This is a genomic window from Cupriavidus sp. 05L310, from assembly GCF_056398185.1.
This window is the reverse complement of record NZ_JBFTOX010000018.1, coordinates 1-112086: the sequence shown is the minus strand read 5'-3', so window position 1 is coordinate 112086 and position 112086 is coordinate 1. Positions and strand designations below refer to the sequence as shown.

Annotated in this window: 103 protein-coding genes and 1 tRNA gene; 67 read left to right on the top strand and 37 right to left on the bottom strand. The window is 65.7% G+C overall.

What is annotated here, in order from left to right:
• The first annotated feature begins 85 nt into the window (after positions 1 to 85).
• The 28 genes from AC1DS6_RS15435 to AC1DS6_RS15300 all read left to right on the top strand — a co-directional run bounded on the left by AC1DS6_RS15435 (position 86) and on the right by AC1DS6_RS15300 (position 28460).
• The gene (locus AC1DS6_RS15435) at positions 86 to 1330 is read left to right on the top strand and encodes a branched-chain amino acid ABC transporter substrate-binding protein (RefSeq protein ID WP_441630155.1); all 1245 of its coding nucleotides are present in this window, start codon (positions 86 to 88) and stop codon (positions 1328 to 1330) included.
• A 202-nt stretch (positions 1331 to 1532) separates the two neighbouring features.
• Entirely contained in the window at positions 1533 to 1805 is a 273-nt protein-coding gene (gene rpsO, locus AC1DS6_RS15430) for a 30S ribosomal protein S15 (RefSeq protein WP_035868720.1), read from the top strand.
• A gap of 460 nt (positions 1806 to 2265) precedes the next feature.
• Positions 2266 to 4470 (top strand): polyribonucleotide nucleotidyltransferase, encoded by a 2205-nt coding sequence (pnp, locus tag AC1DS6_RS15425; RefSeq protein WP_276285619.1) that lies wholly within the window; start codon positions 2266 to 2268, stop codon positions 4468 to 4470.
• 190 nt (positions 4471 to 4660) lie between these two features.
• Positions 4661 to 5665 carry an NAD(P)H-quinone oxidoreductase gene (locus AC1DS6_RS15420; protein WP_441630151.1) on the top strand — a complete coding sequence of 335 codons (1005 nt, stop codon included), beginning with the start codon at positions 4661 to 4663 and terminating at the stop codon, positions 5663 to 5665.
• A 160-nt stretch (positions 5666 to 5825) separates the two neighbouring features.
• Entirely contained in the window at positions 5826 to 6563 is a 738-nt protein-coding gene (gene tpiA / locus AC1DS6_RS15415; RefSeq protein WP_441630149.1) for a triose-phosphate isomerase, read from the top strand.
• A gap of 46 nt (positions 6564 to 6609) precedes the next feature.
• Positions 6610 to 6987: a preprotein translocase subunit SecG gene (gene secG, locus AC1DS6_RS15410; protein ID WP_045238150.1), complete on the top strand. Its 378-nt coding sequence runs from the start codon at positions 6610 to 6612 to the stop codon at positions 6985 to 6987.
• 206 nt (positions 6988 to 7193) lie between these two features.
• A tRNA-Leu gene (locus AC1DS6_RS15405) sits at positions 7194 to 7278 on the top strand.
• Positions 7279 to 7442: 164 nt separating this feature from the next.
• Positions 7443 to 7802: an NADH-quinone oxidoreductase subunit A gene (locus AC1DS6_RS15400; protein ID WP_006156838.1), complete on the top strand. Its 360-nt coding sequence runs from the start codon at positions 7443 to 7445 to the stop codon at positions 7800 to 7802.
• Positions 7803 to 7808: 6 nt separating this feature from the next.
• Positions 7809 to 8291: a NuoB/complex I 20 kDa subunit family protein gene (locus AC1DS6_RS15395; RefSeq protein ID WP_006156837.1), complete on the top strand. Its 483-nt coding sequence runs from the start codon at positions 7809 to 7811 to the stop codon at positions 8289 to 8291.
• A gap of 1 nt (position 8292) precedes the next feature.
• On the top strand, positions 8293 to 8892 hold the full coding sequence (locus AC1DS6_RS15390) for an NADH-quinone oxidoreductase subunit C (RefSeq protein ID WP_045238149.1): 600 nt from the start codon (positions 8293 to 8295) through the stop codon (positions 8890 to 8892).
• Positions 8893 to 8901: 9 nt separating this feature from the next.
• A complete protein-coding gene (locus AC1DS6_RS15385; RefSeq protein ID WP_441630146.1) occupies positions 8902 to 10155 on the top strand; it encodes an NADH-quinone oxidoreductase subunit D in 1254 nt (417 codons plus the stop codon).
• 200 nt (positions 10156 to 10355) lie between these two features.
• A complete protein-coding gene (nuoE, locus tag AC1DS6_RS15380; RefSeq protein WP_035868701.1) occupies positions 10356 to 10850 on the top strand; it encodes an NADH-quinone oxidoreductase subunit NuoE in 495 nt (164 codons plus the stop codon).
• Between the two features lies 1 nt (position 10851).
• Entirely contained in the window at positions 10852 to 12147 is a 1296-nt protein-coding gene (gene nuoF, locus AC1DS6_RS15375) for an NADH-quinone oxidoreductase subunit NuoF (protein ID WP_441630144.1), read from the top strand.
• A 12-nt stretch (positions 12148 to 12159) separates the two neighbouring features.
• Positions 12160 to 14535, top strand: a complete 2376-nt coding sequence (gene nuoG / locus AC1DS6_RS15370; protein ID WP_441630142.1) for an NADH-quinone oxidoreductase subunit NuoG — start codon at positions 12160 to 12162, stop codon at positions 14533 to 14535.
• 18 nt (positions 14536 to 14553) lie between these two features.
• Positions 14554 to 15618 (top strand): NADH-quinone oxidoreductase subunit NuoH, encoded by a 1065-nt coding sequence (gene nuoH, locus AC1DS6_RS15365; RefSeq protein WP_006156831.1) that lies wholly within the window; start codon positions 14554 to 14556, stop codon positions 15616 to 15618.
• Between the two features lie 65 nt (positions 15619 to 15683).
• On the top strand, positions 15684 to 16175 hold the full coding sequence (gene nuoI, locus AC1DS6_RS15360) for an NADH-quinone oxidoreductase subunit NuoI (RefSeq protein WP_017224316.1): 492 nt from the start codon (positions 15684 to 15686) through the stop codon (positions 16173 to 16175).
• 144 nt (positions 16176 to 16319) lie between these two features.
• On the top strand, positions 16320 to 16970 hold the full coding sequence (locus AC1DS6_RS15355) for an NADH-quinone oxidoreductase subunit J (protein ID WP_045238145.1): 651 nt from the start codon (positions 16320 to 16322) through the stop codon (positions 16968 to 16970).
• Positions 16971 to 16986: 16 nt separating this feature from the next.
• Positions 16987 to 17292: an NADH-quinone oxidoreductase subunit NuoK gene (gene nuoK / locus AC1DS6_RS15350; protein ID WP_006156828.1), complete on the top strand. Its 306-nt coding sequence runs from the start codon at positions 16987 to 16989 to the stop codon at positions 17290 to 17292.
• Between the two features lie 59 nt (positions 17293 to 17351).
• On the top strand, positions 17352 to 19451 hold the full coding sequence (gene nuoL / locus AC1DS6_RS15345; protein ID WP_477102671.1) for an NADH-quinone oxidoreductase subunit L: 2100 nt from the start codon (positions 17352 to 17354) through the stop codon (positions 19449 to 19451).
• Positions 19452 to 19464: 13 nt separating this feature from the next.
• Entirely contained in the window at positions 19465 to 20931 is a 1467-nt protein-coding gene (locus AC1DS6_RS15340; protein ID WP_441630137.1) for an NADH-quinone oxidoreductase subunit M, read from the top strand.
• A gap of 18 nt (positions 20932 to 20949) precedes the next feature.
• Positions 20950 to 22425 carry an NADH-quinone oxidoreductase subunit NuoN gene (gene nuoN, locus AC1DS6_RS15335; protein WP_035868681.1) on the top strand — a complete coding sequence of 492 codons (1476 nt, stop codon included), beginning with the start codon at positions 20950 to 20952 and terminating at the stop codon, positions 22423 to 22425.
• A gap of 22 nt (positions 22426 to 22447) precedes the next feature.
• The gene (locus tag AC1DS6_RS15330; RefSeq protein ID WP_441630135.1) at positions 22448 to 22756 is read left to right on the top strand and encodes a DUF2818 family protein; all 309 of its coding nucleotides are present in this window, start codon (positions 22448 to 22450) and stop codon (positions 22754 to 22756) included.
• Positions 22757 to 22807: 51 nt separating this feature from the next.
• Positions 22808 to 23431, top strand: coding sequence for an NUDIX domain-containing protein (locus tag AC1DS6_RS15325; protein WP_477102670.1), 624 nt, complete (start codon positions 22808 to 22810; stop codon positions 23429 to 23431).
• Positions 23432 to 24470: 1039 nt separating this feature from the next.
• Entirely contained in the window at positions 24471 to 24917 is a 447-nt protein-coding gene (locus AC1DS6_RS15320; protein WP_441630131.1) for a DUF1178 family protein, read from the top strand.
• A gap of 95 nt (positions 24918 to 25012) precedes the next feature.
• Positions 25013 to 26215: an acyl-CoA dehydrogenase family protein gene (locus tag AC1DS6_RS15315; RefSeq protein ID WP_035868668.1), complete on the top strand. Its 1203-nt coding sequence runs from the start codon at positions 25013 to 25015 to the stop codon at positions 26213 to 26215.
• 13 nt (positions 26216 to 26228) lie between these two features.
• Entirely contained in the window at positions 26229 to 27347 is a 1119-nt protein-coding gene (locus AC1DS6_RS15310) for an acyl-CoA dehydrogenase family protein (protein ID WP_276288737.1), read from the top strand.
• A 107-nt stretch (positions 27348 to 27454) separates the two neighbouring features.
• Positions 27455 to 27904 carry a MaoC family dehydratase gene (locus AC1DS6_RS15305; RefSeq protein WP_441630128.1) on the top strand — a complete coding sequence of 150 codons (450 nt, stop codon included), beginning with the start codon at positions 27455 to 27457 and terminating at the stop codon, positions 27902 to 27904.
• 76 nt (positions 27905 to 27980) lie between these two features.
• Complete coding sequence (locus AC1DS6_RS15300; RefSeq protein WP_035868658.1) at positions 27981 to 28460, top strand: MaoC family dehydratase; 480 nt, start codon at positions 27981 to 27983, stop codon at positions 28458 to 28460.
• A gap of 77 nt (positions 28461 to 28537) precedes the next feature.
• Here the strand turns inward: AC1DS6_RS15300 and AC1DS6_RS15295 are convergent, their stop codons facing one another.
• Positions 28538 to 29839: an MFS transporter gene (locus tag AC1DS6_RS15295; RefSeq protein WP_441630125.1), complete on the bottom strand. Its 1302-nt coding sequence runs from the start codon at positions 29837 to 29839 to the stop codon at positions 28538 to 28540.
• A gap of 205 nt (positions 29840 to 30044) precedes the next feature.
• Here AC1DS6_RS15295 and AC1DS6_RS15290 point away from each other — a divergent pair, with 205 nt between their 5' ends.
• The 15 genes from AC1DS6_RS15290 (at position 30045) to AC1DS6_RS15220 (ending at position 44025) form a co-directional block, all read left to right on the top strand.
• Positions 30045 to 30404 carry a hypothetical protein gene (locus AC1DS6_RS15290; protein ID WP_441630123.1) on the top strand — a complete coding sequence of 120 codons (360 nt, stop codon included), beginning with the start codon at positions 30045 to 30047 and terminating at the stop codon, positions 30402 to 30404.
• 166 nt (positions 30405 to 30570) lie between these two features.
• On the top strand, positions 30571 to 31836 hold the full coding sequence (gene urtA / locus AC1DS6_RS15285) for an urea ABC transporter substrate-binding protein (RefSeq protein ID WP_441630121.1): 1266 nt from the start codon (positions 30571 to 30573) through the stop codon (positions 31834 to 31836).
• 190 nt (positions 31837 to 32026) lie between these two features.
• A complete protein-coding gene (urtB, locus tag AC1DS6_RS15280; RefSeq protein ID WP_441630119.1) occupies positions 32027 to 33664 on the top strand; it encodes an urea ABC transporter permease subunit UrtB in 1638 nt (545 codons plus the stop codon).
• Complete coding sequence (gene urtC, locus AC1DS6_RS15275) at positions 33664 to 34869, top strand: urea ABC transporter permease subunit UrtC (RefSeq protein ID WP_441630173.1); 1206 nt, start codon at positions 33664 to 33666, stop codon at positions 34867 to 34869. Before urtB ends, urtC begins: the two co-directional genes overlap by 1 nt.
• Positions 34866 to 35714, top strand: coding sequence for an urea ABC transporter ATP-binding protein UrtD (urtD, locus tag AC1DS6_RS15270; protein ID WP_441630117.1), 849 nt, complete (start codon positions 34866 to 34868; stop codon positions 35712 to 35714). Before urtC ends, urtD begins: the two co-directional genes overlap by 4 nt.
• A 31-nt stretch (positions 35715 to 35745) precedes the next feature.
• Positions 35746 to 36438 (top strand): urea ABC transporter ATP-binding subunit UrtE, encoded by a 693-nt coding sequence (gene urtE / locus AC1DS6_RS15265; RefSeq protein WP_035868638.1) that lies wholly within the window; start codon positions 35746 to 35748, stop codon positions 36436 to 36438.
• Positions 36439 to 36649: 211 nt separating this feature from the next.
• Entirely contained in the window at positions 36650 to 37528 is an 879-nt protein-coding gene (locus AC1DS6_RS15260) for an urease accessory protein UreD (RefSeq protein WP_441630113.1), read from the top strand.
• A gap of 55 nt (positions 37529 to 37583) precedes the next feature.
• Positions 37584 to 37886, top strand: coding sequence for an urease subunit gamma (locus AC1DS6_RS15255; RefSeq protein ID WP_035868631.1), 303 nt, complete (start codon positions 37584 to 37586; stop codon positions 37884 to 37886).
• A 69-nt stretch (positions 37887 to 37955) separates the two neighbouring features.
• Positions 37956 to 38579, top strand: coding sequence for a HupE/UreJ family protein (locus AC1DS6_RS15250; RefSeq protein ID WP_441630111.1), 624 nt, complete (start codon positions 37956 to 37958; stop codon positions 38577 to 38579).
• Between the two features lie 19 nt (positions 38580 to 38598).
• A complete protein-coding gene (locus tag AC1DS6_RS15245; RefSeq protein ID WP_441630109.1) occupies positions 38599 to 38904 on the top strand; it encodes an urease subunit beta in 306 nt (101 codons plus the stop codon).
• A complete protein-coding gene (ureC, locus tag AC1DS6_RS15240) occupies positions 38904 to 40622 on the top strand; it encodes an urease subunit alpha (protein ID WP_477102669.1) in 1719 nt (572 codons plus the stop codon). The genes AC1DS6_RS15245 and ureC overlap by 1 nt, the downstream gene beginning before the upstream one ends.
• Positions 40623 to 40631: 9 nt before the next feature.
• The gene (ureE, locus tag AC1DS6_RS15235; RefSeq protein WP_477102668.1) at positions 40632 to 41261 is read left to right on the top strand and encodes an urease accessory protein UreE; all 630 of its coding nucleotides are present in this window, start codon (positions 40632 to 40634) and stop codon (positions 41259 to 41261) included.
• Between the two features lie 21 nt (positions 41262 to 41282).
• Complete coding sequence (locus tag AC1DS6_RS15230; RefSeq protein WP_441630103.1) at positions 41283 to 41975, top strand: urease accessory protein UreF; 693 nt, start codon at positions 41283 to 41285, stop codon at positions 41973 to 41975.
• A 47-nt stretch (positions 41976 to 42022) separates the two neighbouring features.
• On the top strand, positions 42023 to 42652 hold the full coding sequence (gene ureG, locus AC1DS6_RS15225) for an urease accessory protein UreG (protein ID WP_035868617.1): 630 nt from the start codon (positions 42023 to 42025) through the stop codon (positions 42650 to 42652).
• A 353-nt stretch (positions 42653 to 43005) separates the two neighbouring features.
• The gene (locus AC1DS6_RS15220) at positions 43006 to 44025 is read left to right on the top strand and encodes a threonine/serine dehydratase (RefSeq protein ID WP_441630101.1); all 1020 of its coding nucleotides are present in this window, start codon (positions 43006 to 43008) and stop codon (positions 44023 to 44025) included.
• 45 nt (positions 44026 to 44070) lie between these two features.
• Here the strand turns inward: AC1DS6_RS15220 and AC1DS6_RS15215 are convergent, their stop codons facing one another.
• The gene (locus tag AC1DS6_RS15215) at positions 44071 to 44457 is read right to left on the bottom strand and encodes a helix-turn-helix domain-containing protein (RefSeq protein WP_441630099.1); all 387 of its coding nucleotides are present in this window, start codon (positions 44455 to 44457) and stop codon (positions 44071 to 44073) included.
• Positions 44458 to 44917: 460 nt separating this feature from the next.
• Here AC1DS6_RS15215 and AC1DS6_RS15210 point away from each other — a divergent pair, with 460 nt between their 5' ends.
• A complete protein-coding gene (locus AC1DS6_RS15210; RefSeq protein ID WP_441630097.1) occupies positions 44918 to 45751 on the top strand; it encodes a hypothetical protein in 834 nt (277 codons plus the stop codon).
• Positions 45752 to 45794: 43 nt separating this feature from the next.
• Here the strand turns inward: AC1DS6_RS15210 and AC1DS6_RS15205 are convergent, their stop codons facing one another.
• Both AC1DS6_RS15205 and AC1DS6_RS15200 read right to left on the bottom strand, forming a co-directional pair.
• Positions 45795 to 46487 carry a glutathione binding-like protein gene (locus AC1DS6_RS15205; protein WP_441630095.1) on the bottom strand — a complete coding sequence of 231 codons (693 nt, stop codon included), beginning with the start codon at positions 46485 to 46487 and terminating at the stop codon, positions 45795 to 45797.
• A gap of 157 nt (positions 46488 to 46644) precedes the next feature.
• The gene (locus AC1DS6_RS15200; protein ID WP_441630093.1) at positions 46645 to 47907 is read right to left on the bottom strand and encodes an acyl-CoA dehydrogenase family protein; all 1263 of its coding nucleotides are present in this window, start codon (positions 47905 to 47907) and stop codon (positions 46645 to 46647) included.
• A 193-nt stretch (positions 47908 to 48100) separates the two neighbouring features.
• On the opposite strand from AC1DS6_RS15200, the gene AC1DS6_RS15195 reads away from it, so the two are divergent.
• On the top strand, positions 48101 to 49036 hold the full coding sequence (locus AC1DS6_RS15195; RefSeq protein ID WP_441630091.1) for a LysR family transcriptional regulator: 936 nt from the start codon (positions 48101 to 48103) through the stop codon (positions 49034 to 49036).
• A 45-nt stretch (positions 49037 to 49081) separates the two neighbouring features.
• Here the strand turns inward: AC1DS6_RS15195 and AC1DS6_RS15190 are convergent, their stop codons facing one another.
• The 3 genes from AC1DS6_RS15190 to AC1DS6_RS15180 form a co-directional block, all read right to left on the bottom strand.
• On the bottom strand, positions 49082 to 50464 hold the full coding sequence (locus AC1DS6_RS15190) for a hypothetical protein (RefSeq protein WP_477102667.1): 1383 nt from the start codon (positions 50462 to 50464) through the stop codon (positions 49082 to 49084).
• The gene (locus AC1DS6_RS15185; RefSeq protein ID WP_441636744.1) at positions 50461 to 51081 is read right to left on the bottom strand and encodes an RNA polymerase sigma factor; all 621 of its coding nucleotides are present in this window, start codon (positions 51079 to 51081) and stop codon (positions 50461 to 50463) included. Before AC1DS6_RS15185 ends, AC1DS6_RS15190 begins: the two co-directional genes overlap by 4 nt.
• A 92-nt stretch (positions 51082 to 51173) precedes the next feature.
• Entirely contained in the window at positions 51174 to 52946 is a 1773-nt protein-coding gene (locus AC1DS6_RS15180; RefSeq protein ID WP_441636746.1) for a vWA domain-containing protein, read from the bottom strand.
• A 263-nt stretch (positions 52947 to 53209) separates the two neighbouring features.
• On the opposite strand from AC1DS6_RS15180, the gene ggt reads away from it, so the two are divergent.
• Positions 53210 to 55072: a gamma-glutamyltransferase gene (gene ggt / locus AC1DS6_RS15175; protein WP_441636748.1), complete on the top strand. Its 1863-nt coding sequence runs from the start codon at positions 53210 to 53212 to the stop codon at positions 55070 to 55072.
• Between the two features lie 101 nt (positions 55073 to 55173).
• On the opposite strand, the gene AC1DS6_RS15170 is transcribed toward ggt, so the two are convergent.
• The 5 genes from AC1DS6_RS15170 to AC1DS6_RS15150 form a co-directional block, all read right to left on the bottom strand.
• On the bottom strand, positions 55174 to 56187 hold the full coding sequence (locus AC1DS6_RS15170) for a Bug family tripartite tricarboxylate transporter substrate binding protein (protein WP_441636750.1): 1014 nt from the start codon (positions 56185 to 56187) through the stop codon (positions 55174 to 55176).
• Between the two features lie 405 nt (positions 56188 to 56592).
• The gene (locus AC1DS6_RS15165) at positions 56593 to 57669 is read right to left on the bottom strand and encodes a phosphotransferase (protein WP_441636752.1); all 1077 of its coding nucleotides are present in this window, start codon (positions 57667 to 57669) and stop codon (positions 56593 to 56595) included.
• Between the two features lie 66 nt (positions 57670 to 57735).
• Positions 57736 to 58470: a histidine phosphatase family protein gene (locus tag AC1DS6_RS15160; protein ID WP_441636754.1), complete on the bottom strand. Its 735-nt coding sequence runs from the start codon at positions 58468 to 58470 to the stop codon at positions 57736 to 57738.
• Positions 58471 to 58548: 78 nt separating this feature from the next.
• Complete coding sequence (locus tag AC1DS6_RS15155; RefSeq protein WP_045238115.1) at positions 58549 to 59328, bottom strand: oxepin-CoA hydrolase, alternative type; 780 nt, start codon at positions 59326 to 59328, stop codon at positions 58549 to 58551.
• 93 nt (positions 59329 to 59421) lie between these two features.
• Entirely contained in the window at positions 59422 to 60945 is a 1524-nt protein-coding gene (locus AC1DS6_RS15150; protein WP_441636756.1) for a 3-hydroxyacyl-CoA dehydrogenase, read from the bottom strand.
• 224 nt (positions 60946 to 61169) lie between these two features.
• Between AC1DS6_RS15150 and AC1DS6_RS15145 the strand changes: the two genes are divergently transcribed.
• The gene (locus tag AC1DS6_RS15145) at positions 61170 to 61811 is read left to right on the top strand and encodes a glutathione S-transferase (RefSeq protein WP_441636758.1); all 642 of its coding nucleotides are present in this window, start codon (positions 61170 to 61172) and stop codon (positions 61809 to 61811) included.
• A 135-nt stretch (positions 61812 to 61946) separates the two neighbouring features.
• Here AC1DS6_RS15145 and AC1DS6_RS15140 read toward each other — a convergent pair whose 3' ends face one another.
• A complete protein-coding gene (locus AC1DS6_RS15140) occupies positions 61947 to 63143 on the bottom strand; it encodes a pyridoxal phosphate-dependent aminotransferase (RefSeq protein ID WP_441629935.1) in 1197 nt (398 codons plus the stop codon).
• Positions 63144 to 63197: 54 nt separating this feature from the next.
• Positions 63198 to 63737 (bottom strand): putative toxin-antitoxin system toxin component, PIN family, encoded by a 540-nt coding sequence (locus tag AC1DS6_RS15135; RefSeq protein ID WP_441629937.1) that lies wholly within the window; start codon positions 63735 to 63737, stop codon positions 63198 to 63200.
• 39 nt (positions 63738 to 63776) lie between these two features.
• Between AC1DS6_RS15135 and yaaA the strand changes: the two genes are divergently transcribed.
• Both yaaA and AC1DS6_RS15125 read left to right on the top strand, forming a co-directional pair.
• Complete coding sequence (gene yaaA, locus AC1DS6_RS15130; RefSeq protein WP_441629939.1) at positions 63777 to 64562, top strand: peroxide stress protein YaaA; 786 nt, start codon at positions 63777 to 63779, stop codon at positions 64560 to 64562.
• A gap of 111 nt (positions 64563 to 64673) precedes the next feature.
• The gene (locus AC1DS6_RS15125) at positions 64674 to 65816 is read left to right on the top strand and encodes a M14 family metallopeptidase (RefSeq protein WP_441629940.1); all 1143 of its coding nucleotides are present in this window, start codon (positions 64674 to 64676) and stop codon (positions 65814 to 65816) included.
• A 78-nt stretch (positions 65817 to 65894) separates the two neighbouring features.
• On the opposite strand, the gene AC1DS6_RS15120 is transcribed toward AC1DS6_RS15125, so the two are convergent.
• The 3 genes from AC1DS6_RS15120 to AC1DS6_RS15110 all read right to left on the bottom strand — a co-directional run bounded on the left by AC1DS6_RS15120 (position 65895) and on the right by AC1DS6_RS15110 (position 68854).
• A complete protein-coding gene (locus AC1DS6_RS15120) occupies positions 65895 to 66725 on the bottom strand; it encodes a BspC domain-containing protein (protein WP_441629942.1) in 831 nt (276 codons plus the stop codon).
• Between the two features lie 257 nt (positions 66726 to 66982).
• Positions 66983 to 67855: an N-formylglutamate amidohydrolase gene (locus tag AC1DS6_RS15115; RefSeq protein ID WP_441629944.1), complete on the bottom strand. Its 873-nt coding sequence runs from the start codon at positions 67853 to 67855 to the stop codon at positions 66983 to 66985.
• A gap of 12 nt (positions 67856 to 67867) precedes the next feature.
• On the bottom strand, positions 67868 to 68854 hold the full coding sequence (locus AC1DS6_RS15110; protein ID WP_441629946.1) for a tripartite tricarboxylate transporter substrate binding protein BugE: 987 nt from the start codon (positions 68852 to 68854) through the stop codon (positions 67868 to 67870).
• A gap of 132 nt (positions 68855 to 68986) precedes the next feature.
• Here AC1DS6_RS15110 and gcvA point away from each other — a divergent pair, with 132 nt between their 5' ends.
• The 3 genes from gcvA to AC1DS6_RS15095 all read left to right on the top strand — a co-directional run bounded on the left by gcvA (position 68987) and on the right by AC1DS6_RS15095 (position 72824).
• Positions 68987 to 69889 (top strand): transcriptional regulator GcvA, encoded by a 903-nt coding sequence (gcvA, locus tag AC1DS6_RS15105; protein WP_035868553.1) that lies wholly within the window; start codon positions 68987 to 68989, stop codon positions 69887 to 69889.
• A gap of 407 nt (positions 69890 to 70296) precedes the next feature.
• Positions 70297 to 71670: a DUF1800 domain-containing protein gene (locus AC1DS6_RS15100; protein ID WP_441629948.1), complete on the top strand. Its 1374-nt coding sequence runs from the start codon at positions 70297 to 70299 to the stop codon at positions 71668 to 71670.
• A 5-nt stretch (positions 71671 to 71675) separates the two neighbouring features.
• Positions 71676 to 72824 (top strand): DUF1501 domain-containing protein, encoded by a 1149-nt coding sequence (locus AC1DS6_RS15095; RefSeq protein WP_441629950.1) that lies wholly within the window; start codon positions 71676 to 71678, stop codon positions 72822 to 72824.
• 47 nt (positions 72825 to 72871) lie between these two features.
• Here the strand turns inward: AC1DS6_RS15095 and AC1DS6_RS15090 are convergent, their stop codons facing one another.
• From AC1DS6_RS15090 to AC1DS6_RS15080, 3 genes are read right to left on the bottom strand one after another with little or no spacing between them, the layout of a single operon-like run.
• Complete coding sequence (locus tag AC1DS6_RS15090) at positions 72872 to 74047, bottom strand: vWA domain-containing protein (protein ID WP_441629952.1); 1176 nt, start codon at positions 74045 to 74047, stop codon at positions 72872 to 72874.
• Positions 74048 to 74099: 52 nt separating this feature from the next.
• Positions 74100 to 74714 carry a GNAT family N-acetyltransferase gene (locus tag AC1DS6_RS15085; RefSeq protein WP_441629954.1) on the bottom strand — a complete coding sequence of 205 codons (615 nt, stop codon included), beginning with the start codon at positions 74712 to 74714 and terminating at the stop codon, positions 74100 to 74102.
• A 39-nt stretch (positions 74715 to 74753) separates the two neighbouring features.
• Entirely contained in the window at positions 74754 to 75632 is an 879-nt protein-coding gene (locus AC1DS6_RS15080) for an AAA family ATPase (protein WP_045238101.1), read from the bottom strand.
• Positions 75633 to 76042: 410 nt separating this feature from the next.
• Here AC1DS6_RS15080 and AC1DS6_RS15075 point away from each other — a divergent pair, with 410 nt between their 5' ends.
• Entirely contained in the window at positions 76043 to 76390 is a 348-nt protein-coding gene (locus tag AC1DS6_RS15075) for a c-type cytochrome (RefSeq protein ID WP_045238100.1), read from the top strand.
• Between the two features lie 12 nt (positions 76391 to 76402).
• Positions 76403 to 76801 (top strand): c-type cytochrome, encoded by a 399-nt coding sequence (locus AC1DS6_RS15070; RefSeq protein WP_441629957.1) that lies wholly within the window; start codon positions 76403 to 76405, stop codon positions 76799 to 76801.
• Between the two features lie 136 nt (positions 76802 to 76937).
• Here the strand turns inward: AC1DS6_RS15070 and aroG are convergent, their stop codons facing one another.
• Positions 76938 to 78017: a 3-deoxy-7-phosphoheptulonate synthase AroG gene (aroG, locus tag AC1DS6_RS15065; protein ID WP_441629959.1), complete on the bottom strand. Its 1080-nt coding sequence runs from the start codon at positions 78015 to 78017 to the stop codon at positions 76938 to 76940.
• Positions 78018 to 78331: 314 nt separating this feature from the next.
• Positions 78332 to 78643, bottom strand: a complete 312-nt coding sequence (locus tag AC1DS6_RS15060; protein ID WP_441629961.1) for a helix-turn-helix domain-containing protein — start codon at positions 78641 to 78643, stop codon at positions 78332 to 78334.
• A 215-nt stretch (positions 78644 to 78858) separates the two neighbouring features.
• Between AC1DS6_RS15060 and AC1DS6_RS15055 the strand changes: the two genes are divergently transcribed.
• The gene (locus tag AC1DS6_RS15055; RefSeq protein ID WP_441629963.1) at positions 78859 to 79914 is read left to right on the top strand and encodes a class I SAM-dependent methyltransferase; all 1056 of its coding nucleotides are present in this window, start codon (positions 78859 to 78861) and stop codon (positions 79912 to 79914) included.
• Between the two features lie 36 nt (positions 79915 to 79950).
• On the opposite strand, the gene tldD is transcribed toward AC1DS6_RS15055, so the two are convergent.
• From tldD to AC1DS6_RS15040, 3 genes are all read right to left on the bottom strand, one after another.
• A complete protein-coding gene (gene tldD / locus AC1DS6_RS15050; protein ID WP_276287790.1) occupies positions 79951 to 81411 on the bottom strand; it encodes a metalloprotease TldD in 1461 nt (486 codons plus the stop codon).
• Between the two features lie 103 nt (positions 81412 to 81514).
• Positions 81515 to 82363, bottom strand: coding sequence for a carbon-nitrogen hydrolase family protein (locus AC1DS6_RS15045; RefSeq protein ID WP_035868525.1), 849 nt, complete (start codon positions 82361 to 82363; stop codon positions 81515 to 81517).
• Positions 82364 to 82515: 152 nt separating this feature from the next.
• Entirely contained in the window at positions 82516 to 86847 is a 4332-nt protein-coding gene (locus AC1DS6_RS15040; protein WP_441629966.1) for a YhdP family protein, read from the bottom strand.
• A 231-nt stretch (positions 86848 to 87078) separates the two neighbouring features.
• Here AC1DS6_RS15040 and glnE point away from each other — a divergent pair, with 231 nt between their 5' ends.
• Positions 87079 to 89916 (top strand): bifunctional [glutamate--ammonia ligase]-adenylyl-L-tyrosine phosphorylase/[glutamate--ammonia-ligase] adenylyltransferase, encoded by a 2838-nt coding sequence (gene glnE / locus AC1DS6_RS15035; RefSeq protein ID WP_441630081.1) that lies wholly within the window; start codon positions 87079 to 87081, stop codon positions 89914 to 89916.
• The gene (gene rrtA, locus AC1DS6_RS15030; RefSeq protein WP_441629968.1) at positions 89913 to 90539 is read left to right on the top strand and encodes a rhombosortase; all 627 of its coding nucleotides are present in this window, start codon (positions 89913 to 89915) and stop codon (positions 90537 to 90539) included. The genes glnE and rrtA overlap by 4 nt, the downstream gene beginning before the upstream one ends.
• Positions 90540 to 90583: 44 nt before the next feature.
• On the opposite strand, the gene AC1DS6_RS15025 is transcribed toward rrtA, so the two are convergent.
• The 4 genes from AC1DS6_RS15025 to AC1DS6_RS15010 all read right to left on the bottom strand — a co-directional run bounded on the left by AC1DS6_RS15025 (position 90584) and on the right by AC1DS6_RS15010 (position 95664).
• The gene (locus tag AC1DS6_RS15025; RefSeq protein ID WP_441629970.1) at positions 90584 to 92266 is read right to left on the bottom strand and encodes a S8 family peptidase; all 1683 of its coding nucleotides are present in this window, start codon (positions 92264 to 92266) and stop codon (positions 90584 to 90586) included.
• Positions 92267 to 92459: 193 nt separating this feature from the next.
• A complete protein-coding gene (locus tag AC1DS6_RS15020) occupies positions 92460 to 92894 on the bottom strand; it encodes a hypothetical protein (protein ID WP_441629972.1) in 435 nt (144 codons plus the stop codon).
• Positions 92895 to 92940: 46 nt separating this feature from the next.
• A complete protein-coding gene (gene recN, locus AC1DS6_RS15015) occupies positions 92941 to 94665 on the bottom strand; it encodes a DNA repair protein RecN (RefSeq protein WP_441629974.1) in 1725 nt (574 codons plus the stop codon).
• An 81-nt stretch (positions 94666 to 94746) separates the two neighbouring features.
• Positions 94747 to 95664, bottom strand: a complete 918-nt coding sequence (locus AC1DS6_RS15010; protein WP_035868511.1) for an NAD kinase — start codon at positions 95662 to 95664, stop codon at positions 94747 to 94749.
• Between the two features lie 114 nt (positions 95665 to 95778).
• Here AC1DS6_RS15010 and hrcA point away from each other — a divergent pair, with 114 nt between their 5' ends.
• From hrcA to AC1DS6_RS14995, 3 genes are all read left to right on the top strand, one after another.
• On the top strand, positions 95779 to 96816 hold the full coding sequence (gene hrcA / locus AC1DS6_RS15005) for a heat-inducible transcriptional repressor HrcA (RefSeq protein WP_035868786.1): 1038 nt from the start codon (positions 95779 to 95781) through the stop codon (positions 96814 to 96816).
• A 112-nt stretch (positions 96817 to 96928) separates the two neighbouring features.
• Entirely contained in the window at positions 96929 to 98044 is a 1116-nt protein-coding gene (hemH, locus tag AC1DS6_RS15000) for a ferrochelatase (protein ID WP_441629977.1), read from the top strand.
• A gap of 33 nt (positions 98045 to 98077) precedes the next feature.
• Positions 98078 to 98473: an RNA-binding S4 domain-containing protein gene (locus tag AC1DS6_RS14995; protein ID WP_441629979.1), complete on the top strand. Its 396-nt coding sequence runs from the start codon at positions 98078 to 98080 to the stop codon at positions 98471 to 98473.
• 44 nt (positions 98474 to 98517) lie between these two features.
• Here AC1DS6_RS14995 and AC1DS6_RS14990 read toward each other — a convergent pair whose 3' ends face one another.
• Entirely contained in the window at positions 98518 to 98673 is a 156-nt protein-coding gene (locus AC1DS6_RS14990) for a hypothetical protein (RefSeq protein ID WP_035868505.1), read from the bottom strand.
• Between the two features lie 275 nt (positions 98674 to 98948).
• Between AC1DS6_RS14990 and grpE the strand changes: the two genes are divergently transcribed.
• Complete coding sequence (gene grpE / locus AC1DS6_RS14985; RefSeq protein WP_035868503.1) at positions 98949 to 99503, top strand: nucleotide exchange factor GrpE; 555 nt, start codon at positions 98949 to 98951, stop codon at positions 99501 to 99503.
• Positions 99504 to 99592: 89 nt separating this feature from the next.
• Entirely contained in the window at positions 99593 to 100033 is a 441-nt protein-coding gene (locus AC1DS6_RS14980; protein ID WP_441629982.1) for a thioredoxin family protein, read from the top strand.
• Between the two features lie 29 nt (positions 100034 to 100062).
• On the opposite strand, the gene AC1DS6_RS14975 is transcribed toward AC1DS6_RS14980, so the two are convergent.
• Together AC1DS6_RS14975 and AC1DS6_RS14970 are read right to left on the bottom strand one after the other, a co-directional pair.
• Positions 100063 to 101376 (bottom strand): phospholipase A, encoded by a 1314-nt coding sequence (locus AC1DS6_RS14975; protein WP_441629984.1) that lies wholly within the window; start codon positions 101374 to 101376, stop codon positions 100063 to 100065.
• A 137-nt stretch (positions 101377 to 101513) separates the two neighbouring features.
• A complete protein-coding gene (locus tag AC1DS6_RS14970) occupies positions 101514 to 101945 on the bottom strand; it encodes a DUF1841 family protein (RefSeq protein WP_441629985.1) in 432 nt (143 codons plus the stop codon).
• 137 nt (positions 101946 to 102082) lie between these two features.
• Here AC1DS6_RS14970 and AC1DS6_RS14965 point away from each other — a divergent pair, with 137 nt between their 5' ends.
• Both AC1DS6_RS14965 and AC1DS6_RS14960 read left to right on the top strand, forming a co-directional pair.
• A complete protein-coding gene (locus tag AC1DS6_RS14965; RefSeq protein ID WP_441629987.1) occupies positions 102083 to 103027 on the top strand; it encodes a DMT family transporter in 945 nt (314 codons plus the stop codon).
• Positions 103028 to 103111: 84 nt separating this feature from the next.
• Positions 103112 to 103699, top strand: coding sequence for a malonic semialdehyde reductase (locus AC1DS6_RS14960; protein WP_035868490.1), 588 nt, complete (start codon positions 103112 to 103114; stop codon positions 103697 to 103699).
• Between the two features lie 84 nt (positions 103700 to 103783).
• On the opposite strand, the gene nth is transcribed toward AC1DS6_RS14960, so the two are convergent.
• Together nth and rsxB are read right to left on the bottom strand one after the other, a co-directional pair.
• A complete protein-coding gene (gene nth, locus AC1DS6_RS14955; protein ID WP_441629989.1) occupies positions 103784 to 104428 on the bottom strand; it encodes an endonuclease III in 645 nt (214 codons plus the stop codon).
• Positions 104425 to 105246: an electron transport complex subunit RsxB gene (gene rsxB / locus AC1DS6_RS14950; RefSeq protein WP_441629991.1), complete on the bottom strand. Its 822-nt coding sequence runs from the start codon at positions 105244 to 105246 to the stop codon at positions 104425 to 104427. The genes nth and rsxB overlap by 4 nt, the downstream gene beginning before the upstream one ends.
• Positions 105247 to 105449: 203 nt before the next feature.
• Between rsxB and AC1DS6_RS14945 the strand changes: the two genes are divergently transcribed.
• Positions 105450 to 106085 carry a TetR/AcrR family transcriptional regulator gene (locus AC1DS6_RS14945; RefSeq protein WP_045238081.1) on the top strand — a complete coding sequence of 212 codons (636 nt, stop codon included), beginning with the start codon at positions 105450 to 105452 and terminating at the stop codon, positions 106083 to 106085.
• A 71-nt stretch (positions 106086 to 106156) separates the two neighbouring features.
• Here AC1DS6_RS14945 and AC1DS6_RS14940 read toward each other — a convergent pair whose 3' ends face one another.
• Positions 106157 to 107398 carry a polyhydroxyalkanoate depolymerase gene (locus tag AC1DS6_RS14940; RefSeq protein WP_276288595.1) on the bottom strand — a complete coding sequence of 414 codons (1242 nt, stop codon included), beginning with the start codon at positions 107396 to 107398 and terminating at the stop codon, positions 106157 to 106159.
• A gap of 274 nt (positions 107399 to 107672) precedes the next feature.
• Positions 107673 to 108869, bottom strand: coding sequence for an amino acid aminotransferase (locus AC1DS6_RS14935; protein WP_441629994.1), 1197 nt, complete (start codon positions 108867 to 108869; stop codon positions 107673 to 107675).
• Between the two features lie 157 nt (positions 108870 to 109026).
• Here AC1DS6_RS14935 and uvrB point away from each other — a divergent pair, with 157 nt between their 5' ends.
• Both uvrB and AC1DS6_RS14925 read left to right on the top strand, forming a co-directional pair.
• Entirely contained in the window at positions 109027 to 111126 is a 2100-nt protein-coding gene (gene uvrB / locus AC1DS6_RS14930) for an excinuclease ABC subunit UvrB (protein WP_441629996.1), read from the top strand.
• Positions 111127 to 111209: 83 nt separating this feature from the next.
• Positions 111210 to 111509 carry a putative quinol monooxygenase gene (locus tag AC1DS6_RS14925; protein ID WP_441629998.1) on the top strand — a complete coding sequence of 100 codons (300 nt, stop codon included), beginning with the start codon at positions 111210 to 111212 and terminating at the stop codon, positions 111507 to 111509.
• A 72-nt stretch (positions 111510 to 111581) separates the two neighbouring features.
• Here AC1DS6_RS14925 and AC1DS6_RS14920 read toward each other — a convergent pair whose 3' ends face one another.
• Positions 111582 to 111827 (bottom strand): hypothetical protein, encoded by a 246-nt coding sequence (locus AC1DS6_RS14920; protein WP_428177876.1) that lies wholly within the window; start codon positions 111825 to 111827, stop codon positions 111582 to 111584.
• Positions 111828 to 112086: the final 259 nt, after the last annotated feature.

Genomic DNA, 112086 nt, shown 5'->3' with positions numbered 1-112086 from the left:
TTCCGCGTTTTGCCGCGAAGGTGCGCCCATTTGCCTCTGCCTGCTCCCTGGCTTACCATGCAGCGCTTTAGCGGGAGGTCTCTCGATGTGGTGTAAACGATGGCTGGCAGCTTGCTTGCTCGCGGTAGCGGCAGGGGCCGGCGCGCAGGAGCCGATCCGTCTCGGCATGATCGAGGGGTTGTCCGGTCCCTTTGCCAACGCGGGCGATGCCGTTGTGCGCAACCTGCGGATTGCCATCGATCGCGTCAACGCGCGTGGCGGCGTCAAGACTGCCGAGGGCCCGCGTCCCTTTGAACTCGTTACCTTCGATAGCAAGGGCAATGTCGACGAGAGCCTGATCCAGTTGCGCGGCCTGGTGGACAGGAATATCCCCTTTGTCCTGCAAGGCAATAGTTCGGCGGTGGCTGGCGCGCTGGTGGGCGCCATCAATCGGCACAACGCGCGCCAGCCCGAGGCGCGCGTGCTCTTTCTCAACTATTCCGCGGTCGATCCCGCGCTGACCAACGAAAGCTGCAGTTTCTGGCATTTCCGCTTCGATGCGAGTGCAGACATGCGCATGCAGGCGCTGACCGAGGTCATCCGCGCCGATACCAGCGTGCGGCGCGTGTACCTGATCGACCAGGATTACAGTTTTGGCCATCAGGTGGCTCGTTCGGCACGCGAGATGCTGGCCGCCAAACGCCCTGAGCTGCACATCGTGGGCGATGAGTTTCATCCGATCGGCAAAATCAAGGATTTCGCCCCATATATCGCCAAGATCAAGGCCAGTGGCGCGGACGCCGTGATTACGGGCAACTGGGGCAACGATCTCACGCTGATGGTCAAGGCAGCGCGCGAAGGCGGACTGAAAGCCAAGTTCTACACGTTCTATGGCAACGGCCTGGGCGCGCCGGCGGCCATGGGCGATGCCGGGGTCGGGCGGGTGCTGGCGGTGGCCGAGTGGCATCCGAACGTGGGCGGCGCGGCTTCGGATGCGTTCTACCAGGCGTTCCGGGCGCGCTACCCGGAGCCCAAGGACGACTACGTGCACCTGCGCATGCAGATGATGGTGGAGATGCTGGCCCGGGCGATCGAGAAGGCAGGGTCGACGGATGCCGTCAAGGTGGCGCGGGCGCTCGAGGGTATGCGCTATGTCAACGATTTTCATGAGGCGACTATCCGGGCCGATGACCATCAGGTGCTGCAGCCGCTTTATGTTTCCGTGATGGAGCGGCAGGGCGGGGATGTGCGGTTCGATAACGAAGGATCGGGGTATGGGTTCCGGACTGTCAGGAAGCTGAAGTCCGCCCAGACTACACTGTCCACCAGTTGCAAGATGGAGAGGTTTTAGCGGGGATTCGGCGGGGGCAACCAGCCCGCAACCGGGCAAATTCCATCCCCATCCCAATTTCCGCTATAATCGCCGGCTGTCACGGCCAACCGGTTGCTCAATCGGTCCGGCCAGGACGGAAATTGCCTGACAGCAACATCAAAGGCACGACGCATACGGCACATTCCGCGCTGTAGCGTTCGCAAGTGAAAAGGAAATCACCATGGCAGTAGCCGAAATCAACAGCAAGACCGAAGTCATCAAGCAGTTCGCACGCGCCGCCAACGACACCGGTAGCCCGGAAGTCCAGGTTGCCCTGCTGACCAACCGCATCAACGAACTGACCCCCCACTTCAAGGCCAACATGAAGGATCACCACAGCCGCCGCGGTCTGCTGCGCATGGTGAGCCGTCGTCGTCGCCTGCTGGACTACCTCAAGGCCAACGATGCCGACCGTTATCGTTCGCTGATCGAGAAGCTCGGCCTGCGTAAGTAAGCAGTCAGGATCGTCCGGATGGCAGCACGAATGGATGCACTGCACGCCTTCGCGTGAGCCACGAATGCCTGCGTCAGCCCCGCTGATGCAGGCATTTTGTTTTTGCGGCCGGAAGGTCGATGCCTTGAATCGCTTAAAGTGATTTTTATTTCACTTGATGGCGCCATGCCCCCCGGGCTGGCGCCCGTTGCGCCAAGACGTGCAACGGAGTAAGTTACTTCGTTCTTTAGCTTTTTCTGCAGTGATTCGTCTGCAGTCATTCAAATACCGGAGTCGGGCAAGGAAACGGGGTTTTGTGTCATTCCAGGGCGGTATCCACCTGAGCACCAACTGAGCAGGTGCCGCACTGGAATGGCATAGCACTTCCCTGCAACTGCGACCGACGATGATCCGGCAGTTCGCCCGCGGCTGCTAACGCGGGCGTTGCACAAGCGTGCAAGCGCGAATTAAAGGAACGCTCATGACCATGTTCAATAAGATCGTCAAGGAATTCCAGTGGGGCCAGCACAAGGTGCGCCTGGAAACTGGCGAGATTGCCCGCCAGGCTGGCGGTGCCGTGATCGTCGACATTGAAGACACCGTGGTGCTCGCCACCGTTGTCGCTGCCAAGTCGCCCAAGGCCGGCCAGGACTTCTTCCCGCTGACCGTCGACTACATCGAAAAGACCTACGCCGCCGGCAAGATCCCCGGTGGCTTCTTCAAGCGTGAAGGCCGTCCGTCGGAAAACGAGACGCTGACCTCGCGCCTGATCGACCGTCCGCTGCGCCCGCTGTTCCCGGAAGGTTTCTATAACGAAGTGCAAGTGGTCATCCACGTGCTGTCGTTGAACCCGGAAGTGCCGGCGGATATCCCCGCCCTGATCGGCGCGTCGGCTGCCCTGGCAGTGTCGGGCATTCCGTTCAGCGGCCCGGTCGGCGCAGCGCGCGTTGGCTACAAGGACGGCCAGTACCTGCTGAACCCGACCCGCTCGCAGATCGCCGCATCGGAACTGGACCTCGTGGTTGCCGGTACCGAGCGCGCCGTGCTGATGGTGGAGTCGGAAGCCCGCCAGCTGTCGGAAGAAGTGATGCTGGGCGCCGTGGTCTATGGCCACGAGCAAATGCAGACCGCCATCAACGCCATCCATGAGCTGGTGCGCGACGGCGGCAAGCCGGAGTGGGACTGGACCGCCGCACCGAAGAACGAAGCGCTGATCGCCAAGGTTGGCGAGATCGCCCTGCCGCTGCTGCAGGACGCCTACCAGCTGCGCCAGAAGTCGGCGCGCAGCCAGAAGCTCAAGGAAGTCTACGCCTCCGTGACGGCCAAGCTGGCCGAAGCCGGCGTGGAAGCCGACAAGGTCGAAGTGGGCAACGTGCTGTTCGACATCGAAGCCAAGATCGTGCGCAGCCAGGTGCTGTCGGGCGAGCCGCGCATCGATGGCCGCGATACCCGCACCGTGCGCCCGATCGAGATCCGTTCGTCGGTGCTGCCGCGCGCCCACGGCTCGGCCATCTTCACCCGTGGTGAAACCCAGGCGCTGGTGGTTGCCACGCTGGGCACCAAGGGCGATGAGCAGATCATCGACGCGCTCGCCGGCGAATACCGCGACCGCTTCATGCTCCACTACAACATGCCTCCGTTCGCCACCGGCGAAACCGGTCGCGTGGGCAGCCCCAAGCGCCGCGAAATCGGTCACGGCCGCCTCGCCAAGCGCGCGCTGATCCCGGTCCTGCCGAAGGATGACGAATTTGCCTACACCATTCGCCTGGTGTCGGAAATCACCGAATCCAACGGCTCGTCGTCGATGGCATCGGTGTGCGGCGGCTGCCTGGCACTGATGGACGCCGGCGTTCCGATCAAGGCGCACGTGGCCGGCGTGGCCATGGGCCTGATCCTGGAAGGCAACAAGTTCGCCGTGCTGACCGACATCCTCGGTGACGAGGACCACCTCGGCGACATGGACTTCAAGGTCGCGGGTACCGACAACGGCATCACGGCGCTGCAGATGGACATCAAGGTCCAGGGCATCACCAAGGAAATCATGCAGGTCGCGCTGGCGCAAGCCAAGGAAGGCCGCCTGCATATCCTGGGCAAGATGCAGGATGCGATGGGCCATGCGCGCACCGAGCTGTCGGAGCACGCACCGCGCATGATCACCATGAAGATCCATCCGGACAAGATCCGCGAAGTGATCGGCAAGGGCGGCTCGACCATCCAGGCGCTGACCAAGGAAACCGGCACCACCATCGACATCCAGGAAGACGGCACCATCACCATCGCCTCGACCTCGACCGATGGCATGGCCGAAGCCAAGCGCCGCATCGAAGGCATCACCGCGGAAGCCGAAGTGGGCAAGATCTACGCCGGCACCGTGCTGAAGCTGCTGGACTTTGGCGCCATCGTCAACATCCTGCCAGGCAAGGACGGCCTGCTGCACATCTCCGAGATCGTCAACGAGCGCGTCAAGGACATCAAGGATTGGCTCAAGGAAGGCCAGCACGTTCGCGTGAAGCTGATCCAGGCCGACGAAAAGGGCCGCCTGCGCCTGTCCCTGAAGGCTGCGCTGGCCGAAGAGGGTGGCAGCATCAGCCCGATCGCCAACACCAGCGAAGCACCTGCTGCTCCGGCCGCACCGGCTGCGCCGGCTGCGCCGACGACGCCTTCGGCGGATCAGCAACAGCAGTAAGCGTTTCGTAGTATCCGTAGCAGAGAAAGCGGCTGGCGATGTCCAGCCGTTTTTTTGTTTACACTGCCGCCAGTCCCGTCCGCCACCGGCGGCCCGCTCGGCCCGTTTGTAGTGCTGCGCGGCGGCAGAGCAGATCGATCCCCCGTCATGCGTGCGAGAGCCCGCCGCATGCGAAAAGCAAGGAGCAGCAATGCAAGCCATCGAAATCCGCGAATACGGCGCCCCCGAAGTCCTGCAACTGGCGCAACGTCCCGATCCCGTGCCCAAGGCGGGAGAGATCCTGATCCGCGTGAGCGCGGCCGGCATCAACCGCCCCGACGTATTCCAGCGCACCGGCAACTATCCTGTGCCGCCCGGCGCGTCCGACCTGCCGGGCCTGGAAGTGGCGGGGGTGGTTGCCGGCGGCGACCTGTCGCACACCGACAACCGCTTCGGCCTGAAGCTGGGCGATCGCGTCTGCGCGCTGGTGCAGGGCGGTGGCTACGCGGAGCTGTGCGTGGCCCCCGCGGCGCAATGCCTGCCGGTGCCGGCCGGCCTGTCGGATATCGAGGCGGCGGCATTGCCCGAGACCTTCTTCACCGTATGGAGCAATGTGTTCGATCGCGGCTACCTGGGCCGCGGCCCGCTGGGCAAGGATGAGACCCTGCTGATCCAGGGTGGCTCCAGCGGCATCGGCACGACCGCCATCCAGATTGCCAAGGCACTGGGCCACAAGGTCTTCGTGACGGCTGGCAGCGCAGACAAGTGCCGTGCCTGCGAGGAACTGGGCGCCGACCGCGCCATCAACTACAAGACCGAAGACTTCGTCGCCGAGGTCAAGGCCTTGACCGGTGGCCGCGGCGCGGACGTCATCCTCGACATGGTGGCCGGCCCCTACCTGGCGCGCGAGCTTTCCTGCGTGGCCGACGACGGCCGCATCGTGATCATTGCGCTGCTGGGCGGCGCAAAGGCGGAGATCCCGCTGGGCGACATCCTGCGCCGACGCATCACCGTTACCGGTTCGACGCTGCGTCCGCGCCCGGTTTCGTTCAAGGGTGAGATAGCGCAAGCACTGCACCAGCACGTCTGGCCGCTGCTGGCCGCGGGCAAGATCAAGCCGGTGATCCACCAGACCTTCCCGGCCGCCCAGGCGGCGGACGCGCATCGCCTGATGGAATCGAGCGAGCACATCGGCAAGATCGTCCTGACCTGGTAAGCGGGCGGAGCTGGGGCTGCGCGCCCCGGCGGGATGGCAGGGTAGGGCGGGCCCCGGGATCGCCTGGGCGCGGGAGCCTCCTGGCCGATTTCGGGCCCCTTCGGTGGCGTAGGGCCCTGGCCCGCGCTACAATAGCCGGTTTGATTGAGAGGGGCGCCCTGTGAGACAAAAGCTCGTCATCGGCAACTGGAAGATGCACGGCAGCCTGGCCGCCAACGCGGCCCTGCTGGAAGGTATCAAGGCTGTACCGGCACGTGCCCGCCTTGCGGTGTGTGCGCCGTTCCCTTACCTGGCACAGTGCCAGTCGTTGCTGGTCGGCTCCAATGTGGCCTGGGGCGCTCAAGACGTATCCGCCGAGGCGCGCGGTGCCTTCACGGGCGAAGTGGCGGCATCCATGCTGGCCGAGTTCGGTGTTTCGTACGCCCTCGTGGGGCATTCGGAGCGCCGCAGCTACCATGGCGAGAACGATGCCACGGTGGCGGCCAAGGCGCTGCGCGCACTCGAATTCGGCATCGTGCCGGTGGTGTGCGTGGGCGAGACCCTGGCGCAGCGCGAGGCCGGCGAGACCGAGGCGGTGGTTGGCCGTCAGCTTGGCGCCGTGCTCGAAGCGCTGTCGCTGGAGCAGCTTGGGCGTATCGTGCTGGCATATGAGCCGGTGTGGGCAATCGGCACCGGCAAGACCGCAAGCAGCGAGCAGGCCCAGGCCGTGCATGCCTTCTTGCGCGGCCAGGTGGCAGCGCGCGATGCAGGGGTTGCGGCTCGCATGGCCATGCTGTACGGCGGCAGCGTCAAGCCGGACAACGCGGCAGAACTATTTTCCATGCCCGACATCGACGGGGGGCTGATCGGAGGCGCCTCGCTGAAGTCGGACGATTTCCTCGCGATCGGCAACGCCTGAATGCCGGCCGCTCATAGGGTCTGATCAGGCAAGCGAATCGAACCAAATGGCAATTTTCAAAACTTTGTTGGTAGTGGCGCAGGTACTATCCGCGCTTGGCGTGATTGGCCTGGTGCTGCTGCAGCATGGCAAGGGCGCCGATGTCGGTGCGGCGTTCGGCTCGGGGGCCTCGGGCAGCCTGTTCGGCGCCACCGGCTCGGCCAACTTCCTGTCGCGTACCACCGCCGTGCTGGCGACGCTGTTCTTCATCTGCACGCTGAGCCTGACGCTGCTGGGCAACTATCGGCCGGCGGCATCGCTGGGTGTGATGGGCTCCGCGCCGCAGGTGGCACCGGCAGTGGCGGGGGCTTCGGCGCCTGCAGCCGCGGCTGCCGCATCGGGTGCCGCGGCCTCGAATTCGTCCGCGCCCGCAGTACCGAAATAATCAACCTGCCTTGTGTCTGATTCTTGAAGATTTTTGCAGTTGTGCATTGAACAAATCAGGAATTCTAGGTTAGAATACAAGGCTTGAAACGATCCCCCAGCGACGGGGCTCCAGCCAGGACAAAGCAGTCCCAGCCAGAGTTCCGAAGGGTGTAAAAACCCTGGGCCCTGAAAAGCCCGGCGCGAGGCAATATTGTTTCTCCCCCAGCCGACGTGGTGAAATTGGTAGACACGCTATCTTGAGGGGGTAGTGGCGAAAGCTGTGCGAGTTCGAGTCTCGCCGTCGGCACCAAACAACTTGATCGGGTTGTCCGTCCGGAGTGTATCCCGGATGGGCAGCCCGGCCAGTCCGCAAGGCGGCGTCGTAATTTCTACGGAATGGCGCTTGGGGTGGGCAACAGGACGCCGCTTACCGCTGGTGCTGTTGACAACATTCCAGATAAGGCTGGCCGTACCTTGAATCTCGAAGCCTACTTCCCCGTCCTCATCTTCATCATCTTCGGTGTCGTGCTCGGCATTGCACTGATGTCGATTGGCCGAATTCTCGGTCCCAACAAACCTGATCCCGCGAAGCTCTCTCCGTACGAGTGCGGCTTCGAAGCGTTCGAGGACGCGCGCATGAAGTTCGACGTGCGCTACTACCTCATCGCTATTCTTTTTATCCTGTTCGATCTCGAAACCGCCTTCCTGTTTCCCTGGGGTGTAGCCCTGCGGGATATCGGCTGGCCGGGTTTCTTCGCCATGGGCGTGTTTCTGCTGGAATTCATCGTGGGCTTCGTCTACATCTGGAAAAAGGGCGCGCTCGATTGGGAGTGATGTGATATGGCAATCGAAGGCGTTCTCAATGAAGGCTTCGTCACGACTACCGCTGACAAGCTGATCAACTGGACCCGCACCGGGTCGCTCTGGCCGATGACCTTTGGCCTGGCGTGCTGCGCTGTGGAAATGATGCATGCTGGCGCCGCGCGCTACGACATGGACCGCTTCGGCGTGATTTTCCGCCCGTCGCCGCGCCAGTCGGACGTGATGATCGTGGCCGGCACGCTGTGCAACAAGATGGCCCCCGCGCTGCGCAAGGTCTACGACCAGATGGCCGAGCCACGCTGGGTGATCTCGATGGGTTCGTGCGCGAATGGCGGCGGTTACTATCACTACTCGTATTCAGTGGTGCGTGGTTGCGACCGGATCGTGCCGGTGGATATCTATGTGCCTGGCTGCCCCCCCACGGCGGAAGCGCTGATCTACGGCATCATCCAGCTGCAGAACAAGATCCGTCGCACCAACACCATCGCGCGCAAGGGCTGACATGTCGAACCTCGATACTCTGAAGGCCGCGCTCGAAAAGGTACTGGGCAAGCGTATCCAGAAACTGGTGGAGGCGGTAGGCGAGATTACCCTTATCGTCAAGGCCGAAGACTCCGTCGAAACCGCGCTGATGCTGCGCGACGATCCGTCGCTGCGCTTCGAGCAGCTGATCGACGTTTGCGGCGTCGATTATTCCTCCTATGGCGACGGCGCCTGGGATGGTCCCCGTTTCGCCGCCGTGACGCACCTGCTGTCGGTGACGCACAACTGGCGTCTGCGCGTACGTGTGTTCGCGCCGGATGACGACGTGCCCGTGGTGCCGTCGCTGAATGACGTCTGGAACTCGGCCAACTGGTTCGAGCGCGAAGCGTTCGACTTCTATGGCATCGTGTTCGAGGGCCATAACGACCTGCGCCGCCTGTTGACCGACTACGGTTTCGTCGGCCATCCGTTCCGCAAGGACTTCCCGGTATCGGGCTATGTCGAGATGCGCTACGACCCCGAACAGAAGCGGGTGATCTACCAGCCCGTCACGATCGAGCCGCGCGAGGTAACGCCGCGCGTCATCCGCGAAGAGAATTACGGCGGCTTGCAGCACTGAGAACGCGCAATGGCAGATATCAAGAACTACACCCTGAACTTCGGCCCGCAGCATCCTGCGGCACACGGCGTGCTGCGCCTTGTGCTGGAGCTTGACGGCGAAGTGATCCAGCGCGCCGACCCCCATATCGGCCTGTTGCACCGTGCCACCGAAAAGCTGGCCGAGCAAAAGACCTGGATCCAGAGCGTGCCGTACATGGACCGCCTCGACTACGTGTCGATGATGGTCAACGAGCATGCCTACGTGATGGCCATCGAGAAGATGCTGGGTCTCGACGTGCCGGTCCGCGCGCAATACATCCGCGTGATGTTCGACGAGATCACGCGTCTGCTGAACCACCTGATGTGGATCGGCTCGCACGCGCTCGACGTGGGCGCGATGGCGGTGTTCCTGTACGCCTTCCGCGAACGCGAGGACATGTTCGACATGTACGAGGCGGTATCGGGCGCGCGCATGCACGCGGCCTACTACCGTCCGGGCGGCGTGTACCGCGACCTGCCGGACACAATGCCGCAATACAAGGCATCGAAGATCCACAACGAACGCGCCATCAAGGCCATGAACGAGGCGCGTTCGGGTTCGCTGCTGGACTTCATCGAGGACTTCACCAACCGTTTCCCGAAGTACGTCGACGAATACGAAACGCTGCTGACGGACAACCGGATCTGGAAACAGCGCCTGGTCGGCATCGGCGTGGTGAGCCCGGAACGCGCGCTGCAAATGGGCTTTACCGGCCCGATGCTGCGCGGCTCCGGCATCGAGTGGGACCTGCGCAAGAAGCAGCCCTACGAAGTGTATGACCGCATGGACTTCCAGGTCCCGGTGGGCGTGGGCGGCGATTGCTACTCGCGCTACCTGGTGCGTATCGAAGAGATGCGGCAGTCCAACGGCATCATCAAGCAGTGCATCGACTGGCTGCGCCGCAACCCCGGCCCGGTGATGACCGACAACCACAAGGTGGCGCCGCCTTCGCGCGTGGACATGAAGTCCAACATGGAAGAGCTGATCCACCACTTCAAGCTCTTTACCGAAGGCATTCACGTGCCGGAAGGCGAGACCTACGCGGCGGTGGAGCATCCCAAGGGCGAGTTCGGCATCTATGCGATCTCCGACGGCGCGAACAAGCCGTACCGCCTGAAGATCAGGGCACCGGGCTTTGCCCATCTTGCCGCCCTGGATGAAATGGCCAAGGGCCACATGATTGCGGACGCGGTAACGATCATCGGTACCCAGGACATCGTCTTCGGCGAGATCGACCGCTAATTGGTACCGCCGGCCCCGGACGACGATCCGGGCGCCCCTGGCAAGGACCCGAATCACGGTGTCCGGCCACGGGAAACCCGCGGTGGGCCCAGCATGCTGCGACATGCGGGCCGCAACGGCAGCGACGGCTGCAAACCTGCGGATGCGTGCCATGTGGCGGCGCAGTTCCGCAAATGACTCGGCGTATTACAGCAACGACCATGCTATCAGCAGAAGCTCTCAAGGAAATCGATCGCGCGATCGCCAAGTATCCGGCTGACCAGAAGCAGTCGGCCGTGATGGCGGCGTTGGCCGTGGCGCAGGGCGAAGTGGGCTGGGTCTCCCCGGAAGTCATGCAGTTCGTTGCCAGCTACCTCGACATGCCGCCGGTATGGGTCGAGGAGGTCGCAACCTTCTACAACATGTACGACACCAAGCCGGTCGGCAAGTACAAGCTGACCGTCTGCACCAACCTGCCGTGCGCACTCTCCGGCGGCGAACGGGCCGGCGACTACCTCAAGCAAAAGCTGGGTATCGGCTATAACGAAACCACCCCGTGCGGCACCTTCACCCTGAAGGAAGGCGAGTGCATGGGCGCCTGCGGCGACGCACCGGTGATGATCGTCAACAATACCCGCATGTGCAGCCACATGAGCGACGCCAAGCTGGACGCGCTGGTGGACGAGCTCAAGGGCACCGCCAAGGGGGACAAGTAACATGACCTCTCTGCACGACCGCCACATCAAGCCGCTGATCCTGGCCGGCCTCGATGGCAGCAACTGGCACTTCGAAGACTACGTCAAGCGCGGCGGCTATCAGCAGCTCAAGCGCATCCTGACCGAGAAGATCACGCCCGAGCAGGTGATCGCGGACGTCAAGGCCTCGGGCCTGCGCGGCCGTGGCGGCGCAGGCTTCCCCACCGGCCTGAAGTGGAGCTTCATGCCGCGTCAGTTCCCCGGCCAGAAATACCTGGTCTGCAACACCGACGAGGGCGAGCCAGGTACCTTCAAGGACCGCGACATCATCCGCTACAACCCGCATGCGCTGATCGAAGGCATGGCCATCGGTGCGTACGCGATGGGCATCACCGTGGGCTACAACTACATCCACGGCGAGATCTGGAACGAATACAAGATCTTCGAGCAGGCGCTCGAAGAGGCGCGCGCGGCTGGCTTCCTGGGTGACAACATCCTGGATTCGGGCTTCAACTTCCAGTTGCACGCCCACCACGGCTACGGCGCCTACATCTGTGGCGAGGAAACCGCGCTGCTCGAATCGCTGGAAGGCAAGAAAGGCCAGCCGCGCTTCAAGCCGCCTTTCCCGGCCAGTTTTGGCCTGTACGGCAAGCCGACCACCATCAACAACACCGAGACGTTCGCCGCGGTGCCGTTCCTGCTGTCGATCGGGCCGGAAAACTACCTGAAGATGGGCAAGCCGAACAACGGCGGCTCCAAGATCTTCTCGATTTCCGGCGACATCGAGCGTCCCGGCAACTACGAGATCCCGCTGGGCACGCCGTTCGCGACCCTGCTGGAACTCGCTGGCGGCATGCGCGGCGGCAAGCGCATCAAGGCAGTGATCCCGGGTGGCTCGTCCGCCCCGGTGGTGCCGGGCGACATGATGATGGCGTCCGACATGGATTACGACTCGATCGCCAAGGCCGGCTCGATGCTGGGCTCGGGCGCGGTGATCGTGATGGACGAGACGCGCTGCATGGTTCGCTCGCTGCTGCGTCTGTCGTATTTCTACTTTGAAGAATCGTGCGGCCAGTGCACGCCGTGCCGTGAAGGCACCGGCTGGCTCTACCGCATGGTGAATCGTATCGAACACGGAGAAGGGCGCCAGGAAGACCTGGACCTGCTCAATAACGTCGCTGAAAACATCATGGGCCGCACCATCTGCGCGCTCGGTGATGCGGCAGCGATGCCGGTCCGCGGCATGCTCAAGCACTACTGGAAAGAGTTCGAATATCACGTCGAACACAAGCAGTGCATGGTTCCGGCCTACTCTTAAGCGTGGCAGAACATGGTTGAACTCGAGATCGACGGCAAGAAGGTTGAGGTTGCTGAAGGCAGCCTGGTGATGGAAGCCGCCCGCCAGCTGGGCACCTACATCCCGCACTTCTGCTACCACCGTAAATTGTCCATCGCGGCTAACTGCCGCATGTGCCTGGTTGAGGTTGAGAAAGCGCCCAAGGCGCTGCCGGCCTGCGCCACGCCCGTTACCCCTGGCATGAAGGTCTTCACCAATTCGGAGAAGGCGGTCAAGGCGCAGAAGTCGGTGATGGAATTCCTGCTGATCAACCACCCGCTGGATTGCCCGATCTGCGATCAGGGCGGCGAGTGCCAGCTGCAGGATCTGGCCGTGGGCTACGGCGCATCGGAATCGCGCTACAAGGAAGAAAAGCGCGTCGTCTTCCACAAGAACGTTGGCCCGCTGATCTCCATGGAAGAGATGAGCCGCTGCATCCACTGCACCCGCTGCGTGCGCTTTGGCCAGGAAGTGGCCGGCGTGATGGAGCTGGGCATGCTGGGCCGCGGCGAGCACTCCGAGATCACGACCTTCGTCGGCCAGACCGTGGATTCGGAACTGTCCGGCAACATGATCGACCTGTGCCCGGTCGGCGCGCTGACCAGCAAGCCGTTCCGCTACTCGGCCCGTACCTGGGAACTGGCTCGCCGCAAGTCGGTGTCGCCGCACGATGGCCTGGGCGCGAACCTGGTGGTACAGACCAAGAACCAGCGCGTAATGCGCGTGCTGCCGCTGGACAACGAAGCCGTCAACGAATGCTGGCTGTCCGACAAGGACCGCTTCTCGTACGAAGGCCTGAACAGCGCCGACCGTCTCACCAAGCCCCTGCTCAAGCAAGGTGGCGAGTGGATGGAAACGGACTGGCAGACCGCGCTGGAATACGTGGCCAATGGCCTCGCCAGCATCAAGCGCGACCATGGCGCCGACCAGATCGCCGCGCTGGCCAGCCCGCACAGCACGCTGGAAGAACTCCACCTGCTGGGTAAGCTGGTGCGTGGACTGGGCAGCGACAACGTTGACTTCCGCCAGCGCCAGACCGACTTCTCGGCCGCCATCAAGGGCGCGCCGTGGCTGGGCCTGCCGATTGCCGACGTCTCCGCGCTGCAGCGCGTACTGGTGATCGGTTCATCTCTGCGCAAGGATCACCCGCTGCTGGCCGCGCGTCTGCGCCAGGCCGGCAAGAAGGGCGCCCGCGTGGCAGTGCTCGGCGCCAGCGCCGATGACCTGCTGATGCCGCTGGCCGCACGCATCGACGCTGCACCGTCCGGCTGGACCGCAGCCCTGGCCGGCGTGGCCCGTGCCGTCGCCGCCGCCAAGGGCGTGGCCGCTCCGGCGGGCACCGATGGTTTCGACGGCGACGACAAGTCCAGGCTGGTAGCCGATGCGCTGCTGTCGGGCGAGCGCCGCGCCGTGTTCCTCGGCAACGAGGCCGTGCGTCACCCGCAATTCGCCGCGCTGCACGCGCTGGCACAGTGGATCGCCACCGAAACCGGCGCCACGCTGGGCTTCCTGACCGAAGCCGCGAACACGGTCGGCGGCCATATCGCAGGTGCGCTGCCGCAGAAGGGCGGCGCCAACGCGCAGGCCATGTTCGACACGCCGCGCCGCGCCTACGTGCTGCTGAACACGGAACCCGAGTTCGACGCTGCCAACCCGCGTCAGGCCCTGGCCGCGCTGGCCCAGGCCGGTACCGTGGTGGTGCTGTCGCCGTTCCGCTCGGAAGCCGCGCTGCAATATGCTGACGTGATCCTGCCGGTGACCCCGTTCACCGAAACCGCGGGTACGTTCGTGAACTGCGAAGGCCTGCCGCAAAGCTTCAACGGTGTCGTCCGTGCGCTGGGCGATTCGCGTCCGGCCTGGAAGGTGCTGCGCGTGCTGGGCAACCTGCTCGACGCGCCTGGTTTCGACTACGAGACTGCCGAAAGCGTGCGCGACGAAGTGCTGGCCAAGCCGGTCGCTCCGCAACTGAACAACGGCACCGACGCGGCCATCCGCGTGAGCGCCGCCGCGGGCGGCATCGAGCGCATCGCCGATGTGCCGATCTACCACGCGGACCCGATCGTGCGCCGTGCCGATTCGCTGCAACTGACCGCAGCCGCGCGCCGCGCCATGCAAGCCGGCCTGTCGGCCGACTTGTTCGCCTCGCTGGGCGTGCAGGCGGGCGACCCGGTGCGCGTGACGCAAGGGCAGGGCAGCGTGGTGCTGCCGGCCGCCCTGGAAGCCGCGTTGCCTGCCGGCACCGTGCGCGTGTCCGCCGGCACCGTTGCCGCGACCAGCCTGGGCGCCATGTTCGGTACCGTCACCGTAGAGAAAGCCATCGACCTGGCCGCCGCCGCGAAGGGCGCGGCCGAGCCGGCGGCCACGGCATAAGAAGAGCGAGAAAGAAACATGATCGACTGGATTACCTCGCAAGGACAGAATCTCTTCGGCGGCGCCTGGACGCCGCTGTGGATCCTGATTCGCGCCGTGGTCATTGTGGTGCCGCTGCTGTTGTGCGTGGCCTACCTGATCCTCTGGGAGCGCAAGCTGATCGGCTGGATGCACGTGCGTATCGGCCCGAACCGGGTCGGCCCGCTGGGCCTGCTGCAGCCGATCGCCGACGTGCTCAAGCTGCTGCTCAAGGAAGTGATGATGCCCACGCAGGTCAGCCGGGGCATGTACCTGGTTGCCCCGCTGATGGTGCTGATGCCCGCCGTGGCGATCTGGGCGGTGATTCCGTTCCAGGCCGAGGTGGTGATGGCCAACGTCAACGCCGGCCTGCTGTACGTGATGGCGATCAGCTCGGTTGGCGTGTACGGCGTGATCCTGGCAGGCTGGGCCTCCAACTCCAAGTACGCCTTCATCGGCGCCATGCGCGCCGCGGCGCAGATGGTGTCGTATGAAATCGCCATGGGCTTTGCCCTGGTGACTGTGCTGATGGTGTCGGGCAGCCTGAACCTGTCGGCCATCGTCAACTCGCAGAACACCGGCTACTTCGCCAACATGGGGATCAACGTACTGTCGTGGAACTGGCTGCCGCTGCTGCCCATGTTCGGCGTGTACTTCATCTCCGGCGTGGCCGAAACCAACCGCCACCCGTTTGACGTGGTCGAAGGCGAATCGGAAATCGTGGCCGGCCACATGATCGAATACTCGGGCATGGGCTTCGCGCTGTTCTTCCTGGCCGAGTACATCAACATGATCGTCATCTCCACGATGACCGCGCTGATGTTCCTGGGCGGCTGGGCGCCCCCGTTCGAGAGCTTCATCACGAACGCGGTGCCGGGTTTCTTCTGGCTGCTGATCAAAGTATTTTTGCTGCTGTCGGTGTTTATCTGGATCCGCGCTTCGTTCCCGCGTTACCGCTATGACCAGATCATGCGCCTGGGCTGGAAGATCTTCATCCCGCTGACGGTGGGCTGGCTGGTCATCGTGGCGATCTGGATCCGGTCGCCCTGGAATATCTGGCATTGAACGGCCAAAGCAGGGGCGCAGCCGCATTTGGCGGCGCCCCGTGGAATCATTAGGAAGCAATCGTCATGCTGCTCGCCATCAAGGACTTCTTCAACAGCCTGCTCCTGAAGGAACTCTTCAAGGGCATGGCCCTGACCGGGCGTTATCTCTTCGCGCGCAAGATCACAGTCCAGTTCCCGGAAGAGAAAACGCCGATGTCGCCGCGTTTCCGGGGTCTGCACGCGCTGCGCCGCTACCCGAACGGCGAAGAGCGCTGCATCGCCTGCAAGCTGTGCGAAGCGGTTTGCCCGGCACTGGCCATCACCATCGAGTCCGATGCACGCGTCGACGGTACGCGCCGCACCACGCGCTATGACATCGACCTGACCAAGTGCATTTTCTGCGGTTTCTGCGAGGAAGCCTGCCCGGTCGACGCCATCGTCGAGACGCATATTCTCGAATACCACGGCGAGAAGCGCGGCGACTTGTACTTCACCAAGGACATGCTGCTGGCCGTGGGCGACCGCTACGAGCCGCAGATTGCCGCGGCGAAGGCCGCGGACGCCAAGTACCGTTAATACGGCGCGATACAGGGCGCGTCCGCCGATTCTGGCGGACGTTGCCAACGAATAGTGAATCGGGCCCCGTGTGGGGCCAACGAAAAGGATGCCGCAAGGGCAGGCCACCAGGGGTGGCTTGTGCCAGAAGGCTCGACGAGGACCATGGAACTCACGACCACCATCTTCTATGTCTTTGCGCTGGTGCTGGTGCTCTCCGCACTGAAAGTCATCACCGCGAAGAACCCGGTGCACTCCGCACTGTTCCTCGTGCTGTCGTTTTTTACGGCAGCCGCGATCTGGATGCTGCTGAAGGCCGAATTCCTCGCCATCCTGCTGGTGCTGGTGTACGTGGGCGCGGTGATGGTGCTGTTCCTGTTCGTGGTGATGATGATCGATATCGATATCGAGCACCTGCGACGGGACTTCTGGACCTATGTCCCGATGGCTTCGGTGGTTGGCGCGCTGATCATCGCCGAGATGGCCACCGTGCTGGTGCGCAACTTCATCGGCACGACCACGCCGCTGAACAACGTCGTGCACGGCCCGGACTACTCCAACACCGCCGAGCTCGGCAAGCTGATCTACACCGACTACATCTACGCCTTCGAAGTGGCCGGCATCATCCTGCTGGTGGCGATCATCGCCGCCGTTGCGCTGACGCTGCGCCGCCGCAAGGACAACAAGTCGCAAGACGTGGGCGAGCAACTGCGTACCCGCCGCCAGGACCGCGTGCGCCTGGTCTCGATGCCCAGCGAAGCCCGTGCCGGCACCCAAGCCAGCCCGGATGCCGCGGCTGCCGCCAACAAGAACTAAAGCCCGGAGAAACGCTGTGCTCTCTCTCGCCCATTTCCTCGTGCTCGGTGCGATCCTGTTCGCCATCAGCATCGTTGGTATTTTCCTGAACCGCAAGAACGTCATCGTGCTGTTGATGGCGATCGAACTGATGCTGCTTGCGGTCAATATGAACTTCGTCGCCTTCTCGCACTATCTGGGCGACCTGGCAGGACAGGTTTTCGTTTTCTTTATCCTCACGGTGGCTGCGGCCGAATCGGCAATCGGCCTTGCAATTCTGGTCGTGCTGTTCCGCAACCTGGACACGATCAACGTGGACGACATGGACACCCTCAAGGGCTGATCCGAGTTTCTACGTTATGAACCAAGACCGTTCTCCGACCGCACACCACTAAGCGTCCTATGGCAACCACGCTCGACCCCAACCTGCTACTGGCGATTCCGCTCGCACCGCTCGCCGGTGCAGCGATCGCCGGCCTGTTCGGCACCAAGTTCTTCAGCACGTTCTCCTCGGAGACGCGCGCCGGCCGCACGCTGGCCCACACCGTGACGATCCTCGGTGTGGCGATCTCCTGCCTGCTGTCGATCATCGTGCTGATGGACGTCCTTGACGGCGCGAGCTTCAATGCCACCGTGTACGAGTGGATGACGATCGGCAGCCTCAAGATGGAAGTGGGCTTCCTGGTCGACTCGCTGACCGCGATGATGATGGTGGTGGTGACCTTCGTCTCGCTGATGGTGCACATCTACACCGTCGGCTACATGAGCGAAGACCCCGGCTACAACCGCTTCTTCGCCTACATCTCGCTGTTCACCTTCTCGATGCTGATGCTGGTGATGAGCAACAACTTCCTGCAGCTGTTCTTCGGCTGGGAAGCCGTGGGTCTGGTGTCGTACCTGCTGATCGGCTTCTGGTACACCCGCCCGACCGCCATTTTCGCCAACCTCAAGGCGTTCCTGGTCAACCGCGTGGGTGACTTCGGCTTTATCCTCGGCATCGGCCTGCTGCTGGCCTACAGCGGCAGCATGAACTACACCGAAGTGTTCGCCGCGCGCGACCAGCTCGCCACGGTGATCTTCCCGGGCACCGACTGGATGATGATCACGGTTGCCTGCATCTGCCTGTTTATCGGCGCGATGGGCAAGTCGGCCCAGTTCCCGCTGCACGTGTGGCTGCCGGACTCGATGGAAGGCCCGACCCCGATCTCCGCGCTGATTCACGCCGCCACCATGGTGACGGCCGGCATTTTCATGGTCGCGCGCATGTCGCCGCTGTTCGAGCTGTCGGACACCGCGCTGTCCTTCGTGCTGGTGATCGGCGCCATTACCGCGCTGTTCATGGGCTTCCTGGGCATGATCCAGAACGACATCAAGCGCGTGGTGGCGTACTCCACGCTGTCGCAGCTCGGCTACATGACGGTCGCGCTGGGCGCCTCGGCCTACTCGGTGGCCGTGTTCCACCTGATGACCCACGCGTTTTTCAAGGCACTGCTGTTCCTTGCGGCCGGCTCGGTCATCATCGGCCTGCACCATGACCAGGACATCCGCAACATGGGCGGCCTGCGCAAGTACATGCCGATTACCTGGATCACGTCGCTGGTGGGTTCGCTGGCGCTGATCGGCACGCCGTTCTTCGCGGGCTTCTACTCCAAGGACTCGATTATCGAGGCGGTGGCCGAATCGCATATCGCTGGCTCGGGCTTCGCTTACTTCGCGGTGCTGTCCAGCGTGTTCGTCACGGCGTTCTATTCCTTCCGCCTGTACTTCCTGGTGTTCCACGGGGAAGAACGCTTCGGCAAGGAAGATCACCACGCGCATCACGCGGGCAATCATGATGACGAGGAAGCGACCTCGGACCATCATCATGGCCTGGCTCCGGGCGAGAAGCCGCACGAGTCGCCGTGGGTTGTCACGCTGCCCCTGGTGCTGCTGGCGATTCCGTCGGTCGTGATCGGTGCCCTTACGATCAAGCCGATGCTGTTCGGCGACTTCTTCAAGCACGGCGTGGCCTTCAAGGACGTGATCTTCGTCGGCGAGAACCACCACGCCATGGAAGAGCTGGCCCAAGGCTTCCACGGCTGGGTGGAGATGGCGCTGCACTCGGTGACTACGCCGGTGTTGTGGCTGGCGATTGCCGGCGTGGTGCTGTCCTGGTTCTTCTACATGAAGCGCCCGGATATCCCCGCGGCCATCAAGCAGCGCTGCTCGGGCTTGTACACGCTGATGGACAACAAGTACTACATGGACGCAATCAACGAGGCTGTGTTCGCCCGCGGTGCCCGTCTGCTTGGCACCGGCCTGTGGAAGGGCGGCGACCAGGGCCTGATCGACGGCCTCGTGGTCAACGGCGCCGCACGTGTGGTGGGCTGGTTCGCGTCGGTGAGCCGTTACCTGCAATCCGGCTACATCTATCACTACGCATTCGCCATGATCCTGGGCATGCTGATCCTGCTGACGATGACGGTGTTCGGCACCTCGTTCGCCACGGTGAGCGCCAAGTAAGGAAAACAAGAAAATGGTTCTGTCTTTCGCTATCTGGCTGCCGATCTTTTTTGGCTTGCTGGTCCTTGCCTCGGGTTCCGACCGTAGCCCCGGCTACGTCCGCTGGATGTCGCTGTTCGGCTCCATCGCCAGCTTCCTCGTTACGCTGCCGCTGGTATTCCACTTCGACCGTTCCACGGCTGCCATGCAGTTCGTCGAGAAGTCGGAGTGGATCGAACGCTTCAACATCAACTACCACCTGGGTGTCGACGGCATCTCGATGTGGTTCGTGGTGCTGACCGCCTTCATCACGGTGATCGTGGTGATCTCCGCCTGGGAAGTGATCACCGAGCGCGTGGCCGAGTACATGGCCTCGTTCCTGATCCTGTCGGGCCTGATGGTCGGCGTGTTCTGCGCGCTCAACGGCATGCTGTTCTACGTGTTCTTCGAGGCCACGCTGATCCCGATGTACATCATCATCGGCGTCTGGGGTGGCCCGAACCGTGTGTACGCGGCCTTCAAGTTCTTCCTCTACACGCTGCTTGGCTCGCTGCTGACGCTGGTTGCGCTGCTGTATCTGTACAGCAAGACCGGTACCTTCGACATCCTCGAATGGCACCAGGCCAAGCTGTCGATGAGCGAGCAGACCGCGCTGTTCATTGCCTTCTTCCTGGCGTTTGCGGTCAAGGTGCCGATGTGGCCGGTCCACACCTGGCTGCCGGACGCCCACGTGGAAGCGCCAACCGGCGGCTCGGTGGTGCTGGCCGCCATCATGCTGAAGCTGGGCGCCTACGGTTTCCTGCGTTTCTCGCTGCCGATCGCACCGGATGCCAGCCATAGCATGGCCGCCTTCATCATCACGATCTCGCTGGTCGCGGTGATCTACATCGGCCTGGTCGCGCTGGTGCAGGCCGACATGAAGAAGCTGGTGGCGTACTCGTCGATCGCCCACATGGGCTTCGTCACGCTGGGTTTCTTCATCTTCAACGAGATCGGCATCGAGGGCGGCATCATCCAGATGATCTCCCACGGCTTTATCTCGGGCGCCATGTTCCTTTGCATCGGCGTGCTGTATGACCGCGTGCACTCGCGCCAGATCGCCGATTACGGCGGTGTGGTGAACACCATGCCGAAGTTCGCGGCGCTGTCGGTGTTCTTCGCCATGGCCAACTGCGGCCTGCCGGCTACCTCGGGTTTCGTCGGCGAGTTCATGGTGATCCTGGGCGCGGTCAAGTTCAACTTCTGGATTGGCCTGCTGGCCGCCACCGCGTTGATCCTGGGCGCCGCCTACTCGCTGTGGATGGTCAAGCGCGTGATCTTTGGCGACGTGGTGCACAAGCACGTGGCCGAACTGGTCGACCTGAACAAGCGCGAGTTCCTCATGCTTGGCCTGCTGGCGATCATGACGCTCTATATGGGCCTGTATCCGAAACCCTTCACCGATGTGATGCACGCTTCCGTGGTGAACCTGCTGTCGCACGTGGCGCAGTCGAAGCTGTAATCGGGGAGAGAAACAAACATGCAACCGTCCTCGACATTGGCACCTGTGGCGCCAATCATTTTCCTGGCGATCGCCATCGCCGCGGTCAACTGGATCGACCTTGCCCGGGGCAAGGGCCGCTCCAGCGTGGCCTATCCGCTGTCGCTACTCACCACGCTCGTGCTGACCGTCTGGTTTGGCCTGAACGCGGCCGCCGGCGACACGCACTACGCCTTCGCCAACCTGGTGGTGGTGGACCCGATGGCCAATGTGCTGTCGGCCTTCGCCTCCGGCGCGCTGTTCGTCACGCTGGTCTATACGCGTAGCTACCTGGCTGACCGCGACATGTACAGCGGCGAGTTCTACATGCTCGCGCTGTTCACGCTCGGCGGCCAGATCGTGATGATCACCGGCAACAACTTCCTGACCCTGTACCTGGGCCTGGAACTGCTGTCGCTGGCGTCCTACGCGCTGGTGGCCCTGCGCCGCGACAACCGCGTGACGTCCGAATCGGCCATCAAGTACTTCGTGCTGGGCGCGCTGGCGTCGGGTTTCCTGCTGTATGGCATGTCCATGCTCTATGGTGCGACCGGTTCGCTGAACCTTGGCGAAGTGTTCCGTGTCGTGGAGTCGGGCCGGGTCAACACCACCATGCTGGCATTCGGCGTGGTCTTCCTGGTGGCGGGCATTGCATTCAAGATGGGCGCGGCGCCGTTCCATATGTGGATTCCGGACATCTACCAGGGCTCGCCGACCGCGGTGACGCTGCTGATCGCCGGTGCGCCGAAGCTGGCAGCCTTCGCCATGGCGCTGCGCCTGCTGGTGGAAGGCCTGTTGCCGCTGGCGGTGGATTGGCAAGTGATGCTGACTGTACTGGCCGTGGCCTCGCTGGCCATCGGCAACCTGACCGCCATCGTGCAGACCAACCTGAAGCGGATGCTGGCGTATTCCACCATCTCGCACATGGGCTTCCTGCTGCTGGGCATGCTGTCCGGCGTGGCTGACGGCAAGGCCGATGGCGCGGCCAGCGCCTACGGTTCGTCGATGTTCTACGCGGTGACCTACGTGATCACCACCCTGGGCACTTTCGGCATCGTCCTGCTGCGCGCCGGCAAGGATTTCGAAGCCGAGACGCTGGACGACCTCAAGGGCCTGTCGCGCAAGAATCCCTGGTACGCGCTGCTGATGCTGGTGATGATGTTCTCGCTGGCTGGCATTCCGCCGACCATGGGCTTCTACGCGAAGCTGGCCGTGCTCGAGGCCGTGGTCCATAGCGGCATGACCTGGCTGGCCGTGGTGGCGGTGCTGTTCTCGCTGATCGGCGCGTTCTACTATCTGCGTGTGGTCAAGCTGATGTATTTCGATGCGCCGGCCGACGAGCGCAAGCTGGAATCGAGCTTCGGCCTGCGTTCGATGCTGACCCTGAACGGCGCGGTCATCATTGCCCTGGGCCTGTTCCCGGCAGCGCTGATGAACCTGTGCTACCAGGCCATCCGCGCCACGCTGGCGTCCTGATGCGCGACGGCGGCGTAGCGATATGAGTTCATCGACGGCGGGCTGGTTTGTCATCTTGCTGGCATTGGTTTGTGCCAACCTGCCGTTTGTCAACCAGCGATTGTTCGCGCTGATCCCGCTGCGCTTTGTCAAAAAGCCGCTGTGGATCAGGGCGGGCGAATTGTTTGCCTGGTATGTGGGGGCCGGTCTGGCCGGCTTCGCCGTGGAGGCTGGGCTGGGCAACGCCTTCCCGCAAGGCTGGCAGTTCTACGCCATCACCGGTTGCATGATGCTGGTGTTCGCCTTCCCGGGCTTCACTTGGCAGTATCTCGTCAAACATCGCGCGGCCTGAGGCCGGGTAGCGAAGGCGCCCGGGCCGGCCGCGTCCGGACCCGGAGCTTTCATGAGCGACAAGATTGACATGCTGGACGCCGGTGCTATCGCCGCTGGCGACGATCAGGGCCTGAAAGAAACCTGCGTGGCGTCCGCCACGCTGCACACAGGCAAATTCCTCACGCTCAAGCAGGACATCGTCAAGCTGCCCGACGGCAAGCATGCCGGGCGCGAATACGTACTGCATCCTGGCGCGGTGATGATGATTCCGCTATTCGACGATGGGACTGTGCTGTTGGAGCGGCAGTATCGCTATCCCGTTGGTGAAGTGATGCTTGAGTTTCCTGCTGGCAAGCTGGACCCCCAGGAGGGCGCGCAGCGCTGTGGCGAGCGCGAGTTGCGTGAGGAAACTGGCTATAGCGCGCGGCGTTGGGATTACCTCACTCGGATCCATCCCGTCATTTCCTACTCGACCGAGTTTATCGATATCTTCCTGGCTCGGGACCTGACCGCTGGGCCCGCCCAGCTCGATGAAGGCGAATTCCTCGAGACGTTTATCGTGCCGGCGGGGCAGGTGATCGATTGGGTGCGTTCGGGGCGGATTACCGACGTCAAGACGATCATTGGGGCTTTCTGGTTGGAGAAGGTGGTGTCGGGGATATGGGAGGCGGGGGAGCAGGTGTTGCCGGGGTAAAGGGGGATTGGGCGGGGGCTGGCTGAGGGTGGAGTCATCGGTTTTTGTTCCTTTGGTTTTTTCTTGAGCGGCGATGGCTCTTGCACCCAAGTGCGTACGACATCCCCCTGCGGGGGACGCCGGTCACTCTTCTTTGCCTCGGCAAAGAAGACTAACGAGAAGAAAGCCGACCCTGCCGGGAGCAGAGCAATAAGGCTTTCGAATATCGGTGGTTTCGTCGTACGGCCCGGAGTGCCGGCGGGCTTCTGCCGCTACCAGTTTGAGCGGCCACGAACCTGCCAATTTCCGGGAAGCGTGGTGCGGCCCCGGTAGCAAACATCACTTGCTTCAAGCCGTCTGTCGCTCGCGGAGCGGGCGGCCACGAAGTTGCAGGCGCGCCGGTTCCGTCGTGGGCGCGGTGGCACCGAGTGATATGCCTGAGGCCATCACCACCGCGCCCGCCCCACCACGAAACCATTGGCATGTGATGTGTCGTGGTAGGCCGCGCCGGTAACGGCAGATGTGAGAATGGTCACCGCACACGAGGTCAGGGGCACCACCACGAAACCCATGGGTCATGCTATTGCGATGCCGTACGGGCCGGTAACGGCAGATATCAGCAGAACCATTGGCCATACGACGAAACCAGCGCCCTTCGCACCCGCGATTGCTCTGCCCCCGGCAGGGTCGGCTTTCTTCTCGTTAGTCTTCTTTGCCGAAGCAAAGAAGAGTGACCGGCGTCCCCCGTAGGGGGATGTCGTACGCTGTTGGGTCCAAGGGCCATCACCGCTCAAAGAAACAGCGACCAGCCCCGCAAGATGATGTCGTACGGCTTTCGGGTGCAATAGCCATCGCCGCCCAAAGAAACAGCGCCCCAACGCATCCCACCCCCCATAAGCGTAAAATCCCTCTTTAGCCGTGTGATTGCAGCCATACCTCCTCACCCCCCCGCCCAAGGCTTTCCCACCAAGGGCCCCGTTATGGCCGCAAAAAAATTAGCACGACCGTTCACAAAATTCCGTTTCGCGGATACTATAGCTTTCGACGGGCTGGAAACATCATGAAGGTGCTCGACCTGCGCTGCGCGCAAGACCATCGTTTCGAGGGCTGGTTTGCTTCGGAGGACGATGCGCAATCGCAGATTTCGCAAAATCTCGTCCAATGTCCGGTCTGCGAGGACCATGCCATCACCCGGCTGCCCAGCGCGCCGCGCCTGAATCTTTCGGGAGCGGTCGCCGCGCCGGCTGGCAGGCCAGCCGAGGCGAAAGCCCCGGCGCCGGCAACGCTGCAGTCGCTTTACCTGAAGGCGGTAAAGCAGGTGCTGGCGCAGACCGAGGACGTGGGCGAACGCTTTGCCGAAGAGGCCAGGCGCATGCATTACGACGAAGCGCCGGAACGCGGGATCCGCGGAACGGCTTCGCCGGACGAAGTGCAGGCGCTTGCCGACGAAGGCATCGATACTTTCCAGCTCGTGGTGCCGGATGCGCTCAAGCAGACGGCTCACTGAATAGCGTCCTGTGCCCGAGGCAGTGCTCTTGCCGGCGCATGACGCGCTAGCTAGAACAATTTGCCGGTCTCACACCGGCATCACTGGAGACGGGCATGGATCTCAACTATTCGGCGTCCGACGATGCTTTCCGCGCCGAAGTGCGCGGCTGGCTGGAGGCCAACCTGCCGGCGGAAATCAGCAGCAAGATTCTGAACCACCGCCGCCCCAATCGCGACGATCTGGTGCGCTGGCACAAGCTGCTGGCCGGCCGCGGCTGGTCCGCGCCGCACTGGCCGGTCCAGTACGGCGGTACGGGCTGGAACGCCACGCAACGCCATATCTGGGACGAGGAAAATGCCCGCGTCGGCGCACCCGGCGTGCTGCCCTTCGGCGTGGCCATGGTCGCGCCCGTGATCATGAAGTACGGCAGCGAGGAGCAGAAGTCGTACTACCTCCCGCGCATCCTGGATTGCACCGACTGGTGGTGCCAGGGTTACTCGGAGCCGGGTTCGGGTTCCGACCTCGCATCGCTGAAGACCCGCGCCGAACTGACCTCGGACGGCAAGCACTACATCGTCAACGGCCAGAAGACCTGGACCACGCTCGGCCAGCACGCCGACATGATCTTCTGCCTGGTCCGCACCGATCCCGAAGCCAAGAAGCAAGAGGGCATTTCCTTCCTGCTGATCGACATGAAGACGCCGGGCATCACCGTGCGCCCGATCATCATGCTCGACGAAGAGCATGAGGTGAACGAAGTGTTCTTCGACAACGTCCAGGTGCCGGTGGAAAACCGCGTGGGCGAGGAGAACCGCGGCTGGACCTATGCCAAGTACCTGCTCGGCCATGAGCGCACCGGTATCGCCCGCGTGGGCAACTCCAAGCGCGAACTGGGTTTCCTCAAGCGCGTTGCCAAGCAACAGCAGAAGAACGGCCGCCCGTTGCTGGAAGATCCGCTGTTCGGCGCCAAGGTTGCCGCGCTGGAAATCGAACTGATGGCGCTGGAACTGACCGTGCTGCGCGTGGTGTCGAGCGAGAGCGCCGGCAAGGGCCCCGGCCCCGAGGCCTCGATGCTCAAGATCAAGGGCACGGAAATCCAGCAGATGCTGACCGAACTGATGGTGGAGGCCGTCGGCCCCTATGCCCAGCCGTTCGACACCGCCTACCTGGAATGCGAACACGAGCACGCGGTGACCGGCTATGACGATGCCGCGCCGCTCGCCGCTTACTACTTCAACTATCGCAAGACCTCCATCTACGGCGGGTCCAACGAAATTCAGAAGAACATCATCAGCCAGATGATCCTGGGGCTGTGAGGAGACACGCGATATGAACTTCAATCTCAGCGACGAACAGAAGCAACTGGCTGACGCCGTCCACCGCTTCATCGACAAAGACTACGATTTCGAAACCCGCAAGAAGGGCATCAAGGCCGAAGCCGGCCATAGCGATGCCGCCTGGGGCGCTCTGGTCGAGCTCGGCCTGACCGCGCTGCCGGTGCCTGAAGCGCAGGGCGGCTTCTCGGGCACGCCCGTCGACATGATGGTGGTGATGCAGGAACTGGGCCGCGGCCTGGTGGTCGAGCCGTACTTCGCCACCGTGGTTGCCGCATACGCGCTCAAGCTGGCCGGCGGCCAGGACGCGCTGCTGGAGCAGGTCGCCGCCGGTGAGCTGAAGCTGGCGGTTGCCTTCAATGAGCCGCATGCACGCTATGCGCTCAACGACGTGCGCGTGACGGCCAAGGGCGGCAAGCTCAACGGCCGCAAGGTCGTGACCATTCACGGCGCGCAAGCCGGCAAGCTGGTTGTCTCGGCTCGCACCAGCGGCGCCGATGCCGATACCAATGGCATTTCGCTGTTCCTGGTGGACCCGAAGGCAGCTGGCGTCAGCATCACCGACTACCGCACCATCGACAACCTGCGCGCTGCCGATATCACCTTCAAGGACGCGCCGGGCGAACTGCTGGGCACCGAAGGCGCCGCGTTTGCGCTGATCGAGCAGGCGGCCGACTACGCCGCCGTGCTGCTGTGCTCGGAAGCGGTGGGCGTGATGGATGCGCTCAATGCGGCGACGCTGGAATACGCCAAGACCCGCCAGCAGTTCGGCGTGCCGATCGCGCGTTTCCAGGCGCTGCAGCATCGGATGGTGGAGATGTTCATCCACGCCGAGCAATCGCGCTCGATCACGCTGCTGGCCGCCGCCAAGTTCGACGAGGCCAGCCCGGAAGAACGCCGGCGCTTCGCCTCCGCAGCCAAGGCACGCGTGGGCCAGGCGGCTCGCTCGGTCGGCCAGGAAGCGGTGCAGATCCACGGCGGCATGGGCGTCACCGACGAACTGCCGGCGGCGCATATGTTCAAGCGCCTGACGCTGATCAACACGACCTTCGGGGATGTCGATCATCACCTGGGCCGCTTTGCGACACAGCCCGGTTTCCTGGAAACGGTCTGATCCAGGTTGAGTAAAAGAACCGCGCCGGTTGTTCCAGGCGCGGTTTTTTGTTATGCATTGTCCTCGCTACATGGACATCGCCATAGCTTTCGTTGACGGAGCCATTCATGCCCACCCTCTATTTCGAAGACTTTAGCGTCGGCAGCAAGCGCGATCTGGGGTCCCACCTGGTGACCGAGGAAGAGATCCTCACCTTTGCCCGCCAGTATGATCCGCAGCCCTTCCATATCGACAAGGATGCCGCGCAGAAGAGCATCTACAAGGGCCTGATCTCCAGCGGCTGGATGACCTGCTCGATCATGATGCGCCTGCTGGTGGACAACATGACCAGCAAGGCGGCCAGCATGGGCTCGCCCGGTGTGGACGAAATCCGCTGGCTCAAGCCGGTTTACGCGGGTGACACGCTGAGCGTATCGCTGGTCGTGCTGGATGCGCGCGCCTCGTCGTCCAAGCCCGATCGCGGCGTGGTGCACACCCAGTGGGAAGCCACCAATCAGCGCGGCGAACTGGTCTGCACCGTCAAGGGCATGGGTATGTACGGCCGCCGCCCAGCCTGAAAGCGCTTGCACCGGGGCAGCACGCACCTCGATTGAATCCCGGCCATCCCGGCCATCACAACAACTAGGAGACACCATGCGTACCATCGCTTCGCTCGAAGAACTGGAAAGCCTGCAGGGCCAGGAAGTGGCCGTCAGCGACTGGATTGAAATCACCCAGCAGCAGGTCAACCTGTTCGCCGAAGCCACTGGCGATCATCAATGGATCCATGTCGACGTGGAGCGCGCCCGGCGCGAGTCTCCGTTTGGCGGCCCGGTAGCGCACGGCTTCCTGACCCTGTCGCTGCTGCCGGCCTTCATGCACAACGCGATCGACATGCCGGGCGTCAAGATGGGCGTCAACTATGGCCTGAACCGTGTGCGCTTTACCGCGCCGGTACCGGTGGGCAGCCGCCTGCGCGCCCGCGTGAAGCTGCTGTCGGTGGAGCGACTGGAGCCGCTGCCGAACGCGCCCGCGCTGGTCGGCGCCCAGTCGAACTGGGAAGTCACCGTGGAGCGCGAAGGCAGCGAGCGGCCGGTGTGCGTCGCTGAGTCGATCAGCCGGCGTTATTCGTAATCACTGAAGGCCACCGCCGCAACGGGTGCGCGGCGGCCGCTGCCTGGTGGGGTTTGCCCGCTGAGCGGGGGCCGGGCTCAGGCGGGCGAGCGCGCCGCCGTCATGTCATGCGTGGCCGCCGCCAGGGCCTTGGCCGAGCGCTCGGGATTCAGCCAGCACAGGCCGATCACGCCGGCCACCATCAGCAGCATGGCGTTGATCGTGAATCCCACTTCGAAGCCACCGATCATGCCGTGGCGCTGCACCAGTTGCCCCACCACGGCCGGGGCCAGGATGCCCGCCAGCGTGATCAGCGCCGTGTGGATGGACAGCACGCTCCCGCGCTGGGCCTCCGGTACGATCTGCGCCAGCATCGCCGGCGTCAGCGCGAAGCCCACGGGGGGCAGGCATGCCGCCACGGCAATCAGCAAGGTCTTCGGGACGGGGGCCAGCGTTACCGACGCGATCACCAGGTACACGCAGCCGCCCACCAGCGCGGCGATCGAGATGATCACGCCGCGCGCCAGCCGCGACGACGCGCCGCCGCGCAACATGCGTTGCGACAGCCAGCTAAGGATCAGCGTGACGGGCATGGCCGAGGCCACGATGGCCGCATACCAGCGCCCGGTGGTGACCGGGTCGAAGCCGAGGCCTTTCTCCAGGTAGGCCGGCAGCCAGGTCAGCCCCAGCGCCAGCGCCCAGTACGCGCAGAAGCCGATGGCCAGGCAGGAAAGCACGGTCGGGTCGCGGAAGATGCGGCGATAGGGCAGCCGCACGGGCATGGCCGCGGCGCCGGGGCGCCGGTCGCTCGCCTGCGCCAGCGGCCCCTCGCGTCCCACGCAGAGCCACATCGCACTCCATGCCGCGCCGATGGCGGCGAGGATCATGAAGTTGGCGCGCCATCCCCAATGCATCGTCACCAGCGGGATCAGCAAGCCCGCCAGCAGCAGGCCCGCCGTCGCGCCCTGGTTGACCACCGCCACCGGCAGATTGCGCTTGTGGTCGGGAAACCATTTGAATAACGCATGCACGGAGATCGGGAAGGCCGGGCCCTCGGCCGCGCCAAGCAGCATGCGGCACAAGAGAATGGTCATGGCCGAGGTGGCCAGCGCCAGCGGTATTTGCAGCAGGGCCCACGACAGGCCCATCGCCAGCAGCAGCCAGCGCGTGGCCACGCGATTGGACAGAAATCCCACCAGCACGGTGGACAGCGAAAACAGCCAGAAGAAGCTGCTGGCGATCAGGCCGAACTCCGCCGGCGGCAGCTTCAGGTCCGCCATCAGCGGCACGGCCACCATGCCCAGCACGATCTTGTCGAGGAAGTTGATCAGCGACAGCCAGGTCAGCATCGAGGCCATGGCCCAGGCGCTGCGTGGCTGGTATGACGGAAGTGTGGTCATCGGTTTGCCTGGAGGCGTTGCTGGTTGGGATGGGATGTTCAAAAAGCCGGCTTGATGGTTCCGTTCAATCCAGGTGCTGCGCGATCAGTGCCATAGCGGACGTGCCCGAGCGGGCCGAAGCGCTCGGGGATTTCCGGCTGTGGCAAGCATGCGCTGGACCGGTCCAGGCTTTGGCGCGAAGGAGAAGCGGTGCAGGCGGGAGGGAATGTCGCAGCCGCGGCCCGGACAGGTGTTGTCGCGCCAGGTGCCGCCCACCGTGCCGGCATTCCCGAAGACGACGAAGGTATCGATGCAGGCTTGCCTGAGCCGGATGCCCATGCACATGTCGGCCACACTCGCGCCGATGATGACGATCTGGTTCCCTGGCGCCGCTGACGCGTTCAATGGGTTGTCTCCGTCGTGCTGTTTTCTGCTTGTCTGCGCAATATGCGGCAAGGGCACGGCGCGCAAGCGAACGGCCACCATAGAGCCGATTCGGGATTCGGGCAAGTCACGCCGCAGCATGCGCGCCGGCGGATGCCCCAATCTGATTCAGCCGCTGACGCCGCACTGGCTTGGTGCGTGACGTATCCGCACTATCGTGGTGCGGCATGGCGCGTGGCCGCCGCCGGAGGCTCGCCAGGCGGTGTGTGCAACCATGTATACAAGCTTGTATGCCATGGCATGCTAGTTGCAGAAGGTGTACCCGGGGTGCGTTGTTCCTTATCCAACACGACAATCTGGGAGCTGCAATGAAAAGACGTGACATGCTGAAACTGTCGGCGGTAGCCGCCGCGGCATTCTTCGCAACGGCAGGTGTTAGCCCGCTGGCATTGGCGCAGTCCAAGGAGCCGATCAAGGTCGGTATCCTGCATTCGCTGTCCGGCACCATGGCCATTTCCGAGACGTCGCTCAAGGACGTGGCGTTGATGACGATCGACGAGATCAACAAGAGCGGTGGTGTGCTTGGCCGCAAGCTTGAGCCGGTCGTGGTCGATCCCGCTTCCAACTGGCCGCTGTTCGCCGAGAAGGCGCGCCAGCTGATCACCAAGGACAAGGTTGCCGTCACCTTCGGCTGCTGGACCTCGGTTTCGCGCAAGTCGGTGCTGCCCGTTTATGAAGAGCTGAACTCACTGCTGTTCTACCCGGTGCAGTATGAAGGCGAGGAGATGTCCAAGAACGTCTTCTATACCGGCGCCGCACCCAACCAGCAGGCCATTCCCGCCGTGGAATACCTGATGAGCAAGGAGGGCGGCGGCGCCAAGCGCTTCTTCCTGCTGGGCACCGACTACGTCTACCCGCGCACCACCAACAAGATCCTGCGGGCCTTCCTGAAGAGCAAGGGCGTGGCGGACAAGGATATCGAAGAGGTCTACACGCCGTTTGGCCACAGCGATTACCAGACCATCGTCGCCAATATCAAGAAGTTCTCGCAAGGCGGCAAGACCGCGGTGATCTCCACCATCAACGGCGACTCCAACGTGCCTTTCTACAAGGAACTGGGCAACGCCGGCCTCAAGGCCAAGGACGTGCCGGTGGTGGCGTTCTCTGTCGGCGAGGAAGAGCTGCGCGGCATCGACACCAAGCCGCTGGTGGGCCACCTGGCCGCATGGAACTACTTCATGTCGGTCAAGAACCCGGAAAACGAAGCCTTCAAGAAGCAATGGGCGGCATGGGTCAAGGCCAACAACCTGCCGGGCGGCGACAAGCGCGTGACGAACGACCCGATGGAAGCCACCTACGTGGGCATCCATATGTGGGCGCAAGCCGTGAAGAAGGCCGGCACCACCGATACCGACAAGGTGCGCGCCGCGATGTATGGCCAGACCTTCAAGGCGCCGGACGGCTTCACGTTGACCATGGGCGAGAACCATCACCTGTACAAGCCGGTGATGATCGGCGAGGTCAAGGGCGACGGCCAGTTCACGGTGGTGTGGAAGACGCCGAAGGCAGTGCGCGCGCAGCCGTGGAGCCCGTTCATCGCGGGTAACGAAGGCAAGCCGGACAAGGTGATGTAAGACCGCGGGCGGGCCTGCGTCGAGAAGACCGCGCCCGCAAGCTGTCCGGTGTTTGTTCTCCGCCTTCGGGAGAGGGGAGCAAACCGACTTTGTTTCACTGCCGCGGGCCGCTTCAGGGCCGCGGCGCAAAGCAAAACCCGTCACGCCGACCAAGGTGGTCGCGCGCTTCCTGCGCGCGATCGCAAACCTTATGCACCGACCCTTATCGTTCTCTTTCGCTTCACGGTTGCGCGCCATGCTGGCAGCGTTGCTGCTGCTCGCCGCGTGCCCGCTGTGGGCCGCGCCGCTGACGCAGGCCGACCTGAAGCCACTGGCCGAAGACGACTTCGATGCCAAGACTGCCGCCATCACCGCGCTCACCAAGGCGCCGGTGGCGGAGGCGGGCCCCATTCTCAAGGCGCTGCAAGACGATACGCTGCAATACGCGCCCGGCGTCGGCATGGTGCGCCAGGACGGCGACAAGCTGGTGGACGCCATCAGCGGCAAACCGGTCACGGTCAAGCCCGATGCGCTCGAAGCGCTGACCCTTAACAACAGCCTGCGCGCGCTGGTGGACAGTGCCGCCAGCAGCACGCTGCTGCAATCGCCCGATGCGGCGGTGCGCACGCAGGCCGTCAACACGCTGCTGGACCAGCCCGGCAGCGCCTCGCGCCCGGTGGTGGAAGCCGCGCGCAAGGCCGAGGCCGATGCCGGCCTGCGTGCCAAGCTCGATGTGATCTGGGCCAATATCGTGCTGGCCGAGGGCAATCGCGACGAACGGCTGGAAGCCATTCATATTCTCGGGCGCGACAGCAATCCGCAAAGCCGGCAGAAGCTGCAGCCACTGCTGGAGCGTGACGAAGCCGGCAAATACCGCGAGCCCGACGCCGAACTGCGAGGCGCCGCCCAGCAGGCGCTCGATGCCCTGCGCGGCGACCAGCGCCGCGCCGAACTCATCGGCAACCTCTTCGCCGGCCTGAGCCTGGGCAGCGTGCTGCTGCTGGCCGCGCTGGGCCTGGCCATTACCTATGGCCTGATCGGCGTCATCAATATGGCGCACGGAGAATTCCTGATGATCGGCGCGTACGCCACCTATATGGTGCAAGGCGTATTCCGGGCGCATTTCGCCGGTGCCTTCGACTGGTACCTGCTTTTTGCGCTGCCAGCATCGTTCCTGGCATCGGCCGTGGTTGGCTTCGTGCTGGAGCGGCTGGTGCTGCGCCATCTCTACGGCCGTCCGCTGGAAACGCTGCTGGCGACGTTTGGCGTGAGCCTGCTGCTGATGCAGGCGGTGCGCACGCTGTTCGGCGCGCAGAACGTGGAAGTGGCCAATCCCTCCTGGATGAGCGGTGGCGTTGAATGGCTGCCGGGGATGGTGTTGCCCTACAACCGCATGATCATCATCGTGTTCGCGCTGGCGGTGGTGGCGGTGGCATGGGCCGTGCTCAACCGCACCCGCCTGGGCCTGTTCGTGCGCGCCACCACGCAGAACCGCACCATGGCGGCCTGCGTGGGCGTGCGCACCTGGAAAGTGGATAGCTACGCTTTCGCGTTCGGTGCGGGCATTGCCGGGCTCGGTGGCTGCGCCTTGTCGCAGATCGGTAATGTGGGGCCCGACCTCGGGCAGGCCTACATCATCGACTCCTTCATGGTAGTGGTGCTGGGCGGCGTGGGGCAACTGGCGGGCACCATCATCGGTGCCTTCGGGCTGGGCCTTATCAACAAGTTCATCGAGCCGTTCTACGGTGCGGTGCTGGCCAAGATCTTTGTCCTGGTGCTGATCGTGCTCTTCATCCAGAAGCGCCCGCAAGGACTGTTCGCGCTCAAAGGGCGCAGCGCGGAGGCATGATGCAGACTTCAACATCGAAACAATCCGCGACCGGATTCCGGCTGGCGGTGCCGGAACGCCAGCCGCTGTTCTCGGGCCGCGGCTGGGCGGCGCTGCTGGCGATCGCGCTGGTGGCGGGCATCGGCGTGCCGGTGTGCGCGCTGCTGTTGCCCGAAGGCCATCCGATGCATCTGTCGGCCTATGCGCTGACGCTGATCGGCAAGATCATGTGCTTCGCGCTGGCCGCGATCGCGCTGGACCTGGTGTGGGGCTACTGCGGCATCCTCAGCCTGGGCCACGGGCTGTTCTTCGCGCTCGGCGGCTATGCCATGGGCATGTACCTGATGCGCGCCATCGGCCGTGAAGGTGTCTACAAAAGCGACCTGCCGGACTTCATGGTCTTCCTCGACTGGAAGGAGTTGCCGTGGTTCTGGCATGGCACCGAACATCTTGGCTACGCCATGCTGCTGGTGGTGCTGGTGCCCGGCGTGCTGGCGTGGCTGTTCGGCTTCTTCGCCTTCCGCTCGCGCATCAAGGGTGTGTACCTGTCCATCATCACGCAGGCCATGACCTATGCCGCGATGCTGCTGTTCTTCCGCAACGAGACCGGCTTCGGCGGCAACAACGGCTTCACCGATTTCAAGCGCATCGCCGGTTTTGCCGTGGCCGCGCCCGAAACCCGTACCGCGCTGTTCGTGCTGACGTTCCTTGCCTTGCTGGCCGGCTTTATCGCCTGCCGCTACATCGTCACCTCCAAGCTTGGCCGCGTGGTGACGGCGGTGCGCGATGCGGAGATGCGCGTGATGTTCTCCGGCTACAACCCGCTTGGCTACAAGCTCTTCGTGTGGACGTTCTCGGCGGTGCTATGCGGCATTGCCGGCGCGCTTTACGTGCCGCAGGTGGGCATCATCAACCCGGGCGAGATGTCGCCGGCCAACTCCATCGAGATGGCGGTGTGGGTCGCCGTGGGCGGACGCGGCACGCTGATCGGCCCGATCATCGGCGCCTTCCTTGTCAACGGCGCCAAGACGATGTTCACGGCTTATTTCGCCGAGTACTGGCTGTTCCTGCTGGGCGCGATGTTCGTGCTGGTCACGCTGTACCTGCCGGACGGCGTGATCGGCCTGATCAAGCGCGTGCGCGGCATGCGTGCCAGGCACCCGGTTGCACAAGGCACATCGGCCGGCGCGCCGGCCAACGTTACCCGCAGCGGAGGTGAAGCATGAACGCCGCACTCGGAGCGCAGCAGGCGGAAAGCGGGGGCACCACCGGCCTCGGCCGCGTGCTGGAGCCCGGCGTCATCGATGTCTCGCACGGTCCCATCCTTTACCTGGAAGACGTGACTGTGCAGTTCGATGGCTTCCGCGCGCTCAACCAGCTCACGCTGTCGATCGACCACGGCGAACTGCGCTGCGTGATCGGTCCCAATGGCGCGGGCAAGACCACGATGATGGACGTGATCACCGGCAAGACCGGGCCACGCAATGCCAATGTGAGCGGGCGCGTGTTCCTCGGGCAGAGCATCGACCTGATGCGCATGACCGAGCCCAAGATCGCGCAGACCGGCATCGGCCGCAAGTTCCAGAAGCCCACCGTGTTCGAGCAGCACGAGGTGTGGGAGAACCTGGAACTGGCGATGAAGGGCGACAAGCGCTGGTTCTCTTCCTTGCGGGCGCGCCTGGGGGCGCAAGGGCATCGCCGCATCGAGGAAACGCTGGCGTTGACGGGGCTGGAAGATGAAGCGTATCGCCCGGCCGGCATGCTGTCGCATGGGCAGAAGCAGCGGCTCGAGATCGGCATGCTGCTGATGCAGCAACCGCAGTTGCTGCTGCTCGACGAGCCGGTGGCCGGCATGACCGACGAGGAAACCATGCAACTGGCCCAGCTGCTGAACAGCCTGCGCGGCACCTGCTCAATGATGGTGGTGGAGCACGACATGGAATTTGTCGCGGCGCTGGCCGGCGATAGCGGCAAGGTCACGGTGCTGGCCGAAGGCAGCGTGCTGGCCGAAGGCACGCTCGACGCCGTCAAGCGCGAGGAGCGCGTGATCGAATCCTATCTGGGCCGGTAAGCGCGCACGCGTAGATAAAGGAAACCAAACCATGTTGCAGGTCAATGCACTCAACCAGTTCTACGGCGGCAGCCACATCCTGCGCAATGTCACCTTCGAGGTGCCGCAAGGCAAGCTGACGACCTTGCTGGGCCGTAACGGCGTGGGCAAGAGCACCCTGCTCAAATGCCTGATGGGCGTGGTGCCCACGAGGAGCGGCAGCATCAGCTGGGCGGGGCACGCGCTGGAAAAGAAGCCGCCGTACGAGCGCGTGGCATCCGGGCTCGCCTACGTGCCGCAGGGACGCGAGATATTCCCGCGCCTGACGGTGGAGGAGAACCTGCTGATCGGCGCCGCGAGCCTGAAGCGCCCGGCCGGCGTGCCCGACCGGATCTACCAGTTGTTCCCGGTGTTGCGCAGCATGCGCCAGCGCCGGGGCGGCGATCTCTCGGGCGGCCAGCAGCAGCAACTGGCAATCGGCCGCGCGTTGATGAGCGAGCCGGAGCTGCTGATCCTGGACGAGCCGACCGAGGGCATCCAGCCTTCCATCATCCAGGACATCGGCCGCGCGCTGCGGCTGCTGGTGGACGAGTTCGGCATGACGGTGCTGCTGGTGGAACAGTATTACGAGTTCGCCCGGCATCTGGCGGATCACTACGTCGTGATGAGCCGCGGTGAGGTGGTGGCGAGAGGGGAGGGGGCAAGAATGGAAGAGGAGGGGGTGCGGGAGCTGATCGCGGTGTAAGGGAGGTCGTGGGTTTGTCCGGCGAGAGAGCCGTGGCTGAACATAAAGCGGCTGCCGGGGCAGAGAGCTTGCGTCGGCAGTAGCGAAGAGCATGCCAATCCGCCAGATGCCGCGCGCCGACAATACCGCTTCCAGCCGCACCGACCCCGCGCTATGATGCCCGCATCGAGCGCGCCACGCATCACCGGCAGCGTCCGCCTTTCCATCGCCCATGCGTCATCCAGACTTTCCTTCGACCCTTGCCGTGCCGCCCGCATGGGAGGCCAGCCTGCGCCTGCGGTTTGCCGCGCGCGGCGAACGCAGTGTGCTGGCCGAGCGCCGCCACCGGGGGCCATTGCTGGTGCAAAAGCCGCTCTATCCAGAGGGCGCAGGGGGGGCGATCTGCCACGTGGTGATCCTGCATCCGCCCGCCGGCGTGGCCGGCGGCGACAGCCTGGAGATCGAGGTGACGGTGGAGGCGGGCGCCCATGCGGTGCTGGCGACGCCCGGCGCCACCAAGTGGTACAAGTCGCTCGGCCGCGAGGCCGCGCAACGCGTCACGCTGACGCTGCAAGCCGGCGCGCGGGTGGACTGGCTGCCGCAGGAAAACATCGTATTCGACGACGCGCACGCGCGCCTTGCCACCACCGTGACGGTGGCGCCCGGCGCCAGCGCGATCGGCTGGGATGCCGTCGTGCTGGGCCGCCAGGCCAGCGGCGAAACGTGGGCGCGCGGATCGCTGGTCATGGAGACCACGGTGAATGGCGGTACGCGCCCGCTGTGGATCGAAAGCGCGCAACTGGACGCCGGCTCCGCGCTGCGGCATGCGGTGGCCGGGCTGGATGGGCTCAATGTGATGGGCACGCTGTGGGCGGTGGGCGAGGGTGCCACGCAGGAACTGGCCGAAGCGCTTGCCGAACGGCTGCCGTATGGGCCGGACCTGCGTGCCGGCGTGACGCGGTTTGAGCAGGATGGCCAGTCCATGCTGCTGCTGCGCGTGCTGGGTGCGCAGATGGAGGCGGTCAGGCATCTGATGGTAAGCGCATGGAGCGCATTGCGCGAGCCCATCCACGGCGTTGCCGCCAGGCCGCTGAGGCTGTGGGCGACGTAGGCGCTTGCCGGCCGCGTACCGGACATGCAGAACAAGAAACTACGGGAATACCAAGATGGAACTGACTCCGCGAGAGAAGGACAAGCTGTTGATCTTCACCGCCGCGCTGCTGGCCGAGCGCCGCCGCGCGCGCGGGCTCAAGCTCAACTATCCCGAGGCGGTGGCCCTGATCACGGCGGCCATCATGGAAGGCGCGCGCGATGGCCGCACCGTGGCCGAGCTGATGCACGAAGGCACCACGGTGCTCACGCGCGAAGATGTGATGGAGGGGGTGGCCGAACTGATCCCCGAGATCCAGGTGGAAGCCACCTTCCCCGATGGCACCAAGCTGGTCACTGTGCATCATCCGATCGTCTGAGACGGGCGAGCGCTTTGCTTGCGCACGCCAGGCCTGCCGAACCACTGAACGAAAACACGAGGTCAAGACATGAACCGTTCCAATCGCTCGCGCGCCGCCAGGGCCGCCATGGCGGGTGTCCCGCTGGCGCTTGCCAGCGCCGCGGCCTTCGCCCATCCCGGCCACGATGCCGCCACGGTCGGCGCCAGCCTGTGGGCGGGCCTGCTGCATCCCTTCACCGGCATGGACCACTTGCTCGCCATGGCGGGCGTGGGCGTGTGGAGCGCGCTGGGAGCACGCTCGCCGCGCGAGGCGCTGCGCATGCCTTTTGTGTTCGTTGCACTGATGCTGGCCGGCGCGGCGCTCGGGCTGAGCGGCCTCGGCCTGCCGCTGGTGGAGCCGATGATTGCCGCATCGCTGCTGGTGATCGGCGTGCTGGTGGCGCTGCGTGCCAGGCTGCCGGCGTGGGCGGGCATGGCCATCGTCGGGGGCTTCGCCGTCTTTCATGGCTACGCGCATGGCGCCGAGCTGCCGGCCACGGCTGGCGCGTTGCCCGCGGTGGTGGCCTATGTCGGCGGCTTCGCTGTCGCCACCATGACGCTGCACCTGGCCGGCATCGGCCTGGGCGGCGCGCTGCGCCGCCAGGCCGGTTGGCTGGCACGGCTGGCGGGCGCCGGCGTGGCGCTCTATGGCGTCGGCCTGATGGTTGCCTGATCTCGACAAGGAAACCAGCATGATCCCCGGTGAACTGATGCCCGCAGAGGGCGAGATCGAACTCAATGCCGGCCGCCCCACGGTGAGCGTGACGGTGGCCAACACCGGCGACCGTCCGGTCCAGGTCGGCTCGCATTTCCATTTCTACGAGACCAATCCCGCGCTGGATTTCGACCGCGAGGCCACCCGCGGTTTCCGGCTCAATATCGCCGCCGGCACCGCGGTGCGCTTCGAGCCGGGCCAGAGCCGCACGGTGGAGCTGGTGGCGCTGGCCGGCGCGCGCATCGTCTACGGCTTCAACGGCAAGATCATGGGAGCGCTGTGATGAGCGTGAAAATCTCCAGGCAGGCCTATGCCGAGATGTTCGGCCCCACCACCGGCGACCGCCTGCGGCTGGCCGACACCGGGCTCATCATCGAGGTGGAGAAGGACTTCACCATCTACGGCGAGGAGGTGAAGTTCGGCGGTGGCAAGGTGATCCGCGACGGCATGGGGCAGAGCCAGCGCATGGCGAAGGACTGCGTCGACACCGTCATCACCAATGCGCTGATCGTCGATCACTGGGGCATCGTCAAGGCCGACATCGGTCTCAAGGATGGCCGCATCGCGTCGATCGGCAAGGCCGGCAATCCGGACATCCAGCCAGGCGTGACCATCGTCGTCGGTCCCGGCACCGAAGTGATCGCGGGCGAGGGCATGATCGTCACCGCCGGCGGCATCGACAGCCACATCCACTTCATCTGCCCGCAGCAGATCGAAGAAGCGCTGATGAGCGGCGTCACCACCATGATCGGCGGCGGCACCGGGCCCGCGACGGGGACGTTTGCCACCACCGTGACGCCTGGCCCCTGGTTCATGGAGCGCATGCTGCAGGCGGTCGAGGCTTATCCGATGAATATCGGCCTGCTCGGCAAGGGCAACGCCAGCCAGCCGGGGCCGCTGACGGAGCAGGTCGAGGCCGGCGCCATCGGGCTCAAGCTGCATGAAGACTGGGGCACCACGCCGGCGGCGATCGACACCTGCCTGGGCGTGGCGGATGCCACCGATACGCAGGTGGCGATTCATACCGATACGCTCAACGAGGCCGGTTTCGTCGAGGCTACGGTGGCTGCGTTCAAGGGCCGCACCATTCATACGTACCATACCGAAGGCGCGGGCGGCGGCCACGCGCCAGACATCATCAAGGTGTGCGGCGAGCCCAACGTATTGCCGTCGTCGACCAACCCGACGCGGCCCTACACCATCAACACGCTCGACGAACACCTCGACATGCTGATGGTGTGCCATCACCTGGACCCGTCGATCGCCGAGGACATCGCTTTCGCGGAAAGCCGCATCCGCCGCGAGACGATTGCCGCCGAGGACATCCTGCACGATCTCGGCGCCTTCTCGATGATCTCCAGCGACTCGCAGGCCATGGGCCGGGTCGGCGAGGTCATCATCCGCACCTGGCAGACCGCGCACAAGATGGCCGCGCAGCGCGGCAAGCTGCCCGGCGATCCCGGAGATGCGCGCGGCGGGCATGACAATTTCCGCGTCAAGCGCTACATCGCCAAGTACACCATCAACCCCGCGCTCACGCACGGCATCGCGCATGAGGTGGGCTCGATCGAGGTGGGGAAGTGGGCCGACCTCGTGCTGTGGAAGCCGGCCTTCTTCGGCGTCAAGCCGAGCCTGATCCTCAAGGGTGGGATGATCGCCGCGGCAGCGATGGGAGATCCCAACGCATCGATCCCGACGCCGCAGCCGGTGCACTACCGGCCGATGTTCGCCGCTGCCGGCCGGGCCCTGCACAAGTCTTCGCTGACCTTTGTCTCGCAGGCCGCGCTGGCAGCCGATGTGGGCGGCCGCTATGGACTGGAGAAGGTGCTTTCGGCGGTACGCGGTACGCGCACCGTCAGCAAGCGCGACATGGTGCACAATGACTGGCAGCCGAACGTCACGGTGGATCCCGAGACGTACCAGGTGGTGGCCGACGGCCAGTTGCTGATCTGCGAGCCGGCTACCGTGCTGCCGATGGCGCAGCGCTATTTCCTTTTTTGAAGGCCCCCTTTGCAAAAGATCGACAAACACCTCAGCGCCCCGCATGGCATCGCCGCCGTGCTGGTGCGCCGCGCGCCCAAGCTGGTGCTGCCTTTCGCCGAGCGCAGCAAGAGCCGCCTGCGCGCCACCCTCGATAGCGGAGAGGAAGTCGCCTTGTTTCTGCCGCGCGGCACCGTGCTGCGCGGCGGCGATCTGCTGGTCACCGAGAGCGGAGTCTTCGTCGAGGTGCTCGCCGCGCCGGAGTCCGTGCTGCAGGTGGGAGCCAGTGATCCGCAGGCGCTGATGCGCGCGGCCTATCACCTGGGCAACCGGCACACGCCGGTGGAAGTGGGGCGCGACTACCTGCGGCTGGAGTACGACCCGGTGCTGGCGGACATGCTGGCCCGCCTTGGCGTGCAGGCCGAGCGCGCCGAGCTGCCGTTCGAGCCCGAGGCCGGCGCCTACGGCGGCGGGCACAAGCACGGTCACGATGCCACTTTCGCCGAGGACTACGCCGCGGCGCAGGCGGTGTTTCATGAGCATCACGGGCATGAGCATGAGCATGACCACGGGCACGCGCACAGCCATGAACATGGTCATAAGCACGACCACGATCTTGCGCCGCATGTCCATGACGAGCATTGCGGGCACAAGCACTGACCTTCAGTGCGCAGTCGTTCCATGACCCAACTCTCCCAGCTCATCTCCCTGCTGCACCTGGCCTCCCCCGCGCTGCCGATCGGCGGCTTCAGCTATTCTCAAGGGCTGGAGGCGGCCATCGACTGCGGCATCGTGCGCGATGCCGGCAGCGCGGAGCAATGGGTGCGCAGCAACCTGCTGGATGTGCAGTCGCAGTGCGAGGCACCGGTGTGGCTGCTGCTCTATCGCCATTGGCGCACACTGGACGCGACGCGCCTGGCCGAATGGAACAACTGGTTCCACGCCACGCGCGAGAGCGCGGAGCTGCGGCTGGAGACCGAGCAGATGGGCTGGTCGCTGGCCCGGCTGGTGGCGCAGATGGAGTGGGGCGACGCCGCACTGCGCGCGCAGCTCGCGGTGCTGTCGCCGGTATGCCTGCCGACCGCCTTCGCCGCGGCTTGCGTGGCGCTGGACGTTGGCGAGCGCGACGGGCTGGCGGCCTATTGCTTCAGCTGGGCCGAGAACCAGGTGTCCGCCGCCCTCAAGGCGGTGCCGCTGGGCCAGGTGGCGGGGCAGCACATCCTGCGCCGGCTGCATCCCGCGGTGCTCGCAACCGTCGACGAGGCGGTGCGCCGCGCCGATGCCGAGCCGCCAATGCTGTCTACTTTTTCCCCGATGCTGGGCCTGCTGTCCGCGCGGCACGAAACGCAATACTCCCGGCTGTTCCGTTCCTGAGCGGGCCACCGCGGCAACCAGACGATTACCAGGACAAGACTCTCATCATGACCCAGGCCCGTACCAAGAAGAATCCCCCGTTGCGCGTCGGCGTGGGCGGCCCCGTCGGTTCCGGCAAGACCACCTTGCTGGAGATGCTGTGCAAGGCCATGCGCGAGCGCTATGACCTGGTCGCCATCACCAACGATATCTACACCAAGGAAGACCAGCGGCTGCTGACCATCTCCGGGGCCCTGCCGGCCGAGCGCATCATGGGCGTGGAAACGGGCGGCTGCCCGCATACCGCGATCCGCGAAGATGCCTCGATCAACCTGGAGGCGGTCGACCGCATGCTGGCGAAGTTTCCCGATGCCGATATCGTCTTCATCGAGTCCGGCGGCGACAATCTTGCCGCCACCTTCAGCCCGGAGTTGTCGGACCTGACCATCTACGTGATCGACGTGGCCGGCGGCGAGAAGATCCCGCGCAAGGGCGGCCCCGGCATCACCAAGTCGGACCTGCTGGTGATCAACAAGACCGACCTGGCCCCCTATGTGGGCGCCAACCTGGACATCATGGAAAGCGATGCGCGCAAGATGCGCGGCGTACGCCCGTTCGTGATGGGCAGCGTGAAGTCGGGGCAGGGGCTGGACCAGGTGATCGCCTTTATCGAGCGCCAGGGCATGCTGGGCGTGTAACGCGCGGCCGCCGCAATCGCGTCTTCAACGACGGCGCGTACCGCATGTCGGCGCGGCCCTGCTCCGTGTTTGCGGTGGCCACCGCTTGTGGCATACTGGCCGGTCCATGACGTCGACATCGCCCGCCCCTTCTTCGCATTGCCGCGACACCGCTACCGGTGGCGCCGCTGCATGCGCGGGCGCCGGGCAGCCCACGTCCCGCCTGTCCTCCTCCTTCTCGTTCTCCATTATTCGAATTATCCGGGGTCGCTGAGCTGCGGCTTTGGCTGGTGCTCGGTGGCCCGTGGTCCCTCCCTTGCCGTGCACGGCCATGGGGCCTGCACGCGACCAACCGATTCGATGGAGAACACCCGATGTCCGATCTTTCCGACCTGCGCGCGCACGCCCGCTATCCCAGCCTGCCCGACATCCAGGAGACCGCGCGCCGGCTCCAGGGCAAGGTGCTGGAGACGCCCGTGTGGCGCTGGCAGACCGGCGCCATGCAGCAGCTCGATCCCGCCACCGAGGTATGGCTCAAGCTGGAACTGTTCCAGATCACCGGCACCTTCAAGCTGCGCGGCGCGCTCAACAGTATCGAGCGCATGGACGGCGCGGCGCGCGCGCGTGGCGTGGTGGCGGCCAGTGCGGGCAACCATGCCATGGCGGTAGCCCACGCGGCAAAGGTGGCTGGCGTTGGCGCCAAGCTGGCGATGCCGGCCAGCGCCAGTCCGGCGCGCATGGCCGCCTGCCGCGAGGCCGGGGCCGAGGTGCTGTTGTTACCGGACATACACGCGGCCTTCGACCACGCGCTGCAACTGGTCGAGCAGGAGGGGCGCACCATGGTGCACCCGTACGACGGCCCGCTGATCGCGCAGGGCACCGCGACCGTGGGGCTGGAACTGATGCGCCAGGTGAGCGGGCTAGATGCGGTGGTGGTGCCGGTGGGCGGCGGCGGGCTGTGCGGCGGCATCGCCGCGGCGGTCAAGCAGATCAATCCGGCCTGCCGGGTCTATGGGGCCGAGCCGGATGGCGCCGATGCCATGAACCGCAGCTTCGAGGCCGGGCGGCCGCAGGCCCTGGAGCGGGTCAGGACGATTGCCGACAGCCTGGGCGCGCCGTATGCGCTCGATTACAGCTACGGCGTGTGCCGCCAGTTTGTCGACGGCATGGTGCGGGTATCCGACGCGGCGATACGTGACGCCATGCGCATCCTCTACCGCGACATGAAGCTGGCCACGGAGCCGGCTACGGCGGTGTCCACCGCGGCGTTGCTGGGGCCGCTGCGCGAAACACTGGCGGGGAAAAAGGTGGCGCTGATCGTGTGCGGGGCCAACCTCGACGCGGCACGCTTTGCCGAACTGCTGGCAGTGGATGCGCCGGCCGCCGCCGGCTGAGCCTGGCTGCCGCGCGCGGCCCGGGGCGCTCTGGGCGCCGGGCCGCTAGGTCTGCTGCATGGCCCGGACGGCGATTGTGCGCGCCACCGACGCGATCACATCCTGCTCGGTGTCGGTCATCAGTGCCATATGGCGCACGGTGACACGCTGCGCCGGCGTGATATTGAACTCGGCGCACTTCTGCTCCAGCACGAGGGCGCCGCTCTGGCCGTCACCGCTGTTGAAGTTGAGCATTTCACTGGCGCTTACGCCGAGCGTGCCTGCCAGCGCGCAGATATTGATCAGGGAAACGTTGCGCATCCCGCGCTCGATACCGCTCAGGTAGGAGCGTGCCATTCCGCTTTCGAGAGCAAGCTTCTCCTGCGACCAGCCACGCTGTTTGCGCAACTCCGCAAGGTGCAGTCCAAACAGCTTGAGAGGATCACCGACCATGGCTCTATGCGTAATGGAGAACGGGTCGAGGCTAAGTTATTGACCTCTTTGTGGCGACGCTTTATAGTAGGACGCACTATAGGTTACTGGGCGAGACACGCAGAGTGCTGGCATGGTCGATGGGCAGGAACGCTCGGTTTTGCCCCTCGTTTGAAGAGGTTTCGGCCGTTTTTTATCGCGGTTGCCATTGGCGAATACGTTGGCGCCTGCTGCAGGCGGCATGCGTTCGGAAAACCTGTGGATGATGCCCGCGAGTGCTCGGTAAAAGCTTTTCCGAGTGTTACGAACGCTGCCGGGCACCTGTGCGAGCCGATACCGGGCGGCCAGGCAGCGGCAAAACCAGAAAACCAAGAAACCAAGAAACCAGGCAACCAAAGCCTTGGGCATCACGACATCGGGGACTCCAACCCACGGGGAAGCGCGGCGCTGCATTTTTCCACTACGCGGAGAAGGAAGTGCCATGCGTATTTTTTCGTTGTTCGACGCACAGATGCGCGGCGAAATACTGGCGGGCGGAAGCGCTTCGCAGTTGCGCGTCGGTTTGCAGGTGAGGGTGGTGCCGGAGGCCGCCGGGCTGGGCAGCAGCGGCGACTACATCTTCCTGCCGGAGGGCGCGATGCAGTCAGGTATCGTCACCGCCCGTGCCGAGTGGTGGGCCTGTCTGTACGGCACCATCAAGCTGACGCCGGTGGGCGGCGCCCCCGTGCTGTTGTCCGCCGGCGGCTTGTACGCGCTGCGTCAGGCCGAGCGCCTGGATCTGGCGGTGCTGCAGGACGCCGTAATGATCCGCGCCATCCTGGATCCCAATGCCGTCGGGCTGGTGGGGGCGGGCATCACCAGCAGCTACGATGCGTTTGCCACGGGCCAGGCGGAGCGCTGGCGGGCTACACCCGGCGCCGAGACGATCGAGGTGAGCGGCGTGTCGGTGCGCTCGGGATGCTTCGCGCCAGGGCTGGCCGAAGGCCAGGCGCGTTCCGCGCCTGGCGTGCTGCGGGTCAACGCGGCCTTTGTCTCGCTTGGGGAGGGCGAGCCGGAATGGGCGATGCGCCTGCGCGCGGGCGGGCTGAACTGGGCGGCCTGCCATGAGGGGACGCTGTGCCTGCAGTGGCATTCGCCCTGGCCGCATGCCGAGCGCGAGGTGGCCTACCTGCAGCCCGGCATGGTCTTCGCGCCGGATCCCGATGAAACGTATCGGATCGATGCGCTCCATCCCGTGGCGAGCCTGCTGTGCTGCCTGCAGGCGCCGGCGCATGTGGTGGGCGAGGCCGCGCTGCGGTCCGTCTGTCTGCATTGACGCCACGCGCGCGCGGTCCCCCGGGGCTGCTTCGGGCGGATGCTCAGCGGCGCTGGTATTGCTTGGCGCCGAAGAGGACTTCCCGCGACTTCTCATCGCGGATGGGCTTGCGTTCCATGGCCAGCACTTCCACCCCGCGCTTGACCGCCGGGCGCTCGGCGATCTCGTTGAACCAGCGCTTGAGGTGCGGGTAGTCGTCCATTTCCACGCCCTGGTTCTGCCAGCTGCGCAGCCAGGGGAAGGTGGCGATGTCGGCCACGGAGTACGCGTCGCCCGCCAGCCAGGCATGCTCCGACAATTGCTTGTCGATGACGCCGTAGAGGCGGCGAGCCTCATTGGTGTAGCGGTTGATGGCGTATTCGATCTTCTCGGGCGCATACATGCGGAAATGGTGCGCCTGGCCCAGCATCGGGCCGACGCCGCCCATCTGGAACATCAGCCACTGCAGCGCGTCGTACTTGCCGCGCACATCTTCGGGCAGGAACTTGCCGGTCTTGCCGGCCAGGTACAGCAGAATGGCGCCGGACTCGAACAGCGAGATGGGCTGGCCGTCGGGGCCGTCGGGATCGACGATGGCCGGGATCTTGTTGTTCGGGCTGATCTTGAGGAAGTCGGCCTCGAACTGGTCGCCGGCGCCGATATTGACGGGGTGGACCTTGTACTCGAGGCCGCACTCCTCGAGCATGATGTGAACCTTGTGGCCGTTGGGCGTAGGCCAGCTGTAGACGTCGATCATCGGATGGGGCTCCTGGCTGCGAAGGGGTGACCGCCACGTCAACCACTGGCGTGGCACGTGGTGAACCGCGCGATTTAAGCACAGAAGAAAAAAACGCGCAGACAGGCTGCGCGTTTTCCATGTTGCCGGCAGGGCCGGCAACGGTGCGGGTTGCGGCTTAGAAACCGCGCGTGACCGGCATGTTGATCTCGTCCGAATTCACGCCCATGTGCTTGGCCAGTTCCAGCTTGGCGATGGCATTGCGGTGCACCTCGTCCGGGCCGTCGGCCAGACGCAGGGTGCGCTGGTGCGCCCACCACGTAGCCAGCGGGAAATCGTCCGAGACACCGGCGGCGCCGTGCACCTGGATGGCCCAGTCGATCACCTTCAGCGCCATGTTCGGCGCCACTACCTTGATCATGGCGATCTCGGCCTTGGCCACCTTGTTGCCCGCGGTGTCCATCATGTAGGCGGCCTTGAGCGTCAGCAGGCGAGCCATTTCGATCTCGCAGCGGGCTTCGGCGATGCGTTCGCGCGTCACGCCCTGGGCGGCCACCGGCTTGCCGAAGGCGACGCGCGACAGGGCGCGCTTGCACAGCAGTTCCAGCGCGCGCTCGGCCACGCCGATGCTGCGCATGCAGTGGTGGATGCGGCCCGGGCCGAGGCGGCCCTGGGCGATCTCGAAACCGCGGCCTTCGCCCAGCAGGATGTTGGCGGCCGGCACGCGCACGTCCTTCAGTTCGATTTCCATGTGGCCGTGCGGCGCGTCGTCGTAGCCGAACACTGGCAGGAAGCGCTTGATGGTGATGCCCGGCGTATCGGCCGGCACCACGATCATCGATTGCTGCTCATGGCGGCCCGCTTCCGGATCGGTCTTGCCCATCACGATGTAGACGTGGCAGCGGGGGTCGCCTGCGCCCGACGACCACCACTTGGTGCCGTTGATCACGTAATCGTCGCCGTCGCGGCGGATGCTGCAGCAGATATTGGTCGCGTCCGACGAGGCCACGGCCGGCTCGGTCATCAGGAAGGCCGAGCGGATCTCGCCGCGCAGCAGCGGCTCCAGCCACTTGTCCTTGAGGGCTTCCGAAGCGTAGCGCTCCAGCGTTTCCATGTTGCCGGTGTCGGGCGCGGCGCAGTTGAAGACTTCGGCCGACCAGGGCACCCGGCCCATGATTTCGCACAGCGGCGCGTATTCGAGATTGGACAGGCCTTCCGGGGCACGTTTGGAGTGGGGCAGGAACAGGTTCCACAGGCCGGCTTCGCGGGCCAGCGGCTTGAGTTCCTCGATCACCTTGGTCGGCACCCAGGCGTTGCCGGCCTGGCGATTGGCCTGGATTTCCGCGTAGAAACGCTTTTCGTTCGGATAGATGTGCTTGTCGAAGAAGGCCAGCAGGCGGGCCTGCATTTCCTTGACCTTGGGCGTGTACTCGAATTGCATGTTGTCTCCTCCACCTCAGAATGAGGCCGGTTTCCGGTGGGGCCGCAGCGGGTTGCTGCGCGCCGTTTCCGGCACCGGCGGACGCGGTTCGCGCCGACTGAAGAGGACTGTACCGTAATCCAGGTAATTAGAAAAATGAATTTTCTGGATTTGCCAGTATCAATGCGGTGCATTCCATGCCAGAATGCCTGCCATGCAGCTATCCCGGATCGACCTGAATCTCTTCGTGGTGTTCGACGCTATCCATAGCGAAGGCAGCATCACGGCCGCCGCGCGCCAGCTTAACCTGACCCAGCCCGCGGTCAGCCATGCGCTGGGGCGCTTGCGCAACCTGTTCGACGATCCGCTGTTCGAGCGGCGCGGGCAGGGCATGGCGCCCACGCCGCTGGCGCGCTCGCTGGCCGCCGAGGTGCGCACCGCGCTGCAATCGTTCGCGCGCACCCTGCAAGATACGCCGCATTTCGATCCGGCGGCCACCGTGCGGCGATTCACCATCGGCATGCGCGATGCATTGGAGTCGACCCTGCTGCCGCCCCTGATGGCGCGGGTGACCGCCGTCGCGCCGCAGGTGGAAATCGCGGCAATCCGCTTCGACCGGCGCGAGATGGAGTCCGAACTGCTGGCCGGCACGCTCGACGCCGCCATCGATATCCTGCTGCCGGTGTCGCCCGCGATCCACCACGCGCCCTTCATGGCCGACCCAATGGTGGTGCTGGCCCGCCGCGATCATCCGCTGGTGAAGAAGGAACTGACGCTGGACCGCTACCTGGCCGCCGAACACGTGCATGTGTCTTCGCGCCGGCGTGGTGCCGGCCTGGAGGACCAGGCGCTGCACCGGATGGGATTGACGCGCCGGGTGCGTCTGCGCTGTCAGCACTACGCCGCGGCTTGCCGCGTGGTGAGCTGCACCGACCTGCTGGCCACGCTGCCGCTGCGCTACGCGCGCATCGCCAACGAACCCTATGCCAACCGGCTGCTGTCGCTGCCCTTCAAGGTGCCCTCACTGGAGTTGCACCTTTACTGGCACGCGGGCGGCGAGAACGACGGAGCCAATCGCTGGCTGAGAGAACAGTTGATGGCCGTGATCACCTCGCTGGGCGGTGGCCTTGGCGAGGCGGCGCAGACCTGACTCCCTTTGCTGAGGGTGGCGCGGCCCGCCGCGCGGCGTTGCCCGTCAAGGCGCGTTATCGGCCTGTCGCTCGATGCGCACGGTGGCCGGGGGCAGCGTGCTGTCAGCCTGTACCGCGTAAGGCAGCGGCGGGCGGCGTTCGGCTGGCACGGCTTGCCATAGCCGTTCGACCCAGGCCCGGACCTCGGGGCTAGCGGGTGCCGCCGCTGTGATGCGCAGCGCAAGCGGCGCACCGGCGGCGGATCCGGTGCCTGGCGCATCCGACATCAGGCGCTCTACTGCCAACTGAGGTTCTTCCCGCAGGCTCATTGTCCATGCCGCCAGTTTTTGTCCCCTGGCCGCAGGTGCGCGCGCCGTCTCGGCCTGCGGTGCCGGGCTGGCTCGCAGCGCAAAGCGCGGCGGCTCGATGGCGGGAGCCGGCGCCGGCGGCGCGATAGGCGCGACCGGGGCCGGAGGCGCGACGGAAGCCATCGGCGGCATGGGTGCCATCGATGCCATCGGTGCCGGCGCGCGAATCACCGGCGCGGCAGCCGGGCGGTGCTCCGCCAGCATGTCGGACTCGCGCGGAGCGGTCCTGGCCTGCGCCTCCGCAGCGGGCGCGCGACTGGGCTGGGCGTTGGCCGTTGCGGCCGGGCTGGCTGCTGGCGCCTGGGCTGCCGATGGCCCGGGTGCGGCTGCCGGGGCTGGTGGCGCCTTGGCATCCGCCTGTGGCGATGCAGGCTGCCTGGCGGACGCGGCTTGCGTTGGTTCCGCTGCCGGCTTGCCTGCCTCCGCGTGCATTGCCGGCGCGGCAGGCGCACGCTTTGCGCTTTCCGTCGCGGGCGCTTTGGCCGGCAGCGTGATCTCGCCGTCGCGCAGGTCAAGCTGGCGCAACACGATCTGCAGCGACAAGACACCCACGCCGAGGGTGCCGGCGAGCACGCCCAGCGCGGGCCACCAGCGCCGGGCACGGCGTGCGCGCTCCGGCTTGGCCGCAGCCTGTTCGTCGGAAGCCTGTTGCGCGGCCTGCGCCTGTTCGCGCAGCCAGGCCTGTGCCGCCGCGCTAACCGGCGCGCCAAGCACGCTCTGCGGCGCGTCGCCGCGCCGGACTTCCTCCAGTACGGCGCTGCGGCGGGCGGCCTGTGCTACCTGCAGCCGCGCGGCTTCCGCCATGACCGATGCCTCCAGTCCGGCTGGCGGGCCAAATGCCAGTTCGTCATCGACGGCGGGGTTGTCGGCTTGCTCGGTGTAGGCCCGGACCCTGGCCGGCAAGGCGGCGGGCGGCAATGGCGCGGCCGCTTGCCGGGTCATCTGCCGGGCCGCTTGCTCGGCGCGCGCGGCGGCCATCACCGCAGCCTCCAGCGAGGCTGGCGGCACAAAGGCGGGCACCTCGCGCAGCAGTGCCGCGAGCCGGTCTTCGCCGGCAATGAGTCGTTCGTCCGCGCTCATGGCAGCCGCTCCTGCGACGCCGTGGCCGCCAGGCTATCGCGCAGCCGCGCGAAGGCATAGCGCAGCCGGCTCTTGATGGTCTCGAACTTCTCGCCCAGCGTCAGGGCGATTTCCTCCACGCTCATCTCGCTGAAAAAGCGCAGCACGATCACTTCGCGCTGCGCCGCCGGCAGCGCCAGCAACGCTTGCCGCACGCCTTGCAGGTTCTGCCGCAGCTGCGCCTCGGCCTCGGGGCTCAGGTCGTCGGACGGCAGGGCGAGGTGGCCCTCGTCGAGCGTGTCGCGCTGGCGCTCGTAGGCGCCGCGCAACTGGTCCAGCCAGGTATTGCGCGCGATCTGGAACAGGAAGGTGCGCAGGGCCGCGCTGGGCTGGTAGTCGCCGCAGCGGGTCATCAGCTTGACCCAGGTCTTCTGCGTCATGTCCTCGGCCTCGCCGGCATTGCCCTGGCAGAGCCAGGCCACATAGTTGTATAGCGCCGCGTTGTGGCGGCGAAACAGCTCGGCCACCGGCTGCTCGATCAGGCCGTTGGCGACCAGCAGCATCAGGTCGGTGTCAGGCAGCGCGGACAGTCCGGAGGGTGGGGTGGGCGGCGGGGCGCCAGGCGTGGAGGCATGCATGCGCGGCAGTATATGACAGCCCCGCCCGCTGTCGTGCGGGTCGGGATGTCCGTGCCGGGCGGCGCGCGCGGGCAGCCCGGCCGATGGCGGTTTCAGCGTGGCTGCCCCCTGGCAGGCCCGTCGTCCTGCGCCAGCGGCGCGCGCGTCGACAAGGACTGGGCCAGGTCGATCAGCTTGATGAACTCGCCGCGATAGCCGAAGCGGTCGGTGCCGCGCGCGCCCAGCGCCAGGGCCCGCGCGTCGGCGTAGGTCCAGCCGCCGACATGGTTGCCGCCGCGCAGCACCTGGCCAAAGCCCGCTACCGCCGTGGCAAAGCGGAAGGCATCGTCGGCCTGCGCCAGCGGCCGCACCGAAGCGGCCTGCACGGGCAGGTCCATCAACTCGCTGGCCTGGGCCTGCGGCAGCTTGTAGCGCAGCTTGATGTGGGCCAGCTCGCCGGCGGCGCCCTTGCCCGGCCTGGCGGTGGGGCTGGCCGGCTGGTAGCGCAGCGGGTCAAGCAGGCCGGGCTGGTCCGTCAGGGTCAGCTCATAGAGCGCGGTCACGGTGTGCCCGGCGCCGATGTCGCCCGCATCGACCTTGTCGTTGTTGAAATCCTCGCGCTTGAGCGCACGGTTCTCGTAGCCGATCAGGCGGTATTCCCTGACCGTGGCGGGGTTGAATTCGACCTGGATCTTGACGTCGCGCGCCACCGTGGCGAGCGTGGAACTGAACTCCTCCACCAACACCTTCTGGCCTTCCATCAGGTTGTCGATATAGGAGTAGGCGCCGTCGCCCGCATCGGCGAGCTGCTCCATCAGCTGGTCGTTGTAGTTGCCGGTGCCAAAGCCCAGCGTGGACAGCGAGACGCCCGACTTGCGCTTCTCGGCGACCAGCGACTTGAGCTGGCGGAAGTCGGTAATGCCCACGTTGAAATCGCCGTCGGTGGCGAGCAGTACGCGATTGATGCCACCCGCGATAAAGCTCTGCTGCGCGGCCTGGTAGGCCAGCGCGATGCCGTTCGCGCCGGCTGTCGAGCCGCCCGCGACCAGTGAGTCGATCGCCGCCGCGATGACGGCCTTGTCGCTGCCGGGCGTGGGCGGCAGGACGACGCGCGTGCCGCTGGCGTAAGTGACCAGGGTGATGCGGTCCTGCGGGCGCAGGACATTCGTCAGCAGCTTGAGCGAGGATTTCAGCAGTGGCAGCTTGTCGGCCGAGTACATCGAGCCCGACACATCGACCAGGAAGACCAGGTTGGCCGCCGGCAGGCTGTCGCGGGCCGCGTCGGCCGCCTTGATGCCGATGCGCAGCAGCACGTTGTGCGCGTGCCACGGCGCGGGTGCGGCGTCGGCGTGCACGGCGAAGGGACGGCCATCGCGCGGTTGCGCGTAGTCGTAGGGGAAATAGTTGACCATCTCCTCCACCCGCACCGCATCGGCGGGCGGCAAGCGGCCGGCGTTGAGCAGGCGGCGCACATTGCTGTAGCTGCCGGTGTCGACATCGATGCTGAAGGTGGAGACGGGCGCCTGCGCAACCAGCTGCACGCCGTTCTCGTCGATGGCGCCATAGCGCTCGCGATCCGGCTCGGCCTGGGGCTGCGGGTAGGGCATGGGGTGGGCCATCAGGGTCAGGGGCGCCGGCGGCTGGGCGCGCATGACGCGCGTATCGGCGACGGCTCCGGCGGCTGTCTCCCTGGCGTGCGTGGCGGCGTCGCCGGCCTTGCTCGCGGGCACGGGCTGGGCGGGCATGGCTGGCGGCGGCGCGAGCGGTTGGCTTGTGGCCGGTTCGGCGTTGCCGTCTCGCGTTGGCGAGGTCGGAGCAGTCGCCGGATGGCCGCCGCATGCGGCCAGTACAAAGGCAGTAGCCAGGACTCCCAGGCGCTTGAGCATTTCTTTTTCTCCTGAAGGGCCGCGCCGGCGATGCCGGCGGCAGGGCGCTGTCAGTGAAACGAAGCAGCCCGGCTGGCGGGGTTAAGTCGGGTGGAAAAAATTCAAAAGGGGACGGCGAGTGCAGATCGCGCCGCGCGGGACAGGCCGGCCCACGTTTGCCTGACGCGGTCCATCGGTGCTGTCCCTGAGGTGTGCGCCAAGGGTGCCGCAGCAGCGCCCGAGCGCCATACAATGAGCATTTTTCCCCCCAGGAGGACGATTGCATGGCACCCCAGGCATATTCATCGGCGCTATGGCGCGGCCCGCTCGCCGCCGCCGCGGCGCTTGCGCTGCTAGGCGCCTGCTCGACGCAGACCAGCGCGCCTCCCGTGGCCCCGGCTCCCGCCGCTACGGCGATGCCGCCCGCACCGGAAGTGTCGTCCGGCTACCGGCAGGGCATGACCACCACCTATGCCGACAAGCATATGGCCGCGGCCGCCAATCCCCTGGCTACCGAAGCCGGCCGCAAGATCCTGCGCGCGGGCGGTACCGCGATCGATGCCGCGATCGCCATGCAGGCTGTGCTGACGCTGGTGGAGCCGCAGGCCACCGGCATCGGCGGCGGCGCTTTCATCATGTACTGGGACGGCAAGCGCGTGCAGGCCTATGACGGCCGCGAGACCGCGCCCGCTGGCGCCGACGAGAATCTCTTCCTGCGCCCCGATGGCAAGCCCATGAGCTTCAGCGACGGGCAGATCGGCGGCCGCTCGGTGGGTACGCCTGGCGTGTTGCGCGCGCTGGAAATGGCGCATCGCCAGCACGGCAAGCTGCCTTGGGCCAAGCTGTTCGAGCCGGCTATCGCGCTGGCGGAGCAGGGCTTCCCGATTTCGCAGCGCCTCTATACGCAGATCGCGGCGGACAAATTCCTGCCGAACTCGCCCGAGATGGCGGCCTACTTCCTGACGCCCGACGGCAAGGCCAAGCCGGTTGGCACCCTGTTGAAGAATCCGGCGTTGGCCAAGACCCTGCGCGACATCGCCCGCCGCGGGCCGAATGCGCTCTATACCGGCCCCATCGCCAGCGAAATCGTCAAGCAGGTCAACGGCAGCGCCAACGCCGGTTCGCTGTCTCTGGCGGATCTGAGGGACTACAGCGCCAAGGAGCGCGCGCCCATCTGCAGCGACTACAAGCGCTGGAAGATCTGCGGCATGCCGCCGCCGTCGTCGGGCGGCATCGCGATCGCGCAGATGCTCGGGACCTTGCAGGCGCTGGAGGCGAAAGACCCGAAATACGCGCTTGCCGCGATGAAGCCTAAACAGGTGGCCACGCCTGCCGGCGTCGAGCCGGGTATCGAAGCCGTGCACGTTGTTTCCGAAGTCGGACGTCTGGCCTATGCCGACCGCGGCCTCTATGTGGCGGACTCGGATTTCGTGCCGGTCAACGTTGCGGGGCTGCTAAATCGTGACTACCTGGTGCAACGCGCGAGCCTGATCGGCGAGAAGAGTATGGGCAAGGCGGAGGCTGGCACGCCGCCTGGAAACACGCTGGCGCTGGCACCGGACCGTTCGCCGCCGCGCGTGTCCACCTCGCAGATTGTTGCCGTTGACAATACCGGCGGCGCGATTTCCATGACCACCACCGTGGAGAGCTATTTCGGTTCGCACCTGATGGTGCGCGGCTTCATTCTCAATAACCAGCTCACCGACTTCTCCTTCGTGCCGAGCGAAAACGGCAAGCCGGTCGCCAACCGGGTGCAGGCCGGCAAGCGCCCGCGCTCGTCGATGGCGCCGACGCTGGTGTTCGACCGCGAGACCGGGAAGCTGGTCGCCACGGTGGGCTCGCCGGGCGGTTCGCAGATCATCGAGTACGTATCCAAGACGCTGGTGGGCCTGCTGGACTGGAACATGGACGTGCAGGGGGCCATCAACATGCCCAACTTCGGCAGCCGCAACGGGCCGACGGAACTGGAAGCCGGACTGGTCAGCCCGGCCCTGGTGCAAGGCCTGAAAGACCGTGGGCATGAAGTGGCGCAGATCGAGATGACCAGCGGCACGCAGGCCATCATGCGCCGCCAGCGCCCCGACGGCACGTGGGCCTGGGCCGGCGGCGCCGACCCGCGCCGCGAAGGGGTTGCGCTGGGCGACTAGGCGTTTCGCCGGGTTGGCATGGAGCGTGCTCTGCCGGCGCTCCCGAAAAAATGAATGGCCGACTTCCGAGTCGGCCATTTTTTGTCCGGCGCGCGGCTGGCTCAATCGAGCCGCACGTCAGCCTGTTTCACCACCGCCGCCCACCGCGCACGCTCGCCGACGAAGAACTTGTTCGTTTCCGGCGGCGTCATGGTCACCACTTCGGCACCCTGGCCAGCCAGTTGCGCGCGCACTTCGGGCAGGCGGATGATGCGGATCAGTTCGCTGCTGATGCGCGCCACCAGGGCGTCGGGCATGCCGGCCGGCGCCATCACGCCTTGCCAGGTGCCCGATTCGAAGCCGGGCACGCCTTGCTCTGCGATGGTCGGCACTTGTCCCATCAGCGGCATGCGCGTCTTCTTGGATATCGCGATCACCTTCAGCTTGCCCGCCTGGACCTGCGGCAGCGTTGCCAGCATGCCGTTCATCAGCACCTGGGCGGTGCCTGCCACAGTGTCGGCCACGGCCTGGGAGCCCCCCTTATAGGGCACGTATTGCCACTTGGCGCCGGTCGACTGCGCCACCGCCACGCCAGCCAGGTGCGGCGCGCTGCCGATGGCCGTCACCGCGAAGTTGAGCTGAGTGCGCTTGGAGAGGTCCACCAGTTCCTTCAGGTTGCTGACCTGCACCGAGGGGTGGACTACCAGCAAATGCGGCGAGTAAGCCAGCATGGCGACGCCCTTCAGGTCCTTGCCCGGATCGAAGGAAAGCTTGGTGTAGACGGACGGGCTGATGGCCAGCGCGCCGATATCGCAGAGCAGCAGGGTGTGGTTGTCGGTGCCGGCCTGCGCGACCATCGCGGCGCCGATATTGCCGTTGGCGCCGGGACGGTTGTCGACCACGACGGGTTGGCCGAGCGCTTCGCCCAACTGGCGGCTGATCAGGCGGGCGATGATGTCGGAGGAACCGCCGGCGGAATAGGGGACTACCAGCTTGATCGGGCGGGTGGGCCAGTCGGTGGCGGCCTGCGCGGCGCGGGGGGAGATCAGGGCGCCGGCGGCGCCGAGGCCGCCCAGGGTGGCTGTCGCGCCAAGCGTGGAGAGTCGGGATAGAAAGGTGCGGCGGGTCGTCGGCATCTTGTTGTCTCCGGATTTGTATTGTGTTGTATGTTGTCGTATGTGTTGGATGATAGCTCGAAGTCTTGGGTGGGTCCAGGGCATTCTTCTGGAAGGGTTTTTGTGCGTTGACGCTAAAGGCCTTAAGCGCAACTTCACTACCACGACCGATCTTCCTGGCTGCTGAAATATGGATTACGGTGACTGGTTTGCCCCCCTTCCTCTGCGTGCGGGAGAAGGGCCGGGGGCGAGGGCGGGCGTTCCCAATGCGGCTTGCCATCCGTTCGCCGGCACCCATTGCAATCCTGCTGGTTAAATCGAGAATGACCTCATCACATCATCTGATACGATAACTAGGGCTTAAAAAAAGACCTCTTCAACAAGCGAAGAGGTCTTCCCATTCAAGCCGTGCGCAGCAATGCGCGCTTATTGCTGCGCCATCTTTGCATACTCCCACCCCATCTCCGCCATCGGTCGGGCTCGCTTCCCCGCATCCAGGGCCTGCGCCGACGAAGCCGTCCCGTCGACCACGCGCTTCATGATCCCCTGCAGGATCCCCGCGATCCGGAACATGCTGAACGCCAGGTAGAAATTCCAGTCGCCCGTGATCGGCCGGCCGGTGCGCTGCTCGTAGGTCCTGCGGTAAGTCGCCTCGTCGGGAATGCCGAGCCCTGCGTGGTCCAGGCCGGCAATGCCGCGGAACTGGCCCGGCGCGATATGCCAGCTCATGCAGTGATAGCCGAAGTCGGCCATCGGATGCCCCAGTGTGGAGAGTTCCCAGTCGAGCACCGCCAGCACGCGCGGCTCGGTGGGATGGAACATCAGGTTATCCAGCCGGTAGTCGCCATGCACGATCGAAGTGAGATCGGCGTCTTCCTGCGGAATATGATCAGGCAGCCAGGCCATCAGCGAGTCCATGGCGGGGATGCTCTCGGTCTCGGACAGCTTGTATTGCTTGGTCCAGCGCTCGATCTGGCGCGAGAAGTAGTTGCCCGGCTTGCCGTAGTCGCCCAGGCCGATGGCCTTGTAGTCGACCGTGTGCAGTGCGGCGATGACACGGTTCATCTCGTCGTAGATGGCGCTGCACTCCGCCGACGTCATGCCGGGCAGGGACTGGTCCCACAGCACGCGGCCGGCGACGAATTCCATGATGTAGAAGGCGCGGCCGATCACGGTTTCGTCCTCGCATAGCGCGTACATCCTGGCGACCGGCACGTCGGTGCCTGCCAGCGCGGCCATCACGCGGTACTCGCGTTCGATGGCATGGGCCGAGGGCAGCAGCTTGGACTTGGGGCCGGGCTTGGCGCGCATCACATAGGTCTGGCCCGGCGTGATCAGCTTGAAGGTGGGGTTGGACTGGCCGCCCTTGAACTGCTCGATGGTGAGCGGGCCGGCAAAACCCGCCACATGCTCGCGCATCCACACCTCCAGCGCGGCCATGTCGAAGCGTTGCTGCTCGGCTACCTCGCGGGTGCCTTCGAAATTCGAAACGTTGGTGCTCATGCTGTCTCCGTTTTTTCGGTATGTTCCGGGTTTTCCGAGATTCGAAACTGTCTGCCTGCGGCGTGGCTAGCTGGCCGGCCCCCGCAAGTCGCGAAAGCGCAGGTACTGGTGCAGCAGCACTTCCATGGTGGTGTGGCGCGTGCCGCTGTGCACCGGCGTGGGCGGCGAGTAGTTCATCATGCGCACCACCCAGTCCAGCGGATCGTCGCCCACGTCCAGCACGTTGATGCAGCCGGCGGTTTGCATCAGGCTGCCGTAGAACAAGCGGCGACCGCAGGTGATGGCGTGGGACAGGATGGCGCGATTGGTGCCGCCATGCAGGACGAGCAGGACGGTGTCCCAGTTGGGATCCTCGCGCAGGCGGCGCAGTGCGGGCAGCACGCGGTCAAGGAATTCGCCGACGCTTTCGCCGTCGAGAAAGCGCTTGTCTTCCGGCACTTCGCCTTCGAAGGCGCCGATAAAGGCATCGCGCAGCTTGTCGTCGCTGATGCCCTGCAGCTTGCCGCCACGGATTTCCTGCAGCTCGGGCCAGGTTTCCAGCGTGGCGTCTTCCATCCCGGGCAGTTCGGCCAGCACGCGTTCGGCGGTTTCCACCGTGCGCGGCAACCCGCTGACGATGATGCGGTCGAAGCGGATGTTCTCCGCGGCAAAGGCGCGGCCGGCGGCGCTGGCCTGCGCCCGGCCGGTTTCGTTGAGCGGTACCAGCTCGGGCAGCGCCGGGCGGCCGGTCGCGTCGAAGTAGGTCACGGCGCCGTGGCGCAACAGGTAGACGCGGCGGCGGGGCGAGGGCGGCAATTCCATGCAAGTCTCCGGTGCTTGGCCGATGCGCCCGTCTGCGCGGGCATGGTCGGCGTGGTATTGCGTGGCCAGGTCGGCCGCTCAGCGATAGTTCGGCTTGCGCTTTTCCAGGAAGGCGCCAATGCCTTCGCCCGCATCCTTGTGATGCAGCGCGGCCACGAAGTTGTCGCGCTCTTCGGTCAGGTGCCCGGTCAGGCTGGCGGTGCTGGCGTGATTGATCAGCGCCTTGATGCGGCCCACGGCATGCGGCGAGCGCGCGGCCAGCGTTTCGCCCAGGCGCAGCGCTTCGGTGAGCGCCTGGCCGGCAGGCACCACGCGGTTGACCAGCCCGAAATGGGCCAGGCGCGCGGCATCGATGGGCTTGCCTTCCATCATCAGTTCGGAGGCGAGCTGGCGGGGCAGGGCGCGGGCCAGTTCATACGAGCCGCCACCGTCAGGCGTCAGCCCGACATTGACGTAGGCCATGACGAACTTCGCATCGCTGGCGGCCACTACGAAATCGCACGCGAGCACCAGCGAGAAGCCAGCGCCCGCGGCAGGGCCTTCCACCGCCGCGATGATGGGCTTGGGAAAGGCGTGCAGCGTTTCGATCCAGTGATTGAGGACTTCGATGCTCTCGGCCTGCACTTCGGGCGGCTTGGCGCGGTTGCCCAGCAGGCGGTTGAGGTTGCCGCCGGCACAGAACACGCCGTCGGCGCCGGTGATCACCACCGCACGGATTTCCTGATCGCGTGAGGCAAGTTCAAGTGCTTCCTGCGATGCCGCGTAGATGTCCGGGTGCAGCGCGTTGCGTGCCTCGGGGTTCGAGATGGTCAGCACCAAGGTGGAGTCGACGCGTTCGGATAGCAACTGTGCGGTCATGGCGGCCTGTGGGAAGAAGCGAATGCAACAATGCAGAAGCGGGGGGCGGATACGAAACGACCGCAGGCCAAGACAAGCCTGCGGTCGCGGTTCTTACTGCTCTTCGGCCAGCAGCGACAGGCCGAGGCCGGCGCGGCGCCACAGCCACGGGCTGGGGCGGTAGCGCATGTCGCCGGTCAGGCGTTCCAGGTTGCGCAGCACCGTCAGCACCAGGTGCGGGCCGATCACGTCGCCCAGCGCCAGCGGGCCCTTGGGGTAGCCCAGGCCGAGGTTGACGGCGAGATCGATGTCGACCGGCGTGGCAATGCGCTGCTGCGCGATGTCGCTGGCGATATTGACGATGCAGCTGACAATGCGCTGGGCCACGAAGCCGGCCGAGTCGCGGATCACGGTGACGGGCACGCCATCGCTGCCGAACAGGCCGTGTGCGGCCTCGCGCATGGCGGCGGAGGTGGCGGGCGTGGTCATCAGCGTGCGGCGCTTGGTGGCTTCGAACGGCAGCAGGGTGTCGATGGCGACCACGCGTGTCGCATCCAGGCCCTCATGCAGCGCGCAGGTGGTGGCGTCCAGGCCCAGCGGCGTGACCACGATCAGGGCGTCGTCCGAGGGCCGGTTGCCGGCTTCGGGCGTGATGCCCAGCGAGAGCAGCAGCTTGACGGCCATGCCGTGGCCACGTTCGTCGGCAAGGCTTACCCACACGCTGGTGGGGCGCGCGGCCGGCACGGCGGCCGCGGCGGGCACCTGCTTCTGGCCATCGGCATAGCGGTAGAAGCCGGCGCCGGCCTTGCGGCCGATCAGGCCGCCCACCGAGCGGACCGCCGTGATGGGCGACGGGCGGTAGCGCGGCTCCTGGTAAAACTGGTTGTAGATGGATTCCATCACCGGGTGCGAAACGTCCAGCCCGGTCAGGTCCATCAGCTCGAAGGGGCCCATGCGGAAGCCGGCCTGCTCGCGCATGATGGCGTCGATGTCGGCGAAGTCGGCCACGCCTTCCTGCGCCACCTTCAGGCCTTCGATATTCATGCCGCGGCCGGCATGGTTGACGATAAAGCCGGGCATGTCCTTGCAGCGCACCGGCGTGTGGCCGAGCCGGCGCGACAGCGCCATCAGCGCATCGCCCACGGCGGGGTCGCCCGACAGGCCGTCGATGACCTCGACCACCTTCATCAGCGGCACCGGGTTGAAGAAGTGGTAGCCGGCGATGCGGCCGGGCTGCTTCGCGCCGACCGCGATCGCGGTAATCGACAGCGACGACGTGTTGGAGGCAATCACCGCATCCGGACGCAGAATGGCTTCCAGCTTTGCCACCAGGTCACGCTTGACTTCCAGCTTCTCGACGATGGCTTCGAGCACCATGTCGCAGCCGGCCAGGTCGTCCAGCGTGGCGCAGGGCAGCACGCGGGCCAGCGCCGCTGCGCCGTCCTCTGCACTCATCTTGCCCTTTTCGGCCAGCTTGGCAAAGGTGTCCTGCAGGTATTGCCGGGCCGCCGCCACGGCTTGCGCGTTGGTGTCGTACAGGCTGACGGTCAGGCCGGCTTGCGCGGCGATCTGCGCAATGCCACGGCCCATGGCGCCCGTGCCGACGATGCCGAGGGTGTCGATGGTGAAAGTGCTCATAGTGCTTCCAGAAAAGTGTGGTTAAATTAGCACGATCGTACGTTTTTTGCATCATCCGCGACAGTGGGCCGATGCAAGCGGCGTGCGCTGATCGGCCAGAGAGGACCACCAGAGTCTGTCATGGCTCACAATGCCTGTTGATCAGGTATGCGCAGGACACGATGCCCCCTGATTCCATCGCGATTCCCCCCCTGTGGATCGCAAATAACGAGGAGAGAGACGACATGCTGAAACTTTGTGGCTTTGCCGCCAGCAACTACTACAACAAGGTCAAGCTGGCCTTGCTGGAGAAGAACCTGCCGTTCGAGGAAGAACTGGCCTGGATCGGCAAGACCGATCTCGAAGCCTCGCCCTTGGGCAAAGTGCCCTACATGATCACCGATCACGGCCCGCTATGCGAGTCCGAAGTGCTGGACGCCTATATCGAGTCGACCTATCCGCAATCTCCGCTGCTGCCGGCGGACCCTTACCGGGCCGCGAAGGTACGCGAACTGGTGACCTTCCTCGAGCTTTACCTGGAACTGACCGCGCGCGAGCTTTATCCGGAAGCGTTCTTTGGCGGCAAGGTGAGCGATGGTGTGAAGGAGCGCCAGAAGAAGCTGCTGGAGCGATATATCCCCGCGTTCGCCAAGCTGGCGAAGTTCTCGCCTTACCTGGCTGGCGAGACCTTCACGCTGGCGGACTGCGCCGCGGTGGTGCACTTCCCGCTGATTTCGTCGTGCACCAAGATCATCTACGGTACGGACATGTTGTCCGACCTGCCGGTCAGGGATTACCTCAAGCGGATGGGTGAGCGGCCCACCGTGCAAAAGGTGAACGCGGATCGCAAGGCGAACACGGAGCTCATGCTGAGCGGGCGGAAGTAAGTCAGGGTTTGCTCCAGGCAAAACGCCCGCGATCCGCGGGCGTTTTGCGTTGATGGTCTTGCGTCAGGGGCGGGAGCGGCTCGCAGGACCGTTCTGCTTGGGTAACCAGCGCCGCACGCAGTCCCGCAGGCGCTCTTACAACGCCTTCAACCTCTCCAGAGCCAACGCCAGCGTCTCCTCCTTCTTGGCAAAGCAGAACCGCACCACGCCAGACTCGCGCGGCTGCGAATAGAACGCCGACACCGGGATCGCCGCCACCCCGATCTCGCGCGTCAGCCACATCGAGAAATCCGCCTCGCTCATATCGGAAATGGCCGAGTAGTCCACGCACTGGAAGTAGGTGCCATCCGACGGCAGCAGCTTGAAGCGCGTCGTGGCCAGCCCGGCGCGGAAGAAGTCGCGCTTGGCCTGGTAGTAAGCCGGCAGGTCCAGGTAAGGCGCGGGGTCCGCCATGTACTCGGCCAGCCCGTACTGCACCGGCGTATTCACCGTAAACACGTTGAACTGGTGCACCTTGCGGAATTCCGCGGACAGCGCCGCCGGCGCGGCCACATAGCCCACCTTCCAGCCGGTGACGTGATACGTCTTGCCGAAGCTCGACACCACGAAGCTGCGCCGTGCCAGTTCGGGATGGCGCGAGACCGACTGGTGAAGCTGGCCGTCGAACACCATGTGCTCGTAGACCTCGTCGGACAGCAGCAGGATATCGGTGCCTGCCAGCAGTTCGGCCAGGCGCTCCATGTCGCCCGCGCGCCAGATGGTGCCGGTGGGGTTGTGCGGGGTGTTGATCAGCAGCATCCGCGTGCGCGGCGTGATGGCGGCGGCGAGTCGGTCGAAGGGGATGCGGAAGTGCGGCGCGTCCAGCGCGACCGATACCACCTTGCCGCCGGCCAGTTCGATGGCGGGGATGTAGCTGTCGTAGCAGGGCTCCAGCACGATCACCTCATCGCCCGGATGCACGGCGCACAGGATGCTGGTGAGGATGCCCTGGGTGGCGCCGGCCGTGACCGTGATCTCGCTGTCCCAGTCGTAGGCATGGCCGTACAGCTTGCCGATCTTGTCGGCGATGGCCTGGCGCAGCCTAGGCACGCCCGCCATCGGCGGGTACTGGTTGAGGCCCGAGCGCATGGCATGCGCGACCGCATCGACGATCTTCGGGTCGCAGTCGAAATCCGGGAAGCCCTGGCCCAGGTTCACCGCGTTGCGCTCGGCGGCCAGCGCCGACATCACGGTGAAGATGGTGGTGCCGACGTTGGGCAGGCGCGACATCGGCGGGGTGAGCGGATCGAGGGTGCTGGCGCCGGACGGGGCGCTCGGATTGGTGGTGGGCATGGGAAGCTGCGTCAGGCTGGACGGTCTGGATGGACGGGAAACGTTGCTGGCATTCTAGCGGGGATCGGCCTGCGCCTGCGCACGGCGTGCCGCCAGCCAGCCGGCGAAGGCCTGGGGCAGCAGGATGTCCACGCCGCTCTGGCGGCGCAGCCGGCTCTTCAGCTTGAGCACAGCCTTGTCCTTGGACACCAGGCAGGCCGCCTGGGCAAAGTGCGCCAGTTCGATGAACTTCTGGTCGTCGGTGTCGCGGCAGCGCGGCAGGCGCGCCGCCAGCGTCTCGGTTTCCTCCGGGATGGCGAAGGCGGTGGTCAACCGGTCCACCGTGGCCATGGCGGCGGGAATGTCGACGCCGAAATGGGCAAATTGCGGATAAGCCAGCACACGGCGCAGTTCCTCGCGGCAGTCGGGCCGGATTACCGCGGCGATGGCGCCGCTGTGCAGCGCGGCCCGGATGGGTTCGACATGGGGGTCGGCAAAGACCAGCAGGTCGACCCAGATATTGGAGTCGAGCACGACCCGCGGCGCGGGCAGGGCGGCAAAGGCGGGCTCGGCCGGCGGGGAATTGGCGGGTACTGCGGTGGATTCAGGGTGCATTCGTTACAATCTGGCCTTTGTGTTTGCCGCGATTTTGCCATGCTCATCGTCCTGTCCCCTGCCAAGTCGCTCGACTACGAGACGCCCCCGCGTCTGAAGACCCATACGCTGCCCCGTTTCATCGACCGCTCGGCGGTGTTGATCGAGCGCCTGCGCAAGCTCGCGCCGCAGGATATCGGCGCGCTGATGGACATCTCCGACAAGCTCGCGGTGCTCAATGCCGTCCGCTACGGGGACTGGTCGCCGGAGTTTACCGCGGCTAACAGCAAGCAGGCCGTGCTCGCCTTCAATGGCGACGTGTACGACGGCCTGGACGCGTCCACCCTGTCCAGCGAAGATCTCGCCTTCGCGCAGAAGCACCTGCGTATCCTCTCCGGGCTGTACGGCGTCTTGCGGCCGCTTGACTGGATGCAGCCCTACCGGCTGGAAATGGGCACGCGGCTGGACAATGCGGCGGGCAAGGATCTCTATGCCTTCTGGGGCGACGACGTCACCCGCTTGCTGCAGGAGGACTTCAGGGAGCAGAAGAGCGAGGGTAGCCCCACCCTGGTCAACCTGGCCTCCGAAGAGTATTTCAAGGTGGTGCGGCCCAAGGTGCTCGCGGCCAGGATCGTTACGCCGGTATTCGAGGACTGGAAAGGGGGCCGCTACAAGATCATTTCCTTCCACGCCAAGCGGGCACGCGGCTATATGGCCCGCTATGCGGTGACCCACCGCATCACCGAGCCGGCAAGGCTCCAGCGCTTCGCCGAGCACGGCTACGCCTTCGATGCGGCAGCCTCCGACGACGCGCGCTGGGTATTCCGCCGGCGCCTGGAAGACTGACGCGCAGACAGACCAACGCCCGCCGGCCAGTTGCCGGACCGCCCCCGAACCCAGCGCCAGGGCTTGCCCAGAGAGAGGCATTCCGGCGCGAACCCTGCGAGATGCCACGCCATGACCAGAGCCCTGCATATCTCCGCCAGCTTCGATGCGGGCGCCATCGAAGTCGAGTCGCTCGCCCAGGCCGACGACATCCGCCTGCGCATCCGCGCCGACTCGCACGCCGAATTTCGCCAGTGGTTCCATTTCCGCTTGCAGGGCGCGGCAGGGCAGGCCTGCCGCCTGCAATTCCTCAATGCCGGCGACTGTACCTACCCCGATGGCTGGCGCGGCTACGAAGCCGTGGCGTCGTACGACCGCGCACACTGGTTCCGCGTGCCGACCACCTTCGACGGCAGCACCATGACGGTGGCCTTCACGCCCGAGCACGACAGCATCTGGCTGGCCTACTTCGAGCCTTATTCCGAAGACCGCCATCTGTCGCTGCTTGCCGGTTGCCAGCGCTCGCCGCTGGCGCGCCTGTCGCACCTGGGCAGCACCGTGGACGGCCGCGACATGACCGCGGTCACGGTGGGTACGCCCGGCGACGGCAAGAAGACCATCTGGATGATCGCGCGCCAGCATCCCGGCGAAACCATGGCGGAGTGGTTCTGCGAGGGCGTGCTGCAACGCCTGACGGGCACGGGCCTGTGGGCCGGGGACCCGGTGGCGCGCCGCCTGCTGGAGCGCGCCGTCTTCCACATCGTGCCCAATATGAATCCCGACGGCTCGGCGCGCGGTAACCTGCGCACCAATGCGGCCGGGGCCAACCTCAACCGCGAATGGATGGCTCCCAGCCAGCAGACGAGCCCCGAGGTGTATCACGTGCGCCGCGCCATCGAGGCCGCCGGCTGCGACATGTTCTTCGACATCCACGGCGACGAAGGCCTGCCCTATAACTTCGTCGCCGGCAGCGAGATGCTGCCCGGCTTCACCGAAGCACAGCGTGCCGAACAGTTGCGTTTCATCGACGCGTTCAAGCGCGCGACGCCGGATTTCCAGGACGTCCACGGCTATGCCGCCAGCAAGTACAACGCGGACGCGCTCAAGCTGGCCTCGAAGTACATCGGCCATACCTTTGGCTGCCTGTCGCTGACGCTGGAGATGCCGTTCAAGGACAATGCCGATCAGCCCGATCCGGCGGTGGGCTGGAACGGCGCGCGCAGCGCTTTGCTGGGCGCGGCAATGCTGCAGGCCATCCTGGAGCAACTGGGCTGAACGCACGGATGGCCAGATAGCCGCCCGCCGGGCGGCTATCTGGCGGGGCGCATCAGTTCGCCTTAATGCGCGTTGGCATTAATTCGTCTTTTTGGTGGTCGACTTGCTGCTGCTCTTGCTGGCCGGCTTGGCGCTGCTGCTGCTGCTGCTGCTGCTGCCGGCTTTGGAAGAGGTTGCCTTGGTGGACTTGGTGCTGGTGGTGGCCTTCCCAGAGCCCGACTTGCTCGCCTTGCCGCCCTTGCGGGCTTTGCTGCTGGTGGCCTGGCGCGTAGTCGCGCTGCTGCGTACGGCGGGCGCGGCGGCCGGTTCGCTGATGATGGTGCCGCTGCCATCGAGCAGCTCGTAGGCCAGCATCATGCCGTCGGCATAGCCGCAGCGCACCTTGACCGGTTCCCACTGGGCTTCGGCATGGCGCTTGTGGGCGGTGGCGGTAAAGGTCACCACGGCGCTGACCGGAACCGCCTGCTTGCCTTGCGAGAAGCGGCCATCCCAGGGTTCCACGGTGGCCTGGCCGGCGCCGAGCGCGCCGGTGGGGATCTTCAGTGCGTCGTAGCTGGCCGAGCGGGGCACCACCCAGCTGGCGTGCGCGGCGCAATCGGCCACATCCGCGCTCGCATTCTCGGTTTGCATCAGTTGCTGGCGCATCTGCGCACGGTACTCGGCCAGACTCACGCGGCCTTGCGCGGGTAGCGTCACGGTCTTGGTGGGCGGTGCCGCAGTGGCGGCGGCCACGGGCGGGGCAGGGGTCGCGGGTTTGGCGGCGGCCTGGGTGGCGATGCCGGGCGTTGCCACGGCGTCGCGATCATTGAGCGGAGTATCGGCGCAGCCCACCAGGGCGATCGCACCTGCCACTGCAGCAGCGAGCGAGCACAGCCGGCTGCTGATGAGGTCAGAGAGTCGTCGGATCACGGGATCGTCTTGCTTTGGAGCATAAGGGGTTGGCAAAGGTCTGCCATGATAGAGGAAACCCATGCAGCAAAGTTCCGAAATCTCCCGGCGTAAGGGTTCCACCCGAAGCGGGTTGCTGCCGGCGTTGCGGCCGAGTGCAGCCTTCGGCGCGGCGGCAAAGACCGCCGCGGGAGCGGCGGTGCGGGATTTGGCGCGCGCTGCGGTGCCAGTGCGGCCTGCCCTGCATTGCACGGCGGGCCGCATGGTTTCCGGTACGCTCAAGCGGCCTTGACGAAGACCTTGAGCTCTTCCAGCAGCGCGTTGAGATCGGCCTTCAGCTTGCCGAACCCGGCGTTGTGCACGAGGCCGACTTCGTCCATGTACAGCTTGCGGTTGATCTCGAGCTGCAGGCTGTGGCGCTTCTGTGCCGGCTGGCCCACCACGCGCACGATCTCCACGCCCTTATAGGGGTGGTTGCGCCAGACGTCGTAGCCCATCTCCTTGAGCACGCCTTCGACGCGGTCCGTGAAGCGCGTATCGCAGGTGGTGCCGTCGCGGTCGCCGACCACGAAGTCGGGATGCTGCAGCCCCGGATGCTCGGTGGCGTACTGCGCCGCTTCGCTGGGCATCGAGTGGCAGTTGATGTGCCACGCGCTGCCATGGCTGGCGATAGCCTGGTCGGCCAGCTTCTGCAGCTGGGCGTAGTAGGGCAGGTAGTACTGCGCAATGCGCGCCTGCACCTCGGCCACGCTCAGCTTGCGGTCGTAGATGGCTTCGCCGGTATCCAGCACGCGCCACACCAGCCCCTTGCCGAGTCGGGTCTTCGAGGTTTCCTGGCGCGGGCCGGGCCAGGGCGCGTCCAGCACGGCCTCGTCGATTTCCTCGATGCCGCGGTTGGCATCGAGGTAGCTGCGCGGGAAGCCCGCGCACAGCAGCGCAATGCCGCGTGCGGGAGCGTCGGCGTACAACTCGTCGACGAAGGTGTCTTCGGCCTGGCGCAGCAGCGCCAGGGGCAGGCCGGCGGCCGGCCGGAAATCAGCCGGGTAGCTGGTGGCGCTGTGCGGGGAATCGAGAAAGAGCGGGCTGCTCTCGCCTTGCGGCAGTTGCAGGAGGTAAGGGCTGAGCCCGGTCTTTCGGTCTGCTTCCGTCATGATGGGTGTCGGTTAATCCAGGGTGATCTTGGCTGCGGCGGCGATGCGTTTGTTCTTCGCGACTTCGGATTTGATCTGCGCGGCGAACTCGGCCGGTGTATTGCCAACCGGCACCGCACCCAGCTTCTCCAGCTTAGCCTTTACTTCGGGCATCGCCAGTACCTTGACAGCGGCGTTGTGCAGCTTGGTCTGCACGTCGGCGGGCAGGCCGGCCGGCGCGATCAGGCCGAACCAGGCGGCATCGTTGACTTCGGGCAGGCCGAGTTCGGCGAAGGTCGGCACATTGGGCAGGGCCGGCACGCGCTTGGGCGAGGCTACGGCCAGGGCGCGCAGCTTGCCGCCTTCGATAAAGGGCAGCGACGAGGGCAGGTTGTCGAACAGCACCTGCACCTGGTTGGCCAGCGCGTCGTTCAGCGCGGGGCCCACGCCCTTGTACGGCACGTGCAGGAGTTCGGTCTTGCTGCTCATCTTGAACAGTTCGCCCATCATGTGCGAGACGCTGCCGTTGCCGGCCGAGCCGTAAGCCATCTTGTTCGGCTGGCTCTTGGCCAGGGCGATGAAGGCCTTCATGTCGTTGGCCTTCACAGCCGGGTTGATGCTCATCACGTTGGGCACCGAAGCCAGGTTGGTGATGGTGGTGAAGTCCTTGGTGGCATCGTAGGACAGGCGCGGGTACACAGCGGGGTTGATGCCATGCGTGGAAGCCGTGGCGATGCCCAGGGTGTAGCCGTCCGGCGCGGCCTTGGCCAGGTAGCCGGTACCGATGCTGCCGCCGGCGCCGCCGCGGTTGTCCACCACCACGGTCTGGCCCAGTTGCTGGCCGAGCTTGTCGGCCACGATGCGCGCGACGATGTCGGTGGTGCCGCCTGCGGGGAACGGCACGATCAGCGAGATCGGCTTGGTCGGGTAGCTGCCCTGGGCCGCGGCCGAAAGCGACAGGCCAGCGGCGGCGGCGCCAGTGGCGGCGGCAAGGAGGCGGAGCATGTTACGGCGTTGCATGGTTCGGTTCCTGAATGGAGGGAGAGAGGGGAGAAAAAGGGCTTTCGCGATTCTGCTTGTTTGGGCAACGACACCGCAAACGAATTAAAATCGTGGGATCATTCCGTTTGGTAGCGAAGTAAGGGGTTATCTATGCGGCGCTTGTGTCCGTCGCTGACTGAATTGCAGGCCTTCGAGGCCGCCGCGCGCTACAACAGTTTTACCGCCGCGGCGAGGGAGCTCCATGTCACGCAGGGTGCGGTGAGCAAGCAAGTGCGCAGCCTGGAAGCCTTTCTCGGCGTGGAGTTGTTCGAGCGCGTGCGCCAGCGCCTGATGCTCACGGATGCCGGCCAGCGCTACCTGGACCGTATCCGGCCCAGCCTGACCGAGATCGAAGCCGCCACGGTGGAACTGATCGCCCGGCAGGGCCGCGGCGGCACCTTGCACATTGCCAGCATGCCCACGCTTGGCGCCAAGTGGCTCATCCCGCGCCTGCCGCAGTTTTTCGAGAAACATCCCGACGTCAGCCTGGAGTTCGTGCCGCATGCGCAGGGCTACGATTTTTCCCAGCCCGACCTCGACGCCGCCATCCGTTTCGGCGATGGCATGTGGCCGGGCAGCCTGGCCGACTACATGACCGGCCGCGAAGTCCTGCCGGTGTGCCGGCCCGCCCTGCTGGCGGGCGAGCCCGAAGGGATGGTGCGCACGCCTTCGTCCCTGCTGCGCTTTCCCCTGCTGCATCACACCACCGTGCCCGAAGCCTGGCCCGACTGGTTCGCCGAGCTTGGCGTCGCCACGCGCAAGGCGTGGAGCGGCGCGCGCTTCGACCAGTTCTCGCTGCTTACCCAGGCGGCGATGTCCGGGCTTGGCGTCGCGCTGATCCCGCGCTGCCTGATCGAGGAAGAGCTTGCCACCGGCGTGCTGGTGGTGGCGCATCCGGCACGGGTGCTGAGCAAGAAGGGCTACTACCTTTGCTATCCGGAGCAGAAACAGCATCTGCCGGCCCTGCAAACCTTCCGCCAGTGGGTGATGGAAGGGGTCGACGTGGTGGCATGACGGACCCTTTGTAATCAAGACTTACGTTTTTCCGCAAACGATTTTCCGGCCGACTGCGTTTAAGAGATATGTCAGCCATGACGGCCCCGGGGGGCTAGTGGCGCCGGGGCCTGGACTGGAGAATCTCATGTGCGGGTCGACATTTCCCTTCCCTGTTTTGCCCACGGCCAGCCTCGTACGGATTGTCGACGCTACGCTGTCCGGCTGCGCGATCTTGCCGGCGCGGCCTGCCACCACTATCGCGCGCCGGTCTTTGCCTACTGACGCGGCGGGGGCGGGCGCGGCATTCACGGAGGATGAGCCGGCAAGGCGGGACCAGAGCCATTGAGCGACAAAGCAGCAACCAGCAGGGCGGCAGGTCGCCACGCCGCCCCGGTGCAAGACGCGGACTTCCGGGAGAGCAACGCATGACCACCACCGCCACGACAACCGCAGCCATCGCGGTCAACCGCTTCGGGCTGGGCGCGCGCCCCGACGAATCCCCGCCCGCCGATCCGCGTGGCTGGCTGCTCGACCAGTTCGAGCGCTACCAGGCCAGGCCGGCGCCCTGGAGCGGGCAGCCCGATACGGCGGCGCTGGCCGGCGCGTATGGCGCCCAGCAGCGCGAGGTCCGCCAGTCGCAGGCTGACGTCAAAGCCGCCGCTCGCCAGCAGTTGCAGCGCGAGACGCGCGAGGCCTATCGCAATGCCGTGGACGCACGCGTGACGAGCGCGCTGGTTACGCCCGCGCCGTTCGTCGAGCGGCTGGTGCACTTCTGGTCCAATCACTTCGCGGTCTCGGTCGAGAAGCCGGCGGTAGCCGCGCTGGCCGGCGCATTCGAGGCCGAGGCGATCCGCCCGCACGTGCTTGGGCGCTTCGAGGACATGCTGGTGGCGGTGGAGCGGCATCCCGCCATGCAGATCTTCCTGGATCAGGTGCGCTCGATCGGGCCGGACAGCATGGCCGCGCAGCGCGCGCCCGGACGGCAGCTCGGGCTGAACGAAAACCTGGCGCGCGAAATCCTGGAGTTGCATACGCTGGGTGTGCGCAGCGGCTACCAGCAGGCCGACGTCACCGAGTTCGCGCGCGCGCTGACCGGCTGGAGCATTGGTGGCCTTGGTGCCCGCGCAGAAGGCGAGCCAGGGTACTTCGAGTTCCGGCCGCGCCTGCATGAGCCCGGCGCCCGGACCATCCTGGGCCGCACCTACGCGCAGCAAGGCGAGGCGCAGGCACTGGCGGTGCTGCACGATCTCGCGCACAGCGAAGCCACCGCGAACCATCTCGCCACCAAGCTGGCGCGGCACTTCGTCGCCGATACGCCGCCGCCGGCACTGGTGACACGTTTGTCAGATGCATACCTGCGCAGCGGCGGCGCGCTGTCCGAGGTGTATCGCGCACTGGTGGAATCGCCCGAGGCGTGGGCCGGCGCGCCGGCCAAGTTCAAGACGCCGTGGGAGTGGGCCGTGTCCTCGCTGCGCGGGCTGGGGCTGCGCGAACCGGGCGCGCAGCATTTCGCGCCAATGCTGACCCAGCTTGGCCAGCCGGTCTGGCGGCCGGGATCGCCCGCGGGCTACGACGACATCGCCGCGAGCTGGGCCGCGCCCGATGCGCTGGTGCGGCGGGTGGAACTGGCGCAGCGCCTGGCCGCGCGCGTCGGCGACCGGCTCGATGCGCGCGAGCTTGGTCCCCGGCTGCTCGCCGGTTCGTTGTCCGCACCGACCGCCGGCGCCATCGCACGCGCCGAAAGCGCCCAGACCGCGCTGGCCTTGCTGCTGGTCTCGCCCGATTTCCAAAGGAGGTGATCGCCATGTTTTCCCGCCGAGATTTCCTGCGCGCCACCGCCGGCGCGGGCGCCATGCTTGCACTGCCACGCCTCACGCTGGCCAGCGTGGATTCCGACCGGCGCTTTGTCTTCGTCATCCAGCGCGGCGCCGCCGACGGCCTGAACACCGTGATTCCCTACGCCGATCCCGGCTACGCCCGCCTGCGCGGCGCGCTCGCCATCGACGCCACGCAGGCCACGCGGCTCGACGGCACATTCGCGCTGCATCCCGCGCTGGCGGAGACGGCGCGTCTCTATGCCGCCGGGCAGGCGCTCTTTGTGCAGGCGGTGGCATCGCCTTACCGCGAGCGCTCGCACTTCGACGGCCAGAATGTGCTGGAGACCGGCGGCAACGCGCCCTACCAGGTCAAGGACGGCTGGCTGAACCGGCTGGTGGGCATGCTGCCGAAGCGGACCGATAACGCGATCGCCTTCGCGCCGACCGTCCCGGCAGCCTTGCGCGGGACGGCCGATGTCAGCTCCTATGCGCCATCGGCCTTGCCGGCCGCGCCGGATGACCTGCTGGCGCGTGTCGGGCAGCTCTACGAGATGGATGCGCAACTGCATCCGCTCTGGAACGCCGCGATGCAAGCCCGCGGACTCGCCGGCGATGCCGGCGCGCGCCAGGACCCGGCGAGCCTGGGACGCCTTGCCGCCGGCTTCCTGGCGCGGGCGGACGGGCCTCGCATCGCCATGATCGAAACCGGCGGCTGGGACACGCACAGCGCACAGGCGCCGCGGCTGGCTGCCAGGCTCAAGGCGCTGGACGCCATGCTGGCGGCGCTGCGCGACGGGCTGGGCCCGTCATGGGAACGCACCACGGTACTGGTGGCTACCGAGTTCGGACGCACCGCCGCCGCCAACGGCACCGGCGGCACCGATCACGGCACGGCGGCGGCGGCGATGCTGATGGGCGGCGCCGTCAAAGGCGGGCGGGTGCTGGCTGACTGGCCGGGCCTGGCGCCGGGTGCGCTCTACCAGGGACGCGATCTCGCGCCAACGACGGAACTGGACGGATTGATCGCCGCGGCAGCGGCACAAAGCTTCGGGCTGGATGGCGAGCGCGTGGCGCGCACGCTGTTCGGACGCGGGGGCGGGCAGGGGGGGATGCTGGGCGGACTGCTGCGCGCCTGAGTCAGGCGCGCGGCAGTCCAGGCCCGGGTGATGCCGGATATTGCCGGTTACTTGGAGAGCAGGCGCATCGCCTGCTCCAGGCCGGCGAGCGTGACGGGATACATCCGCGACTTCATGATCTGGTTGATCACCGTCACCGATTGCCGATACTGCCACAGCCCTTCCGGTTCAGGGTTAAGCCACACAAAGCGCGGGAACTGCTCGATCAGCCGGTTGAGCCAGACCGCGCCCGCTTCCGGATTGTTGTACTCCACCGACCCGCCGGGCTGCAGGATTTCATACGGACTCATGGTGGCGTCGCCGACAAAGATCACCTTGTAGTCCGGCGTGTACTTGTGGATCAGGTCCCAGGTAGCGATCTTCTCCGCATGGCGGCGGCGATTGTTCTTCCACACGTAGTCATACACGCAGTTGTGGAAGTAGTAGTACTCAAGGTGCTTGAACTCGGTCTTGGTCGCCGAGAACAATTCCTCCACGCGCTTGATGTGGTCGTCCATCGAGCCGCCCACATCCATCAGCATCAGTACCTTGACCTTGTTGTGGCGCTCGGGCCGCAGCTTGATATCAAGCAGGCCCGCGTTGGCCGCGGTCGAGTGGATGGTGTCGTCCAGGTCCAGTTCGGTCTCGGCACCCTCGCGGGCGAACCGGCGCAGGCGGCGCAGCGCCACCTTGATATTGCGCGTGCCGAGTTCGACCTGATCGTCGTAATCCTTGTACGCCCGCGTCTCCCACACCTTGATGGCGGTGCGGTTGCCCTTGGAGGGACCGCCGATGCGGATGCCTTCCGGGTTATAGCCGCCATGCCCGAACGGCGAGGTGCCGCCCGTGCCGATCCACTTGTTGCCGCCCTCGTGTTTTTCCTTCTGCTCGTCGAGCAGCTGCTTGAGCCGCCCCATCAGCTTGTCGAGCCCGCCCATGGCTTCGATCTTGGCTTTTTCCTCGGCCGACAGCTCGCGCTCCAGCGTCTTCTGCAGCCAGTCCAGCGGAATGTCGGATTTCCAGTCGACCAGGCTTTCCACGCCCTTGAAGTAGGCCGCGAAGGTCTGGTCGAACTTGTCGAAGTGCTTCTCGTCCTTGACCAGCGTCATGCGCGACAAGTAGTAGAACTCGTCGATCGACGGCGTGATGACCTCGGACTTGAGGGCTTCCAGCATGGTCAGGTATTCCTTGACCGACACCGGCAGCTTGGCGTGGCGCAGCGAGAAGAAGAAATCGATCAGCATGGTGGTCTCGCTTAAAGTTTTCCGGAGCGGGGGCGGTGGTTCGCGGGCGTGTTCACGATGCGCGCCCAGGCAGGTCCAGGCGGTATTGCAGGTGGCGCTTCACGGTCGGCCATTCGCTGGCGATGATGGAGAACACCACGGTGTCGCGCAGAGAGCCGTCGGGCATGCGCTGGTGGTTGCGCAGCACGCCGTCCTGCTTGGCGCCGAGACGGGCGATGGCAGTGCGGCTCTGATGGTTCATCCAGTGCGTGCGGAATTCCACCGCGATGCACGCCAGCTGCTCGAACGCGTGCGTGAGCAGCATCAGCTTGCATTCGGTATTGACCGCGCTGCGCTGCACGCGCTGCGCGTGCCAGGTATGGCCGATCTCCAGGCGCCGGTGCGTGCCGTCGACGTTGAAGTAGCGGGTCGCGCCCACCACCGCGCCCGGCACGCCGTCGCGGATCTCGCGGATCACGAACGGCATCGCGCCCTGTTGCTCGCGCATCTGCAGCGCGGTGTCGAGCCAGGCGCGGACCTGGTCAGGCGCCGGCACCGAGGTGTACCACAGCTTCCACAGTTCGCCGTCCGCGACCGCGGCCTGTACCTCCGCTTCATGCTCGGGGCGCAGCGGTTCCAGCAAGGCGTGCTGGCCGCGCAGGGTGATGGGTTCGATAAAACGTGCCATGGCTTGGTGGTCCGATGCCGTTGCGGTGCCTGGCTGTGTTCAGCGATTGGCGCGGTTCATGAACACCAGGCGCTCGAACAGGTGCACGTCCTGTTCGTTCTTCAGCAGCGCGCCGTGCAGCGGCGGGATCGCGGCCTTCTTGTCCGGGCTCTTGAGTGCTTCGGGCGGGATGTCCTCGGCCATCAGCAGCTTGAGCCAGTCGATCAGTTCGGAGGTGGAGGGCTTCTTCTTCAGGCCCGGCAGGTTGCGCATTTCATAGAAGGACTCGAGCGCGGCGGCCACCAGCTCGCGCTTGATGCCGGGATAGTGCACGTCGACGATGCGCTGCATGGTCTCGGCGTCGGGGAACTTGATGTAGTGGAAGAAGCAGCGGCGCAGGAAGGCGTCGGGCAGTTCCTTCTCGTTGTTCGACGTGATGATCACCAGCGGGCGGTGGCGCGCCTTGACCAGCTCGCGCGTCTCGTACACATAGAACTCCATGCGGTCGATTTCGCGCAGCAGGTCGTTGGGGAATTCGATGTCGGCCTTGTCGATCTCGTCGATCAGCAGCACCACTTGCTGGTCGGCCTCGAAGGCCTGCCACAGCACGCCCTTGATGATGTAGTTGCGGATATCGTGGACGCGGTCATCGCCCAGTTGCGAGTCGCGCAGGCGCGACACCGCGTCATATTCGTACAGGCCTTGCTGTGCCTTGGTGGTGGACTTGATATGCCACTGCAGCAGCGGCATGCCGAGCGCCGCCGCCACCTCCTCGGCCAGCATGGTCTTGCCGGTGCCGGGCTCGCCCTTGATCAGGAGCGGGCGCTGCAGGGCGCGGGCCGCGTTGACGGCCAGCTTGAGGTCATCGGTGGCGACGTACTGCTGCGTGCCTTCGAAACGGGACTGCTGGTTCTGGCTGGCGTTGGTGGTGTTGGACATGAGGCAACCTGAGGGGTTTGTGCGTGTCGGAATGGGCCAGTATAAAAGAGCTTTCCGGTTCGCGTGTGGCTCGCCGCTCCATGGCTGGACTGTCACGTGCAGCCTGCTGTACAATGCGGCGGTTTGACGCGCCCCCCACGTCCACGACTCCACCCCCACGCTCTGTCCGCCTTGTCACTCCCGCGGTCCTTGCCGGGAGGCGGCAATCGACAAGAGATGGTTCCAGAATGAGGCGGAGACAGCGCCGACATGCCTGGCAGTGCCCAGGTGTCCGGCCCAAGCTGGCGGCCCACACTGGCAGCGCCGCATCCGGCCGCAGGCCGATGCGATCCTGCCGGATGCATTCTGAAGCCATTTCCGACCGGTCGGGCAGGTCACGCAGGGTTTAACACTTCCAATCAGCTACGACAATGAAAAAGCTCCTCACAATGGTGGTGCTGGGCGCGGCCGCAACGGCTGCGCAAGCCCAGGAAGTCAAGGGCAATGTGGACGCCGCCAAAAACAAGGTCGCGATGTGTATTGGTTGCCATGGTATTCCCGGCTATCGGGCCTCCTTCCCCGAGGTGTACCAGGTGCCCCTGCTCGGTGGCCAGAACGCCAAATACATCGAGAACGCGCTGAAGGAATACCAGAAGGGCGACCGCAAGCACCCGACCATGCGTGGCATTGCCGCGACCCTGACCGACCAGGACATCGCCGACGTGGCTGCCTACTACGCGCAGCAGACCTCCGGCTCGCAAAACAACACCCAGAAGTAAGAGGACCCATCCATGAATACGCTTAAGACGCTTTCGCTCGCGATCGGCGCACTCGTGCTGGGCGCCTCGGCCATCACGGCCTCGGCTGCCGACCTGGCCGCCGGCAAGGCGCTGGTGGAGAAGGGCAACTGCGTGGCCTGCCACGGTGCCGGCATGAACGCCCCGATCAGCCCGGATTACCCGAAGCTGGCCGGCCAGCACGCCGACTACCTGTACCACGCCCTGGTTGCCTACCAGATCACCACCAACCCGCAGGTGGGGCGCTCCAACGCCATCATGGCTGGCCAGGTCAATGCCAACCCCGGCGTGACGGGCAAGGACGGCAAGCCGCGGCCCTTCACGCGCGAGGAACTGAAGGACATCGCCGTCTACATCGAGTCGCTGCCGGGTGGCCTGGTTCTGAAGAAGTAAGCACCCCGCCGCCGGCACGCGCCGCGCGACGAAGAAAGAAAGCCGCTGATGTCCAGCGGCTTTTTTCTTGCTTGCGACACGAGGGCGGGACCTTGCCCGGCGCGCCGGGGCGCTCCGGGCAAGGTCCCGGGCCGGATCAGTTGCCGGTGCTCTCGGCCAGGCGCCGTGCCTTCACGGCATTGGCCAGCGTTTCCAGCACCTTCACCGAGTCATCCCAGCCGATGCAGGCATCGGTGACCGACTGGCCATAGGTGAGATCTTCCACCGGCGTACCCTGGATGTGATCCTGGCGGCCGCCTACCAGGTGCGACTCCACCATCACGCCGACGATGCGCTCGTCGCCTGCTGCCATCTGGCGGCCGATGTCCTCGCAGACCGGGATCTGGTTCTCGTGCTTCTTGCTGCTATTGGCGTGCGAGGCATCGATCATCAGGCGCGCGGCCAGGCCGGCCTTGGAGATGGCTTCGCAGGCTTCCTGCACGCTGGCGGCATCGTAGTTGGGCGTCTTGCCGCCGCGCAGGATGATGTGGCAATCCTCGTTACCGGATGTCGAGACAATGGCGGAGTGGCCGCCCTTGGTCACCGACAGGAAATGGTGGGGCTGCGAGGCAGCCTTGATCGCATCGACCGCGATCTTGACGTTGCCATCGGTGCCGTTCTTGAAGCCTACCGGGCACGACAGCCCGGAGGCCAGTTCACGGTGCACCTGGCTCTCGGTGGTGCGCGCGCCGATGGCGCCCCAGCTGACCAGGTCCGCGATGTACTGCGGGCTGATCATGTCGAGGTATTCGGTGCCGGTCGGCACGCCCAGTTCGCTGATATTCAGCAGCAGTTCGCGGGCGGTGCGCAGGCCATCGTTGATCTTGAAACTGCCATCCATATGCGGATCGTTGATCAGCCCCTTCCAGCCCACCGTGGTGCGCGGCTTCTCGAAATACACCCGCATCACCACTTCCAGTTCCCCGGCGAAACGGTCGCGCTGGACCTTGAGCAGCTTGGCGTACTCGAGCGCGGCGCGGGTGTCGTGGATGGAGCAGGGGCCGATGATGACGATCAGGCGGTCATCCATGCCGTGCAGGATCCGGTGCATGGCCTGGCGAGCGCCGTAGATCACGTCGGACGCCTTTTCTGAGCAGCCGAATTCGCGGATCAGGTGCGCCGGCGGCAACAATTCCTTAAGTTCGCGAATGCGCAGGTCGTCGGTGTTCTTCAGCATGATGGCTCCGGATTTTGTAGGGTCGTGTGTTTGGGGTGTCTGGGCTAGAGCTTGGTGCGGGCCGGGATAAAAAAAGCCGCCAGGTTCGCTGGCGGCTTTTTTTGAATTCTGGAGGCACTTACGATCGTCCCTCTCCATCCGCCAGCGGTGCGAGATCGCTAAAAAAGTAAAAATAAAACTTAGCGGACATGGATGGGATCAGGCTCAACTGGCGTCGGTTATTTGCGGCAACGCGTCACGAGATGGCAGAAAATTGCGCCAAGCCTGTCAAATCTGCGGGCTGCGGCGGTTGATCATCGGGCAACGAAGCATCTTTATAGCGCGTTTTCAGGGGCTTGGCAAGCGTCCGGCAGTACCCCCGGCACATTTTCGAGCCGCCTCGTGGCGGGCCCCGGATCGAGCTCCAGCCCGCGCATTACGGCGGCAGTGCGATTCTCCACCCCCAGCTTCACGTACACATGCTGCAGGTGCTTTTGCACGGTGCGGGCACTGATGCCGAGCATGGTGGCGATCTCGCGATCCGTCTTGCCATGCGCCAGCCAGCGCAGCACCTGCTGCTCGCGCACGGTCAGCCTGGCGAGCATGGAGACCGCATGGACGTCCTGGCTAAGGCTCGATGTACGCATTGCGGCAGATAAGGGCCAGCGCGGCGGTACGCAATGCTGCGTATTGGCGCGCTCCCGTGTGTGAACCAACATGGATGAGGCCAGTATAGGCGCAGCCGGCGCGCGCAGCGGCGCGGTGGCGGCCCCTGCACAGGTTTGCCCGGGGGAAGACAGGCGAACGTGGCGTGCCAGGCTTGTCCGGCACGGGCGGGGCCATTTGGGAGGAGTAAAACACCATGCCGATCGACGAAGGGAGGCTGAAGGCCTTCATGGATCAGTTCGTCCAGGATTTGGGGGCGGTCATGCATGCCGCGACCATCGTGCTGGGCGATGCGCTGGGGCTTTACAAGGCCCTGGCCGAGAAGCCGATGACCGTACAGGTGCTGGCCGAGAAGACGCACACGGATGAACGCTATCTGCGTGAGTGGCTGTCCGCGCAGGCGGCCAGCGGCTATGTCGCCTATGACGCGGCGAGCGAGATGTTCAGCCTGACGGAGGAGCAGGCATTCGCGCTGGCCCAGGAGGGCAGTCCCGCCTTTATTCCGGGCGCCTTCCAGATCGCGGTGGCACAGTTCAAGGCGATCCCCAAGATGGTGGATGCCTTTCGCAACGGGCGCGGACTTGGCTGGCATGAGCACGATCCGTCGCTGTTCCACGGCACGGAACGTTTCTTCCGGCCGGGCTATGCCGCGCACCTGACTTCGGAGTGGATTCCGGCGCTCGAAGGGGTGCAGGCCAGGCTGCAGGCGGGCGCGCGCGTGGCCGACGTGGGCTGCGGGCATGGCGCCTCCACCATCATCATGGCCCAGGCTTATCCCGCATCGGAATTCCACGGCTTCGACTACCACGAGCCATCGATCCGCTTCGCCACCGAGGCGGCGGCGCGCGCCGGCCTGCGTGATCGGGTGCATTTCGAGGTGGCAAAAGCCAAGGAGTATGGCGGCAAGGACTACGACCTCGTGGCCGTGTTCGATTGCCTGCACGATATGGGAGATCCGGTTGGCGCGGCCGCCCACGTGCGCGAGACCTTGCGCCCGGACGGCACCTGGATGATCGTCGAGCCTTTCGCCAATGACCGGCTGGAGGAGAACCTGAATCCGGTCGGGCGGGTGTACTACTCTGCCTCGACCTTCATCTGCACGCCGGCGTCGCGTTCGCAGGAGGTGGGCCTGTGCCTGGGCGCCCAGTCGGGCGAGGCGCGCATGCGCTCGGTGGTGCAGCAGGGCGGTTTTTCGCGCTTCCGCCGGGCGGCGCAAACGCCGTTCAATCTGATCTACGAGGCGCGGCCCTGAAGGGAAGAGCGGCCGCGCCCGGCGCCAAGCCTGGCCTCAGGCGGTGCCGCCCACCGTCATGTTTTCGATGCGCAGTGTCGGCTGGCCCACGCCCACCGGCACGCTCTGGCCTTCCTTGCCGCATACGCCCACGCCCGAGTCCAGGCGCATGTCGTTGCCGATCATGGTGACGTCCTTGAGCGATTCCGGACCGTTGCCGACCAGCGTGGCGCCCTTGACCGGCGCGGTGATCTTGCCATCCTCGATCAGGTAGGCCTCGCTGGCGGAGAAGACAAACTTGCCGTTGGTGATGTCGACCTGGCCACCGCCGAAGTTGACCGCGTAGAGGCCGCGCTTGACGCTGGCGATGATCTCCTGCGGATCCCGGTTGCCGTTGAGCATATAGGTGTTGGTCATGCGCGGCATCGGCAGCGCGGCGTAGCTTTCGCGGCGCGCGTTGCCAGTCACCGGCATCTTCATCAGGCGCGCGTTGAGCGTGTCCTGCATATAGCCCTTGAGGATGCCGTCCTCGATCAGCGTGGTGCACTGGGTGGGGTTGCCCTCGTCGTCGAGGTTGAGCGAGCCGCGGCGGTTGGCCAGCGTGCCGTCGTCCACCACGGTCACGCCCTTGGCCGCCACCCGCTCGCCCATGCGGCCGGCGAAGGCCGACGAGCCCTTGCGGTTGAAGTCGCCTTCCAGCCCGTGGCCGATGGCTTCGTGCAGCAGCACGCCGGGCCAGCCCGGGCCGAGCACGACCGTCATGGCGCCGGCGGGAGTCGGGCGTGCCTCGAGATTGACCAGGGCCGAGGCCACCGCTTCATCCACATACTTCTGCAGCAGTTCGTCGCTGAAATATCCGTAGGCATAGCGGCCGCCACCACCGGAGGAGCCGATCTCGCGGCGCCCGTTCTGCTCGGCGATCACCGTGACGGAGACCCGCACCAGCGGCCGCACGTCGGCGGCGATGACGCCGTCGCTGCGCGCCACCAGGACCACGTCGTACTCTCCGGCCAGACCCGCCATGACCTGCACCACGCGCGGATCCTTGGCGCGCGCCATGCGTTCCACGCGTTCGAGCAGCGCTACCTTGTCGGCGGCTTCCATCGAATCGAGCGGGTCGTTGGGCGAGTACAGGTTGCGCCCGCCCTGGGAGGCCATCTTGCCCGCCACCTTGACGCGGCCGCTGCCGGCGCGGCCGATGGTGCGGGTCGCGGCCCCGGCCTTCAGCAGGGCGTCGAGGCTGATGTCGTCGGAGTAGGCGAAGGCCGTCTTGTCGCCGGACACGGCGCGTACGCCGACGCCCTGGTCGATGCTGAAGCTGCCCGATTTGACGATGCCTTCTTCCAGGCTCCACGCTTCGTTGCGGGTGTACTGGAAGTACAGGTCGGCGTAGTCGACCTTATGGGTGAAGATGTCCGCCAGCACGCGCTGCAGCTTCACTTCGTCGAGGCCGTAGGGAGCCAGCAGCAATTGCTGGGCGGTGGCGAGGTTGCGGATTCCGAGGTCGCCGGCGTTCATGGTTGTCCTTTATCGTCGTGCCGCGGCGGCGCCAAGGCGCCGCCGCGTGGAAATCTGGGGATGTTGGCGGCTCCGGGGAGCCGGCCTTGTCTGGTTGTACATCCTACAGCACCCGATGGCGCAGCGCAGGCAGGTTCTGCCTCACTTCGTCCAGGCGCGCGGGATCGATCAGTCCGCTCACCACGCCTTCGCCTTCCGGCAGCACCGCCATCACCTCGCCCCAGGGATCGATCAGCATGGAGTGGCCCCAGGTGCGGCGGCCGTTCTCGTGCTTCCCGCCCTGTGCCGCGGCCAGCACATAGCACTGGTTTTCAATGGCGCGGGCACGCAGCAGGATTTCCCAGTGCGCCTGGCCGGTGGTGTAGGTGAAGGCGGCCGGCATCAAAATCAAGCTGGTGCCGCCGCCAGCGGCGGCGAGCTGGCGATAGAGTTCCGGGAAGCGCAGGTCGTAGCAGACCGACATGGCGACGCGGCCACAGGGCGCCTCGAAGCTGGCCGGGGTATTGCCGGCCAGGATGGTACGAGATTCGTCGTAGCTTTCGGTGCCCCGCGTAAAGCCGAACAGGTGAATCTTGTCGTAGCGCGCCACGCGTTCGCCGCGCGGGTCGTAGGCGAGCGAGGTGTTGTAGACGCGTGCCTCGTCCTCGCACCACAAGGGCAAGGTGCCGCCTACCAGCCAGATGCGGTGGCGGCGAGCGGCGCCGGCCAGGAAGGCCTGGATCGGACCGTCACCGTCGCGCTCGCGGATGGCGACCTTGTCGCTTTCGCGCAGTCCCATCATGCAGAAGTACTCCGGCAGCAGCACCAGTTCGGCGCCGCCCTGCGCCGCTTGCGCGATCAGCGCTTCGGCGCGGGCCAGGTTGGCCTCGGGCGAGACACCGCTGACTGTCTGGATCGCAGCGACGCGAAATGGTGCCGCGCTGGCGGCTTGGGCGGAGGCGGTTGCGGTCATGAAGCGGTTTCCTTGGCTGGCGGCGGCTGCAGGGGAGCGAATCCGCCCCATCCGTGCGGCTCGGCCAGATCCTGGCGGCGGCGCAGCCGGACTTGCCGGGCATCGGCGATCGCTTTGGACCCGGGCCTTGGCCGTTCATGCAAACGGGTCGGTCATGGTGCCGGGTAGACGCGATTCGACGGGCCCTGCACAGGGGGCGTGTCGGCCCTATTCTCCCCCACTTTGGTAATCTGCGGGTTCGCCCAGCCGCCGCTGATGCGGTACCGGCGGCTAAAGGCCTTGGAGAATTCATCGGCGAACATCAACTGGGCAGCCAGCGTGCCGATGCCCAGCGCCGGATTGATAAAGGCTGCTGCCACCGAGGCGGACGTGGCGTTGATACGCGGCACCACCGTCACATCGAGGTCCTGCGTCTCGCGCGGGATATTCGCGCTGCCCGCCATCGAGGCCCGCAGTTGCGCGCCCTTGAGCGCGAAGTCCTTGGTGCTGGCCACGCCGCTCTCGATAGTACCGGTGCCCGTGATCTCGTCGAACACCATGCCCTGGCCCGCCACGCCGCGGAAGTCGAAGGTGGCCAGCCGCATCAGGCCCTGCAGGCTGAGCACGCCCAGCAGCTTGGCCGCGCCCGGATCCACGCTGAGGATCTGGCCATTCTCCAGCTTGAGCTTCATCTGGCCCGACAAGGTGGGGTAGTCGATTGACATCGGCGAGCCGCGCCACGCCACCCGGCCCTCGAAGGTGCCGTGGCTGTCGGCCAGGATGTGCGGCAGGCCCATGCGTTCAAGCACCTGGCCGCCGTTGCGGACATCGAGCTTGAAATCGAGCCGCGTGCGGCGCTCCGCATCGGCCCCTTCGCGCAGCCGGCGCGGCATGCGCCAGCTGCCGCTGCCGGTGAAGGTGGCGCCGGGTTGTTCGATGACAAGGCGCTCCAGCGTCCATGCCGGCTCGCCGCCGCTATCGCCGGAGTGCGCCTTGACCTCCAGCTTGCCGAAATCGCGGCCGTGCAGTTCGAAGCGATCGGCCACCAGGTCAATCGCTGGCAACTCGCTCGTATTGTCGGCCAGCGTCTCGGCAACGTTGCCCGCATCGGTGGTGTCGGGGATATTCAGGCGCGAAAGACGCAGCGTCAGCGCCCCTGCCGGCGTGGCTGCATCGCTACGCCAGCGCAGGTTGCCCGCGATCTGGCGAGAATCGATCTGAACGGTCCAGCCGGCGCTCTCGCGGCTGGCCTCCAGCACGACATCGTCGAGTTGCCGGCCATAGGCCTGCAGCGCGCGCACCCGCGCGGAGAACTTCTCCGGCATGAACGCGGAGGGCACGGTAACCGCGCCGGCGCCGGCGCCGGCCTTGCCGCTATCCGTGAGCAGGCCATGCCAGGCGTCGAGGTCGAAGCGGCCGGCGGTCAGCGCCGCCACGACGCCGCTGGCCGGTTGCGGCGCCGGCTGTTCGACGCCGATGCCGCCGGATTGCACTTCCATGCCATCGGCGTTGCGGCGCAGCACATAGCGCGCATTGAGCACGTTGCCGTACTGCACGAGCATCTCCTCGCTGCCGGCGCGGGCCGCGGCGGGCCGGAGCTCAAAGCGCAAGGGCAGGGCCTGGCTGGCGCTCTTGGCCAGCGGGGCAGGCATGCCCACCGCCAGGCCGGTCAATTCCGAAGTGACCGTGATCTGCGGCTGATGCTCGCGCACTCCGATCACCGCGCTATAGGCGGTACTGCCTTCCAGTTTCTGCGCCAGGCCGGCCATCGGCGAGCCGGTGAGCGCCTCGCGCATGCCCTGGGCGCTGGCATTGCCGCCGGCATTGACGCGTACCGTGCCGTCCGCCTGGCTGCCGCCGCTGGCGCGAATCTCGCCGCCGAGGAAACGGGCGCGCAGATCGTTGAGCTGGAAGCCGTGCTCGTTGAAGGCGACGACGCCGGTGGTGCCCGCCAGCACGGGCAATTGCGGGGTGAGCACCACATCGTTGCCCGGTAGCCGGAACTGGCCATCGACCTTGGCGTCCTGCGCCGCGGTGAGGGGAAGATCCAGCTTGAGGCGCAGCTCGCCATTGCCCTGGGCGCGCATGTCGCTGGTCACCTGGCCGGTCCAGTCGCGTACCGGGCTGGCGGCCACGAAGCGCAGGAAGCCCGTCATCGCTCCGCTGGCGCTGCCGTCCAGCACCAGGCGGCCGTGATCCGCCAGGTCGGCGATGCGGCCATTGACATCCTGCAGCGTGACGCCGGCAACGCCTTGCACGCCGGCACGCTGCGCCACGAAGGACAGTCCGCCGCGTTCGAACAGCAAGCGCCCGCTGATGTCGGTGAAGTTCGGCCACGCCTTGCCGCCGTTGCTGGCGCTGGCGGCGCTGCCCGGCGCCGCGCTCAGGTGGGGCGCGATCTGGTAGCTGACATGCTGGATCGGCACCTCGACCCGGAAGTCGCCGGCGCCTTCGTGCGGGCTGTGGAAGGGGAAGTGTTCCAGGTCGCCCTTGAGCAGGAACTGGACGTCGCTGGCTTCGCCTGTCACCAGGGCGCCGGCCAGGTACTGGCGTGTCGCGGCGGGGATGCCTGTGGGCAGGTAGCGCGGCACCCGGTTGACCTGGGCGCGCACCAGTTCGCCAGTGAGATCGGCAATGCCGCCGTGCCCGTCGCCGCCGGCATGCCAGGTACCACGCACGCTGCCTGCGGTATCCGCGTTGGCAAACTGCACGCCGTCGGTGCGCACCGCCAGCTTGCCGTTGTCGTTGGTCCAGCGCACTTCGCCGCTGATCTGGTCGAAGGGCAGGCGTGGCTCGTCGAACATGCCGGGGAACACCAGGGCGGCATTGCTGCCTTCGAAGCGGGCGCTTCCCTGCCTCTCGTCGAAACTGAAGCTGCCGGAGAGCCGCGCAAATCCTGGCACGCCCAGGTGGGGCTTGCCGCTGGCACCCGCCGGCGGGTTTGCGGGCTGGCTCAGCACCGAGACGTTGCGCAGCGTGCCCTGCACGTTGAAGTGGCGCTGGCCGTCGCGGCGGCTGAGTATGCCCTGGCGATCGCGGGTCCAGTTCACATCCAGGTTGTCGATATGGCCGGAGGGCTGGAGCGCGCGCAGCTGGCGCGACAAGGCGGTGTCGAGCGGCAGAGAGGTGGCCAGCGCGCGCACGGTGTTCAGGTCGAACGTGGGCGCCTTCAGCGTGAACTTGCGCAACTGGCCTTTGTTGTCGGTGGCCCAGCCCACCACCACCTTGCGCATGCCTTCGCGCCAGGCGCTTTCTCCGCTCGCCACGCTGGCGGCGGCGCTTGCCTCGGCTGCGGCGGCCGACGCCGCCGAGGCAGGCTGGTCTTGCCGTGCCTGCGGCACGGCCGGACCCTCGGCGGGTTCGGGCTGCCACAGCAGGGTGTCGATGGTGAGGATGTTGTCGCGGTCGCGGCCGGCGCGGTGCAGGACGAAGGCCTGGGCGCTGGCCAGCTTGAGTGGTTCGGGCGCGCCGGCCAGTTTCAGGTCCACGCCATTGGCGCGCAGCCTCGCCTGGCTGCGGGTGACTTGGCCGCCGCGGAATTCGATCGTGCCGTCGGTGCTGAAGGTGCCGCGCGCGACCCGCTCGAAGATCGCCGTGTAGCGTTGCAGTACCGGCAGCTCAAGCCGGCCGAGGTCCCAGCTGGCCTGCCCGTGCCAATTGCGCCAGTCGCCGGTGCGATGCAGGTAGTCATGGCGAAAATCCGCCTGCACCACGAGGGGGCGGGGCGCGAGCGTCGCCGACTGCGCTTCCAGTTTGAAGAGGTGGCGCGAACCCAGGCGCTGCACGCTGAGCTGGATATTGCCGACGTCGAGTTGGGGCAGGTGGTTCTTTTCGTCGAGCCAGCGGAGCTTGCCGTCGGTGAGTTCGACCTTGCCCTGGGACAGCAGCCAGTCGAACAGCCGGTTGTCTTGCGGCTGGGCGCCGGTAGTGTCCACGGCCAGCCCGGCTACCTGGAGTTTGCCGTCGGCGGAACGCCGTACCAGCAGGTCGGTATGGCTGGCGGAGATTCGCTGGAACAGCACGTCCATGCTTAACAGCGATCGCCATGACAACTTGCCGTCGAGCGTGCCGGCCGCCAGCAGCACACGCTGTTCGCCATCGACCGCCTTGACGTCGCGGGCATGGAAGGCAGGGTGCCAGCCGTCCCAGTACGTGTCCAGCTGGCCGATGCTCAAATGGGCCGCCAGCGCCACCGAGCCGCGCTGTTCCAGCCAGGTGCGGGCCGCCGAGGCCTCGGGCCAGAGCACGAAGCGGATCAGCAGGCCGGCCAGCATGGCGACCACCAGCAGCGACAGGGCCAGTCGTATCAAGACGCGGCCAAGGCCGCGCCACATGGGATGGCGCAAGGCTGCGAGCAGGACACGGCCGAGCGCGCGCGCCAATGCCAGCGGGCTCCGCCTGGAAAGTTGCAAAGGAGTAGAGCCTGCACCGGCGGCCCCGTCGAGCGCCGGCGTGCCGCCGGTGGTGGGGCCGGGCTCGGCGGGTGGGGTGGCGCGGCTGGACATGCGCAGATTATCCGACAATACTAGGCGCTCTCCAATTCGGTGCCTGACCGGCCGTGCATAACGCGCGGGCCGGCACAGTGCCGGCTCACGCGCTTCCAAGTAACAGGAATGACTTCCACTGATCCGACGAGTTCCACGGCTGCGCCCAATCCCGCCGCTACCGAGGCCGGCGCTGCCGGCGAACATGCTTCCGGCAACACTTCCAGCGCTGCCAGGCAAGCGGTGGCCGACATGGCCACGGGCCTGTACGCGACAGTGGCCGCCACGGAACTCGTGCCGGTCGATTGCGCCGGCATGGCATTGTACTCGCCCGCCTATTCGCATTACACCCGCCGTATGGTGCAAGCCCGCCCGGAGCTTGCCGGAATCGTTGCGCGCGCGCGCGAGCAGCCGCTGACGCGGGCCTGGATGGAGGCGCGGCTGAAGGCCCTGCATGAGCCGTCGGCCGATGTCGAGGAGGCCATCAAGCGCGCGTTGCGCCGCTTGCGCGCCGAAGTGATGTGCGTGGTGATCGAGCGCGACCTGCGCGGCCTGGCGCCTCTGGGCGAGGTCACTGGCGCGATGACGGACCTGGCCGAACTGGGCGTCCAGTATGGCCTGGCCATGCTGGAAGCGGACCTGGCGCCGACCTACGGCCGGCCTGTCGGGGAAAGCAGCGGCGAGGTCCAGGAACTGGTGGTGGTCGGCATGGGCAAGCTCGGCGGCCGCGAACTCAATGTGTCGTCCGACATCGACCTGATCTTCCTGTACGACGAAGACGGCGATACGCGCGGCGGCCAGCGCAGCCTGTCCAACCACGAGTACTTCATCCGCCTGGGACGCCGCCTGATCAACCTGCTGGCCGACGTGACTGCCGATGGCTACGTGTTCCGCGTCGACATGCGCCTGCGCCCCAACGGCGACGCCGGGCCACTGGCGTGCAGCCTCGGCATGCTGGAGCAGTACCTGATGGTGCAGGGGCGCGAATGGGAGCGTTACGCGTGGATCAAGGGCCGGGTGGTGTCGGCGCTGGACACGCCGCATGCGCAGCGCACCGCGGCGCAGCTGTCTAGCCTCACCACGCCCTTCGTGTTTCGCCGCTACCTCGATTACGGCGTGATTGCCGCGATCCGCTCGCTGCACGCGCAGATCCGCGCCGAGGCCGCCAAGCGCAGCGGCGGACTGGCGGCGCCCGGCGGCGGGCAGCGCGTGAACCAGCGTGCCTTCAATATCAAGCTGGGCCGCGGCGGTATCCGCGAGATCGAGTTCATGGCCCAGGTCTTCCAGCTGATCCGCGGCGGGCAGGACCCGGCGCTGCGCATCCGGCCCACCCTGGAAGTCCTGGCGGTGGCGGTGGAACATGGCTTGCTGCCTGCCGGCCAGGCCGAGCAACTGGCCGATGCCTACCGCTTCCTGCGCCAGCTCGAGCACCGCCTGCAGTATCGCGACGATGCCCAGACCCACCACCTGCCCACCGCCGCGGATGAGCAACTGGCCGTGGCACGCATGATGGGCTGCGCCGACTGGCCGGCTTTGCTGGAACGGCTTTCGTCGCTACAGGATCCGGTGGCGCAGCAGTTCGAAGCCACCTTCTCCGATCCCGATGAAGCCCACGCGCCTTGCGAGGCGCTGTGGCCGGCGTTGATACAGGAAGAGCAGGACGAACCGCCATGCGAGCGCCTGGCGGGTGCCGGCTTTCAGGATTGCAACGCGTTGCTCGACCGCTTGCGCGCCATTGGCGCTTCGCTGCGCTACCGGGCGTTGTCGGAGCAGAGCCGGGTGCGCTTCGACCTGCTGGTCAACCGCGCGCTCGACCTGGCTTCGCGCCAGGACGACGCCGACCGCACCATCGCGCGCTTTGTCGACTTTCTCGATGCCATCAGCCGCCGCGCGTCTTACCTGTCGCTGCTGTCGGAATACCCGCAGGCGATGGCGCGCGTGGCCGACACGCTGCACGCATCGAGCTGGGCGGCAGCCTATCTCACGCGTCATCCGCAGCTGCTCGACGAGCTGCTCGACAGCGATGCGCTGGCCGGCGCGCCCGACTGGAACGGATTCCGCAGCCGCCTGGCCGCGCGCCTCGATGCGGCCGACGGACAGATCGAAGCGCAGATGGACATCCTGCGCCGCGAGCATCATGCCGAGACCTTCCGCATCCTGCTGCAAGACCTGCAAGGCATGCTGACGGTGGAGCAGATCGCCGACCGTCTGTCGGACCTGGCCGATGCCATGCTCGACGTGACCTTGCGGGCCGTCTGGCGCCAGCTTGCCACGCGGCATGCCGAGCAGCCGCGCTTTGCCGTGATCGCCTACGGCAAGCTGGGCGGCAAGGAACTGGGCTATGCCTCGGACCTCGACATCATCTTCCTCTACGAAGACGAACACGAACGCGCGCCCGAGGTCTATGCCGCCTACGCGCGCCGGCTGATCACCTGGCTGACCAGCCATACCGCTGCCGGCACGCTGTTCGACGTCGACACGCGCTTGCGCCCCAATGGCGAGGCGGGGCTGCTGGTGACCAGTTTCGAGGGCTTCCGCCGCTACCAGCAGCGCGAGGGCGACAACACGGCCTGGGTGTGGGAGCACCAGGCCCTCACGCGCGCACGTTTTTGCGCGGGAGACCCGGTGATCGGCGCGCACTTCGAAAGCCTGCGCGACGAGATCCTGCGCCAGCCGCGCGATGCCGCCACGCTGCGCGGCGAGATCACCGCCATGCGCCACAAGGTGTCCGAGGGACATCCCAACCCAAGCGGTCTGTTCGACCTCAAGCACGACCGTGGCGGGATGGTCGACATTGAGTTCACGGTGCAATACCTCGTGCTATTGCACAGCCACGACCATCCCGCGCTGACGCGCAATGCCGGCAATATTGCGCTGCTGCGCACCGCCGGCGAGCTTGGCCTGATCGATGCCACGCTGGCGCGCGAAGTGGGCGACGCGTATCGCGTATTCCGCGCGCGCCAGCACCAGTTGCGCCTGGATGGCCAGGTTCACGCGCGTGTTGCGCCGGCCGCCGTGGCGCCGCAGGCGGCGCAAGTCCGCGCGCTCTGGCAGGCGGTGTTCGGCGAGCCGGCGGAGCCCGGAAAATGAATCCGCCCGTGGCCGGCGCCGCGCGCTGGCCGGCTTTGCTGGCCGCGCTGGCGGCGACTGCCGTCCTGAGCGCCGCCTTTACCTTTGTACCGTGGCTGCATGCGCAGGGACTCTATCTGCGCGACGCGGTCATGGGCCACGGCGCGGCCGGCCAGTGGTGGCGCCTGTTTACGGCGATGTGGGTCCACCTCGGCTGGCAGCACTGGCTGGCCGATCTGCTGGCTGCCGTGGGCCTGATGCTGCTGGTCGGGCGCGAGGCGCGCGCCGGCGCGATGCTGGCGGTGCTGGTTGCCTGCGGCATAGCGGTGCAAATGGCGCTGTGCCGGGTTCCCTCGGTAGGCTGGTATGGCGGATTGTCGGGCGCGCTGCACGGGTTGGCCCTTTGGGGTGGTCTGCGCCTGCTGGTTGGCAGCGGCGTGTCGCGCGTGCTTGGGGTGGTGCTTTGCCTGGGCGTGCTGGTCAAGACCTGGCTAGAGCAGTCGTGGCTCGCGCCGGTGGTATTCGACGCGCAGTGGGGCTTCGGGGTGGTGCGTATCTCGCACGCGGCCGGCACGGTGGCCGGCCTGGCGCTTTGGCTAGCGCAGGAGTGGTGGCAACGCCGTCGCGGCCAGTCAGCCGCATAGGCATGCCGAGGCAGGATACCCGGCCTCGGCACAGCGTCATTCGCTTAGCGCGGTTTCGCCGGTAGCCGGCGCCGTCCGGACCAGCTCAGCAGCAAGCCAAGTACGCACAGGCCCAGCGCGAGCGGCCACGACAGCGCACCGCCGCCACCGCCACCGCCGCCGGAGGATGTGCCAGGCGTACTGGGCGTACTGGGCGGGCTGGGTGGAGGCGGCTGGGCCACCTGCGTTGCGGCGATGACGGCGGCGTTGGCATCGAGCAGGCCTGCACCACATTTGCCGGTACCCGTGGTGGTCGTGCAAAACGTGCCTGCAGGGTGGGGGCGCGCGGAACTCTTCAGGGTGGCAAGCAGCTGGGCGGGTGTCAGCGCCGGATTGGCCGCGAGCATCAGCGCAGCCACGCCCGACACCAGCGGCGTGGCAAAGCTCGTGCCCTGGGAACTGGTGACCGTGTAATTGCCAAGCGACGTGGTGCCGTCATTGGAGAGGGTGCGGATGAAGGAATTCGCCACCGAACACGTACTGCCGTTGCTGCCCTGCACGACCTTGGAATTGCCGCAGCCACCGCCGGGCGCGCTCAGCGAGACTTGCGGTCCCACATTGGCATAGCCGGCGTTCTCGCCGTCGTTGGCGTGGGCCGTGACGGCCACCACGCCACTGCAGTCGGCAGGCGCCTCGACCGCACTGGCGCTGTTGCCGGTGGCGGCAACCACGATCACGCCGTTGGCAGCGAGGTCGTTCACGGCCTGCTGCTCGATGCTGGAGCAGGTGCCGCCGCCCAGGCTCACGTTGATCACGCGCGCGGGGGTGGGGTTGGCCGGAGCATTGGGCACGGCGAGGCCGCCGGCCCACCGCATGCCATCCACGGTGTCGGACAGCAACGCGCCGCAGCGGCCGGATACGCGCACCGGCTGGATGCGTGCGTTCCAGTCCACGCCGGCGATATTCACCCCGTTGTTGGTCAGCGCTCCCAGCGTCCCCGCCACGCGGGTGCCGTGCCAGCTATTGTTGGTGGCAGTGGTGGTTGGCGCCGATGTGCCGGGACAGGTGAATCCGCTCGGCACGCCGTCGCCAGCATCGGTAGCATCGGTGTCGCGCCCGTCGCCGTCATTGGCGATGCTGGTGTCGGTAATGAAGTCATAGCCAGGCACGATGCGCGCGGCCAGGTCCGGATGCGGCAGGTAGCCGGTATCGAGCACCGCGATCACGAGGCTGCTGCTGCCGCGGGTGCGGTCCCATGCCGGCGGCAGGTTGACGCCGCCCACCACTTGCGCGGGCGTGCCGAGGTAGGGCTGGTTGAGCGCGAATTCGGGATCGTTGGGTGCCGTGTCATGCAGGTGCAGCCAGCGGTCCGGCACCACCTCCGCGATGCGGGGATCCTGGCGCAGCCGGGCGGCGGTGGCCTCGGGGTCGGCGGCATCGCTGCCGGAGACGCTCAGCAATTGCAGGCTGCCGCCCATCTGGCGCTTGACCGCGAGCGCCACGCCGGTGTTCTGGTGAACGCTCAGCATGCGGTCGGGCTGGCCGCTGGCGGCAGCGCTGCTGCCGTCGCGCCAGCGTACGATGAAGTTGCCGCTATAGCGCGGCGCCGGGCGCGCGGCGGGGTCGGGCCCCGCGCTGGCGGCTGCCGGTGCCCCCAGCCAGAGGGCGGCGCCCAGCGCCAGCAGCAGGGCGCCGTGGCGCGCTATGCGTCTTGTGCAGCATGACCGGTACTGAAGCTGTTGCTGCATGTCTGCCATCTCCCGTTAGGCCCGCGTCGGACTGACCGCGGTGGGGCTTTCCGTGCGGAGCGCCCCGGAATCTGCAAGAGCGCGATCGCGCCGGGAACCACGGTTACAGCATTCAACCTACAACGTTCAAGTCAGGGAAACCGACTACAGAGCCTGCCCGTCCCGCCATGCCCGCAGTGCGGGCACGCCGGCTTCAGCCCGGCGGCATGTCGCGTCCCATGGGCATGGTGCGATTCGGCTTGAGCACCCGGTCCGGTTCGGCCAGCTCGATGCGGGGAGCGGCTCGCAGCGTGGCCACGGCCTGTTCCATCGTAGCATCACCGGATTGCGAAATGGCAGTGACCAGCCAGACGCCGCCCGACATCGGCCGCTTGACGACGAAACGGATCGGCCCGGAAATCGACTCCAGCAGGCGGCCGGCCTCTTCGGAGCCGGTCACCGGCGGCGCGCTGAAGCGCACCATGATGTCGCCCACGGCGCGGTCGGCGCTGATACTGCCGGCCGGCGCATAGGGGCGCTGCTGCGCCTGGCAAGCGGTGAGTGCGAGCAGTGCCAGCAGGCCGCAGGCGGCGGTGATCCGCAGCGGGCGAGCCATTGAGCGGGAGTGCGGCAGTTTGCCGGTTGACATGGGAAAGCTCCTGGATGGTTACTGGGCCGGTGCGGGACGCGGGCGATCAGCTTGCGCTCCGGCGCGAACGGCGCGTTTCCCGGGCCGTGCCGGCGGCGCCGCGCATGCCTTGCGCGAGCATTTCCTCGGCGTGCTGCACGGTGGTGGCGGTCACGGTGGTGCCGCCCAGCATGCGGGCGGTCTCGACCACGCGGCCGGCCGGGTCGAGGGCGCGGATGCGCGAGCGGGTGACCGAGCCCTTGCCTTCGGGCTGGCTGGTCTCCTTGCTGACCAGCAGGTGGGCGCCGGCCTGGGCGGCGACTTGCGGCAGGTGGGTCACGCACAGCACCTGGCGGGCGCGGCCAAGCTCCTGCAGCCGGCGGCCTACCACTTCGGCCACCGCGCCGCCGATGCCTGTATCGACCTCGTCGAAGATCAGGGTCGGGGTAGGCGCGGCCTCGCTGGTAATGACGGAGATCGCCAGGCTGATACGGGCAAGTTCGCCGCCCGAGGCCACCTTGGCGAGGGGACGCGCGCTGACGCCGGCATGGCCGGCCACCAGGAATTCGACTTGTTCCAGGCCGTGGCTTTGCCCTTCGTCGAGCGGGTGCAGCGCCACCGCGAAACTGCCGCCCGCCATGGACAGGCCTTGCATGGCGTCCGTGACGGCGGCCGACAGGCTTTCGGCCGCCACCTTGCGGGCGGCGCCTAGGTGCTGGGCGATGGTCAGGTAAGCGGCTCGGGCCGCGGCCTCGCGCGCCATCGCCTTGTTCAGGTCCTGGGCGGACTGGAGGTCGTCGAGCTGCTGGCGGCGGGCCATCAGTTCGTCGGGCAGTTGCTCAGGCGGCAGCCGGTACTTGCGCGCGGTGGTGTGCAGAGCCTGCATGCGCGCTTCCACCAGTTGAAGGCGTTCGGGGTCGAGATCGAGCCGGTCGACATAGCGGTTGAGCGAGTGAGCGGCCTCCTCGACCTGCACCAGGGCCGGGTCCAGCGCCGCCAGCACGTCGCCCAGGCCGGGATCGACGCCCGCCAGCTGGCGCAGGCGCTGTACCACGCTGTTGAGTGCCGACAGTACCGAGCCATCGGCCTCGGACAGCGCTTCCAGCGCGGCGCGGCTGCCCTCGATCAGCCCCGCGGCGTGCGACAGCCGGTTGTATTCGGCCTGGATGTCTTCCCACTCGCCAGGTTGCGGCGCCAGCTTCTCGAGTTCGCCGACCTGCCATTCGAGCCGTTCGCGCTCAAGCTGCATCTCGCGCGAGCGGTGCTCGATGGTTTCGCGCTGGCGCACGCAGGCACGCCACGAGCGCCAGGCCTCGGCTACGGCGCCCGCCTGGGCGGTAAGGCCGGCATGGGCGTCCAGCAGCAGGCGCTGGGCGTCCGGGCGCAGCAGCAACTGGTGGGCATGCTGGCCGTGGATATCGACCAGGCGGTCGCCGATGTCGCGCAACTGGCCCAGCGTGGCGGCGGCGCCATTGATAAAGGCCTTGCTGCGCCCGCCGGCGTCGACGGTCCGGCGCAGCAGCACGGTGCCATCGTCGCCGGTGAGGTCGTGTTCGGCCAACCAGTCATCGAGCCCGGCGGGGGTGGCGAAGGTGGCGCTGATGCTGGTCCGGGCGGCGCCTTCGCGGACCACGCCGGCGTCGGCGCGCTCACCCAGCACCAGGGCCAGCGCATCGATCAGGATCGACTTGCCGGCACCGGTCTCGCCGGTGAAGACGGTGAAGCCCGGGGAGAAGTCGAGGTCGAGCGTATCGACGATGACGAAATCGCGGATGGACAGGCTGCGCAGCATCGTGGGCGACGGGTCGGGGTCAGGGGCGGATTCGGTTTGGGGGCGGCGGATCTGGGCCGGATCGGTCAGGATCGGCGCGGCTCAGAGCCGGTTGTCTTCGCTCGGGTACTCGTGCCAGTGCAGCTTCTTGCGCAGCGTGGCGTAATAGTTGTAGCCGATCGGATGCAGCAGGTTGACGGTCTTGGCCGACCGGCGAACCACAATGCGGTCGCCCGGCAGCAGCGAGGTCAGTGACTGCATGTCGAAGTTGACGCTCGCGTCGCGCGCCGTGGCCACCTCGATCGAGACTTCGGCGTCATGCGGCAGGACGATCGGGCGGTTGGACAGCGCATGCGGGGCAATCGGCACCAGCACCAGCCCCGACAGGGTGGGGTGCAGGATCGGGCCGCCCGCCGACAGCGCATAGGCGGTCGAGCCGGTCGGCGTCGAGACGATCAGGCCGTCCGAACGCTGGTTGTACATGAAGTGGCCGTCCACGGAGACGGCCAGTTCGACCATGCCGGAGATGCCGGAACGGTTGACCACGACGTCATTGAAGGCCAGCGCGGAAAAGATCACGCCGTCGTCGCGTACCACCTGCGACTCCAGCAGCATGCGGGTCTCCGACTCGTAGCGGCCCGCAAGCATGTCGGGCAGCACCGAATGCACGTCTTGCAACGGGATGTCGGTCATGAAGCCGAGGCGCCCGTGGTTCACGCCGATCAGCGGCACCGGGTAGCCGGCCAGCTGGCGCGCCAGGCCCAGCAAGGTACCGTCGCCGCCGAGCACCACCGCCACATCCGCATGCTTGCCGATCTCGTCCGGCGCCAGCGCCGGATAGTCGGTCAGCCCGGTAGCCATCGCGGTTTCGCGCTCGAACACCACATCCTGGCCGTTCCTGAGGATGCAGGCGGCCAGATCCTCCAGCGGGCCCTCGATGCCGGCGGTGGCGTACCTGCCGATCAGGGCGACGGTGCGAAAGGGCGCGCGCGCGGCGCCGGGCGTGGGGAGCGAAGACATGCCGGGATTAGACCATACCGCCGCGACCATTGTCAGCAGATGGGCACCTGCGGCCGGGCCGGAACACGGATGAGCCGCCCGAACGGGGTAAACTTGCGTAAAATCGGGAACATCATGGATGAACGTGCAAAAACGCTTCTCAAAACCCTGATCGAGCGCTATATCGCCGAGGGACAACCCGTGGGCTCACGGACCTTGTCGAAGTACTCCGGGCTCGATCTGTCCCCTGCCACCATCCGCAATGTGATGTCGGATCTGGAGGAAATGGGGTTTATTGCCAGCCCGCATACCTCGGCGGGGCGCATTCCGACGCCGCGGGGTTATCGCTTGTTCGTCGACACCATGCTGACCGCCCAGCCGCTGGATGGCGCGCTCAACCTGGCTGAACTGACCGGCAAGATCCAGGGCCAGTTGCGCGGCCAGCAGCTTGGGCCGCAGCGGATGATCACCTCGGCGGCTCATACCTTGTCCAACCTGTCTCAGTTCGCCGGCGTGGTGATGACCCCGCGCCGCGCCCAGGCGTTCCGCCAGGTGGAATTCATGCGGCTCTCGGACAAGCGCATCCTGCTGATCATCGTCACGCCGGAGGGCGATGTGCAGAACCGCATCATCCAGACCGAACTGCCGTATTCCCCGTCGCAACTGGTCGAGGCGGCCAATTTCATCAACTCGCACTTTGCCGGCATGAGCTTCGACAATGTGCGTGACCACCTGCGCGGCGAACTGCAGGCGCTGCGCATGGATATGTCGCAACTGATGCAGGCCGCGGTGGAGGCGGGCAGCAACGCCATGGCCGAGGAAGAGGACGATCACGTCTTTATCTCGGGCGAGCGCAAGTTGCTCGAAGTGGAGGATCTTTCCTCCAGCATGGAAAAACTGCGCAAGCTGTTCGACGTGTTCGAGCACAAGACCGGCCTGCTCAAGCTGCTCGATGTCTCCAGCCACGCCCAGGGCGTGCAGATCTTCATCGGCGGCGAGAGCAAGCTGGTGCCGCTGGAAGACATGGCGGTCATTACCGCGCCCTACGAAGTCGACGGCCAGATCGTCGGCACGCTCGGGGTGATCGGGCCGACCCGCATGGCCTACGAGCGGGTGATCCCGATCGTCGACATCACCGCGCGCCTGTTGTCCAGCGCGCTCAGCCAGAACTAGTGTCGTCCTGGCCCGGTCTCACAGACTGCCTGTTCCGTTCATCCTGTAAGCTCGGCGAGACCTGGCGGCCGCGCGCCCTGTGCCCGCGCCGCTCCGCCACACCGGAAATTACATGACGTTTACTCCCGAGCCGGCCTATCAGCATGGCCAGGCGCCGCGTACGGCGATCCTGCTGATCAACCTCGGCACACCCGATGCGCCGACGCCTAAAGCGGTCGGCAGCTACCTCAAGCAGTTCCTGTCGGATCCGCGCGTCGTGGAGATTCCCCGCGCCGCATGGCTGCCGATCCTGTATGGCCTCATCCTGCCGCTGCGCTCGCGTGCGTCGGCGATGAAGTACGAATCTATCTGGCTGCGCGAAGCCCATATGACGGGGTCGCCGCTGCTGGTGCACACCGAGCGCCAGGCCCACGCCTTGCAGTTGTTGCTCAACCAGCATGGCCACGAAGTTACCGTGGCGTGCGCCATGCGTTATGGCAACCCCTCGATCGGCTCGGTGCTGGAGGCGCTGCGGCGCCAGGGGACCGAGCGCATCCTGCTGCTGCCCCTGTACCCGCAATATTCAGGCACTACCACCGCGACCGCCTTCGACGAGGCATTTCGTGTGCTCAAGGCGTGGCGAAACCAGCCGGAGCTGCGGCTGGTCAAGCATTTTCACGACCATCCGGCGTACATTGCGGCTTTGCACCAGCAGGTCGGGGCATACTGGGCGCAACAAGGCACACCGGATTTCGCGCGTGGCGACAAGCTGATCCTGTCGTTTCACGGGGTGCCGCGCAGGACGCTGGAACTGGGCGATCCCTACCACTGCGAATGCCTGAAGACCGGGCGCCTGCTGGGCGAGGCGCTGGGTTTGCAGCCGGGGCAGTACCAGGTCACGTTCCAGTCGCGCTTCGGCAAGGCGGAGTGGCTGCAGCCCTATACCGCGCCTACCCTGCAAGAGCTAGGCAAGGTCGGTACCGGCCGGGTCGACGTGTTTTGTCCCGGCTTCCCGGCGGACTGCCTCGAAACGCTGGAAGAGATCGCCATGGAAGGGCGGTCCGAGTTCCAGGTGGCTGGCGGCAAGGTATTCCACTACATTCCTTGCCTCAACGATGCGGAAAGCTGGATCGCCGGGCTCGCGGAGATCGGATTGCAGCACCTGCAAGGCTGGCCGCTGCGGATGCCCCATCCGCATGAACTGGAAGCCCGGCGCACGCAAGCCCAGACCCGCGGTGCGGCGGCATGAGCGGCGCGGGAGTTACGGCTTGGAGGTGAAGGTATGAACGTATCTTTTGAGGCCGATGCCCGCCTGCGCATCGACAAATGGCTGTGGTGCGCGCGATTCTTCAAGACGCGCTCGCTGGCAGCCGAGGCGGTGGAGCGGGGCAAGGTCCAGGTCAATGGCCAGGCCTGCAAGAATTCGCGCGAGGTCAAGCCGGGCGACACGGTCGTACTGGAGGCGCACCAGCAACGCTGGGAAGTGGTGGTAAAGGGCGTTGCGGGAGCCCGCGGTCCGGCAACCGTCGCCCAGACACTCTATGCGGAAACTGAGGCCAGCGAGGCGCGCCGGCGCCAAGACGCGGAGAACAGGCGGCTCAACGATGAACCGGCGTCGCGCTTGCAGGGCCGGCCGACCAAGCGCGACCGGCGCCAGATCGATGGCGTCATGGGGTGAGGAGGGCAGCCGCGTGGGCGGTCGCCCGGACTCACCTGGCTGGGTCAGCGAACGTAGGGGATGATGTAGTGCTTGAAAACCGCCTTGCCGCTGCCGTACTCGGTGTCTCGCGGCGTGAACGCGCCGGAAAGGCAGATAAAGGCTGTCATCACCGATAATGCGGCGAGTAGGAAGACCGTCAGAACAGGTAGCTTATGCATGGCTAACCTTTCGAGAGTGGCCCGACGTGTGATGCATCTTCGACCCCGTTATTTTTGTCATTTTTATACGTTTTCATCTTAGGGGGTGCGCTGCTGCAAAGCAATATGGCCCCTATTTCCACACGCCTCTCTTTGTAACCTTGTGTTTCACCGCACCGTCCCGGTGCGCCCTTGAAAAACAGACGCTTGCCACCAACTGCAGGCTACATTTGCCGATTGACCACCCGGCGGCCTGCGACCAGGCAGGCCGCGTCCTTGTATTGATACGGATCGACATGGAAGAACAGAAGCAGACGCCACCCACCACGCCGCCGCTCACGCCCGCCAGCGAGGAGCTGAACACCGCCCCGGCCGGCCAGGCCGAGAACGCCGCTGGCGACGTGGCGGCCCAGTTGGCCGCGCTTGAAGCCAAGGCCAAGGAGCACTACGACATGTTCCTGCGGGCAACTGCCGAGGGCGAGAACATCCGCCGCCGCGCCCAGGACGATGTCACCAAGGCGCATAAATTCGCCATCGAAAGCTTCGCCGATTACCTGCTGCCCGTGATGGACAGCCTGCAGGCCGCGCTGGCCGATGGCTCAGGCGATATCGCCAAGCTGCGCGAAGGGGTCGAATTGACAGCGCGCCAGCTCCTTAGCGCCTTCGAGAAGGGCAAGATCGTCGAACTGAACCCGGTCGGCGAGAAATTCGACCCGCACCGCCACCAGGCCATTTCCATGGTGCCCGCGCCGCAGGAACCCAACACCGTGGTCACGGTACTGCAGCGTGGCTACATGATCGCAGACCGCGTACTGCGTCCGGCACTGGTAACGGTGGCGGCGCCCAAGTAAGCGCAACGCCTCGGCTGTCCGCCCATTTGGCCGGCACAAGCAACGCCCGGTGCCGCTGGCCCGGGCGTTTTTCATTGCAGGAGAAGCTTATGTCCATCAAGCCAGACAATACCGCCGCACCCGGCGCCGCTGCCGACGCGGCGGCGCACCTGGATCACCGCGCCTTCGATGCATTTGGCATGCGCGAAGTAGCGAGTGAAGACATTGATGCGGCCATTGCCGCTGCCGGCGACGCGCTCGTTTGTGTGTTTTTCTGGGGCGTGGACTGCTTTAACTGCGAGATGGCGAAGAAAGCCATGCTGGCGAATCCCGAGCCGGTGCATGCCCTCGAACTGCACTGGCTGCACGCCAACGTCTATGCGCATCCCGAGTTGGGCAAGCGCTTCGGCCTGCATGGCATTCCCGTGTTCATGTTCTTTCACAAAGGCAAGAAGCTGGGCCGGGCCACCGGATGGCACGGGCAAGGCCAGTTTGCAGCGGCCGTAGCCAACGCCCGCCTGAAGGCCAGCGGCAAGCCGCTGGCGGGCTGAACGCGACCCGGGCCGTTGCGGACGGCGGCTCAGCGCGACAGTGCGTACCCTAGCCGGAATTGCCACGGCAGCTTGCGATTGTAGTCCAGCAAGCTCTCGCCGTAGCCGACAAAGTAGCCGGCCATCAGATATCCCGCCGTGCCCGGGATCAGGCGTGCCAGCGGGTAAGTCACCGCCGCGTCGACGCTGCCGTAGTACTTCTGCGTGCCCTTGCGCAGGGTGGCGGCAAATTCCCATGAGTCGGGCTTGCCGTAGGCCAGCTTCAGATCCATGTAGCCACGGTAGCTGGCGATGTCCGGGTTGTCGTTCTTCTCGACGTAGTAATACAGCTTGGGCGAGATGCTCCAGTGCCAGTTGGTCAGGTCGCCCAGGTAGAAAGTGGGTTTGACGAACACGGTATTGATGCTGCGCGACTGGTCGCCATCACGGCCATTCGACTCGTGCTCCACGCCCGTTGCCAGCGAGAGCCGGCTGATGGCGCGGTTGTGCACGCCAGTGTCCGAGAGGTAATAGAACAGGCTCGGCCGATAGTTAGTGTCGCGGAAGGGGCGCGAATCGCCTGACAGATCCCACAGCGAAAACTGCGTGTAGCCGAAGTACAGGTTTTCGAGCAGGCCGCGCGAAGCCGGGTTCTCGCCCTGGTAGATGCGGAACTTGAAGCTGAACTGGAACTTCGCATTGGCGCCGTCGTGCGCACCCAGGATGAAATACATCGGGTCATTGAAGGTGAGCCGTCCCTGGTCGCGGAGGTCCGGCTGGACCGGCGCTGCCTGGCTGGCAGAAGCCACCGGAACTACCGGGACCACGGGGCTAGCGCCACTGGCGCTTGCCTCCGGTGCGGTTCCCGCTGGCGGTGTATTCGCGACCTGGGCCACGGGCGGATCATCCGCGCGCGGTGCGCGATTGAGCGTGACGAGAACCGGGGCGGCATCGATGTCAACCGGATCCAGCCGCACCAGGCCGCGCAAGTTGGGTGGCAGTTCCGCGCCATATTCGATAGTGCGGTACTCTCCCTTGCGCAGTTTGATGGTCGACGGGCCGGCGGTGACGCGCCGCATGCCAAGCCGCACAGGTGCCTGCAGGTCCGCCGAAGCCATGACCTCAAGGGTTTCGGGCACGAGGAAACTGCGGTTGGCGCTATTGGCGCTCAGCAGCAAGGTCAGGGTCAGTGGCTTGGTGCCATCGACCACCTTTGGCGGTTGCAGCAAGGCGATGGCGGCGTGGCTGGACAAAGGCCAACCGGCCGCGATGGAGATAGCCAGCAGGAGAGCGGGCCTCGCGCCGGGGAGGCGCCGGATGGGCGCGCCGGCACCCGCCTCCGGCTTGGACGTACTAGGTGGCATTGAGATCTGTGCGCCGCATTTACCGGAGGAGGTGATGCATGCGCTGCGTGATATTGCGAGGCGGTAAAGCCTATCATGCTCCGCATCACAACTTTGTGATCATTTGTACGCAGCCCACGTGCGTGCGATCCCGCGCCTCAGCGGCTGGCGCGGCGCTGGATCGATGCGATGTATTGCTCGCCGTCAGGCGGCATGCCTGTGCGTTGCGCCTGCCAGAGCATTTCGCCCAGGCACTCCATCACCTGGTGCTGCGCCTCGTGGGGCGAATCCAGGCGCTGGGTCAGGGACTCATAGGCCCGGCGGATGCCAGGAGGCTGGTCGATGGAAACCTGCTCGGAGATGGACAGGTGCATGGCCAGGTGCAGGAAGGGGTTCGTCTGGCCGGCTTCAGGCGTGTAATCCTGGGTCAGCGCGCCTTCCGTGTCGGTGAGCAGGCTGTGATACTCGGGGTGCTCGCCGATCCAGTCGACTGCAATGACTTCGAGCGGCGTCAGGACATTGCCTGCGCGCTGCTTTTGCCATGCTTCGCAGAAAAAACGGCGGACTTCTTCGCGGGAGGGATTGAACATGATGCCGGTATTGTAAACGAGCTCTCCCATCGCTGCAGCGCAGTTCGGCCGCCAGAGCGCTGCCCGAATCGGACCGCCAGCTACTAGAATGCGGCGTTGCCCGGTGTCGCCGGGCGTGTCCTCGACCGCGCACCGCCATGTCTGCTTCCCGATCTTCCGCCACCGCTGGCCACCAGCCCGTCCGCAACGCCCGCGAGCAATTCGCCGGCGTGCTGCTGATCGCCCTGTCGGCCAGCGCCTTTGGTGCCATGGCGATCTTCGCGCGATTCGCCTACGAGGCCGGCACTGACGTCTACGGCTTGCTTGCGGTGCGCTTCGTGCTGGCGGCCGGCGCGCTGGCGCTGGCGATGCGCCTGCGCGGGGTTGGCATGCCGGGCTGGCGCAAGGTACTCGCGCTGGCCGCCATGGGCGGCATTGGCTATGTCGGGCAGTCGTTCTGCTTCTTTACCGCGCTCAACCATGCCCAGGCCAGCCTGGTGGCCTTGCTGCTTTACCTGTATCCGCTCTTTGTCACCATCCTCGCCGCCGTTTTCCTCAAGGAGCGCCTGAGCATGGCGTCCGTGATCGCGCTTGTGTTGTGCTCGGTCGGGGCGGGGCTGACCGTGGGCGGCGGCCAGGGCTCGGCGCTCGGCATTGCGCTGGGCCTGGCCTCGGCCGCGATCTACTCGGTCTACATCATCGTGGGCGCGCGCATTACGGCGGGCGTCAACCCGCTGGCGACCACTACCGTGGTGTGCAGCGCCGCGGCCGTGGTTTATGTCGTGGTGGGCCTGGTGCGTACCGGGGCGGGCGTGCCGCCTCAGTTCCCACAGAGCTTCGCGGGCTGGCTGGCGTTGCTGGCGATCGCATTGTTGTCGACCGTCCTGGCCATCCTGGCCTTTTTCGCTGGCCTGCAGCGGCTCGGTGCGGCACGGGCTTCGATGCTGTCCACGCTGGAACCCGTGGTGACAGTGGTGCTGGCCGCACTTCTGCTGGGGGAGCACGTCGGGCTGACGCAGGCGCTGGGCGGCGGGCTGATCCTGGCGGGTGTGTTGTGGCTGACGCGCAAGGGTGCCGGCGGCCAGGTTGTGCAACAGAATTGAACCCTTTGCTCAAATCGCCTGGGGGGAGGAGTGCGGCGATTTCGATACAATCCGGCTCTCACTTCTTGTTCAGGAACCGAACGCATGAAATCGATCGATCAGGCCGCTATCGCCCAGCTGTTCACCGAAGCCCGCACCCACAATGTGTGGCAAGACCGCAAGGTGGACGATGCCGCGCTCCATCAGATCTATGACGCGATGAAGTTTGGCCCGACCGCGGCAAACGGTTCGCCGGCACGCATCGTCTTCGTCAAGAGTGCCGCCGAGAAGGCGCGCCTGGTCGAATGCGTTTCCGCCGGCAACGTCGAGAAAACGCGCTCGGCGCCGGTTACCGCGATCGTTGCTTTCGATAACGACTTCCATGACCAGTTGCCCAAGCTGTTCCCGCACGCCGATGCCCGCTCGTGGTATGCCGGCCAGCCGGAGAAGATTGCCCGTGACGCGCTGATGAACAGCTCGCTGCAAGGCGGCTATTTCATCCTGGCCGCGCGTGCCCTTGGCCTGGATTGCGGTCCGATGGCCGGCTTCGATGCCGCGAAGCTCAATGCGGCCTTCTTCCCCGATGGCAAGTGGTCGGTCAATTTCCTGGTGAACCTGGGTTATGGCGAGGCCGACAAGCTGTTCCCGCGCAGCCCGCGCCTGTCGTTCGACGAAGCCTGCCGCATCGTTTGACCGGCCGCGCCTTCGCGGCGCCCACGGTTCAAGAAAAGACCCGCTTCGTGCGGGTCTTTTCTTGCCTGCCCGGCGCGCTCGCACTTAAATGCGCGGCGCCTCGGTCTTCTCGCGGTATTCGCAGAGCGGCTCGATCGCGCAGTGCCAGCATTCGGGTTTGCGTGCCTTGCACACATAGCGGCCATGCAGGATCAGCCAGTGGTGCGCATCGTGCAGGAATTCTTGCGGGACGACTTTGAGCAGCTTCTGCTCGACCACCTGCACGTTCTTGCCGGGCGCCAGCCCGGTGCGGTTGGCAACGCGGAAAATATGCGTGTCGACCGCGATGGTGGCCTCGCCGAAGGCGGTGTTGAGCACTACGTTGGCGGTCTTGCGGCCCACGCCCGGCAGGGCTTCTAGCGCGGCGCGGTCGCGCGGCACCTGGCCGTCGTGCTGCTCCACCAGGATGCGGCAGGTGGCGATGACATGCTTGGCCTTGGTCTTGTACAGGCCGATGGTCTTGATGTATTCGATCAGCCCTTCCTCGCCCAGGTCCAGCATCTGCTGCGGGCTGTGCGCCACCGGGTACAGCTTGCGCGTTGCCTTGTTCACGCCTACGTCGGTGGCCTGCGCGGACAGCAGCACCGCGATCAGCAGCTCGAACGGCGAGCTGTACTCCAGCTCGGTGGTGGGGGTCGGGTTGACTTCGCGCAGTGTCTCGAACAAGGCGCGGCACTTGGCTGCGTTCATTGGTCCTTGGTGGCTGGGTTGGCGCCGGACGTGGCGCCAGGATCGGCCTGTCCTGGCTCGCCCAGACCCGCTTTGGCCCGGCGGGCTTCGGCTGCATCGATCTGCGCCTGCACGGCAGGGGAGACGTTTTCAGTATTACGCGGCTTGACGGCTTGCTGCTTCAGGCGCGCACGTTCGATGGCGGCCTGGATGATGGCCTGCTTGCGCGCCTGCGCCGCCCGTTCCTCCTCGCTCTGCGCGGTCTCGGCCTGCAGCGCTTCCAGCTTGGCGGCTGCCTTGGCCGCGAGGCGCGCATCGTTCTCCTCGCGCTCGCGCACCAGCCGAGAGCGGCGCTCCATATAGCGCGCGTGGGCTTCGTCAGCTTGTTCCTGCGACCATGCGGCCCACCCGGTGCGTTCGGCGGTGACGGGAACCATGGCGATGCAGTCAACGGGGCAAGGTGCCACGCAGAGATCGCAACCGGTGCACCAGTCTTCCAGCACCGTATGCATCTGCTTGGGCGCACCGACGATGGCATCGACCGGGCAGGCCTGGATGCACAGCGTGCAGCCAATGCACAGCGCTTCGTCGATCACCGCCACTGCGCGGGCCTGTTCCATGCCGCGCTCAGGGTCCAGCGGCAGCACCGGGGTGCCCAGCAGAGCCGACAAGCGGCGGATGCCCTCGGCCCCGCCCGGCGGGCAACGGTTGCAGGCCGCGTCGCCCGCTGCCATGGCTTCGGCATAGGGGCGGCAACCATCGAAGCCGCACTTGGTGCACTGGGTCTGCGGCAGCAGGGCTTCGAGGCGATCGGCGAGGGTCGGGCGGTTGGCAGTCACGAATATTCTGGGGTTTGCGGGGACAGCTAGGCGCCGCTCTCTCTTTCTTGCCCGGCGGGCAGGCCGGCTGGAACGGGTGCGCGGCAGGGATTATCCCCGATTTCGCCGCAGTGCAGAAACGCGAGATGATGCGCCCTTTGCCGGGGCCGCTGCGCGCAAGTTGCCCTGTGCCATAATCCGCGCAACGATTCACCAGCCGTCGCATGCGAAACGAAACCAGAACCAAGCGGGACCCCGAAGGAACGCGCCGCCGCATCCTGGATGCGGCCACCGAGGAATTTGCCAAGGGTGGACTGGCCGGCGCACGCGTCGACCAGATCGCGCGCCGCGCCGAGACCAACGAGCGCATGCTGTATTACTACTATGGCAGCAAGGAAGGCTTGTTCCTGGCCGTCCTGGAAAAACAATATGCGGAGTTTCGTGCCGCGGAGGAGCAACTGCATATCGTCGAGGAAGACCCGGTGGCCGCCGTGCGCACCCTGGCCCGCTTCGTGTGGGACTGGTACTACCGCAATCCGGAGTTCATCCGCCTGGTCAACAGCGAGAATCTTCACGAGGCCCGCCACCTGAAGAAGTCCACGCAGCTGCACCAGTTGATCAACCCGGTGGTCAATGTGCTTGCCGATATCGTCAAGCGGGGGCAGAAGAAGGGCGTGTTCCGCGACAATGTTGACGTTTCGCAGCTCTACCTGACCATTTCGGCCCTCGGTTACTACGTGCTTTCCAACCGTTACACCATCAGCGCCGTGATCGGGCGCGATGTGGCGGCCCAGGACGAGCACGAGCGTTTCGCCGAGTTGCACACCGATATGTTGCTTTCCTATCTGGAACGCCGCTGAACTTTGCCGCCGCGAGAGCCCATGAAAAACGCCCGCTTGCGCGGGCGTTTTTCATGGATGGCAGCCGTGGCTCAATGGTGCTTGAGCACGAAGTTGCGCAACTCCGGATAGATCTCCTGGCGCCAGCGGCGGCCGGAGAATATCCCGTAGTGACCGCACTTGGCAGCCGTGATGTGCTGCTTGCGATCCTTGGGAATCCCGGCGCAAAGTTCGTGCGCCGCCGCCGTCTGGCCGGCGCCCGAGATGTCGTCCAGTTCGCCTTCGATGGTCAGCAGCGCCGTGCCCTTGATGTCCTGCGGACGGACCGGCTTGCCTTCGATTTCCCACGTGCCATTGGCAAGACGGAATTCCTGGAACACCTCGCGGATGGTGTCGAGGTAGTACTCGGCGTCCATGTCGAGCACGGCGTTGTACTCGTCATAGAAGCGCACATGGGCTTCCGCATCGTCGGCATCGCCTTCGACCAGGTTCAGGTAATAGTCGTAGTGCGAGGACAGATGGCGGTCCGGGTTCATCGCGACAAAGCCGGCATGCTGCAGGAAGCCCGGATACACCTTGCGGCCGTGGCCAGGGTAATTCGCAGGTACCGTGTAGATCACATTATTCTCGAACCACTCGAACGACTTGTTGGTCGCCAGCGAATTCACCGCGGTCGGGCTGCGCCGCGCATCGATCGGGCCGCCCATCATGGTCATGGTCTTGGGCGTCTTCTCGCCGGCCGAGGCCAGCAGGGAGATGGCCGCGAGCACCGGCACCGTAGGCTGGCACACCGAAATCACATGCAGGTTTTCCGCGCCGATGTGGCGGATGAATTCCTGGATGTAATGGATGTAGTCGGCCAGGCGGAAGCGGCCGTCCTCGACCGGCACCATGCGGGCATCGATCCAGTCGGTCACATAGACCTTGTGATCCTGCAGCAGGGTTTTCACCGTGTCGCGCAGCAGCGTGGAATGGTGGCCCGACAGGGGCGCGCATACCAGTACGACCGGCTCATCCTTGAGCAGCTTGATGGTCTCGGGGTCGTCCGCATAGCGCTTGAAGCGCACCAGTTTGCAGAAGGGCTTTTCGATGATGGTCTGTTCGACGATCGGGATGTCCCTGCCGTTGGAGCGTACCGACTTGATATCGAAGCCCGGCTTCTCGTATTCCTTGCCGAGCCGGTAAAGCAGTTCGTAGCCGGCGGCCAGTCGCGTGGCGCCTGGCACCAGGGACATCGGGCTCAGGGGATTGGTGAAGGTCTTGGCTGTAGCCTGCGCCCACGCGGTAAGTGGGTGCAGCATCGAGCGCTGGAATTCGTGCAGCTGGTAAAGCATGACGGGTCCCTATCAGGCTGGGGGCGAAGCTGGAATTCAACGCCTTGATATTACGAATGCAGCAAACACAGAATTGCTAATGTGTTACCGATTATGCTCGTTATCGAACGATCGTGCGATGCAGCATATACCCTAAGGTACGCTTGCATCGGAAAAAGACAAGAGGACAAACGCTGTACTTCTGGCTGACAAATCCAAAAAAATGTAAAAAGATGCGGCCAGACGTGGAAAAGGCGACCGAAGTCGCCTTTCCGTCCACTTTACACGTGTACCGTTACAGCACGGCGGCGATGGCGTCGACCACCGCGTCGATGTTGCGGCTGTTGAGCGCTGCTACACAGATGCGGCCGGTGCCCACGGCGTAGATGCCATGCTCGTTGCGCAGGAGGTCCACTTGCGCCGAGTTCAGGCCCGAGTACGAGAACATGCCGCGCTGGGCCTTGACGAACGAGAAGTCGCCCGGCACGCCCTTGGCGGCCAGCTTGTCCACCAGCGCATGGCGCATCAGCTTGATGCGGTCACGCATTTCGCCCAGCTCCTGTTCCCACATGGCGCGCAGCTCGGGGCTGTTCAGCACGGTGGCGACCACGGTGCCGCCATGGGTCGGCGGGTTGGAGTAGTTGGTGCGGATGACGCGCTTGACCTGCGACATCACGCGCTGGGCTTCTTCCTTGCCCGTGGTGACGATCGACAGCGCGCCCACGCGCTCGCCGTACAGCGAGAAGCTCTTCGAGAACGAGCTCGAGACGAAGAACGGCAGGCCGGATTCGGCGAACAGGCGCACTGCAGCGCCGTCCGGGTCGATGCCATCGGCGAAGCCCTGGTAGGCCATGTCGAGGAACGGGATCAGGTTGCGTTCCTTGATCAGTTCCACCACTTGCTTCCATTGCTCGGGCGAGAGGTCGACACCGGTCGGGTTGTGGCAGCAGGCGTGCAGCACGACGATGGTGTTGGCCGCGTACGACTTCAGCGATTCCACCATGCCGGCGAAATTCAGGCCGTGGCTGGGGGCGTCGTAATAGGTGTAGTTGATCACGGGGAAGCCGGCTGCCTCGAACAGGGCGCGGTGGTTTTCCCAGCTCGGGTCGCTGATGGCGACCTTGGCGTCCGGATACAGGCGCTTGAGGAAGTCGGCGCCGATCTTGAGCGCGCCAGTGCCGCCGAGTGCCTGGGCCGTCACTACGCGACCTTCGGTGATCAGCGGCGATTCCTTGCCGAACAGCAGGGTCTGCACGGCCTGGTCGTAGGCGGCGATGCCTTCGATCGGCAGGTAGCCGCGCGGAGTGGCGGTGGTCAGGCGGGCCTTCTCGGCTTCCTGCACGGCGCGCAGCAGAGGGATTTTCCCTTCGTCGGTGAAGTACACGCCAACACCCAGATTGACCTTGGTCGCACGGGTATCGGCATTGAAGGCTTCATTCAGGCCCAGGATCGGGTCGCGCGGGGCCATCTCGACGGCAGAAAACAAACTCATTTGGGATCTCGTGGTCAACTATGTAACAAAACGGGAAGGCGTAGAATGCTCCGGACTGCGCTCGGGAGTGCGGGCGGCCCCCATCTTGATACCTGGCCGCCAACCCCAAGATTCTAGCGTATCTGCCCGTTTTCCTGAGGTTTTCCCCTACCAGCCTATGTCGAATCTCGTTGAAGTCGCACCCGCGCTGGATGAAGAGAAGTTCGCGACCTTTCCCGGTTCGCCGTTCCAGCTTTACCAGCCTTATCTGCCGGCTGGCGACCAGCCCGAGGCGATCCGCCAGCTGGTCGAGGGGGTGGAGGATGGCCTGTCCTACCAGACCCTGCTGGGGGTGACCGGTTCGGGCAAGACCTTCACCATGGCCAATGTGATTGCCCGCATGGGGCGTCCGGCCATCGTGTTCGCGCCCAACAAGACGCTGGCCGCGCAGCTGTATTCCGAGTTCCGCGAGTTCTTCCCGCGCAATGCCGTGGAGTACTTCGTCAGCTATTACGATTACTACCAGCCCGAAGCCTACGTGCCGCAGCGCGACCTGTTCATCGAGAAGGATTCCTCGATCAACGAGCATATCGAGCAGATGCGGCTGTCGGCCACAAAGAGCCTGCTGGAACGGCGCGACACCATCATCGTGGCCAGCGTCTCCGCCATCTACGGTATCGGCAATCCGTCCGAGTACCACAAGATGATCCTGACGCTGCGCACGGGCGACAAGATCAGCCAGCGCGATGTGATTGCGCGCCTGATCGCCATGCAGTACACCCGCAACGAGACCGATTTCCAGCGCGGCACCTTCCGCGTGCGAGGCGATACGCTGGATATCTTTCCGGCCGAGCATGCCGAGCTAGCGGTGCGTGTCGACATGTTCGACGACGAGATCGATTCGCTGCAGTTCTTCGATCCGCTGACCGGGCGCGTGCGCCAGAAGATCCCGCGTTTCACGGTCTATCCGTCAAGCCACTATGTGACTCCGCGCGAAACGGTGCTGCGGGCGATCGAGGATATCAAGGTCGAACTGCGCGAGCGCCTGGACTTCTTCTACAAGGAGAACAAGCTGGTGGAGGCGCAACGGCTGGAGCAGCGCTCCCGCTTCGACCTGGAAATGCTGTCCGAGCTGGGTTTCTGCAAGGGCATCGAGAACTATTCGCGCCACCTGTCGGGCGCAAGGCCGGGCGACCCGCCGCCCACGCTGGTCGACTACCTGCCGTCCGATGCGTTGATGTTCCTGGATGAGTCGCACGTGCTGATGGGTCAGTTCAACGGCATGTACAACGGCGACAGGGCGCGCAAGACCACCCTGGTCGACTATGGCTTCCGGCTGCCCTCCGCGCTGGACAACCGTCCGCTGAAGTTCGCGGAGTTCGAGGGCAAGATGCGGCAGGTCATGTTTGTCTCGGCCACGCCGTCCAACTACGAGAACGAGCATGCGGGGCAGGTGGTGGAGCAGGTGGTACGGCCCACAGGGCTGGTCGATCCGATCATCCACGTGCGTCCGGCGACCACGCAGGTCGACGATCTGCTGTCCGAGATCCACCAGAAGGTATCCGTCGGAGAGCGCGTGCTGGTGACCACGCTCACCAAGCGCATGGCCGAGCAGCTCACGGAGTTCCTGACCGAGAACGGCGTCAAGGTCCGCTACCTGCACTCGGACATCGATACCGTGGAGCGCGTGGAGATCATCCGCGATCTGCGGCTGGGCACCTTCGATGTGCTGGTCGGCATCAACCTGCTGCGCGAGGGCCTGGATATCCCGGAAGTCTCGCTGGTGGCCATTCTCGACGCGGACAAGGAAGGCTTCCTGCGGGCCGAGCGTTCGCTGATCCAGACCATCGGCCGCGCTGCCCGTAACGTGAACGGCACCGCCATTCTCTATGCCGACCGGATGACCGATTCGATGAAGCGGGCAATCGGCGAGACCGAGCGGCGGCGAGCCAAGCAGGTTGCCTTCAACGAAGCCAACGGCATCGTGCCGCGCGGCGTCGTCAAGCGTATCAAGGACATCATCGACGGGGTCTACGACCCGGGCGAGGTGAAGGCGGAACTGCTGGCCGCGGAAGAGCGCGCCAAGTACGAAGACATGAGCGAGAAGCAGGTCGCGAAGGAGATCAAGCGGCTGGAAAAGCAAATGTTCGAGCACGCCAAGAATCTCGAGTTCGAAAAGGCCGGGCAGGTGCGCGACCAGTTGGCCAAGCTCAAGCGGCAGGTATTCGGCGCCAGCGGCGACGGGGAGCACTTGCCGCCGGCCGCGGCCGCGTCCTGAGGGCGCTCGCTCCTGTGGCATGCGGGCGCTGGCCTTGCTACCGTCTATAGTTGGAATCCCGGACGGTAGTGAGGAGACTGCTCATGGTCAAGTTCGCTCTGTGGGTTCCGCTGCACGCGAAGCCCGGCAAGGAAAAGGAAATAGAGGAACTCCTGCTTGGCGGCCTGCCGCTGGTGCAGGAGGAAACCGGCACCACTGCATGGTTCGCGCTTCGCCTCGGGCCGTCCATGTACGGCATCTTCGATGCGTTCCCCGATGAGGCCGGGCGCCAGGCCCATCTCTCGGGCAAGGTCGCGGCAGCCTTGATGGCGAAGGCCCCCGACCTGTTCGCCAAGCCGCCTTCCATCGAGAAGCTGGACGTGCTGGCGGCCAAGCTGCCCTGAGTCGCACTGTCGCCGGCCAGTCCTTCGGGCTGGCCGGCCCGCGCGGCTGCAAAGGCAGGCGAGGGGCGTGGCCTAGCCCTTTGGGGGGAGCGATCGCAGGCGCTTATTGACTTCCAGCAGGGTTTCGCACGCATCGGCATCAGCGTCGTGGCGCTTGCCGATGAAATCCACGATGGCGCGCAGCGGTTCGCGCTGCGCAGCGCACGCCGTGCCCGGCCCCGGAACCAGCGCCGGGCATGCCGAGCCGATTTCATCCTCCAGGCTGCGCCGGACCACGGTGAGCAGGTTTTCACAACCTGAATCTGGGGTGGCACCCACGGCAGGTTCGGCGGCGCCCGCTAGGCTTGCGCAAAGCAAGATGGGCGATATCAGGAGATGGCTAGGGCGGATATTCACTACGCGATTATGAGCGGGTGACGACTTTGCGTCAGCTATTGAGACTTGTATAAATCATGACAACCGATTTGAGTCTGACGCGTTATCTGACCAAGGCGTTGATCGGGAGTCGATTGCATGGCTGGGAAGATGGACGAAGCGACCAGAAAGCGGGTTCGCGCTGGACGGATGCTGTTAGCGA

Excerpts from the sequence above, each read along its gene's own strand:
- AC1DS6_RS15435 (WP_441630155.1), top strand. The coding sequence starts at position 86 with ATGTGGTGTAAACGATGGCTGGCAGCTTGCTTGCTCGCGGTAGCGGCA.
- rpsO (WP_035868720.1), top strand. The coding sequence starts at position 1,533 with ATGGCAGTAGCCGAAATCAACAGCAAGACCGAAGTCATCAAGCAGTTC.
- pnp (WP_276285619.1), top strand. The coding sequence starts at position 2,266 with ATGACCATGTTCAATAAGATCGTCAAGGAATTCCAGTGGGGCCAGCAC.
- AC1DS6_RS15420 (WP_441630151.1), top strand. The coding sequence starts at position 4,661 with ATGCAAGCCATCGAAATCCGCGAATACGGCGCCCCCGAAGTCCTGCAA.
- secG (WP_045238150.1), top strand. The coding sequence starts at position 6,610 with ATGGCAATTTTCAAAACTTTGTTGGTAGTGGCGCAGGTACTATCCGCG.
- AC1DS6_RS15395 (WP_006156837.1), top strand. The coding sequence starts at position 7,809 with ATGGCAATCGAAGGCGTTCTCAATGAAGGCTTCGTCACGACTACCGCT.
- AC1DS6_RS15390 (WP_045238149.1), top strand. The coding sequence starts at position 8,293 with ATGTCGAACCTCGATACTCTGAAGGCCGCGCTCGAAAAGGTACTGGGC.
- AC1DS6_RS15385 (WP_441630146.1), top strand. The coding sequence starts at position 8,902 with ATGGCAGATATCAAGAACTACACCCTGAACTTCGGCCCGCAGCATCCT.
- nuoE (WP_035868701.1), top strand. The coding sequence starts at position 10,356 with ATGCTATCAGCAGAAGCTCTCAAGGAAATCGATCGCGCGATCGCCAAG.
- nuoF (WP_441630144.1), top strand. The coding sequence starts at position 10,852 with ATGACCTCTCTGCACGACCGCCACATCAAGCCGCTGATCCTGGCCGGC.
- nuoG (WP_441630142.1), top strand. The coding sequence starts at position 12,160 with ATGGTTGAACTCGAGATCGACGGCAAGAAGGTTGAGGTTGCTGAAGGC.
- nuoH (WP_006156831.1), top strand. The coding sequence starts at position 14,554 with ATGATCGACTGGATTACCTCGCAAGGACAGAATCTCTTCGGCGGCGCC.
- nuoI (WP_017224316.1), top strand. The coding sequence starts at position 15,684 with ATGCTGCTCGCCATCAAGGACTTCTTCAACAGCCTGCTCCTGAAGGAA.
- AC1DS6_RS15355 (WP_045238145.1), top strand. The coding sequence starts at position 16,320 with ATGGAACTCACGACCACCATCTTCTATGTCTTTGCGCTGGTGCTGGTG.
- nuoL (WP_477102671.1), top strand. The coding sequence starts at position 17,352 with ATGGCAACCACGCTCGACCCCAACCTGCTACTGGCGATTCCGCTCGCA.
- AC1DS6_RS15340 (WP_441630137.1), top strand. The coding sequence starts at position 19,465 with ATGGTTCTGTCTTTCGCTATCTGGCTGCCGATCTTTTTTGGCTTGCTG.
- nuoN (WP_035868681.1), top strand. The coding sequence starts at position 20,950 with ATGCAACCGTCCTCGACATTGGCACCTGTGGCGCCAATCATTTTCCTG.
- AC1DS6_RS15330 (WP_441630135.1), top strand. The coding sequence starts at position 22,448 with ATGAGTTCATCGACGGCGGGCTGGTTTGTCATCTTGCTGGCATTGGTT.
- AC1DS6_RS15325 (WP_477102670.1), top strand. The coding sequence starts at position 22,808 with ATGAGCGACAAGATTGACATGCTGGACGCCGGTGCTATCGCCGCTGGC.
- AC1DS6_RS15320 (WP_441630131.1), top strand. The coding sequence starts at position 24,471 with ATGAAGGTGCTCGACCTGCGCTGCGCGCAAGACCATCGTTTCGAGGGC.
- AC1DS6_RS15315 (WP_035868668.1), top strand. The coding sequence starts at position 25,013 with ATGGATCTCAACTATTCGGCGTCCGACGATGCTTTCCGCGCCGAAGTG.
- AC1DS6_RS15310 (WP_276288737.1), top strand. The coding sequence starts at position 26,229 with ATGAACTTCAATCTCAGCGACGAACAGAAGCAACTGGCTGACGCCGTC.
- AC1DS6_RS15305 (WP_441630128.1), top strand. The coding sequence starts at position 27,455 with ATGCCCACCCTCTATTTCGAAGACTTTAGCGTCGGCAGCAAGCGCGAT.
- AC1DS6_RS15300 (WP_035868658.1), top strand. The coding sequence starts at position 27,981 with ATGCGTACCATCGCTTCGCTCGAAGAACTGGAAAGCCTGCAGGGCCAG.
- AC1DS6_RS15295 (WP_441630125.1), bottom strand. The coding sequence starts at position 29,839 with ATGACCACACTTCCGTCATACCAGCCACGCAGCGCCTGGGCCATGGCC.
- AC1DS6_RS15290 (WP_441630123.1), top strand. The coding sequence starts at position 30,045 with ATGTCGCAGCCGCGGCCCGGACAGGTGTTGTCGCGCCAGGTGCCGCCC.
- urtA (WP_441630121.1), top strand. The coding sequence starts at position 30,571 with ATGAAAAGACGTGACATGCTGAAACTGTCGGCGGTAGCCGCCGCGGCA.
- urtB (WP_441630119.1), top strand. The coding sequence starts at position 32,027 with ATGCACCGACCCTTATCGTTCTCTTTCGCTTCACGGTTGCGCGCCATG.
- urtC (WP_441630173.1), top strand. The coding sequence starts at position 33,664 with ATGCAGACTTCAACATCGAAACAATCCGCGACCGGATTCCGGCTGGCG.
- urtD (WP_441630117.1), top strand. The coding sequence starts at position 34,866 with ATGAACGCCGCACTCGGAGCGCAGCAGGCGGAAAGCGGGGGCACCACC.
- urtE (WP_035868638.1), top strand. The coding sequence starts at position 35,746 with ATGTTGCAGGTCAATGCACTCAACCAGTTCTACGGCGGCAGCCACATC.
- AC1DS6_RS15260 (WP_441630113.1), top strand. The coding sequence starts at position 36,650 with ATGCGTCATCCAGACTTTCCTTCGACCCTTGCCGTGCCGCCCGCATGG.
- AC1DS6_RS15255 (WP_035868631.1), top strand. The coding sequence starts at position 37,584 with ATGGAACTGACTCCGCGAGAGAAGGACAAGCTGTTGATCTTCACCGCC.
- AC1DS6_RS15250 (WP_441630111.1), top strand. The coding sequence starts at position 37,956 with ATGAACCGTTCCAATCGCTCGCGCGCCGCCAGGGCCGCCATGGCGGGT.
- AC1DS6_RS15245 (WP_441630109.1), top strand. The coding sequence starts at position 38,599 with ATGATCCCCGGTGAACTGATGCCCGCAGAGGGCGAGATCGAACTCAAT.
- ureC (WP_477102669.1), top strand. The coding sequence starts at position 38,904 with ATGAGCGTGAAAATCTCCAGGCAGGCCTATGCCGAGATGTTCGGCCCC.
- AC1DS6_RS15230 (WP_441630103.1), top strand. The coding sequence starts at position 41,283 with ATGACCCAACTCTCCCAGCTCATCTCCCTGCTGCACCTGGCCTCCCCC.
- ureG (WP_035868617.1), top strand. The coding sequence starts at position 42,023 with ATGACCCAGGCCCGTACCAAGAAGAATCCCCCGTTGCGCGTCGGCGTG.
- AC1DS6_RS15220 (WP_441630101.1), top strand. The coding sequence starts at position 43,006 with ATGTCCGATCTTTCCGACCTGCGCGCGCACGCCCGCTATCCCAGCCTG.
- AC1DS6_RS15215 (WP_441630099.1), bottom strand. The coding sequence starts at position 44,457 with ATGGTCGGTGATCCTCTCAAGCTGTTTGGACTGCACCTTGCGGAGTTG.
- AC1DS6_RS15210 (WP_441630097.1), top strand. The coding sequence starts at position 44,918 with ATGCGTATTTTTTCGTTGTTCGACGCACAGATGCGCGGCGAAATACTG.
- AC1DS6_RS15205 (WP_441630095.1), bottom strand. The coding sequence starts at position 46,487 with ATGATCGACGTCTACAGCTGGCCTACGCCCAACGGCCACAAGGTTCAC.
- AC1DS6_RS15200 (WP_441630093.1), bottom strand. The coding sequence starts at position 47,907 with ATGCAATTCGAGTACACGCCCAAGGTCAAGGAAATGCAGGCCCGCCTG.
- AC1DS6_RS15195 (WP_441630091.1), top strand. The coding sequence starts at position 48,101 with ATGCAGCTATCCCGGATCGACCTGAATCTCTTCGTGGTGTTCGACGCT.
- AC1DS6_RS15190 (WP_477102667.1), bottom strand. The coding sequence starts at position 50,464 with ATGAGCGCGGACGAACGACTCATTGCCGGCGAAGACCGGCTCGCGGCA.
- AC1DS6_RS15185 (WP_441636744.1), bottom strand. The coding sequence starts at position 51,081 with ATGCATGCCTCCACGCCTGGCGCCCCGCCGCCCACCCCACCCTCCGGA.
- AC1DS6_RS15180 (WP_441636746.1), bottom strand. The coding sequence starts at position 52,946 with ATGCTCAAGCGCCTGGGAGTCCTGGCTACTGCCTTTGTACTGGCCGCA.
- ggt (WP_441636748.1), top strand. The coding sequence starts at position 53,210 with ATGGCACCCCAGGCATATTCATCGGCGCTATGGCGCGGCCCGCTCGCC.
- AC1DS6_RS15170 (WP_441636750.1), bottom strand. The coding sequence starts at position 56,187 with ATGCCGACGACCCGCCGCACCTTTCTATCCCGACTCTCCACGCTTGGC.
- AC1DS6_RS15165 (WP_441636752.1), bottom strand. The coding sequence starts at position 57,669 with ATGAGCACCAACGTTTCGAATTTCGAAGGCACCCGCGAGGTAGCCGAG.
- AC1DS6_RS15160 (WP_441636754.1), bottom strand. The coding sequence starts at position 58,470 with ATGGAATTGCCGCCCTCGCCCCGCCGCCGCGTCTACCTGTTGCGCCAC.
- AC1DS6_RS15155 (WP_045238115.1), bottom strand. The coding sequence starts at position 59,328 with ATGACCGCACAGTTGCTATCCGAACGCGTCGACTCCACCTTGGTGCTG.
- AC1DS6_RS15150 (WP_441636756.1), bottom strand. The coding sequence starts at position 60,945 with ATGAGCACTTTCACCATCGACACCCTCGGCATCGTCGGCACGGGCGCC.
- AC1DS6_RS15145 (WP_441636758.1), top strand. The coding sequence starts at position 61,170 with ATGCTGAAACTTTGTGGCTTTGCCGCCAGCAACTACTACAACAAGGTC.
- AC1DS6_RS15140 (WP_441629935.1), bottom strand. The coding sequence starts at position 63,143 with ATGCCCACCACCAATCCGAGCGCCCCGTCCGGCGCCAGCACCCTCGAT.
- AC1DS6_RS15135 (WP_441629937.1), bottom strand. The coding sequence starts at position 63,737 with ATGCACCCTGAATCCACCGCAGTACCCGCCAATTCCCCGCCGGCCGAG.
- yaaA (WP_441629939.1), top strand. The coding sequence starts at position 63,777 with ATGCTCATCGTCCTGTCCCCTGCCAAGTCGCTCGACTACGAGACGCCC.
- AC1DS6_RS15125 (WP_441629940.1), top strand. The coding sequence starts at position 64,674 with ATGACCAGAGCCCTGCATATCTCCGCCAGCTTCGATGCGGGCGCCATC.
- AC1DS6_RS15115 (WP_441629944.1), bottom strand. The coding sequence starts at position 67,855 with ATGACGGAAGCAGACCGAAAGACCGGGCTCAGCCCTTACCTCCTGCAA.
- AC1DS6_RS15110 (WP_441629946.1), bottom strand. The coding sequence starts at position 68,854 with ATGCAACGCCGTAACATGCTCCGCCTCCTTGCCGCCGCCACTGGCGCC.
- gcvA (WP_035868553.1), top strand. The coding sequence starts at position 68,987 with ATGCGGCGCTTGTGTCCGTCGCTGACTGAATTGCAGGCCTTCGAGGCC.
- AC1DS6_RS15100 (WP_441629948.1), top strand. The coding sequence starts at position 70,297 with ATGACCACCACCGCCACGACAACCGCAGCCATCGCGGTCAACCGCTTC.
- AC1DS6_RS15095 (WP_441629950.1), top strand. The coding sequence starts at position 71,676 with ATGTTTTCCCGCCGAGATTTCCTGCGCGCCACCGCCGGCGCGGGCGCC.
- AC1DS6_RS15090 (WP_441629952.1), bottom strand. The coding sequence starts at position 74,047 with ATGCTGATCGATTTCTTCTTCTCGCTGCGCCACGCCAAGCTGCCGGTG.
- AC1DS6_RS15085 (WP_441629954.1), bottom strand. The coding sequence starts at position 74,714 with ATGGCACGTTTTATCGAACCCATCACCCTGCGCGGCCAGCACGCCTTG.
- AC1DS6_RS15080 (WP_045238101.1), bottom strand. The coding sequence starts at position 75,632 with ATGTCCAACACCACCAACGCCAGCCAGAACCAGCAGTCCCGTTTCGAA.
- AC1DS6_RS15075 (WP_045238100.1), top strand. The coding sequence starts at position 76,043 with ATGAAAAAGCTCCTCACAATGGTGGTGCTGGGCGCGGCCGCAACGGCT.
- AC1DS6_RS15070 (WP_441629957.1), top strand. The coding sequence starts at position 76,403 with ATGAATACGCTTAAGACGCTTTCGCTCGCGATCGGCGCACTCGTGCTG.
- aroG (WP_441629959.1), bottom strand. The coding sequence starts at position 78,017 with ATGCTGAAGAACACCGACGACCTGCGCATTCGCGAACTTAAGGAATTG.
- AC1DS6_RS15060 (WP_441629961.1), bottom strand. The coding sequence starts at position 78,643 with ATGCGTACATCGAGCCTTAGCCAGGACGTCCATGCGGTCTCCATGCTC.
- AC1DS6_RS15055 (WP_441629963.1), top strand. The coding sequence starts at position 78,859 with ATGCCGATCGACGAAGGGAGGCTGAAGGCCTTCATGGATCAGTTCGTC.
- tldD (WP_276287790.1), bottom strand. The coding sequence starts at position 81,411 with ATGAACGCCGGCGACCTCGGAATCCGCAACCTCGCCACCGCCCAGCAA.
- AC1DS6_RS15045 (WP_035868525.1), bottom strand. The coding sequence starts at position 82,363 with ATGACCGCAACCGCCTCCGCCCAAGCCGCCAGCGCGGCACCATTTCGC.
- AC1DS6_RS15040 (WP_441629966.1), bottom strand. The coding sequence starts at position 86,847 with ATGTCCAGCCGCGCCACCCCACCCGCCGAGCCCGGCCCCACCACCGGC.
- glnE (WP_441630081.1), top strand. The coding sequence starts at position 87,079 with ATGGCCACGGGCCTGTACGCGACAGTGGCCGCCACGGAACTCGTGCCG.
- rrtA (WP_441629968.1), top strand. The coding sequence starts at position 89,913 with ATGAATCCGCCCGTGGCCGGCGCCGCGCGCTGGCCGGCTTTGCTGGCC.
- AC1DS6_RS15025 (WP_441629970.1), bottom strand. The coding sequence starts at position 92,266 with ATGCAGCAACAGCTTCAGTACCGGTCATGCTGCACAAGACGCATAGCG.
- AC1DS6_RS15020 (WP_441629972.1), bottom strand. The coding sequence starts at position 92,894 with ATGTCAACCGGCAAACTGCCGCACTCCCGCTCAATGGCTCGCCCGCTG.
- recN (WP_441629974.1), bottom strand. The coding sequence starts at position 94,665 with ATGCTGCGCAGCCTGTCCATCCGCGATTTCGTCATCGTCGATACGCTC.
- AC1DS6_RS15010 (WP_035868511.1), bottom strand. The coding sequence starts at position 95,664 with ATGTCTTCGCTCCCCACGCCCGGCGCCGCGCGCGCGCCCTTTCGCACC.
- hrcA (WP_035868786.1), top strand. The coding sequence starts at position 95,779 with ATGGATGAACGTGCAAAAACGCTTCTCAAAACCCTGATCGAGCGCTAT.
- hemH (WP_441629977.1), top strand. The coding sequence starts at position 96,929 with ATGACGTTTACTCCCGAGCCGGCCTATCAGCATGGCCAGGCGCCGCGT.
- AC1DS6_RS14995 (WP_441629979.1), top strand. The coding sequence starts at position 98,078 with ATGAACGTATCTTTTGAGGCCGATGCCCGCCTGCGCATCGACAAATGG.
- AC1DS6_RS14990 (WP_035868505.1), bottom strand. The coding sequence starts at position 98,673 with ATGCATAAGCTACCTGTTCTGACGGTCTTCCTACTCGCCGCATTATCG.
- grpE (WP_035868503.1), top strand. The coding sequence starts at position 98,949 with ATGGAAGAACAGAAGCAGACGCCACCCACCACGCCGCCGCTCACGCCC.
- AC1DS6_RS14980 (WP_441629982.1), top strand. The coding sequence starts at position 99,593 with ATGTCCATCAAGCCAGACAATACCGCCGCACCCGGCGCCGCTGCCGAC.
- AC1DS6_RS14975 (WP_441629984.1), bottom strand. The coding sequence starts at position 101,376 with ATGCCACCTAGTACGTCCAAGCCGGAGGCGGGTGCCGGCGCGCCCATC.
- AC1DS6_RS14970 (WP_441629985.1), bottom strand. The coding sequence starts at position 101,945 with ATGTTCAATCCCTCCCGCGAAGAAGTCCGCCGTTTTTTCTGCGAAGCA.
- AC1DS6_RS14965 (WP_441629987.1), top strand. The coding sequence starts at position 102,083 with ATGTCTGCTTCCCGATCTTCCGCCACCGCTGGCCACCAGCCCGTCCGC.
- AC1DS6_RS14960 (WP_035868490.1), top strand. The coding sequence starts at position 103,112 with ATGAAATCGATCGATCAGGCCGCTATCGCCCAGCTGTTCACCGAAGCC.
- nth (WP_441629989.1), bottom strand. The coding sequence starts at position 104,428 with ATGAACGCAGCCAAGTGCCGCGCCTTGTTCGAGACACTGCGCGAAGTC.
- AC1DS6_RS14945 (WP_045238081.1), top strand. The coding sequence starts at position 105,450 with ATGCGAAACGAAACCAGAACCAAGCGGGACCCCGAAGGAACGCGCCGC.
- AC1DS6_RS14940 (WP_276288595.1), bottom strand. The coding sequence starts at position 107,398 with ATGCTTTACCAGCTGCACGAATTCCAGCGCTCGATGCTGCACCCACTT.
- AC1DS6_RS14935 (WP_441629994.1), bottom strand. The coding sequence starts at position 108,869 with ATGAGTTTGTTTTCTGCCGTCGAGATGGCCCCGCGCGACCCGATCCTG.
- uvrB (WP_441629996.1), top strand. The coding sequence starts at position 109,027 with ATGTCGAATCTCGTTGAAGTCGCACCCGCGCTGGATGAAGAGAAGTTC.
- AC1DS6_RS14925 (WP_441629998.1), top strand. The coding sequence starts at position 111,210 with ATGGTCAAGTTCGCTCTGTGGGTTCCGCTGCACGCGAAGCCCGGCAAG.